This is a genomic window from Thermosynechococcus sp. PP555 (assembly GCF_031583225.1).
Classification (GTDB): Bacteria; Cyanobacteriota; Cyanobacteriia; order Thermosynechococcales; family Thermosynechococcaceae; genus Thermosynechococcus.
Window position 1 is genome coordinate 2472675 of the sequence record NZ_CP134168.1, and the last position, 113835, is coordinate 2586509.

A 113835-nucleotide genomic window follows, 5' to 3' on the forward strand; every position below is an offset into this window, starting at 1 on the left:
AGTCTCAAGTTCGATCGCTGGCAAGACCGCAACACGGGGGCCGAGCGCTCCTCGCCGGTCATTTTAGTTGACCGAATGGATATTCTCAGTTCCAAGCGGGATACGGATCCCAGTGCTGTGCCAGCGGGCTATGTGCCAGAAATGTAGGGATACAATTAGGTTGTCAGTGCGTCCAATATCATTGTCCCTATAGCTGCTGCCATGCCCAATCCTGCCCGCGATCTTTGGCAGTCCATGACTCAAACCGTCACCCAAGCGGTACAGACGGTACACTCTCGCTTTGATTGGCAACAGGTCTCCCTGCGGGAAAATGCCCGCACGCCCGAACTATGGGTGGAGTTCAAAGGTCAACGCCAAGTCTTTCCCTTGGTGGGCGATCGCTACATTCTTGGCCGCAGTCAGAGCCGCGCTGACATCATTATTGACGCAGAGATTGTCAGTGGCACCCATGCCCGTTTGAAACGACTCACCCCCACCGGGGTCTTTCAAATTCAGGATTTGGACTCCACCAATGGCCTCTATCGCCAACGCAAGCGACTGCAAACGGCTGAGCTACACCATGGCGATGTGATCACCCTTGGACCACCGGAGGTGAAAGGCGCCGTTACCCTCCGCTTCCACAATCCGCCCCCGCTATGGGTTGCGGTTCTCACCTACAGCATTTGGGGAATTATGGGCATCAGCGCCCTTGGGATTGGCTTGCTGAGTGTGGAAGCCAACAAAGTGGCGGTGCGTCCCCTGCCACCCCTTGAGCAAGGCCCGATTATTCTCCTTGATCGCCAAGGGGAACTGATTAATCCAGTCGAAGATCGCCCCCACCGCGAACTGCAACGGCTCAATGAGTTTTCCCCTTACTTAGTCCATGGGGTCTTGGCCTCTGAGGATGCTCGCTACTACTGGCACTTTGGTGTTGATCCTCTGGGCATGGCGCGAGCAGTAGTTACCAACCTATTAACCCGCCAAACACGCGAAGGAGCAAGTACCCTCTCCCAACAACTGGCGCGCACCCTCTTTCGTTCCCATGTGGGGATGGATGAGAGCCTCGGCCGCAAGTGGCGCGAAATGGCGGTTGCCCTCAAGTTGGAATTTTTCTACAGCAAAGATGAGTTGCTCTTGGCCTACCTCAACCGTGTCTATCTGGGTATGGGCAATCGTGGCTTTGAGGATGCGGCGCAATTCTACTTTGATAAGCCTGCCAAAGACTTGACACTCAATGAGGCCGCCACCCTAGTGGGGATTCTGCCGGCACCGAACCGCTTTAACCCGGTGCGCGACTACGATGCGGCGGTGGATTATCGCAATCGGGTCATTTTGCGCATGGTGCAGCAGGGCTACATCAGCAAAGAAGAGGGCGATCGCGCCCGTCGCTCCCGCATTGAAATTAGCCCAAAGGCGCGAGAATGGCTCAGCACCCAGCGCTTTCCCTACTACACCGACCATGTCTATCAAGAACTGGCTCAACTCCTTGGCGATGAACTCGCCCAAGAGGGCAACCTGATTGTGGAGACAGGCCTAGACCCCCGCTGGCAAGAACTGGCCGAAACCAGTCTGCGCAATTTTATCACCAGCACTGGCAGCGCCTATGGGGTTCATCAGGGGGGACTGATTACCCTGCGGCCGAGGGATGGTCTGATTCTTGCCCTCGTGGGTGGCGTGGATTACCAAAAAAGCCAGTTTAACCGTGCCACCCTTGCCCTGCGTCAACCGGGCTCCACATTCAAGGTGTTTGTCTATACCGAAGCCCTCCTGCAAGGCCATAGGGCTGGTGAAACCTTTTCCTGCGCGCCCGTCTTCTGGCAGGGGCAACAGTTCGAGGGCTGCCGTGGGGGGGGTGGTGCCATGGATTTAGCCACCGCCTTAGCCCTTTCGGAAAATCCGATTGCTTTACGTCTTGCCCAAGCCGTTGGTTTGGAGGCCACCATTCGATTGGCCAGAGCAATGGGGATTACGACGCCTCTGCAAGCGGTGCCCGGCCTTGTTCTCGGTCAAAGTGAGACGACCCTCCTTGAAATGAGTGGTGCCTTTGCCGTAATCGCCAATGAAGGACAGCGCATTCCCCCCCATGCCATTGTTTCGGTGCGCGATGGCGGTGATTGTAAAAGTACAAACGACTGGCAGACCTGTCGCCTGATCTATGCCGCGAGTGATGAAAGGCCTCAACGGGTGCTCGATCCAGCGATCGCCAATGAAATGACGCATTTGCTGACAGCTGTTGTCAGCCGGGGAACGGGTCGTGCCGCTGCCATTGGTCGTCCAGTCGCTGGCAAAACCGGCACTACCAATGATGGTCGCGATCTTTGGTTTATTGGCTATGTGCCCACTGCCGATGTTCTCACCGGAATTTGGCTGGGCAATGATGATAATAGTCCCAGCCAAGGCAGTAGTGGGTTGGCTGCTGCTCTTTGGGGCGAATATATGGGGCGTGCCCTAAATTAGAGTTCCTTGGGAAAGAAACGCACCGCTTGCGCGGCCACTTTCACAGGGGTACCAACGGGTAAATTCACAGCAAGGGGCTGGCGGGCATGGAAATCTTGACCGGAGGGCAGTTGAATGCAGTAGCGATACTCGCGACCAAGGAACTGGCGATCGCGAATCACAAAGCAGCTGGTTGCCGCAGTGTCTGGCTGCAATTGCACATCCTCTTCCCGAATCATCACCTCCCCTTCCCTCTTGGGGAGTGCTTCCGGCAGGGGAAACACGCCAACATCCGTGAGCACTTGAGAACCTTCAGCACAGGCGGGCAAAAAGTTGGCTTGGCTAATAAACCCAGCCACAAATCGCGAGGCCGGGCAGCAATAAATCTCCTCCGGCGTGCCCACCTGTTCAATTTTTCCTTCGCCCATGACGGCTAAGCGATCCGACAGACTCAGGGCTTCCTCCTGATCATGGGTCACAAAAATTGCCGTTGTCCCTGTGCCCTTGAGAATTCGGCGTAACTCTTCCCGCAGTTGCAGCCGCACTTGGGCATCCAGATTACTCAGGGGTTCATCCAGAAGAATCACCGCTGGTTGGGGGGCGATCGCCCGCGCCAAGGCAACTCGTTGCTGTTGGCCACCCGACAATTCATGGGGATAGCGCTTTTTCAGATCCGCCAGCTGCACTAGAGCCAAAACTGCTGCCACCCGCTCCTGAATTTGCTGCTTGTTCAGGCCTTGTTGTTGCAAACCAAAGGCAATATTCTCCGCCACTGTCAAATGGGGAAACAGGGCAAAGTCCTGAAAGACCATGCCCAAAGACCGTTGCTCAGGGGGCACAAAGACATTGGCCGCGGCCACACAGCGATCGCCTACCCTAATTTCCCCAGCATCGGGCGTGTCCAGACCCGCAATTAAGCGCAGTAAGGTTGTCTTGCCACAGCCTGAGGGTCCTAATAGACCCAGAATTTCCCCCTCCTGAACCCAGAGGCTGACATCGCGAATCGCAGCAAAGCGGCCAAAGGATTTATGTAAGTGCTCAACTTGGACGGCTGTTTGAAGCGTTGGCATCAGGGGAAGTGTGGTCATGATCACCCAGAAAGCGAACTGTCTGCAATCAGTAAAGCGAAGGAGCACCCACTGCATTAGGAATTATTTGCAGTACAGCCCTTTTCTGAAATATCGGGTACGTCAGGTAAGTGAAATGCTGACCCACACGTGCTTTCGCAGTGCTAAGCATATTCATCCCTGTGAAAAGGGCTGTAATTAGTGCTCCTCATATTCTGGCACAAAAGTCCTCGCTTGTTGCAGAGATTTTGCAATTGCTACACTCGCTGCCTAGGTTGCCATCCGCATCTAACTAGCATTGAGAATGCGTTGCACAATTTGCAGACCCGTCACCGCCTGCCAACCAAAGAGGATCACCAGAAACAGGTTGAGGGTCATGTGCAGGGCTCGAGCCGTCTCACTGCCCTTTTGCATAAAGGGAACTAAGCTAGCGGAAAGGGCAATCAGAGCCGTCATGGTCAGACCCACAATCAAGTGGGGCCCGACAAAGAGCTTGCCATTATTGATATAGGTCACAGCCATACCGCCAATCGTGCCCATCACCATTAGGGCGAGTAAGATGGCGCCAACTTGGTGGTGTTTGACGTTCACCTTGGCTTGGATCAGCGCTTTCTTTTCCTCGCCACTGAGGGAGCGCAGGCGACGGGTTTGAATCCCTAAATACATGGCATAAAGTGTGAGCGCAAAAAGAATCCACATCAGCACCGGGTGGGCAAAGGTAATCACCGGCTTAAGAGGCTCAGGAATTTCAATCATTGTTTTCGTGAACAGAACTCGGCAGGCAAAGCATTCATCGAAAGTTTGCTTTTCATATCGTAATACAGCCCTTTTCTAAAATATGGCCTACACCAAGGGGGCGCGAGGCTTCCGTAATTTTGACTGCTGCCAGCGTGTTCCATCCCCGCGAAAAGGGCTGTAGGGTTTACCCATCTGTTCTAAAGATGACAAAACGTTAGACTGAGAGCAGGACCTCTCCTTCGGTGTGTCAATCCTTGGGAACACGATTTATGATGAAAACTTTTTGGCAACGTCTCAAATCTGTCACCGCCATTGTGGCAGTGGGGGTATTGATTGCCCATCTTATCCTTGATAGTGGTGCCGCATGGGCCGCCCGCAGTGGTGGACGTGTCGGGGGTGGCTCCTTTAGTCGTCCGGCGCCCACCCGTTCCTACGGTGCCCCCCGCAGTGATTACGGCGGCTATGCTCAGCCCGTTCCAGTCTATGGCGGTGGTTTTGGCTTTCCCTTCCTGATTCCCTTCTTTGGTTTTGGCGGTGGCTTTGGCGGCCTATTCACGATCATTATGATTGGTGTGCTGGCCAATATCTTGATCTCCACCTTCCGCAACTTCCGCAATAGCAGTGATGAGTCAGAAATCTACCAAGACAACCCCGTGGTCTCGCTACATACGCTGCAGGTGGGACTCGTCGCCCAAGCTCGCGAACTCCAAGAGGAACTCAATCAACTAGCCCTCACTGCCGATACCGCAACGCCCGAAGGTCTCACCAAAGTGCTGCAAGAGGCAACCCTTGCCCTGCTGCGCCATCCCCAATACTGGGTCTATGCCCATGCCAGTAGCCAAGAAACCAAGCTGTTGCAAGCGGAAACGGCCTTTAACCAACTGGCGCTTGCGGAGCGCAGCAAACTCAGTGCAGAAACCCTCTCCAACTACCGCCGTGACATTAAGCAAACAGCGATCGCCCCCATTGTCAGCAATGATGTGGGTGAATATATTGTTGTAACTTTGGTGGTGGCTGCCACGGGTCGCTTGAAACTGCCCGCAGTCAATAATGACCTAGAGCTACGGCAAGCGCTGCAACAGTTGGGAGGCATTGGTAGCGATCGCCTACTGGCGGTCGAATTGCTCTGGCAACCCCAAGCGATTGGTGACACCCTCACTGCCGATGAGTTGCTAATGGCCTATCCACAACTGAAGCACCTCTAACCCCTAGGCCCCCTGAGCGGCTAAATGTACCGCGCCCCGCAATCCCACCTCTGGATTCGTAATCACTGCAACGTACAACTGCTCCATCAGGGGGCGAAATCGTCCCTTACTCACAAACCCTTGGCGAAACGTGCCATCGGTCATTTTCGGCAGAATTTTGGGGGCAATCCCTCCGGCAATCAGCACCCCCCCCAAGGGCAAACTTTTCAGGGCAAGGTTGCCAGCCTCTGCCCCATAGGCATCCACAAACATCCGTAAGGCTTCTGCACACAGAGGATCCCCCTCAAGGCCGTATTGACTGATCACGGCGGCGCGATCCTCCACCTCTGCCATGGCTGCTGCAACCACTGCTGATTCGGGAGCAAAGTGGACACTCTTGAGATACTCGTAAATTGCCACTAGCCCCGCGCCAGAAACCACCCGTTCCACAGAAACTCGCTCGTAGGTTTGCCACAAATAGCGCAATAGACCCATTTCCTGTTCATTGCGGGGTGGAAAGTCGGTGTGGCCACCCTCTAGGGGCATCACTTGGTAGCGATCGCCCTGCCAAATCATCAGTGCTTCCCCCAAGCCAGTACCCGCTCCCAATAGGGCAATAGGCGCTTGGGGACGCCGCGGCCGCTCCTGAAGGACAACAAAATCCGTCGGCGGTAATACTAATGCACCATAGGCTACGGCTGCAAAATCATTCAGCAGCGTCACGCAAGGGATCTGCAATGCCGTTTCTAATTCGGCACCACTGACCCGCCAGCCCAAATTGGTGACCTGAGCCACTTGGTCAATCACAGGCCCCGGAATCCCCAGACAAGCCCGCTGTGGATGGGCAGGACTCTCCTTGAGGAACGTTTGCAAAAGAGTTGTCAAGTCAGGGAAATCGCGGCTGGCGTATTTCGCCCTGTGAAGCAAATGCCAATCACTGCCCACCACATCCCATAACTCGATGAGAGTTTTTGTGCCACCCACATCGGCGCCAAGTACAACGGTCATTGCCCACCCCTTGCTAACTCACGCTATGGGCTAACACTCGCTGCATCACGAGGGCGTAGGCATCCTCAATGGCGCCCAAATCTTGGCGAAAACGATCTTTATCGAGAATGCGCTTTTTAGGATCACTTTCATCTTGATTCCAGAGGCGGCAACTGTCGGGGCTAATTTCATCCGCTAAAAGAATCTCCCCCGTCGGACTGCGGCCAAACTCCAGCTTAAAGTCCACCAAGGTAATGCCACACTCCGCAAAAAAGCGACTGAGATGGGTATTGACGGCCAAGGCCATTTCCTTGATCGTTGCAACTTCCTCATCTGTAGCAATCTGCAATAGGCGCAGGCGATCGCCTGTAAGGAGCGGGTCACCAAGATCATCATTCTTGAGGTAAAACTCCACCAAGGGGGGATTGAGTTCTAATCCCAAGGGCAATCCCGTCTGCCGACAAAGGCTTCCCGCTGCCCGATTGCGCACCACCACCTCAAGGGGAATAATCTCTACTCGCCGAATGTGCATCTTGTTTGGCGCCACTTGAGCAATAAAATGGTTGGGGATGCCCTGAGCCGCCAGATACTGAAACAAATGGCTGGCGATCGCGCAGTTCATCACTCCCTTGTTTTGGATCGAGCCACGCTTCTGGGCATTAAAGGCGGTGGCCTCATCCTTGAACTCCGCCAGCAAGATGTCTGGATCCGCTGTGGCATAAATAATCTTTGCCTTGCCTTCGTACAAGGGAGAGAACTGAGTCATAAAAAGAGGTGCGTCTAAAAGCCAGATCTAGCCTAGCAAAGGCAGTCCCCCAATCCACAGCAGCTTGCTATAGGATAATCCCAATGGCTAAACCCCTCTTCGGCAAATTGGCATAGACTGACGGCAGGAGATAGATAGCGATGCCTCACTTCAGTAATCAACAGGCAGAAAAACTGGCAGAAATTGGTGCCTTCCTCCGCGAAAAGCGAGGGGAAGTGGGTCTAAGTCTTGAGGAGGTGGCCGCCAAAACGTTGGTGCGCCAGTCAATCCTTGCAGCCATTGAAAATGCCAACCTTGAGGAGTTGCCCGAACCCGTCTATACCCAAGGATTTATTCGCCGTTTTGCCGATGCCCTTGGCCTTGATGGCAAAAGTATTGCCGCCAATTTTCCAACAGTGGCTGACCCTGTGGAGCGCCCCGATAAACCCAGTCTTCCCAGGGGCGATATAGGTTGGCAGTTGCGCCCAATTCACCTCTACCTAATGTACTTTGCCCTCGTGGCAGCAGCAGTGGCTGGGTTGGCCTATCTCTTTCGTCCTCAAGCCCAAAGCATCACCGATTTAGCCCCCGCACCGACCCCTACCGCGTCCCCCAGTCCCACACCCACCCCCACAGCAGCGGCAACACCGACGCCCAGCCCCACGACCCCTGAAACGGTTGAGGTCAAGTTGTCCCTCTCCGATGCCTCGTGGCTCGAGGTGGAAGCCGATGGTCGAGTTGTCTATGCTGGTATTTTGGAGTCGGGAACAGAGCGCAGTTGGCAAGCCAAGGAGCGTTTAATTGTCCGCACGGGGAATGCTGGCGCTGTCAAGGTGAGTGTCAATAATGGTCCGTCCCAACCGATGGGGCAACTGGGAGAAGTGACAGAAAAAGAATTTCTTGCTAGTCAGGCCACTTCAGAGAGGGCAACCACGTCAACAGCACCGGAGCGTAGCGTTTCCAACTAGGTCACCCTCAATGGATGCAGCAACCACCTATCAAGTGGGGGGCAGTTTACCCACCACATCGGCAGTCTATGTCCGACGGCAAGCGGATGCGGATCTGTTGGCTGCCCTGACCGCTGGTGAGTTTTGCTATATTCTCAATTCGCGGCAAATGGGCAAATCCAGCTTGCGGGTGCAAGTAACACAGCAATTGATCACAATGGGGTACCGCTGTGCTGCCCTCGACATTACCAAAATTGGCAGCCAAAATATTCAACCCGAGCAGTGGTATGCCAGTTTTGTGGGTGCCCTCATTCAGGGATTTCAGTTAACTGATGTGGTCTCCTTGCGCGCTTGGTGGCGCGATCGCCAGCTGGTGTCACCCATTCAGCGCCTCAGTGATTTCGTAGAAACAGTGCTGCTTGCCCACACCCGTGAACCCCTTGTCATTTTTATTGATGAAATTGATAGTTTGTTGAGTCTGCCCTTTTCCACCGATGATTTTTTTGCTTGGATCCGCGCTTGTTACAACCAACGGGCAGATTATCCCGAATATCAGCGCTTAACCTTTGCTCTCTTTGGCGTGGCCACCCCCGATCAACTGATTCAAGATAAGCAACGCACCCCCTTTAACATTGGTTGTGCCATTGATTTACAGGGATTTACCCTTGCGGAAGCCACCCCCCTACTCAAGGGCATTGCCCATCTTAGCGACAACCCCGATCAACTCTTGGCGGAAATTCTCAATTGGACGGGTGGCCAACCCTTCTTGACCCAAAAACTCTGTCGCCTGCTGCAACACCACGGGTCATTTATGCCGGCGTCAACCCTCTCCCATGAGTTAGCCCAGTTTGTCCAAGAGCATATCCTTCAGGATTGGGAGCGGCAAGATGAACCCGAACACCTCAAGACCATTCGCAATCGCTTGCTGGCCGATGAACAGCGCATCGGTCGTCTCTTGGGTCTCTATCAGCGGGTTTTAGAAACGGGGGGTATTCCCCTTGATGGCAGTAGTGAGCAGCGAGCCCTCGCTCTAACGGGATTGGTGTGCCAGCGCCAAGGCAAATTGCAGGTGTTTAACCCCATCTATGCCCAAGTTTTTGATGCCCAGTGGGTTGAGCAACAGTTGGCACAACTGCGCCCCTACAGTGAGGAGTTCCAAGCATGGCTGCGCTCTGGGGGCAGTGATAGCTCCCGTCTCCTGCGGGGACAAGCCCTTGAGGAAGCGTTGATCTGGGCCAGTGGCAAAAGCCTCAGTGATCTGGATTATCAGTATCTTTCTGCCAGTCAGGAGGCCAACCAGAAAGCGATTCAAGACACGTTACTGCTCGAGCGCCAAGAAAAGGAGACGATCAGTGCTGCCAACCGCATTCTCGAGGCAGCTCGCCAAAAAGCCAGTCGTCTGACCCGCCGCGCCCTCATGGCTCTTGGTATTGTTTCTGTGATTTCTCTGGGGGTAGCGGCAATTTTGGCAAAAACCTATGCAGATCTACAAGCCTCCCAAGAAAGTCTAGCCCTTGAGCAAACCAGTAATGATCTTCTGGAACAGTTTCAAGCCCAAGAGTTACCCGCCCTTTTAGCAGGTATTGAGGCAGGACGCCACTTAAAACGACTGGTGGGCGATCGCCCCCTGAGTCAATACCCTACGACGCGCCCCCTCTTTGTGCTTAATTTTCTCCTCGATCACATTCAAGCCCGCAACCAATGGCAGAGTGACAATACCCCCCTGATGGCGGCCTTTTTGACGGCTGATGGTCAGCAGTTCAGCATTAGTGAAAGCGGCGTTGTCGAATTTTGGCGAGTGAACGGCGAGCGACTGAGTGCCCAGTCTTTGGAGATTGGCAATGTCAAACTGGCACGGATCAGCCCTAGGGGCGATCGCGTGGGTCTGCTCAATAATAAGGGCGAAATTTCCCTGTGGCGTGTCGAACTGCAAAAACTTATCTTTGAACGGCGTTTGCCTGCCTTACCGATCAATAACTTTCGCTTTAGTCCAGAGGGGCAGGAGTTGGCGGCCACCACAACTACAGGGGATATGCTGCGTTGGAGCCTTGAAGGGGAATTACTGGCCACTATTCCCACCCCTAGCCAGAGTATCAATAGCTTGAGTTATGCCATCAGGGGCGATCGCTTGGCCACTGCCGATGAAGAAGGCTGGATTCGGGTTTGGTCTCGTCAGGGGGAACTGCTCCAAGCATGGCAAGTCCAAGCCGATCTTCCCGTTCCCCAAACCAGTTTGACCTATCTCAGCAATGGCCAACTGGCGACGGTAGGCAAAGATGGCACCCTCCGCCTTTGGAACACCAAGGGGCAACAAATCAATCAATGGCGTGTCAGTGCAGCCCCAGTGTATTTTGTGGGTACGTCTCCTGTGGGCTATCGTCTATTGACCCTGAGCACAGATAACACGATGCGTCTGTGGCAGCCAACGGGTGAACTGATTGCTGAGTTGGGGAGTCATGAACGCCTGATCAATACCGTCAGCTTTAATCCAACGGGGTCAGTGCTCCTCAGTAGCGATCGCGGGGGGCAAATGACGCTGTGGTACCTCGATCATCACCGCACGGAACACTGGTTTGCCGATCAAGAGAGTATTTGGACAGTGGCCTTAGATTCCCAAGCAGCCACAGTGGTCACGGGGGGCAAAGATGGTCGTGTCAAGTACTGGCGACGGGATGGCACGCTCCTTGCCACAACCCCAGTTCTCGATCCTCAAGGCATCAACCAAGTGCTCTTTAGTCCCAGCGGCCAACGGGTGGCGATCGCCACCAAAGGGGGAAAATTAGTGATCTGGAACCTTGCGGATCGCTCCCAGCAAATCTGGCAACTGCCCATCGAGGCTACCCTCTACACCGTGTCCATGGATCCCCAACGACGGTACTTAGCCGCAGGCGATGAAAAAGGCACCATTTATCTTGTTGACCTCCAGCGGCCAGAGAACATTCAAAAGCGCAAAAGTGAAGGGGAAATTTGGAGCCTCAGCTTCCATCCGACACTCCCCCTGCTGGCGAGTACGGGGTCTGCGGGCACAATTGAGGTCTGGAATTTTGAGGGCGATCGCCTTGCCTATCGCCTGAACCCTGATGCAGGATGGCTGGCTAGCCTTGAATTTAGTGCCAACGGCCAATTCCTAGCGGCGGCTGGCGAAAGTGGCTCCGTCTATTTGTGGTCAATTCACGGCAAGAATGCCCCCAGCAACCCCCGTGTGTTTCGTGCTCACCAGCGCAGTATTGTCAGTCTCGGTCTTAGCCCCAATGGTGAAATGATTGCCACCGCCTCCCCCGATCGCAGTGTGCGGGTTTGGAACCAAAGAGGCCAGCTCATTACACTGATTGATCGTATTTCTGCCATTCCCTACAGCGTTGATGTGAGTGGCCAAGACGAACTTTATGTGGCGATTGGTACCGAGGATGACGAGGTCTTGATTAGCCCGCTGGCCACCCTAGGACAGTTATTAACCAGCGCCTGTGACTGGCTCAAGGACTACCGTCAACAAAATCCCGATGTTGCTCAAGCCTGTCCCTAAACGCTTGCAAGGGAAGCAAGGGGATTCGGAACCTCCTCGCTGGTGAATTGCCCCATCAGCACATACTCCAAGCGCAGCTTCAGCCACTGAATAAATTGCTGGTTGGTGGAGATAATGGCTGCGGCGGGCTGTGGACAACGCGCCTTCTGTTCAGCAAACTGGGGCTGCTCTAAAAACGCCGGCTCGGGCACCAGCCAAAAATCAATCTCTTTGCCTTGCTCCCGATAGTGACGCTGTCGCTCGCGAAACACTTCCTCAAGGGGTTCTTCCTCAGTCAAAAACTTTTTGCTTGCGAGAATGTAATAGTACGTCGCCATAGGGATCTATGCAAAACCACAACATATTCTATACAGTCCTCAGCTTAGCATAGGGGGAACCCCTGCCTCCATAACACTCTAGTTCTGAAGTTTTCTGAGGTTTCTGGTCGGAGCGATCGCTCTTCCTAGCCCATGCACCGCGACTCCTTGTTTTACCAACTGTTTGCCCAGCTGCCCCAAACTCTCTTTGACCTCTTGGGCAGAGACACACCGCAGGGGTATCGTTTTGACTCAGTCGAGTTGAAGCAAACCGCCTTTCGCATTGATGGCGTCTTCGTGCCCCCCGACCCCTCGGGAATAGTCTATTTTTGTGAAGTGCAGTTTCAGCGGGACAACACCTTCTACGAACGATTCTTTGCGGAAATCTTTCTCTATCTGCGGCTGTATCGTCAAACCTTCTCTGATTGGCAAGCGGTGGTTATTTATCCCAATCGCCAAGCAGAACAAGAGTGTTTTGAGCCGTATCAATTGTTAGTGAATAGCGATCGCCTGCGTCGGGTCTATTTGAATGAACTCGGTTCACTTGAGGCGTTGCCATTGAGCCTAGCCCTGATGCAGCTCACCGTGTTACCCGAAGCAGAAATGCCGACAGCAGCACGGTTACTGGCAGAACGCACTCGCATAGAGGCGGTTCCAAGGCCAGAAGTCATAATGGAGTTAATCACAACCATTGTGCTCTACAAGTTCACCAAGCTGAGTCGCGAGGAGGTGCTGCGCATGCTGGGGTTTACCACTGAAGAACTAAAGCGGACGCGATTTTATCAAGAAGTGTATGCTGAGGCACGAGAGGAAGGGCGACAAGAGGGGCGACAAGAGGGGCGACAAGAAGGATTGCAGCAAGGAGAAGCAGCCGTTGTCCTACGGCAGTTAAGGCGGCGGTTTGGTAGTGTGCCCAATGACCTTGAAGAAGGGATTCGTCAGCTCTCTCCCGATCAAATCGAAGCGTTGGCAGAAGCACTTCTAGACTTCACTGACCTAGAGGAAGTGTTTGCGTGGCTAAATCGCTCTTCCTAGCCCATGCACCGCGACTCCTTGTTTTACCAACTGTTTGCCCAGCTGCCCCAGACCCTCTTTGACCTCTTGGGCAGAGACACTCCTCAGGGGTATCGTTTTGAATCCGTGGAACTCAAGCAAACGGCCTTTCGCATTGATGGCGTCTTCGTGCCCCCCGACCCCTCGGGAATAGTCTATTTTTGTGAAGTGCAGTTTCAGCGGGACAACACCTTCTACGAACGATTCTTTGCGGAAATCTTTCTCTATCTGCGGCTGTATCGTCAAACCTTCTCTGATTGGCAAGCGGTGGTTATTTATCCCAATCGCCAAGCAGAACAAGAGTGTTTTGAGCCGTATCAATTGTTAGTGAATAGCGATCGCCTGCGTCGGGTCTATTTGAATGAACTCGGTTCACTTGAGGCGTTGCCATTGAGCCTAGCCCTGATGCAGCTCACCGTGTTACCCGAAGCAGAAATGCCGACAGCAGCACGGTTGCTGGCAGAGCGCACTCGCACAGAGGCAGTGCCAAGGCCAGAAGTCATAATGGAGTTAATCACAACCATTGTGCTCTACAAGTTCACCAAGCTGAGTCGCGAGGAGGTGCTGCGCATGCTGGGGTTTACCACTGAAGAACTAAAGCGGACGCGATTTTATCAAGAGGTTTATGCTGAGGCACGAGAGGAAGGGCGACAAGAGGGGCGACAAGAGGGGCGACAAGAAGGATTGCAGCAAGGAGAAGCAGCCGTTGTCCTACGGCAGTTAAGGCGGCGGTTTGGTAGTGTGCCCAATGACCTTGAAGAAGGGATTCGTCAGCTCTCTGCCGATCAAATCGAAGCGTTGGCAGAAGCACTTCTAGACTTCACTGACCTAGAGGAAGTGTTTGCGTGGCTAAATCGCTCTTCCTAGCCCATGCACCGCGACTCCTTGTTTTACCAACTGTTTGCCCAGCTGCCCCAGGCTCTCTTTGACCTTTTGGGCATAGACACCCCTCAGGGGTATCGTTTTGACTCAGTCGAGTTGAAGCAAACCGCCTTTCGCATTGATGGCGTCTTCGTGCCCCCTGACCCCTCGGGAATAGTCTATTTTTGTGAAGTGCAGTTTCAGCGGGACACTACCTTCTACGAACGATTCTTTGCGGAAATCTTTCTCTACTTGCGTCTGTATCGCCAGACCTTCTCTGACTGGCAAGCGGTGGTTATTTATCCCAATCGCCAAGCTGAACAAGAGTGTTTTGAGCCGTATCAATTGTTAGTGAATAGCGATCGCCTGCGTCGGGTCTATTTGAATGAACTTGGTTCACTTGAGGCGTTGCCATTGAGCCTAGCCCTGATGCAGCTCACCGTGTTACCCGAAGCAGAAATGCCGACAGCAGCACGGTTGCTGGCAGAGCGCACTCGCATAGAGGCAGTTCCAAGGCCAGAAGTCATAATGGAGTTAATCACAACCATTGTGCTCTACAAGTTCACCAAGCTGAGTCGCGAGGAGGTACTGCGCATGCTGGGGTTTACCACTGAAGAACTAAAGCGGACGCGATTTTATCAAGAGGTTTATGCTGAGGCACGAGAGGATGGATTACAGCAAGGATTACAACAAGGACTACAGCAAGGAGAAGCAGCCGTTGTCCTACGGCAGTTAAGGCGGCGGTTTGGTAGTGTGCCCAATGACCTTGAAGAACGGATTCGTCAGCTCTCTGCCGATCAAATCGAAGCGTTGGCAGAAGCACTTCTAGACTTCACTGACCTAGAGGAAGTGTTTGCGTGGCTAAATCGCTCTTCCTAGCCCATGCACCGCGACTCCCTCTTTTACCAACTGTTTGCCCAGTTACCCCAAACCCTCTTTGACCTTTTGGGCAGAGACACCCCTCAGGGGTATCGTTTTGACTCAGTCGAGTTGAAGCAAACCGCCTTTCGCATTGATGGCGTCTTCGTGACCCCCGACCCCTCGGGAATAGTCTATTTTTGTGAAGTGCAGTTTCAGCGGGACACTACCTTCTACGAACGATTCTTTGCTGAAATCTTTCTCTACTTGCGTCTGTATCGCCAAACCTTCTCTGATTGGCAAGCGGTGGTTATTTATCCCAATCGCCAAGCAGAACAAGAGTGTTTTGAGCCGTATCAATTGTTAGTGAATAGCGATCGCCTGCGTCGGGTCTATTTGAATGAACTCGGTTCACTTGAGGCGTTGCCATTGAGCCTAGCCCTGATGCAGCTCACCGTGTTACCCGAAGCAGAAATGCCGACAGCAGCACGGTTGCTGGCAGAGCGCACTCGCACAGAGGCAGTGCCAAGGCCAGAAGTCATAATGGAGTTAATCACAACCATTGTGCTCTACAAGTCCACCAAGCTGAGTCGCGAGGAGGTGCTGCGCATGCTGGGGTTTACCACTGAAGAACTAAAGCGGACGCGATTTTATCAAGAAGTGTATGCTGAGGCACGAGAGGAAGGGCGACAAGAGGGGCGACAAGAGGGGCGACAAGAGGGACGAGAAGAAGGACGGCAAGAAGGATTGCAGCAAGGAGAAGCAGCCGTTGTCCTACGGCAGTTAAGGCGGCGGTTTGGTAGTGTGCCCAATGACCTTGAAGAAGGGATTCGTCAGCTCTCTCCCGATCAAATCGAAGCGTTGGCAGAAGCACTCCTAGACTTCACTGGTCTAGAGGAAGTGTTTGCGTGGCTAAATCGCTCTTCCTAGCCCATGCACCGCGACTCCCTCTTTTACCAACTCTTTGCCCAGCTGCCCCAAACCCTCTTTGACCTTTTGGGCATAGACACCCCTCAGGGGTATCGTTTTGACTCCGTGGAACTCAAGCAAACGGCCTTTCGCATTGATGGCGTCTTCGTGCCCCCCGACCCCTCGGGAATAGTCTATTTTTGTGAAGTGCAGTTTCAGCGGGACAACACCTTCTACGAACGATTCTTTGCGGAAATCTTTCTCTATCTGCGGCTGTATCGTCAAACCTTCTCTGATTGGCAAGCGGTGGTTATTTATCCCAATCGCCAAGCTGAACAAGAGTGTTTTGAGCCGTATCAATTGTTAGTGAATAGCGATCGCCTGCGTCGGGTCTATTTGAATGAACTCGGTTCACTTGAGGCGTTGCCATTGAGCCTAGCCCTGATGCAGCTCACCGTGTTACCCGAAGCAGAAATGCCGACAGCAGCACGGTTACTGGCAGAACGCACTCGCATAGAGGCGGTTCCAAGGCCAGAAGTCATAATGGAGTTAATCACAACCATTGTGCTCTACAAGTTCACCAAGCTGAGTCGCGAGGAGGTGCTGCGCATGCTGGGGTTTACCACTGAGGAACTAAAGCGGACGCGATTTTATCAAGAGGTTTATGCTGAGGCACGAGAGGATGGATTACAGCAAGGATTACAACAAGGACTACAGCAAGGACTACAACAAGGACTACAACAAGGACTACAGCAAGGACTACAGCAGGGATTGCAACAAGGATTGCAACAAGGACTACAGCAAGGACTGCAACAAGGATTGCAACAAGGACTACAGCAAGGAGAAGCAGCCGTTGTCCTGCGGCAGTTAAGGCGGCGGTTTGGCAGTGTGCCCAATGACCTTGAAGAACGGATTCGTCAGCTCTCTCCCGATCAAATCGAAGCGTTGGCAGAAGCACTTCTAGACTTCACTGACCTAGAGGCAGTGTCTGATTGGCTCGATCACTCCGCCTAAGAATACTGCCTCGCGTGTTGATCTATTGGGTTGACATGCCCTAGACCCAAGAGGGGTAACATCGGCTGTTAAAATTTGTGATGGACTATCCATACGTGCAGCATTTTTGCCCTTAGGAGAGAACTGATTTGAGCGAAGCAGCCGTTGCCATTGTCACTGGTGCCTCACGGGGAATTGGTCGGGCGATCGCCCTCGAACTGGCGAAAGAAGGAGCCACTGTAGTTGTCAACTACGCCCGTTCTGCTGAAGCTGCCCTTGAAGTGGTGCAAATGATTGAACAGCAAGGGGGAACAGCGATCGCGATTGCTGCCGATGTATCTATCCCTGAGCAGGTCGATACCCTTGTGGCCAAAACGGTGGACACCTATGGCCGCGTCGATGTGCTGGTCAACAATGCCGGCATTACCCGCGACACGCTGCTGCTGCGCATGAGCCTCGAGGATTGGCAGGCGGTGATTAACCTGAACCTGACGGGGGTCTTCCTGTGTACCCGTGCGGTGAGTAAACTGATGCTCAAGCAAAAGCGGGGACGAATTATCAACATTGCTTCGGTAGCCGGGCAAATGGGCAACCCTGGCCAAGCCAACTACAGTGCTGCCAAAGCAGGCGTGATTGGGTTTAGCAAAACTGTGGCCAAAGAACTCGCCAGTCGGGGCATTACCGTGAATGCCGTTGCCCCCGGTTTTATTGCCACTGAGATGACCGCTGGACTCAAGGCAGAGGACATTCTTAAATTCATTCCCCTAGGGCGGTATGGCGAACCCACAGAGGTGGCAGGGATGGTGCGCTTTTTGGCCTTGGATCCGGCAGCCGCCTACATTACGGGGCAAGTCTTCAATGTGGATGGTGGTATGGTGATGGCCTAGGCGCCTTGGAGTAGTGCAGCAACCCATGACCGACGCGATTACCCTCCCCAGTCAATACGATCCCAAGCAAACCGAGGCCAAATGGCAACAGCTTTGGGAAAGCAGTGGTGTCTTTCACGCCGATCCCAACCACCCTGGCAAGCCCTATTGCATTGTCATTCCGCCTCCGAATGTCACCGGCAGTTTGCACATGGGTCACGCCTTTGAGCACGCCCTGATTGATGTGCTGATTCGCTATCACCGCATGATTGGTCGCAACGCCCTCTGGCTGCCGGGGACAGACCATGCCAGTATTGCTGTTAGCACGATTTTGGATCAACAGTTGCACGCGGAGGGCACCAACCGCTTTGCCTTGGGACGAGAGGCCTATCTGCAGCGGGCTTGGGCGTGGAAGGAGTCATCGGGCAATACGATTGTCGGCCAAATTCGTCGCTTGGGACTGTCGGTGGATTGGTCGCGCGAACGCTTCACCATGGACGAGGGGTTGTCGCGGGCGGTGCTGACCGCCTTTAATCGCCTCTATGAAGCAGGGCTGATCTATCGCGGTAAGTATTTGGTGAACTGGTGCCCCGCCAGTCAATCGGCAGTCTCGGATTTAGAAGTGGAAAACCGTGAAGTACAGGGGCATCTCTGGCATTTTCGCTATCCGCTGACGGATGGCTCAGGATATTTGGAGGTGGCGACGACCCGGCCAGAAACGATGCTGGGAGATACAGCGGTGGCGGTTCACCCTGAGGACGATCGCTATCGCCATTTGATTGGCAAAACGCTGCGGCTTCCCCTGATGAATCGGGAAATTCCCATTATTGGCGATCCCTTAGTAGATCCGACCTTTGGCACCGGCTGTGTGAAAGTCACCCCAGCCCACGATCCCAATGATTTTGTCATGGGGCAACGCCATCACCTACCCATGATTAACCTGATGAATAAGGATGGCACCCTCAATGAGAATGCTGGCGAGTTTGCAGGTCTGGATCGCTTTGTGGCGCGTAAACAGGTGGTGGCTCGCCTAGAGGCAGAGGGCTTTTTGGTACGGGTGGAGGACTATAAACACACCGTTCCCTATAGCGATCGCGGCAAAGTCCCCATTGAACCGCTCCTCTCTACTCAATGGTTTGTGAAAATTCGTCCCCTCGCGGATGCTACCCTCAAGGCACTGGATAAAAAGCACTCCCCCCGCTTTATCCCCGATCGCTGGGCAAAGGTCTATCGCGATTGGCTGGTGAACTTACGGGATTGGTGTATTTCACGGCAACTGTGGTGGGGGCATCAAATTCCCGCTTGGTATGTGGTCAGTGAAACCGAAGGCGAAGTGCGCGATGACACGCCCTTTGTGGTGGCCATGGATGAGGCCGCTGCCCGCGCCAAGGCGATCGCCCAATTTGGCAAGGAGATTCAGCTCCAGCAGGATCAGGACGTACTGGATACGTGGTTTTCCTCTGGTCTATGGCCCTTTTCTACCCTCGGCTGGCCCGATGATACGCCAGACTATCGCTGCTATTACCCCAACACCACCCTTGTGACCGGGTTTGACATCATCTTTTTCTGGGTGGCGCGGATGACTATGATGGGGCAGTACTTCACGGGTAAAATCCCCTTCCGCGATGTCTATATCCACGGCTTGGTGCGGGATGAAAACAACAAGAAAATGTCCAAGTCTGCCAACAATGGCATTGACCCGCTGATCTTAATTGAAAAATACGGTACTGATGCGCTGCGCTATAGCTTGGTCAAGGAAGTGGTAGGCGCCGGTCAGGATATTCGCTTGGCCTACAACCGCAAAACCGATGAATCGGCAACCGTCGAGGCGGCTCGCAACTTTGCCAACAAGCTCTGGAATGCCTCTCGCTTTGTGTTGCTGAATCTAGAGGGACAAACCCCCAGCCAGTTGGGGACACCACAGCGGCGGGACTTGGCGGCCAGCGATCGCTGGATTCTCAGTCGCTACCACACGGCCATTCAAACCACCCGCGAACGCATTGAAAGCTATGGTCTTGGGGAGGCGGCTAAGGGACTCTACGAATTCATCTGGGGGGATTTTTGCGACTGGTACATTGAACTGGTGAAACCCCGTTTGCAAGGGGAAAACGCCAAAGCTAAGCGCACGGCGCAACAGGTGCTAGCCACGGTTCTCGATGGTATCCTGAAGCTGCTCCATCCTTTCATGCCCCACATCACCGAGGAAATTTGGCACACGCTGCATCAGGTGGGAGACAGTGAAGTTTTAGCGGTACAACCCTACCCGAAAGTGAATCGCCGCGCCATTGACCCTGACCTTGAAGCCCAATTTAGCCTTTTGATTGAAACCATCCGCACCCTTCGCAATCTGCGGGCAGAGGCAGGGATTAAGCCGGGATTGTATATTACGGCCTTGATTGAGGCCAGTGCTGAGGAAGCACCGATCTTTGAGGCTGGGGCGGCAGATATTCAACACCTAGCGCGCCTTGAGTCGCTAACCATTGGCACCGACCTGCAAATTCCGCAGCAGGTGTTTAGTGGTGTGGTTGGCAAAAGCGAGGTGCTCATTCCCCTAGCGGGGGTCGTGGATGTGGCAGCCTTGGTGGCCAAACTCCAGCAGGAGGGCGATCGCCTGACCAAAGACATTCAATCTTTAACGGCTCGCCTCAACAACCCCAATTTTGTTAACAAAGCCCAACCAGAGGTGGTGGCTATGGCTCAGGCGCAACTGACCGCTGCCCAACAGCAACTCGCGATTATTCAGCGCCGACTCCAGTCGCTAAGTGCCGATGCCTAAACCCAACCCTGATCAGTAGAAAACAGCACCGCAAGCAGTTGAAGCCTATTTGCGCGATCGCTCGCCTCATTAACGTGCAATAAAAAATAGGGGGGTGTTTCCCCCCCCTAAAATGGACTGAGAAAATCTCAGCCTCAATAGCGATAGCCGCCGTAGCCGCTGTTGGCCTGATTGGGCTTGTAGACAATAAAGCCCATCACTTGGCACTGCTTGATATTGTCAAAGGCCACCACCCGGATAAAGCAGTTAGGATATTCCGAGCGGCACTGCTGCACCTCGTTGAGCACCTCTTGGGCATTGGTGCAGTTAAACAGGGGCAGCTTCCACATCGTCCAGTAGTGAATCTCAGCATCAGAGGTTTCGTTGAACTCTACGCAGGGGTGGTAACCCTGATCAATCGCGTACTGGATTTGCCGCATAATTTGGGCATCACTGAGGGGAGGCAGGTAGGAGAAAGTTTCGTAACGACGCTCTTTGGGCAGTGTTTTCATAGGTTCCTCAATTGGTTCACAGTCAACAAATTATTCAGGGGTTTCTGGATGGCTGCTCTCAACATTGGCTTCCGACACTTGGGTCATCCGCTCCAGTTGTTGACAGCGTTGTTGCAAGTTGGCCTGCTGGATGCCCGCACGTAACATTTCTGGTAGATAGTCCGCCACCATTTCCGCGAGATGTTCGCGTACCGTGAGGATGCGAAAACCGAGATCGGGCTGTTCGCGAAAGAGAGCTTCCAAGTAGCGTTCACCATCTTGGATACTTTCTTGACTCGTGAACTGGTGTAGCCAGAGCGATCGCGGTGGATCGGTTTCGGCCAGTTGCCCAATCACGGTTCGCACGGCCTGATAGGTGAGATAACTCATCAGGGTTTTGGTGGTTTGCTTCGCAATGTGCTTGACATCCATAGACCTACGGGGAAATCGTTGCCGTAGCTCCGATTGAACCCCAACTGCACCACCTAGATCGTGTCTTGCGCTTCAAACTCGAACTTGATTTCTTTCCAGAGTTCGCAGGCAGCAGCCAGTTCTGGACTCCAGCGAGCGGCTTCGCGGATGATGTCGCTGCCTTCGCGCATCAGGTCACGACCTTCGTTGCGGGCTTGGATGCAGGCTTCAAGGGCGACCCGGTTCGCAGTTGCCCCCGGTGCATTCCCCCAAGGGTGACCAAGTGTGCCGCCCCCAAATTGCAGCACAGAATCATCACCAAAAATGTCCACCAGTGCGGGCATGTGCCAGACGTGAATGCCACCAGAAGCCACCGCCATCACTCCTGGCATCGAGGCCCAGTCTTGGGTGAAGTAAATGCCACGAGAGCGATCCTGCTCAATGTAGTTTTCCCGCAACAGATCGATAAAACCAAGGGTGATGGCTTTATCCCCTTCCAGCTTACCGACAACGGTACCGGTGTGGATGTGGTCACCCCCAGACATCCGCAAGCACTTGGCCAAGACCCGGAAGTGGATGCCGTGGTTTTTCTGACGGTCAATCACAGCGTGCATAGCGCGGTGAATGTGCAGTAGCATGCCATTGTCACGGCACCATTTGGCCAAGGTAGTGTTGGCAGTGAACCCCGCGGTCAGGAAGTCATGCATGATGATGGGCATTTCCAGTTCTTTGGCAAACTCTGCCCGCTTCAGCATTTCCTCGCAAGTGGGAGCGGTTACGTTGAGATAGTGGCCTTTGATTTCGCCAGTTTCGGCCTGGGCTTTGTGAATGGCATCGGCAACGAAGAGGAAGCGATCGCGCCAGCGTTGGAAGGGCTGGGAGTTGATGTTTTCGTCATCTTTGGTGAAGTCCAGACCACCGCGCAGACATTCATAAACGGCACGGCCATAGTTTTTCGCCGACAGACCCAGTTTCGGCTTGATCGTGCAGCCCAAGAGGGGACGACCATATTTATTCAATTTGTCGCGCTCCACTTGAATCCCGTGGGGGGGGCCTTGGAAGGTTTTCAGGTAAGCCACCGGAATCCGCAGGTCTTCTAGACGCAGCGCTTTGAGGGCTTTGAAACCAAACACGTTCCCCACAATGGAGGTCAGCATGTTGGTGACGGATCCTTCTTCAAAGAGATCCAGCGGGTAGGCAATGTAGGCGATGAACTGATTATCTTCACCCGGCAGGGGTTCGATGTCGTAGCAGCGACCTTTGTAGCGATCCAAGTCGGTCAGCAGGTCGGTCCACACGGTGGTCCATGTCCCTGTCGAGGATTCTGCGGCAACGGCGGCGGCAGCTTCCTCAAAGGGCACGCCCGGCTGCGGGGTCACACGAAAGGCCGCTAGAATATCGGTATCTTTGGGAGTGTAATCAGGGGTGTAATAGGTCAGGCGGTAGTCTTTTACCCCTGCCTGATACCCAGCTTTCTGGGATTTGGATTGCGTATAGGCCATAGACGTTTTTCCTCTTTAACAGTTACTGTGCCGAATAGAGCAATCTCTACGGGCAACCTTTGCAATGGGTAGTGTGAACGCTACGATTCCCCCAAAATGGGGCAAAATTGAGCAATGCAAAACTCAGCGAGATGATGCAACCATCCGCAAGCCTGTGATATCGTCGTAGGTCTTATGCTTAAGCATCAGCTTAGTTGATACCCAATGCAATAACTTTTGCTTTGGAGATTCTTAATTATTCTATAGGTTTGGGTTATCAATCTTTAGAGTTGTTTATAGGTTTCTAATCAGAGGCGCACAACCATAGTGCTCTGTCTATTCAAAAACGATTGAGGATTATCTGAAATCAATTGAATGGCGTTCATGGGGGGCGATCGCTCTATTGTTTTTGCAAAAAAGGGGGTGGAATTTCTATGAGTCCGATCATTCAATGGTATCCCGGCCACATTGCTAAGGCAGAACGCGCCCTTAAGGAACAACTGAAACAGGTGGATGTGATCTTAGAAGTGCGGGATGCACGGATTCCCCTGGCCAGTTACCATCCCCAAATTCGTCAGTGGGCTAGTGGCAAGCACCGCCTCTTGGTGCTCAATGGCATGGACAGGATTAGCGATCGCGATCGCCAGCAGTGGCTGACATGGTTTGAGACCCAAGGAGAAACCGTCTTTTTCACCAATGCGCAGCGGGGTGAAGGGATTCGCCAACTCCAACAGGCGGCGGTGCGGGCAGGGACTGCCATGAATCAACGCCGTCAACAGCGGGGCATGCAAGTAAGAGCCGTACGGGCTGTGGTTCTGGGGTTTCCCAATGTGGGCAAGTCAGCACTGATTAATCGCCTTTTGCGGCAGCGGGTGGTTGAGAGTGCCGCTCGGCCGGGGGTAACCCGGCAACTGCGCTGGGTACGTTTGTCTCCCACCTTGGAACTTTTGGATGCCCCCGGGGTCTTGCCGATGAATTTTAAGAATCAAGAGGCGGCGGTAAAACTGGCCATTTGCGATGACATTGGCGAAGCTGCCTACGACCCTTGTCGCGTGGCACCAATTCTTGTTGAGCTACTGCACCAGTTGGGACACGCCGATCACCTCAGCGATCGCTATGGTCTAGCCGTCACCGACACGGGTGAAACCTATCTTCATGATCTCGCCACTAACCGCTACCATGGTGACTTAGAACGGGCAGCCCGACAACTGTTGCAAGACTATCGCCGCGGTTACTTGGGGGCGATCGCCCTTGAGCGTCCCCCTTTGCAAGATAATATGTAAGTATTTCTGCAATTCTAATTGCTGTGCCATGAAAACACTGATGATTACTGTGGGCAACCGACAGGTGGGCTGGCGGTGCAAAGACGGTATTGTGCGCAATTTTGGAGCTGATGGTGATCCTGCCCGTAAGGGGAATGCGCCACCTCACCTGAGTGAGTTGTACGAGGAATTTGGCATCCAACGGGGTTTTCATGATCCTGAGGCAAAGCACCGCCACAACGTGCGCTATTTAAGTGAAATCGTTTATCGGCATTGTCAAGCTAAGAATGACTTTTCACCCGTGGTTTTGCTGCTGGATGAGCAAATCTTGGCAGCACACTATGCCACGCCAACGGAACCTGCGGAGGTGATTCTCTGGGGAACAGATCAGCCAGAGTCGGTCGGCTGGCAATTTTACGCCATGGATACTTGCTGGTTGGCGCAGTTGATGGCAGGGGCGATTCGGCAGCGCTATCCCCACCTCAACGTCACGGTTTGGAACTGTCCGGTTGATGTGAATCAGAGGCAAGCCCTGTGGGACTTCACGGAAAAGCAGTTAGAGCAATATATTAAGCGTCTGCCAGAGAACGCGGCTGGCAATTGGCAGTTGCAAATTCAAACAAAGGGGTCTGTCCCTCAAATGGCAGATGCTTTGAACATGATTGCGGCAGTTCTCATGCGTCAGTATCCCGTTAGGAAAATTATCCCGACAGAGCCAAAACCGTTCTTTGATCCAAGCAATCAGTCTGCTCGCAGTGCTGAATCTCTTGAAGAGGTGTCTTTAGGTGAGGTCTTTTGGCCACTGGAACGCCAGCGGATTGCCACAGCATGGAAACGGGGCGACTTTGCTGCCGCAAAGGTACTCCTTGAAGCCCATCGCGATCGCCATGAAGCGCTCTATCAGTTGGCCGATCGCCTTGCCTTAGCAACAAACTGGAGTATTCAAGATTTTCTCAAGGGAATTCAGGGGGAACGCTGGCTGGATCAAGGGTCTACGAGAGCAGTGGCTCGCAAAGATCAACGGCAGCAGTGGCGCGAGGCGACGGTCAATCGTTGTCCCAATAGTGAAACGGCCACCAGCAAGTTCTTGAAAATTTGCGAATTTGAGCTATTGATTGATCTGAGCTTGCAGCAGGCGAACTATACCCTCGCCTTTATGCAATTTGCCCAGATGCTTGAACGGCTCCTGTTTTGGCGATGCGAACAGGAAGATTGGCGCACGCAGGGGCACTTAGGTGAGGAATTTTTGCAGGAGGGCAACTATCGTGATCCGACATTGGGGGTGCTGTGGCGAGCCTGGGCAAAAGCGGAGCAGCGATCGCCCGCTGATGACCTTGTTAAAAAGCTGGGGACGGTCAATGAATATCGCAATGGCGTTGTTCACCGCAATCGAGCGATCGGCCGTAAAGAGTTGACTCAGTTGGCCGGTGTTTCCCCAGAGACATCCCCAGCAGAAATTCATCAAGGGCTGTTAAATGTCCTTTGCCAAGTTCTCAATCAAGAACAAATGCCAGAAAAAGGGGTGGCGCGATCGCTCTACGAGTGGGGACTAGAGCAACTGAAGTAATCCCAATCCCAGCCTAAGCAGCAATCTCCACGCCAAAGACCTCTTGGAAGACTTTGCCCACCTTGTAGCCGGAGTCAATTGACTCAAGGGGATCCTTGCGCAGACGGTGCCGCAGACACAGGACAATCACTCGTGAAATATCCTCGACGGTAACATCCGTGCGTCCCTCAAAGGCGGCCAAGGCCTTGGCAGCGCGGTTGGTGACAATGTCTCCCCGCAGGCCATCCACATCTAGCTCGGCACAGACTTGGGAAATTTTCACCCGCAGTTCGTAGTCAATTGTGACACTCGGCAAGAGGGCTTGGGCAGCAACCAGCTTGGCTTGCAGCGCTTCCTGTTGAGCTTGGTATTTGGCCAAAAAGGCTTCGGGGTTTTGATCAAATTGCGATCGCTGCTCAACAATTTCTACCCGCAGGGTGGCATCCTTAACGGTGCGAATCTCGGCGTGCATGCCAAAGCGATCCAGCAGTTGCGGTCGCAGTTCCCCTTCTTCGGGGTTACCAGAGCCAACTAAGACAAACCGTGCTGGGTGACGAATTGAAATACCTTCGCGCTCAACGGTATTCCAGCCGGAGGCAGCGGCATCCAGCAGCACATCCACCAAATGGTCGTCGAGCAGGTTCACCTCATCCACATAGAGAATGCCGCGGTTAGCCCTCGCCAAAAGACCCGGTTCAAACGCTTTCACCCCCTCCGCAAGGGCTTTTTCAATATCAATGGTGCCGCAAACCCGATCCTCAGTTGCCCCCAAGGGCAGATCCACCATCGGCACTTTTTTCTTAATGGTGTGAAGGGGTTCCCCCGCCGCCACCGCCACCTTCACTGCGTCGCTCATGAGATCGGGATCGTTAGGATGACTGTTGAAGGGATCATCGGCCACCACCTCAATTTCCGGCAGCAGATCCGCGAGGGCGCGAATGGTGGTTGATTTGCCCGTGCCGCGATCGCCCATAATCATCACCCCACCAATTTTGGGGTCAATGACATTGAGCAACAATGACAGTTTCATTTCGTCCTGACCGACAATTGCCGTAAAGGGAAAAACAGGCCGACGAGGGACAGCAGTCGCAGTCACAGGCATCACATCGCAAAAACAGCATTGATTATTGTGCCACATTGCGCTTGCGCTGCCACAGCAAAATTTTTCCGCAAAATCCTAGCCCTAGGTGGAGGAACTGTGATACCCTAAGTAGGAACAATTAAGGAGCTAGGCGCTCTCATTGCTTTTGCTCCATTACGTCCATGCAGGTTCTCAATTAGCAACAATCGCTGTGAACCCATCCAGTTATTTTACACCACTAATCAAGGCAGGGGCTTTGCGTACCCTTGGGGGACGTAGACCTCAGTTGCGAGCGGTTTCTCACGCCCGACTGTCCATTTTTGAATCGTGTTGTTTTTAAGCTGCCGAAGGGAGGTTTCTTTATGTCCGTGCGTTTATATGTGGGCAATCTGCCGCGTGAACTGAGCCGCGAAGAGCTAGAAGCCCTATTTAACCAAGAAGTGGGCGAAGTGGGCACCACCAAACTAATTACCGATCGCAAGACTGGTAAGTGCCGCGGTTTCGGCTTTGTCACCGTTGAATCCGAGGAAGTGGCGGATCAGGTGATTGAGAAACTCAACGGCTACACCTTTAAGGACAATCCCCTCAAGATTGAGAAAGCCAACGAGAAGCCCAAATCTGAAGCTAAGGAAAATAAGGAAAAAGAAGAAACAGTGGCCGAAAAGCCCACTCCCAGCAACCGCAATAATCGCAAAAATAATAAAAACAATGGGCGGCGTACCCCAGCCAATTCGGCGCCGGCTGAATATAGCTCCATGGATACCGAGGCGGCTCAACCGGATCCCCGCTGGGCAGATGCCTTAGCACAGCTTAAGGAACGGCTCCTCGCCCAAAGCAGCAACGCTTAAAGGTTTTAGGCAGTTTCTATGACGGTGGATCCCTGGCCATTTGTGACCCCGGGTATCCCCGATGATCTCTTTGAGCGCTTACCAGGTATTCCCCTCACCCAACGGGAAACGCGATTATTGATGCTTTCCTATTTGCGGCTTGAGCCGGACTCTTGTCTTTGGGATGTGGGCGCGGGCACGGGTACGATCGCTGTTGAGGCAGCACGCTTGGCGAAGCGGGGACAGGTGATTGCCATTGAACGGGATGAGGAAGTCGTTGATCTGATCCAACGCAATTGCGATCGCTTTGGCGTCAAAAATGTGCAAATTGTTGCTGGTTCGGCTCCAGATTGCTTTCCCCAGTTACGTCGCACCCCGCAGCGCATTTGTCTCGAGGGGGGGCGCCCGATTAAGGAAGTTTTGCTGCAAGCGTGGGAGTATCTTGCGCCCGGTGGTCGCTTGGTGGCGATCGCCAGCAGTTTAGAAAATCTCTATGCCCTCTCTGAAGGGTTCGCGACAGTCCAAGCCCGCAGCCTAGAGGTGGTGCAATCGGTCATCAATCGCCTAGAAACGCGGGGCGGCCACCAAATTTTTGCAGCAGTGGAACCGATCTTTATTCTCAGTGGCGAGAAAATTTCCTAATGGGCAGCGGGCAACTGTGGGTGGTGGGTACCCCCATTGGCAATCTTGAGGATATAAGCGCTCGTGCCCTGCGCATTCTCAAGGCGGTGGATCTCATTGCTGCGGAGGATACACGCCACACCGGCCGCCTGTTACAGCATTTTGGCATTACCACACCCCAAATCAGTCTCCATGAGCACAATACCCAACAGCGCGTGCCCCAACTGCTTCAGCGCCTAGAGGCGGGTCAACAGATTGCCTTGGTTAGCGATGCAGGGTTACCGGGGGTGTCGGATCCCGGTTATGAACTGATCACGGCCTGTATTGCCGCAGCCATTCCGGTCACACCGATTCCCGGCGCGAATGCTGCCTTAACAGCCTTAATGGCCGCAGGATTACCGATGAATCGCTTTTGTTTTGAAGGGTTTTTGCCGACTAAGGGGCGCGATCGCCAGCAGCGATTAGCAGCACTGAAACAGGAAACGCGCACAATTCTTCTCTACGAAGCCCCCCATCGCTTGCTGCAAACGGTAACAGAGTTACGTCAAATCTTGGGGAGCGATCGCCCCCTCGTCCTCGCCCGCGAACTCACGAAGCGCCACGAAGAATTTTGGCGGGGAACCCTCGGCACTGCCTGCACTTATCTACAGGAGCATCCCCCCCGTGGCGAATACACACTGGTTTTAGGCGGTGCCCCTGAACACTCTGTGGCCGTGAATCCCCATCATCTCGCGGACGAATTAGCGACACTTCTTAGCCAAGGCCTTTCCCTTACCCAAGCCAGCCGTCAACTGGCAGATCTCACAGGGCTTTCGCGGCGCGACATCTATCAACTGGGACTCCAGCTCAAACAGGCATCCCCTTGACTTTCCCCCTCAATGGCGGCGGCAACCCATCCACAAACTGGGGATAGACGGGGAGTCGTGGCACTAATTCCCATCCCCACGCCTGTAATTGTTCCCTTAGGGCTGTCACATCGGTATGGGGATAGTCGGGATTGACATGATCCAAGGGAACGATGCCCCCCAAATCGCGAGCGCCCGCGTTTAGGCACGCCCGAAAGACCTCTGGATCTGTGACGAGATTCGCAGGAATTTGAATCGTGATGTCTTCAGGCAAGAGCGATCGCGCCCAGTGTACCACGTTCGGTAATTGCCTCAGATCAAAGGGGGGCAACGCTGCTTCCTGTTGCTGGCCGGGACTGTGGGGCTGCAAAATCACCTCCTGAATATGTCCCCACCGCCGATGACACTCAGCAATGGCCGTGAGCGTTTCTGCCCAATCCTGCGGCTCTTCACCAATGCCCAAGAGCAAGCCCGTAGTGAAGGGAATACCCAGTTCCCCGGCCTGTTCCAGTTGGTGTAAACGCAGTTGCGGATCCTTGCTAGGGGCATGGCGATGGACGCTTTGCAACAACTTCGGTGTTAATTGCTCTAGCATCAGTCCCATCGAGACATTCACCGCCTTGAGAGCGGCCATTTCTGCTCGATTGAGGGGACCCGCATTGGTATGGGGCAGAAATCCCTGATCCAAGGCTAAGGCGGCTAGATCATAGAGACGCTCTAACCATTGGGAACGCTGGGGACTGTTGGGGGCAACTTCGCCACTGAGAATCAAAATTTCTCGCACCTGTTGGGGGTCAAGCCCTGCCAACTGTTGAGCCGCCGCCTCTAAACTCAACCAACCACTCGTGCCAATATCCTGACGGAAGTTGCAGTAGGTACAGCGATTAAAACACTCGTACGTCGGTACAAGAGTAAAAGCTGGACTATAGGTGATGGTGCGATCGCTCATGGAGACTCACGAAAAAGTGCTCTTATCTCAGCACCACTGCGTTCAAGGAGATAATTTCTCAATAACGGGCGATCGCGAACACGTAGAGGGCATGGCCTGCCAATAACGTTAACCACACCAGCGTTACCGTTGGCATAAAGGGTACTGCCGTGGGTTGCACCTGATGCCAAAACCAGCCACCAGAGTTAAAAGCAGCAAAAAGGGCAACATGAACCGCAAAATTCATGCGATCGTCCAAACGGCGATAGCTCGGATCACGGCGATCGGGCTTACGGGGCCAACGGGGAGGCATATAGAGCGTACCTAAATCACTTCCAGCTCGTCGGGGTGCAAATGAGCAATGAACTTGGGACTAAACCGCACCTGAATCGGGTAGTTGGGACTAATGGGACGGCCCTGCCAGTCGCTGAGAATGGCGAAAATCTCCCCCTCCATTCCTTGAATGTCAAAGGGCTGATTGCGGTGATCAGGGTGGTGATAGACGATGGTAGGGGTCTTAACGCGTACCCGCAGGCCTACACTTAGGGTTGGTTGCTCTACAACGCTCATTTGCTTGTTGTTCTCCTGGACCGGCAAGGGTTTTATTTTTATCGTTGCATACAGATCGACAAGGGCGATCGCCCTAGGACAATTGAACATCAATTGTTACCATTGCCGCCCGACCTCTGTCAGTTGGCAGAGGAGATCATCGGATGACCGAGGGAGTTGCCATTGGCGCTTATTGTCATTGGTGGCATGAGGAGTAGAGAGCGCACTTGATGGCGTTTTTCGGGGCTGAGGTATTCCTGCTGGACGGAGCGCCAAGTTTGCCACTGGCGTGTTTGCTCAAGGGCAATCATTTCTGCGAGGCAAGGAGAGGCTTGGCGAAGATTGAGTCCAAGTTGGGTACGGAAAAAGTCATGGAGGACAACGCCATCGTGAAGTGTGCCTAGGAGTTCTTGCAACTGAGCAAAGGCATCTACCTGTTCAGTGAAGGTGTCTCCATAGACACTGCTAAAGAGTTCCATTTGGTAGCGTACCCGCTTGGTTTGCTTGCGTAGATCGTGGAGATCTTCACCCGCTGTTTGCAGCCACTGGGGCGGGTTACTCACCGCAAGGAAAAGGGGGCGATCGCCCTGCCATTCAATGGCCACTTGCCACCCCGGATGCATCAACAGTTGACACACCAAGGGCAACAAAATATCTGGGGCAATCAGTTCTGTGGGTAAGTTAGCAATCTCACGATATTGAGGGGCAGCTAGCCATTCTTCTAGCCCCTGTTGCAATTTGCGATAGCGATCGCTGCGCAGCAATTGAAGGGCTTTTTGTAGCAGTTCTGTCCGTTGCTTTTCGAGTTTTTTGATCAGTTTTGCCAGTTGTTGTTGCTCAGGGCGAGGTAGGTGAGGGTAATACTGCTCCTTGAGCGCCAGCATCATCACATCCAAATCCCGTACGGGACTGAGACTGCCGGCGATCGCCCGCACCCGTTGAATGGAGACTCCCTTGGGCAAACGTACGGTATTACAAAACACTTCCAGAGCCGTTCGCAGGCGGCGCAAACCTACCCGCATCTGGTGAATTGCCTCAACATCGCGATCGCGAATCACCCCCGGCTCGTGTTTGCTAATTTTGCGGTAGTACTTTTCAAAAGCGGCGTACGCGATATGCCCTAGGGTTTCCATAAGACCCCCTCCCTGCTCAACGCCTAAAGGAATACCACTATTAAATTAACGTTTATTAACCAAGGTTACTTTTATCTTAATTTTAACTTAACCATAGTTGTGGCCGAATCATGGCTCAGCAAAAAAAGCCCCGCTCGATCAGAACGGGGATCAGTGAAATCAGTGAAGTAATTCAGTAAGAGCGGAACAAAAAATTGGGAAACTTAGGCAGCCGCTAGATTTTTAGCAACAAAGTCCCAGTTCACCAGTTGGTTGAGGAAGTTATCAATGAAGTCTGGACGGCGGTTTTGGTAGTCGAGATAGTAGGCGTGCTCCCAAACATCAATCGTCAGGAGGGGCACTTGACCGTGAACCAAGGGGTTTTCGGCATTGGGGGTTTTGGTCACTTTCAGCGTACCCGCTTCGAGCACCAGCCATGCCCAGCCGCTACCAAATTGGGTCGCCGCTGCATTTTTGAACTGGGACTTGAACTCATCGTAGCTACCAAAGGCACTGTTGATCCGGGCGGCCACATCACCTGTAGGAGCGCCACCGCCACCGGGCTTGAGGCTATTCCAGAAGAAGGTGTGATTCCACACTTGAGCCGCATTGTTGAAGATGCCCACCTTGGCAGCATCGCCATAGGTCATGCGAATGACATCTTCAAGGGATTTGTCAGCGAGTTCCGTATCTTGAGTCAGTTTATTGAGGTTGTCCACGTAGGCTTTATGGTGCTTGCCATAGTGAAATTCAAAGGTTTTCGCAGACATCCCATAGGGTTCAAGGGCACCCGGATCAAAGGGAAGGGGTTCTTGTACAAATGCCATAGTGCTCAATACCTCTCTAAAGGTGATGCAGGTTTAGGCTACTAGAGATCAGTCATCGCCAAAAGGCACCTAGCAGCAGTGCCCATCGCCTAATTAACAATTCGCAATAATTATATCATCCTCCTTTCCGCTTCAGAAAAGAGCTGTCTCGCAGCATGATATGTTCAGAGGGGTTCTTGGGTCTTGGGTTCTATGGTTGCTTCTGTCCTTCGCCTCGATCAGGTTTTGATTCCTGAGGATGCCCCGATTCGCTTTGGTACCGATGGCTGGCGCGGCATCATTGGCGCTGAGTTTACTTTTAACCGTTTGCTGCGGGCAGCCAAGGCAGCAGCGGCAGTGCTCCATCAAACCTATGGCAAGGGCACAACGCCTCGGATCATTGTGGGCTACGATCGCCGGTTTTTAGCGGAACAGTTTGCCGCAGCCGTTGCCCAATTACTGGCGAGCCAAGGCTATGAGGTGTGGCTTTCAAATTGTGCGGCACCGACCCCCGCCTTTAGTTGGGCCGTCAAAGCAGAGGGAGCCATTGGCGGCTTGGTAATGACGGCAAGTCACAATCCCGCTATCTATGCGGGACTCAAGGTGAAAGGCGCCTTTGGTGGCTCCGTACCCACGACCGTCACCCAAGCCATTGAAGCGCAGTTAGCTCAGGGAGAGCCGCCACCCGTGGGTGAGGCCAAAACAGACTATCAAGCCTTTGATCCGTGGCCCAGCTATTGTGCGGCCTTGCGCACTCATGTTGATCCAAGACCCATTCGTGAGGCGATCGCCAGCGGTAAGCTGCGGATCTGTGCCGATGTTATGCATGGGGTGGCCGCAGGAGGGCTAGAGCGCTTGTTGGATTTAGCGATACCAGAGTTTCGGCGCGATCGCGATCCCCTCTTTGGGGGAGGTGCTCCTGAACCCATTGGCCGTTATTTAACCGCAACCCAAGAGCAACTGCGACAACAACACAGTGCCACCCCAACAGTGTGTTTCGTCTTTGATGGTGATGCCGATCGCCTAGCAGTCATTGATGGCGAGGGGGTGCTGTACACTGCCCAAGAAATTATTCCCATCTTGATTGATCATCTGGCACAACACAGTAGCTACCGAGGGGCTGTGATCAAATCCATTAGCAGTTCTGATCTGGTGGCGCGAGTGGCCGCCCACCATGGTTTAGCGGTGATTGAAACGCCCATTGGCTTTAAGTACATTGGCGATCGCATGCTGGCAGGGGAAGCTGTCCTCTTAGGTGGTGAAGAATCGGGGGGAATCGGCTATGGCCATCATCTTCCTGAGCGAGATGCCTTACTCTCAGCACTGTACCTACTACAAGCCCTAGTGACATCTGGCTTGAGCGTAGGGGAATACTATCAACAGTTGCAGGCAACCACGAATTTTTACAGTGCCTACGATCGCGTTGATCTCACCCTCGCGTCCTTAGCGCAGCGACAACAACTAGAAGCAATCCTAGCAGCGCATCCCTTCACCCAGATTTTGGATAGCCCCGTGAGCCACTGGGAGAGCATTGACGGCTACAAGTTTCATCTAGCTGATGGCGGTTGGTTACTGATTCGCTTTAGCGGCACCGAACCCCTGCTGCGCCTCTACTGCCAAGGGAAAACGCCTGAAGAAGTGCAGCGCATTTTAGAATGGGCAAGTCAATGGGCAGTTGCAGTGGCTAGCTAATCGTTAAAAAAAACAATCGTAATGGACAACGCATCATGCCACTAGACCCATCCAGCCCAAATTCCGCTGCCACCAGTGCCCGTTCGCCCCTTTCCCTATGGACAAAACTTGCCTTTGGCGCCGGTGATCTCGGAACCGCCATCACGGCCAATTTACAGGTGTTTTTCCTGATGGTGTTCTTGACCAATGTGGCTGGCCTCAATGCGGGCTTGGCAGGCAGTGTGTTGATGATTGGCAAAATCTGGGATGCCATCAATGATCCGATCATCGGCTACCTCAGCGATCGCACCCCTGTGGGCAAGTGGGGACGCCGCCACATCTGGATGATCCTAGCAGCCCTTCCCTTTGGCATTTGCTTTTTCTTGAACTGGTGGGTACCAACGACGGATCAAGGGTTGCTCTTTGGCTACTACGTTCTCATGGGTCTCCTCTTTAACACGTTTTACACCGCAGTCAACCTACCCTACAGCGCCCTAACACCAGAACTGACAGAAGACTACAACGAACGTACTAGTCTGAATAGTTTTCGCTTTGCCTTTTCCATTGGCGGCAGTATTGGCTCACTCCTATTGGCGCAAATTCTCTTCCAAGTCATTCAGGAACCCAAAACTCAGTACATTGTCCTAGGGGGCATTGCCGCTGTATTATCTGTGCTGCCCATCTATTGGTGTGTCTGGGGCACACGGGGACGGGTACGGGAGTTTGAACGGCATACCCCCAGCAGTGGCCAAAGCCCTTTACCCTTGAAGACGCAACTGCGGTTGGTCTTTAGCAATCGGCCCTTCCTATTCGTGATGGGCATTTACCTCTGTTCTTGGCTGGCGGTGCAAATTACTGCCTCACTGATTCCCTTTTTTATTGGCGATTGGTTGCAAATGTCCCCCGCTGAATATACGCAAGTGGCGCTGGCGGTGCAATCGACGGCGATGATCATGCTTTTTGTTTGGAGTGCCGTGAGTCGGCGTATTGGCAAGAAGGCGGTCTATTACATGGGCATGGCTCTGTGGATGATTGCCCAAGCTGGCTTGTTTTTATTGCAGCCGGGACAAACAACGCTGGTCTATATCTGCGCGATTCTGGCGGGGTTTGGGGTTTCAACGGCCTACCTTGTCCCTTGGTCAATGATTCCCGATGTGATTGATCTCGATGAACTCAACAGTGGCCAGCGGCGGGAGGGGATCTTCTATGCCTTTATGGTGCTACTGCAAAAAATTGGTCTTGCCTTGGGGTTATTTCTCGTCGGTCAGGCCTTGCAGTGGGCAGGCTACCTCTCCAGCGTTGCCGGTGAACCGCGCCCCGTTCAGCCCCCCTCGGCACTGTTGGCAATCCGCATTGCCATTGGACCTTTGCCGACTTTTTTTCTCATTATTGGCATTGTTTTGGCCTACCTCTATCCGATTACGCAAGCGGTACACCAAGAGATTCTCTTAAAGCTGCACGCTAAACGGCAAGGAGAGGCTAGTGCATGAAGGGCTGGTACGTGGGCGATCGCGCTTTTGTTTGGGGGGAGCGCACCTACATCATGGGGATCTTAAATATCACCCCCGACAGTTTTAGCGATGGCGGTGACTTTTTTAATCCCGCCAGTGCCGTTGCCCATGCCTTTGAGATGGTGGCGGCAGGGGTTGATGTCATTGATATCGGCGGTGAGTCCACCCGTCCGGGCGCCAGTGAAGTGCCCATTAGTGCTGAGTTAGCGCGGGTGTTGCCCGTGATTGAGGGCATCCGTCAGCAGTCGCAGATTCCCATTTCCATTGATACCACCCATGCGGTGGTGGCGCGCGCAGCGGTTGAGGCAGGGGCGAATATTGTCAACGATGTCTCCGGCGGGCAGGCGGATCCGGAAATGTTTGCCACGGTAGCGGCATTGGGGGTGCCCTATATCCTCATGCATCGGCGGGGAACGCCAGCCACCATGCAGCACTTAACAGACTACGGGGATTTGATTGGTGATTTGCTTCGCTATTTTCAGGAACAAACGCAGCGGGCGATCGCCAGCGGCATTCCCCCCGAGCATCTGATGATTGATCCCGGTATTGGCTTTGCCAAAACCACGCCCCAGAATCTCACCCTTTTACGAGAACTGCGACAATTTCACAGCCTTGGCTATCCTCTCCTGCTGGGGCCATCGCGCAAACGCTTTATTGGTGACGTGCTGAACCTGCCCAATCCTAAAGACCGGGTTTGGGGTACTGCAGCGGTCTGCTGTCATGCCATTGCCCAAGGGGTCGAGATGGTGCGTGTCCATGATGTGGCGGCCATGGTGCAGGTGTGTCGGATGGCCGATGTGCTCTGGCGATCGCCCTAGGGAGACTCAAGCCACTTGAGGACACCCACCGCTATGAGAAAAAGACTCGCCAAGCCCTCTAAATAAGGGCCAAAGCGCAAGGGGGTTTGTTCGCGGAGTTGCTGCCCCAACCAAAAGCCACTACCAATGCAGACCCAACTGGTTACTGTACTCGCTATCACAGCACTAGCGATCGGTAACTGTGCCAAACCCGCAGCTACCCCTGTAGCAAAGTTCGTCAGGGTCAATGCTAAACCCAACAGCAGCGACTGGTAGAGCGTGAAGTCATAGGCATAGTCAAGAATTGGTAATAAGTTCGGCTTTGTGGTTTTAGAGGGATGATTCAAGTTGAGCCAGACTCCCCCCAGTGCCGATGCCCCCATGACTATTAGTAAGCCACTGCCAAGCCGCTGTGTCCAAATCAACGGCACATACTGCTGCACCCACCCACCCAACCCCATGGCCAAAAAGGTACTGCTACCCGAAAGAGCCGCAATCAGAGCATTCCCCAGCCAACTCATACGATAGCGGCGCAGACCATAGCTAACGGCCACGCTAAAGTTATCCATATTGGTGGCAAAACCAAAGAGTAGGGAGGCGATCGCGACTGGGAGCATTGGAACCTCTCAAGAATTCACCCTGAGCATAAGCGATTTCTAAGGACAAAGGCACCTGTTAATTAGGATGGTCTGGCGGGGCGATCGCAAATTTTCTGGGTGGATGCATATCCCTAACAACAGCAATGGATAACCAGATGTATACCCTTGCGAGGTGATCCCATGAATCTTCTCCAAGAACTCCTACAAACCGTTGAAATTGGCACCCCCCAAACCTTTGGTGGCATGACGCTGTTTCCCCTGCTGCGCCCGATTGTGGCAGAACCCGACTATTGGACGCTAACGGAAGCAATGAACCAAAACCTGCTGAAGATTACCGAGGTGTCTGAAGGGGGGCATGTGCCTGAACTCCTGTGCCATAACTGGAGCGATCGCTCGGTACTGCTTGTGGATGGGGAAGAACTCGTCGGTGCCAAGCAAAACCGTATTCTTAACCTCACAGTACTGGTGCCCGCCCACACTGATCTGAAAATTCCCGTTTCCTGTGTTGAACGGGGTCGCTGGCACTACCGCTGCCGTGAGTTTGCCGCTGCTGATCGCGCCTACCATGCCACAGGGCGCGCCAAGAAACTCCGCTATGTTACAGAGTCGTTGAAACGCAGGGGAAGCCGCCTTGCTGATCAGGGGGAAATCTGGGCGGATGTCGATGACCATCTGCTTTTCTTTGCTTGCAAGTCCGCCACCGATGCCCTCGCTGATGTTTATGAAAAGGAAGCCCACTCCCTCGATGAGTACGTCCAAGCATTTCGGGCGATCGCCCAGCAGATTGGTGCGCTTTTCGTCGTGCACGGTCAAATTTTGGGCTTGGAACTCTTTGACTTCCCTGCTACCTTTGGCAAACTGCTCCCCAAATTCAGCCGCAGCTACGGCCTTGAAGCCCTGAAACCCTCTCTTTCTCACGGTTCAGAAGTCACAACTGCCGATGCTAAAATCTTTTTGACGACTGTGGCGGCTGCAACGGCTGAAACCTTTGAGGCCTTGGCCGAAGGCACGGATGTGCGGCTCACCCATCCCGAAGTCATTGGTAGTGCCCTTGTGGCCAAGGGGCGAGTAGTGCACTTGAGCGCCTTTCCCACCGAGATCACCCAGTCCAAACGCCGGCGGTCAGGTTGGGAAATTTAAGTCCTAGGGACAATTGCTGCGCCCCGGTGCCGGCACACACAACTCCCATTCCGCATTGAAGGGTTCGTAGCCGAGAGCCACCCCCGCCCGTTCTGCTTGGTAGCGCACCTCCTCAAAGCAGTCAAAGCCATCGGGGCGCACGGCAATAATAATGTACTCGCGATCGCGCTGACGGCGGAGATTGGCCAACAAAATGGCCAGTGGCGAGGTCGGTTTGGCCAGATCTGCTGCCCGCACAAGCACCTTTCGCGGATGAATGATCACCCCCTCGCGACGGCACTCTAGATAGCGGGGGGTACGCCCGTCATTTTGGGCATTTTCCCGTGCCAAAATTTGCACATTGGTACGTTCTCGCCCAAGGCTGCTGGCACTGATGACCACCACTAGCAGGATCAGCGTGCCAATGGTGCAGGCCAAGATCGAGAGGAAGGGAAATAAGTCCAGTTGTAAATGGTGGGATTGACGCCGCCGCACAGCCTGATGCCTTACATAATTTTGGGCACACGGAAAAAGTCATCCTCGCGATCCGGGGCGATCGCCAGCAAGTCCTCGCGATTTGGCCAAGGCTCCAACACGTCGGGACGGGTTACATTACTGACTTCAATCGCACGGGTCGTCGGTGGAATATCCGTGACATCCAGTTCACTCAATTGGTTCACATAGTCAAGGATGCTATCTAGTTGCTGGGTCAGGGCTTCAATTTCGCTTTCCTCAAGGGCGAGGCGAGCCAAGTGAGCCACCTTGCGCACATCCTCTGTGGTAATAACTTTTGTTGCCATGGGTAATCCCTTAGAAATAAACATCCATGCTGGAGCGACCCGTGGTCTTCAGCCAGTTTTGCGCCTCGATATAGTTATTGGGCGCCAGTTGAATCGCCCGTTTCCAGTAGTCTGCGGCGCGATCGAAGAGTTGTTCAGCCTCCTCGGAGCGCTGTTGCTCCTCTGCCTGTGTGCCCAAGTAGTGGTAGATCACCGCAATATTATTGAGGGCTTGGGGCATGCGGGGATTGAGTTCAAGGGCTTGGTGATAATACTCTAGGGCTTTTTCATGATCGCCGTTACTGGCGTGGATCAGGCCAATGTTGTAGAGAATGTAGCTGCGATCGTTGGGGTCTTCCTCTAGTTCTAGGGCTGCTTGGTAGTTCTCCAGCGCCTCAGCATATTCCCCGTCCGCTTGGGCAGACATGCCATCGCGGTAATAGGCAAAGGCGGTTTTTGACTGCGAACTGGTGGGCAAGACCTTGAGAATGAGGTCAGCCATGACCGTAAAGGTTTTGTCAATAAAATTGTCGTTCCGTTGCGATCGCGGCATAGGGCTTCCTTGAACGGTCTCTTGCTTAGTGTATCAAAAGCACTCCCAAGAGCGCCCCCTAGCCAATGCCTAAGATTTGTAGCGTTCCACCAAGAAGCCCCTAACCCAGACCTAAGATCGTCATACAGCCCTTTTCTTGAGATGTGGCGTGTACGAATGAGGAGAGCATCCTATCCTCCAGCAGTTTTGACTGTTTTCAGCGTGTGCCATCCTTGGGAAAAGGGCTGTAGTGGCCATCCGTGCCCTGATGCTCACCAGATGTTGGGAGTTTGAGATTTATGATTGAAAATATTCTATTGGCAGACTCAGGAACTGGACAATCCGAACAAATGCTCAAGTCGCTGATGGAGTTGCCAGCGATTCAACGCGCTGCCGTCACTGTTTTGCACGTGATTCCACCGAAAATTACTGCCGAGGAGATGGCCGAACAACGTCAAGCGGGTGCCAAACTCCTAGCGGAAGCCGTTGCCCGACTGCATCTTGACCCCGTCATTAGTGTCAATACCATGCTGCGGGAGGGGGATCCCAAAGATACCGTGTTGCACGTGGCCGATGAAATCAATGCCGACTTAATCATCATGGGATCGCGGGGACTCAAGCGCCTGCAATCCATTCTCGAAAACTCCGTCAGCCAATATGTGTTTCAACTGTCTTCCCGACCGATGTTGCTGGTGCGCGATGACCTCTTTGTGAAGAAAATTAACCGCATCATGGTAGCGCTCAATAATTCTGCTGCAGCCAAGGCCTCCTTGGACTTAGCCGTGCGCCTAATAGAGGGGGTCAAGGGGGGCAAACTCATTCTTGCCCACGTCAATCCCGACCTCAAAGGTCATGCTGATACCCCTAGCACGGCTGCTGAAAAAGATCCGATTCTCTCGGAAGCCGCAACGGTGGCCAAGCAGCGGGGTGTGGAATACCAGTGTGTCCTGACCACCGGCAAGCCTGGTGAAGAAATCTGCCGCATTGCGGTTGACACCAATGCCGATCTCCTCGTTCTGGGTTCCCCGGATCGGCGTCCGTCCATCGCTCGCAGTTTACCCGACTTGGATCGCCTTTTGGGCACCTCCCTGTCTGACTATGTGCGGGTCTATGCCGAGTGCCCCGTGCTCTTTGTGCGACAATCGGAGGCGTAGTCTGGTCTGGCGACGGTGACCTTTTTCGATGATCTGCGCTGGCAGGGCGATCGCCAGTGGCGACAATTGGGTGAAGCCCTTGAGTACAGCTTTCTCCAACTCTTTCGCCAGCAAACGGAGCCATTTTGGCAGGACTCCCCCTCCTTAGAGGCATGGCTACGCTGGTTCTTGCAAGGGGTCTTGCTCGTTGGCCTTGGACTCGCCCTCTATTTCCTAGGGCGCAGCCTGTGGCGATGGTGGCAGCGGCGATCGCGATCCTCCTCAGCAACACTGGCTTCTACCCTTGAGGAGCGCCCCAGACCCGTACGGGAATGGTTAGAACTGGCCCAAAGCCTACAATTGGTGAGAGACTACCGAGGGGCCTGCCGTGCCCTCTACATGGCCTTGCTCTATCGGCTGCAGGAGGCGGGCTGGCTACGGCTACAGCCCCACTGCACCAATGGCGACTATCTACGGGAATTGGAGCGACTCTTTCAACTGGGGGAGCGATCGCCAGCCGTGCGGCGGAGTATTCAGCACCTCTTTCAAGTTCACAGTCGCAGTTACTATGGCGCCGAAGCGGTGGATGCCCAAACCCTAGCCACCTGTCAAGCCGCCTATTTTGAGGTGGAACCCTTCCTGCGGGAGCGCCAGCAATGATCGCGATCAACCGTCGCCAGTGGTTTTTCCTCGGCTTCGCTGTCCTTGTGCTGTTGGTGGTTGGTCTCCTGATTTTGGCGGTGGCTCCCAGTAGCCGCGCTGGCTCCTCCTTTGATCCCTCCCCTTGGGGCACGCAGAAATTTTATGCCTATCTGGAGCAGCAGGGGTTCCAAGTGGCGCGTTGGCAGCGGGACTATGCCAACCTCAAGGGTGAGGGGCACGTTTTCATTCAAATAAGTAGTCGTCCCATTGGCTGGTCACCGCCTCTTTTGGAGTGGCTGGCTGAGGGCAATACGCTGGTGCGCTTTTACTGGCATGGGGAACCCACCGCAGCCCCCTTTGTACAGCGCCTCTCCACTCCTCAGGGCAAGGTGTTGATTGAAACGCGCCGCCGCGTCCCCCGTCAGCGGGGCGATCGCCCCCTGCTCAAGGATGATCATGGTTCAATTGTCTATCTCAGGCAAGCCACTAGTCCCCAGAACCATGGACAACGAATCCTTGGGGTCTATCCTTGGCTGGTGGCCAATGTCTATGGCGGTGACCCCCCCCTTGCGAACTTTGCCGTTGTGGCCGAGATTTTGCAGAACGTGGTTACGCCGGGGGCAACGATTTACTTTGATGAATGGCTCCACGGCTATCGCCAACGCTCCCCAGAGGATGTGGTCAGGGAGACAGTGCCTCAAACCCTCTTCGACTACTTCAGTCGTACCCCTTGGTTGGCGGTGGGGTTGCAACTTGCCCTCTTGGTTCTCTTTTTGCTATGGCAGCAAAGTCAACGTTTTGGCCCACCCTTATTGGAGAAAGAACCCGTCTCCAGTAATAGTGCCGCCTACATTGAAGCCCTCGCGGGCGTTTTGCAACGGGCACAGCAGCGGACGTTTGTTCTAAAACAGCTTCAGGATCGTCTCCGCTATGATCTGGCAAACCAATTAGGCCTTGCAACCACTGCTGCCGATCTGCCCAAGGATGCTGAACTCCTACAAGCTTGGCAACGCACCACCGGGCGATCGCCCGAACTCCTGCAAGATCTCTTCAGTGTGACCAACGGCCTCGACGATTCTCAGTTACTCAGGTGGCTAGAGCAGGCCACCAGTGTTGTGCAGGCTCTGCAAACGGTTGACTAGTCTAATTGACCCCATCAGCAAGCCTCACCTAGCTTTTGGGCTTCGTCTTCACACCCACCGGCCCATAGACAAGGGTTTGGCAAGCCAAGCGATAATTCTCTGGCTTACGGCGGAGCTTGCGTTCTTCCACTGGTGTGCGGGGGGAGAGGTTTTCCATACCCTCGACGATCTCAACAATACAGGTGCCACACTGGCCATAGCCCCCACAATTAAAGAGCTTGCCCTTGAGGGTATAGAGGTCAACCCCCGCTTCCATTGCTTTTAAGCGCAGATTCGCGCCGTCGGCAGCAATCACTTCTTTGTTTTCGTTAACAAACTTAATATTTGTGCCCACAAATTCAGCTTTGCTTGCCATAGGAACCGACGCTAGTTACCATTCTTAATACATTCTCATTTTGGCAGAAAAACTGCCCAACCGTAGCTGAAGTTACGGGTAAATTGGCCGTTAAACTCTTAGTAGGGAAGCGGTTGTTACCGTGATCCGGCTGCTTAATAAAATTTGTTCATGCAAACGCTAAATTTTTGTATAGGAGGAGCGTAGTCAATGGGACTACCCTGGTACCGAGTCCACACTGTCCTGATCAACGATCCAGGACGGTTGATTGCCGCCCACCTGATGCACACGGCATTGGTCGCCGGTTGGGCAGGGTCGATGGCTCTTTATGAGCTAGCTATTTTTGATCCCAGTGATCCCGTTCTCAACCCAATGTGGCGGCAGGGAATGTTTGTCTTGCCCTTCATGGCACGGTTGGGGGTCACGGGGTCTTGGAGCGGTTGGAGTATTACTGGCGAAACAGGGATTGACCCTGGTTTTTGGAGCTTTGAGGGGGTTGCCCTCGCTCACATCGTCCTGTCAGGTCTGTTGTTCTTGGCGGCCTGCTGGCACTGGGTCTATTGGGATTTGGAACTCTTCCGCGATCCTCGCACCGGTGAGCCTGCCCTCGACTTGCCGAAAATGTTTGGCATTCACCTGTTCCTTGCCGGTTTACTCTGCTTTAGCTTTGGTGCTTTTCACCTGACCGGTCTCTTTGGTCCTGGGATGTGGGTCTCTGACCCCTATGGCTTGACGGGCAGTGTCCAGCCTGTGGCACCCGAATGGGGACCCGATGGCTTTAATCCCTACAACCCCGGTGGTGTGGTTGCTCACCATATCGCCGCAGGCATTGTCGGTATTATTGCTGGTTTATTCCACCTGCTGGTACGTCCACCCCAACGGCTGTACAAAGCTCTGCGCATGGGGAATATTGAAACGGTACTCTCCAGCAGTATTGCTGCCGTCTTCTTTGCTGCCTTTGTTGTTGCCGGCACGATGTGGTATGGCAGTGCCACCACGCCCATTGAACTCTTTGGGCCGACGCGCTATCAGTGGGACAGTGGCTACTTCCAACAGGAAATTAACCGCCGTGTGCAGGCCTCCCTCGCCAGTGGCGCCACCCTTGAAGAGGCTTGGTCAGCCATTCCAGAGAAACTGGCCTTCTACGATTACATTGGCAACAACCCCGCCAAAGGTGGTCTCTTCCGTACTGGCCCGATGAACAAAGGGGATGGCATTGCCCAAGCTTGGAAAGGCCATGCCGTCTTCCGCAACAAAGAGGGTGAAGAACTCTTTGTCCGTCGCATGCCTGCCTTCTTTGAAAGCTTCCCCGTCATCCTCACCGATAAGAATGGCGTTGTCAAAGCCGACATTCCCTTCCGGCGTGCCGAGTCGAAGTATAGCTTTGAGCAACAAGGCGTGACCGTCAGCTTCTACGGTGGTGAATTGAACGGCCAAACCTTCACCGATCCACCCACCGTCAAGAGCTATGCCCGTAAAGCTATCTTCGGTGAGATCTTTGAATTCGATAAGGAAACCCTCAACTCCGACGGGATTTTCCGCACCAGTCCCCGTGGCTGGTTTACCTTCGGCCATGCAGTGTTTGCCTTGCTCTTCTTCTTTGGTCACATTTGGCATGGTGCCCGCACGCTGTTCCGCGATGTCTTCTCTGGGATTGATCCCGAACTGTCGCCGGAGCAAGTGGAATGGGGCTTCTACCAAAAAGTGGGCGATGTCACCACTCGTCGCAAAGAAGCTGTCTAGTCATTCCTAGGGGACTACTATGGAAACCATCACCTACGTTTTCATCTTTGCCTGCATTATCGCGCTGTTCTTCTTTGCCATCTTCTTCCGTGAGCCTCCTCGGATCACCAAGAAGTAGCCTCTGATCCATCAGCGAATAGGTCTTTAATACTTGCCGATCGCCCCTGCGGTCGGTTTTTTGATTTTTATGTGATGCTCAAGAGATGATGCCCGCCAATTCTCGAATCTGTCGCTCCTGAAGCCACAGTTTCTGCTAAAGTCTGTATGGCAAGGTGGGATGGCCAAGTTTGTTGTCTGTGAATTGTTAAGGAGAAACCTCTGAGTACCCGAGTCATCATTGTCCGCCACGGTGAAAGCACGTTTAATGTCCAAGAGCGGGTGCAAGGTCACAGTGATGCCTCTTCACTGACGGAGCGCGGTCACTGGATGGCAGCCCAAGTGGGTCTGGCCCTGCGGGGCATTCCCATCCGCAAGATTTACACCAGTCCCCTGAAACGGGCAAAGGAAACCGCAGAGGGCATCCATGCTCAGCTCCAAGACCCGCAACTCAAGCCACCCCATTCCCTTGATTTACTCAAAGAGATTGCGCTGCCCGCTTGGGAAGATCTGCCCTTTGCCGAAGTGAAGGCACGGTTTCCCGAGGACTATCGCCGCTGGCAGGAAGCCCCAGAAACCTTGATGATGAAAATCACCACGGAGAGTGGCCAAACCCAGGAGTTTTTTCCGCTATTGGATCTCTACGATCGCGCGGGCATGGTTTTGGAAGCGCTGCTGACGGCTCACGAAAATGAAACGATTGTCATTGTCGGCCACAGCGGTATGAATCGTGCCCTGATTTGCACGGGTCTCGGCTTGGGGGTCAAGGGCTATTTACGGCTCCAGCAGGCCAATGGCGGCATTAGTGTCCTCAATTTCAGCAATGGCTTGCGGCAACCCGCACAACTAGAAGCCCTCAATCTCACGAGCCATCTCAATGATCCTTTTCCGCAACCCCGTTTCAAGGAGCAAACGCTGCGCATCTTTCTGGTACGCCATGGTGAAACGGACTGGAATCGCGAGGGACGCTTCCAAGGGCAAATTGATGTGCCCCTGAATGAAAATGGCCGTGCCCAAGCGGCGGCGGTGGCCGAGTTCCTCAAGGAGGTGCCCTTTCACCATGCCTTGAGTAGTCCCCTACGGCGGCCCAAGGATACGGCCTTGGCGATTTTGCAGTATCACCCTGATGTCGAGCTAGAGCTAGAACCAGCCCTTGCCGAGATTAGCCACGGGGATTGGGAGGGCAAGTTTGAACCGGAGGTGGCGGCGGCCTATCCGGGGGAACTGGAACGCTGGCGCACCACCCCGGCTCTGGTGCAAATGCCCAATGGGGAAAACCTCGAACAGGTGCGCGATCGCGTGGTTAAGGCATGGGAAGAGTGGCTGAAGCGCTGGAAAACCAATGCTCCCACCCCCCACAATGTTTTGGTTGTGGCTCATGATGCCACTAATAAGGTCTTGCTCTGCCACATTGTTGGCCTAGGCATTGAAAACTTCTGGCTCTTTAAGCAGGGCAATGGCAGCGTCACGGTAATTGACTATCCCCTCAAGGGCGGTCTGCCGCGATTGCAGGCAGTGAATATCACCACCCATTTGGGGGGCGTGCTGGATCGGACGGCGGCGGGAGCCTTGTAGGCGATGGTGTGGCGACTGTTGCAACAGGTGCGGCTGCTGGATCCGGTCAACCGCCAAGATTATCGCGCCGATGTGCTGCTGGCGGCGGATCAATTGGTGGCGATCGCCCCCCAAGAGGTACCTGCTGACGCCGAAATCATTGATGCATCAGAATGGGTGTTGGCTCCCCCCTTGGTAGATCTCTATAGCCACAGTGGTCAGCCGGGTTATGAGGCGCGAGAAACCCTTGAGACACTCTTGGCCGCTGCCGCTGCCGGTGGGGTGCAGCATTTAACCCTCTTACCGACTACAAACCCCGTGATTGATGATCCTGCCGTCTGGCAAGGGCTGCAGCAGGAGATACCGCGGACGACTTGGTCACAGGTACGGGCTTGGGGCGCACTCACCCAAGGATGCCAAGGGACGGCTTTAACCGATTTAGCGGAACTGGCGGCCAGTGGGGTAGTTGGCTTTTGTGATGATCGGGGGTTGACCCATTGGCCTTTGGTGCAGCGGGCACTCACCTATGTCCAGCCCCTAGGCAAACCCGTTGCCCTTTGGCCCTTTGACCCGGCCTTGGCCGCCAATGGGGTGGCACGGCAAAGTGGGGTAGCCACTCGTCTCGGATTGGTGGAGCAACTGGTCTGCTGTGAAACCATTCCTCTATTGGCGATTTTGGAATTGGCACGCACCGTCTCAACCCCAATTCACCTCATGCGCCTGTCAACCGCTCGCAGTGTCGAGATTCTTGCTAAGGACAAACCTGAACAGGTCAGTGCCAGTGTGTCGTGGTTACATTTGCTCTTTACGGTTGAGGATCTAGCCAGTTACGATCCGCATCTGCGCCTTGACCCGCCCCTAGGAACGGCCAGCGATCGCCAAGCCCTGATCGAAGGACTCAAAACGGGGGTTATTGAGGCGATCGCCATTGACCACACCCCCTTGCTCTATGAAGAAAAAATGGTTTCCTTTGCCGAGGCACTCCCCGGTGCCATTGGTCTCGAATTAGCCCTACCCGCCCTCTGGCAGGAACTGGTTGTCAAGGAATACTTGAGTGCCCTTGACCTGTGGCATGCCCTCAGTACGGCACCGGCGCGGATTTTGAGCATTGAGCCACCCCGTCTCGAACTGCACAGTCGCAATTTTGTGCTCTTTGATCCGACGGTGACTTGGACAGTGACGCACCAAAGCCTGCGATCGCGCGCTCGCAATACGCCCTTTTGGCAGCACTCCCTGCGGGGTCAATTAGTGTCCTTTTCACCCAGCATCAACTCTGGCCGCACCCACTGATCAAATTCCTCAGCCGTGAGATACCCCAATTCCACCGCCGCTTCCTTCAGGGTTTTACCTTCGCTGTAGGCCTTTTTCGCGACGGCTGCTGCCTTGTCATAGCCGATGTGGGGGTTCAAAGCCGTCACCAACATGAGCGATCGCTGCAAATGGCGCTGAATTTGCTCCCGATTGGGTTCAAGGCCGATTAGACAAAACTCAGTAAAGGCTTGACCGGCATCACTCAGCAGTTCAATGGAACGCAGCACATTGTGAATGATCAGGGGCTTATAAACATTGAGTTCAAAATTTCCTTGACTGCCCGCGATGCCCACTGCGGCGTCATTACCCATCACTTGCACACAGACCATTGTTAGGGCTTCGCATTGGGTGGGGTTGACCTTGCCCGGCATAATCGACGACCCCGGCTCATTAGCAGGTAAGATCAGTTCTCCTAGACCACAACGGGGGCCTGAAGCCAGCCAGCGAATATCGTTGGCCATTTTCATCATTGCTGCGGCCAAGGTTTTCAGGGCACCACTGAGCATCACCAAGGGATCATGGGCGGCCAAGGCAGCAAAGGGGTTCTCGGCTTTGCAGAAGGGATACCCCGTCATTTGGGCTAATTCTGCCGCCACGCGATCGCCAAAACCGGCGGGGGCATTCAAACCCGTCCCCACGGCCGTACCGCCAATGGCGAGGGGATACAGATGCTGGAGTGCGTACTCAATATGGGCTTGACAGGCTGCAATTTGACTGGCGTAACCCGAGAATTCTTGGCCAAGGGTGAGAGGCACGGCATCCATCAAGTGGGTGCGGCCAATTTTAATAATGTCGGCAAAAGTGGTGACCTTTTCCTGCAATACGGCCAGTAAGTGCCGCACCATCGGCAGCAGTCGCTCCTGCAGCTCAATCACTGTGGCAATATGCATCGCCGCCGGAAAGGTGTCATTAGAAGACTGGCTACAGTTCACATGGTCATTGGGATGAATTGGCGTTTTGCTCCCCTTCACCCCCCCCGCCAGTTCAATGGCACGGTTAGCAATCACCTCATTTACATTCATATTGGTTTGGGTACCACTGCCCGTCTGCCAGATGGAGAGGGGAAACTGATCATCCCAGCGCCCTTCAATGACCTCATCGGCCGCTTGCATAATCCATGCCGCTTTATCGGCAGCTAAAACCCCGAAATCGCGGTTGGCGATCGCGGCTGCCTTTTTCAGCCGTGCCATGGCATGAATAACCTCGAGGGGCATGCGCTCGTGACTGATGGGAAAATACTTTAGGGAGCGGGCCGTCTGGGCACCCCAGTAGCAGTCCGCTGGTACCTCAATGGCGCCGAGGGAGTCGTATTCTAGGCGAGTTGCAATTGTCATGATTCGTCATACCGAGGGGGAAAACCCATCTCTCATCATTGCAGAAGAAGAGCCAATGCTTACCTTAGACCTATCAGAGATAGAGTGGCAACAACTGAAATAGTCTAAGTCAATATTCCGAGTCAGAGAACTTAGCGTCGGGAAATTTGGCTGGGAATGATTTAAGTTATATTGTAAAGCCGATTTTATTGCCTGATCTCTCATCAAATCAAATGAATTTACCAGTGCTCATCTAAACATAATCTCCGGGTCGTCGGAGGGCAATCAAAGGATTAGCATGTTCAATCTGATAGTTAGGGTATCGTGTTCTAGCATCTGCCACAGCTTCTATCCATTCAGGATGCTGATCGTTCCACAAGGGATGGCGGATAATTCGAATCACACTGTTGTTTCTCTGATTTTTCACAAAACCAGTTAGATTAGCAAACTGAGTAGGACTGCCATAACCAAGGTGTTGAAAAGTTGTAGAAATTGCACCAGTTACTAAACTTTGCCAAGGATTAGGGACATTCCCCCAATTAGAGGCTAAGTCTATAGTAACGGATGAGTCTCTGACCAATCGAGCCATATCCAAAGCCAATCGCCAGTCTAGGAGACCATGATAGGCAAGATTTCGATAATCTCGCAAACAGTCATTACAAGAAGTATCACAGTTTCTGCCGTGACCTTGAGAATTCAGCCAACGGTAGGCTATTGACAGAGAATTATTAGGGTCTGATTGAGCCATGACTTTCTCAAATTGATGAGGATTGGCTAAAAAATTGCAGTAGCCTGCACCATTCTCCAAACTGTCACAGAGAAACGCTTGGCCTACAACTTTGCCATCTTGAGCTAATGTACGAAATCCTGCTTGCAATTCCAGCGGATCAACATCTAAATAAGCAGAGGCGGCAATCCTGAGCCAAAAAGCGAAGGAATACCATGCCGCTCTCCCTTCTACCGTCATTGGATCAGCAAATACCCCCTCACTCCACCGGGCAATGCTTACCAAGAGAATATCACTTTTGCGGCGTGCAAGGAGTGCAATTCTATATTTCTGTCCTGAACCAGTAACAGGACTGCTCTCTTCAATGGCATCGGCAACTACATAAGCTCCTGATTTGCGTTCATTGAATACTAAAGCATCTTGAAAATTGAACCCTCCCCTCCCGCCATTATCATTGATTGAAATAATATGATCGCTTACAGAAGAAACATTAGCGTTCAAAACTAAGATTGGATTACCAGCAGGAGAATTGATACTAACAGTGGGACGTGTAGAACGAGGTTGCCACTCAAACTGCCCATCATAATTCTCTGGTTTCAAATTCGCAAAAAAACCTTTTGGTTCTCTAGCATCCAAAGAACGTAAACTTTGTTGATGGCACACAGGGCATTCAAAAAGTTGATCTATTTTACTGCCAGTAATAGATTGATCAGGTTGATAGGGATAAACTACGGCTTGACAATTACTGCATAACCCCAGTGCTTGGTTAGGCTCAGGTAAAGGGGGCGAAAAACCAGGCTTAACATCAACGTAGTTACCATTGTTTTGAGGTACTAATTCCACAACTCCACAGGCGGTATGCACTGCTCTATCTCTTACAGTCTGAGAACCAGGCGCAAACTGACCGATCGCTATATCCAAATCACGATCGATGGTTTCTTTATTTGACCATTTGGTGTAGAGAAGCCTTACCCTAGTGGGAAAGCCAAACATAGGCAAGTATCCTGCATTTGCTAATCGCTCGCTCAAATTATTTTGAGTGTAGGTAGCATCTGCCACAATACGATCAATTTCAGGAATAAGGTCATTACGAAGATAAGTCAGAAATTGAGAGTCTTCTGTGCTTAAATCAACTTGGATTTTTAATGCCTTTAAAATAGATAGAATTTTTGACTCATTAGAATTATCCTGCAACCAAGCAATAATTTGAGGTTTGTATTTATGCCAATCGTCAACTTTGCCAAACTCACCATGCACGCTATCAGTTAGCTCCAAAGAGCTACTAATCCCTTTTTCTTTAAATGACTGTCGTAAAACTTCCTTGATCAACACTCGCTTAAAAATCTCCTCACTACGCATATCCACATAGGGTGGGGGAGGGGAATCACCCGTGATGCTTTCTGGGCGCTGAAAATAAAAATCGTCATGACTTCTACCCCTACAGAAAGTAACCGCTAGAGAAACTCCTGCACTACGCCGTCCCGCCCGTCCTACCCGTTGCTGATAGTTGAATCTGCGGGGGGGCATATTAGACATCATCACCGCCAGTAATGCTCCAATATCTACGCCAGCCTCCATTGTGGTCGTTACGCTTAAAAGATCAATTCCTTGAACTCTGGGAATTTCTTGATTAATGAATACGTCTTGAAACCAGCGCTGGCGCTTTAGTCGCTCATCCTTATCCGTTTGTCCTGTGAGTTCTGCCGCATTCATCCGAAAAGGATTCCCCGACTGCTCCGAAAGATAAGTGTAGTAATCAAAATCCGATCTGCTTTGGCTAGGTTCAAGCCTTACTATTGGCGCATTTTTATTTTTGGAAGTATTGCATTCAGGACAAATTTCACCCGCAGGATGAAGATAAAAAGCATTGCATTGGGGACAGCGATAACCGGGGCGAGTGCCATCACTATTCAATTGTGTAGGAGGAGGTACAAGATAAAGTCTGTCTGGATTGAGAGCAAGACAATTACCACTGGCTATACCTGCCTTAGAGTCAGCAAGCTGTCGTAGAACATCAGCGGAAGAAACATTAGCGATACGGTTACAATATCTTTCAGAATAGCCGGGCAATTTTTGATTAGTCCCTTCATGGAAATAACTGGAGTACCTATGAAGTCGGCGGGTGCCTAATTGGCGAACGACAGCATCCACGACTTGAACCAAAACATCAGAGGCATTCCCGACAGGTGAATAGCTAACCCACCCTTGTCCAATATTCTCAAGTACCCTAGCTGAATGAATGAATATAGCGTACATCATCTCATCAGCTAATTTTGCTTCTAGGCGATCACAATGATTAGTCTGTTCAGGAGTAATAGGATATACTTGAACCACTGGTTTGCCCCAGTCATCTGGCCAGTCATAGCACTCAAACCAAGGATGCCATTCTTTTCCAGCGCCCTGACCTACTGAGTAGTTTAGAGCACTGAGATCAGTCCCCCCTGGACAAATTCCATACTGCAATAAAGCGTCTCTTAATTTGCGCCTTAAATCCAAGAGGGGCACACGATTTGGATAGTCTCGGAGCATTCTTAGCCATTCAGTTCTAGCACTTTCATTTTGCGCACGTTGATTTCTCATCCATCGTTCAGCTTCTCTTGCGATTTCTAAATATCTATTGCTAAACTCATCTGCTTTATGGGTATCAAATGTCTCAGGAGCAGTGATAATTTTCTCATACAAAGCTGGATTGGCATTTTGGATTAAACTAGAATTAAGGGAAGGGTTTTCTGCGTAGAAATTTTTTAGATATTCTACGAAGTCTGTCCAATAATCTTTGAAAGATTGAATTAGTAGTAATCGCACCATATCTCGATAGTGATCTCGCTCCATCCCCGCCGCCAGTTTTGCCGCATCTTGACGACTATCAGAAAAAATCACCAATTTACGGGAAGACCGAATACTTTGAGGGGAAGGAGCAGGCATTTCTCTCAACAAGCCGCTTGCAATCACCTGACAAGCCTTCTGAAAACCTGTGCGATGGGTACGCAGTGGAGTTGGAAATATTTTTCCTTTGCCGTAGTCTGCATCACAACGAGGACATTTACTAGGAAAAGCGGAAGCTTCATCTGAGCGACTACCCATCACTTGATAAAGCCAACCTGGTACCTGATTTTTCCTTGGCGGTGTATTCGACTGATCAAGCATTCCAGTTACATGATCTAGTTTTGCTTTAGTCCATTTACAATTAATTCCATTGTGAGTCCATTGCTCATCTTGAGGTTGAGTTTCCCAAGGATTGCGATCATTAGGTAGGGGCCAAAAAATGCGATAGTTGCCATACTTTTGACTTAATATAACTGCATCTGGAATTCCTTCCAAGTCAGGTTGATCAGGAGTGAGAATTTCCACAGTAGTATTTCCTACCTTTCTTGTAGCTTTGTATCCGCCCACTAGGACTTCGCCACAGACTTCACAAACAATTAAATCTAAGACACGAGAACCGCAGGAGCAAGATAAACTATGGTTGGCATGAATTGCTCCTATAGTTGGTCTACTTGGTTTTGGCTGACTATTTCGTAACTCTCGATCAACGGCTGGATCAGTACAATTGGGATTAGTACAAGCCCAAAGATTTTGCAAATTACGGAAAAATAAATGACCTCTCACTGGTTGGGGCGATCGACCGTTAGCTAAGGTACTCATTCCCAATGCCATTAAAAATCCTCGCATAGCATCAGAAGTAAGCTGTCCTGGTTCTCTAGCATTCGGAAAAAGCTGATCATCTAAATCTCTTACATCAGTAGCACGAACACTACCATTGACGGCTCTACAAGCATCTCTGATAGCATCTGCCGCTTCTATTTTTTCTAGAGCTTCACCCAGTTGTCTGCGTGGGTCAGAGTCACCACTGGAAGTTCCTAAATTTTCTGCCAAAGTAGTTATGTATGGCAGTGATGATTCAAGATCAGGTGGTTGCATGGGACGAAACGGATCGGGCTGAACTGAGCGAGCAAACTGAGCAAAAACATCGCTATATTGATTGATATTTAACCGTGCTCCTTCTCTAGGTGGAGTTTGCTCCCCAGTAATAAACCTAAAGTCCCCCCGACCAAAAAACTGCCGCAGAAAGTCATTTCCCTCTTGTCCTGCTTCTAAACTAGCTGTGGTCGTTAAGATTCTCAGTTGGGGTGAATCAGCAGTTAAACCGAGGCGATGGTATAACAGGCGAAGGATGTAGGCAACTTCTGTACCCGGTGTACCCCGATAGGCATGCAGCTCATCAATAATTAAGTAGAATTTATTTTCTGAATTGCTTTCTAACCATCTCTTTGTAGCATCAAATATATTGTTTTCGATACTTCGCATCATCATGATATTCAGCATTGAATAGTTGGTGATCAAAATATCAGGGGGATGGTCTTGCATATCCCAGCGCGATCGCATTTCACCACCATCTAATCTTGGAAAGTAGAAGCGTAAATCCGGCATGTCATTAAGCACTGATGGATCACTTTCAATACCACTTTGAAGATTTTTATATTCTTCTTCCATGCGTTGCATGATCGTTCTCAATTCCCCGAGCTTTTCCGAATTTTGTACTCGCCCATGACTATGATTTAGCCTAGTTTTTGTTCCAGGTACAGGGGTAAGCCCTGTGTAGCGTCCAAAGGTAATGCGGTTTCCTGCTCTAGTACGATCGAGCCATTCATGCACAGTAGGACTATCTAAAACTTTGCGTAATCGGCGTAATTGGTCTTCTACCAAAGCATTCAAGGGATAGAGAATCAAGGCGCGTACAGCTGCAGGACGAGTTTCATGGCTCCTTTGAGCAACCCAATCACCACGAGGATTATCAGTTTCATCCCACCAGCGTTGATTTGCAGGTTTAGTATTAGGTGCTGTCCAGCTTTGAGATTCTTTGGCTAACTCAGCTAAAAGTGGCAAGAGAAAGCACTCTGTTTTACCCGATCCTGTTCCCGTTGTAACCACAATATCTCTTTGATCAACGATCACCTCTTGTAAACTTTGCCATTGATGCTGATAAAGCTGAATTCCATCATCAAAGAGAGTTTGTCCAAGTTGGTCTAAGTCTTGATACTCTCTTGGTAAATTTCTTGCAGCCTCAGACAAGCTCATGCCTGATGGGGGATAAATTGGTAATGGCTCAACTAGGGGTGGAATACTCAGGACAGGATTATGGGGATCACGAAGAAATTGCAAGCGGCGATCGCGTTCTTTGGCTAGGGCAGGATACCGCAAGGGAAATGCACTCTTGATGTAAAGTTGATAAATGCGATCAAGTCTTTGGTATGTGCCAAGTAAGTCATGCATAACTACTGCTCAGTTAGTGTAATCTTGAGAGCTTCTGAAATTTCTCTAGCCAGCCGTGAACTAATTCTAGTGTAAATCAAGAAGCCATCTCGGTAGGTAGGTAACATGCCAGATGCCATAACTAAATGAGATTCATAAATCTCTGGCAACCTTTGAGCCCTAGGAATTGCCAAAGTTTTTTCTTGACGATTGTAGTAAAACTCAACATTCTGCCCAAGCGATAGAATTGCCAAAAATCTTAATCCATACCAATCACCCTGTAACCATGATTGTGTATTTTGATTGTAGAAAAAATTATATCTAAGCCGTCTAGAGTCTTTTGTCCAAAACTGATAAAATCCCGTTTCATTTTGGAAAATACAATCAATAAAGTTTGCTCCATCAAATCTCTTCAGATCAAAATTAAAAGGGAGAACACCATCAATTCTATTCAAACTATTCTGCCAATCATTAAGACTGAGAATACTTGAGGATTCAGCTAAATTAATAGAATATCCAATCTTTTGAGCTAGAATTTCAATCGTAATTTGACTGGGCAATATTAGCTTAATTCTGGGAGGTGCTTCCCCTCTTGGCTGATGTCTTTCCTTTAGTGATCCAAATTCTCTAAGCCTCTGTAAAAAGCAATGGCTACGTTGACCATGAAGTAAAAAAGTCTGATCGCTAGGTTCAGAATCAGTACCCACATGTACTAAAGAGGGCGGATTAACTTGCCATTTAGAGCCATTATCAGAGGTAGTTAAATGATTCAGTAGTTTTAGCCGCCTTAAAATGCGCTTTGGCTCATGGAGATCAAGAATTTCACAGGTTTTCTTAAAGGATTCCCATGTGCCGCTTCCTGAAGTAGATAGCCAATAAAGCAGATGTTCATGCTTAGTTGAGAATTGCCTAATTTGCTCATCACTGAGATTTTGAGTTTTAGTACTATCAACTAAGGCGAAAGGACTCTCACGAATAATTTTTTGGGATCGGTATGGAATAGGATTTGTGTAATCTTGGACATCATGTGCTGCGCCAACCATTGGTTTAATATCGTCAATAGTAAATTGGTTACGTTCCTTGCCAACAGGAAAATTAAAACATTGTTCCTTTAAGCCTTTAATAAAACTATCTACTTCAGGTGGGATATCCCCCATTTCTATGCTCTCAATCGCGATAAAAAAGTAATATTCCCCTTTTGGTTCTTTTTCGATTCTTAATAATGGTATGTACGGTACAAGATTTCTAGACTGAACTGACCTAGATATAACTTTGATTAGCTGTTTAGGTTTTAATTTCTTTGTACTTTGCTTAAATCCCATATACCATCTTACTGATCTTTGTCTACTTGTTCTCTCTTGTCTGGATTGGGTCATGATTAACTCCTTGCTGATTAAGCACTAAAACTTGTAAAATCAATTTCATCCCATGTTACAACTTTTATTAGTCCCTGAGCAGATTGCCCTGAACAGGTGGCACTAACTATAAAACTACCTTGAGTCAAATTGGGAATTGAATGCCGTTGATTAGTTGAAAAAGACTGATCAGAGTAAACCGTTTCGTTGGTAGTAATGTTGGTAATCTCTACCGCAACGGTTGGATGAAATGCAAATACTGTTACCTGTGGGAGATGATCACTGATCCATGTATTATTCTTCTTGGGTACTCTTAACCCTCCTGAAAAACTAATAGATAGCGATGTTTTCGGTTGTAGTTCATTTTTCAATTCTGCTGATTGAATAAATACTGCATCCCATGCTTTAGAAAGGACTTGACACTGATAAACTTCATACCAATCTGAGTTATCACCAAAAACTAGATATTTTGTATCACGATCGCCTTCCCATTGAATTAGGTTTTCATCTCTCAATCTTTGTAAATCTGTAAATAGTGATTCCCTGAAAAGGATAATAAACTGCTCTCCCAATTTTGGACTACTCCAGCTAGCATATACCCCTGATTCAGGGTTATCTGGATCGGGCACTAAAATCCAAAAGTCTCGCTTGGGTAAAATTAACTTCTCAGCTTGGGCATTGGGATTTATCTGATATGTTCCGCCGTTAGATATTTCTTGTCTCGACAAAGGTTGTCCGATCGGTAAATACCAGCCCGCTCTGTCTTCTCGTAAATCCCATCGTTCTCCATTGGCTTCTACTGTTAATGAACCAAGCGATCGCCCTTTTTGTTGCTTTGGATACAGGTAGTACTCAATATTTCCCAAAAAATCCTCAGTGCGATATATCCCTGCGTACAACTGGCGACTCCACTCTCTACGCTTTGTTCTACCGGTTAAGGTGTTTGGTGATCCTTCCGCCAGCCAGTCTTCGTAGGTTTCATGAATTACCTGAGCTACTGATTCATAGCGACTACGATCATCTATTAACTTTTTGAGATGCTGGGTAAATGTTGAGTATTCATTAGCCACTTTCGTAAATAATGTTTGCTCATCCCATCTTGTTTGCCATTGTTTTTCATGAAAGAGTCTTCTCAATCGATCCTTATCTGCATTACGAAGCAATGACTGGGATATTGGATAGTTAATGTATTTTCTTTGTTTACTAGAACCCTCTTCAGCTGTTGGGATAAAGCCTTTTTGAAACAACCAGCTATTCCATTCTTTCCACAAATATATTTCAGGAGCATCTTCATTAGGCCTTATTTGTAGCCCCTTTGGTCTAGATTGTCTATCCTCAGGAAGGCACAGGATTTTGCGAAACCTAGAAAAATAATTTTTCTCATCTAACTTATTATCTTCATCATCCGCCATTTCATTGGCTGCTAAAACCATAATCCCTAAAAATGCAACTCCAAGAGGGTAACCCGATTTGTCCGAATAAGACACAGTGCTTAGGTCTATTTTTTCACCTTTGACTACTCGACTTCTTACAACATTGCAGAAGCTTATAGCCCAAGATTCATGTTCACACTTTTGGGAAAAAGAACTGCCAATTTTTTCTAAGCTATCACTATCTAGGCTCAGGTAAATTTTTGTGCCGTAAGGTACATTTTGGGTAAAGTAGTTGATGAGAGCAGTATTCCAGTCAGAGTAGGTAACCATGAGACCAATATTTCTTTCATTCCTATTGGTATGTTTTTCTTGCTTTACTCTTTACTTAAGAAATGTAGGCATTGATAATGAGCAACCTTAGAAGATGGATTTGAATAATCTCTAAACGGCTGACCTGATCGACTACCTTTTAGTAAATCTTGACCAGAATAAATTAAGCTGTAGCCACGGATTGATTTAGGTCGAGAAACCCCTACAACATTTGTTCAACACGTTCAACATTATAGTCTACCTCTGCATAGCCCCAAAAGTTGACCAGTATAGAGCTTGGTGTTACTGAGTCATACAGTCTTAACGCTTGAAAAAGATGTTCTAGAAAAATTCTATGGTCAAACGATCTGATTTGAGGCAGAAATATTGAATCTTGCAACAAAAATTAACATATCAAGTGACAATCAGACCGGCTTGTCAATCAAAGTGCCAATGTTATTCCAATGTTATTATTGTATTATCGAATACCGGTTAGTACCCTAAGTAGCTGTAGCTGCTAGTTAAAGCCACTTTGCGTCAATAATTGTGACAGTTTAATTTAAAAGAATAACTCTGACCGTTGTACGGCAAGTCACATCTGCATTGACTAGCTAAACAATTGTGCTATTCGAGGTCTGGCAACCCTATAGCTACTTCAGCCATGATATTTAGATACGTTTGGGAATAGCCCATGTCCGATTGTGGTTGCCACATCGAAGCAAGAAATGCGGCGGAGCGCAAAACCCTGCGAATTGTGCTGCTGATCAACGTGCTCATGTTTTTTGTGGAGGTGATTACTGGCGTCCTTGCCCAGTCCACTGCCTTGATTGCTGATTCTCTTGATATGCTGGCCGATGCTCTCGTCTATGGCCTCTCCCTCTATGCCGTGGGGCGATCGCTCAAGCAGAAAACCCGTGCAGCAAGTCTAAGTGGCCTGTTTCAAATAACGCTAGCCGCCCTAATTTTGCTGGATGTGATCCGTCGCTTTGTCAGCGGTAGTGCCCCAGAGGCAGATTGGATGATGGCGATCGCCCTCCTTGGGCTAGTAGCCAATACTTGCTGTCTGTATCTGATTGCCCAACATCGGCGGGGGGAGGTGCATATGCGGGCGAGCTGGATTTTTACCCAAAACGATGTCATTGCCAATGTCAGCGTGATTGGAGCAGGGGCGCTAGTGGTCGTTTTTCAGTCTCCTTATCCTGATTTGATTGTGGGGTTTGGCATCGCCAGCCTTGTGCTTTGGGGCGGGATTCGCATTATTCGGGATGCAAGGCAAGCAGGGATGAGTACCCCTGTAGAATAGGTAGGGTTACCCTTTGGGAGAGGCTTTCTGTGAGCACACCCGCGATCGCCATTATTGACTACGATATGGGCAACCTGCATTCCGTGAGTAAAGCCCTTGATGTGGTGGGGGCAATGCCCTTAGTGAGCGATCGCGCCAGTGACATTTGTGCTGCGGATGCCGTGGTTCTCCCCGGTGTCGGTGCCTTTGACCCCGCCATGACCCATCTCCACGAGCGGGAACTGGTGCCTGTCATTCAGCGGGTGATTCAGCAGGGGATGCCCTTTTTGGGGATTTGTCTGGGTCTGCAAGTCTTGTTTGAGTGCAGTGAAGAAGGCAGAGAACCCGGCCTTGGTATTTTTGCGGGGAAAGTCAAACGCTTTCAATCTGAACCCGGTCTCCCCATCCCCCACATGGGCTGGAACCAACTGACCTTGACGCAACCCGCCTGTCCCCTCTGGCAGAATTTACCGCCAACCCCTTGGGTGTATTTTGTTCACTCCTACTTTGTCGCCCCTGAGGATCCAGAGTTAGTGGCCGCCACCGTCCGTCATGGTCAGCAAACTGTCACAGCCGCGATCGCCCGCACCAATGTCTTTGCTTGTCAATTTCACCCCGAAAAGTCGGGCAAGATCGGCCTGCAACTACTGCGCAACTTTGTCACTCTCGTCAAACACCAGTATGGCCATTTTAATCAAGAATGAGATATTATCCAGTCCAATAATTGCGAATCAGCTCATCACACCGTTCTTGCTAGCGCATCTGTTTTTTTCGGGTGATGCCCATCTGATTGAGGGTGTAACCAACGGTGGAAACTTGTACCCCAAATCGCTGGGCACGATCGATTAAACGGTCATCGGGATGCTTTGAGTCGCTTCACTGATTTTGCCGCCTTGCTTGATATTAGGAGACAACCCGCTCTCGTAAGTCCGAGCTATAGCTCATAAGGGAGTCAGGGGGCATGGGCTAAGCATAGAAATCAAGCCAATCAGACACTTCCCCAAGGTCAGTCCTGATAAAACCGCGTCCGCTTCAGCTCTTCAGTCGTAAACCCCAGCATCCGCAGCACCTCCTCGCGACTTAGTGTGGTGAACTTGTACAGGACAGTTGTTATGATTAACTCTATTATGGCTTGCTGCTTCAGGTCTGTTTCTGTCTGACTCCGCTGCGCAAGTAATCGATTGGGATAAATGACCACGGCTTGCCCATCAGAGAAGGTCTGGCGATACAGACGCAAATAGAGAAAGACTTCAGCAAAGAAGCGTTCGTAGAAGGTATTATCTCTTTGAAACTGGACTTCACAAAAATAAGGGATCAGGGGGGACAAAGACACCGTCAATGCGGAAGGCGGTTTGCTTGAGTTCAACGGAGTCAAAGCGGTAGCCCCTAGGATAGTCAATTCCAAGCAGCTCAAAGAGCGTCTGAGGCAGTTGAGCAAAAGTTGGTAAAAGAGGGAGTCGCGGCGCATGGGCTAGGGAATATATCACGGGAGCATGGATTAAAGCAGGCCGCGATAGCGAATAAATGTCAGCACTGCCGCCCACGACCCCAAAGCCACTTTCAGGGCAATGAGGATATTCAGCCAAGGAATCCAGCCACCACTGAGGAGCGTGCCAAACTGACCCGCCGGCAAGGCCACCCCCATCAACAGGCTGGCACCGCAGAGAATGAAAACAATCACGGAGATTTTTTCCCATCTGGCGGCATGGAAGCGACGATAGATGCTTTCTAGCCATTCTGGAGCTGAGGTAATGGCCACAAGCCCGATCGCCGTCCCGCCAGCAACGCCAGCCGCAAATCCACCCCCCGGACTCAGGTGCCCCCGCAAGGCCAACTCAATACACACAAGGGAGCAAATGGTGGCGCCAAATCTTGCCAAAACAATCGAGGGCTGATCATTAAAGCGGCTAACGTGGCCAAGGGGTTTTTCATTGCTGAGTAGATACTGTGCCCCCATGATGGCAAGAGTGAATACCACCACTTCAAAAATGGTGTCGTACAGGCGATTGCGCAAAATCACAGCCGTAACGGCATTGGGAATGCCACTCTGGTTAACAAGGGTTTCGACAATGGGAAGCGTTGGTACCGCAGGTAGGGTGGGGATCATCAGCATTTTCACCAGCAGCAGCACTGCCGCAATGCCATAGAGCCAAATCATGTCGCTGACTCCTCTTCACTGGGCAAGGGGTAATACACGAGTTCTGTGAGATTGGTGAGCTGGGGCTTGAGGATGGTGTAAAGGCGTGCTACACGGGTCATCGTTAATAATTGAGTGGTTTCTTCAGCACATAGGGCATGAATCTCGCGATCGCGGAGCGCTATTTTAAGTTGCTCAAAGGTGGGATAAATGATTAATTCAACACGCAAATGATAGGGAGCAACGGCTTCACGAATGGCTGCCAGTAAGTGATCCAAGCTATCGCTGGAGAGTGCCGAAGCTAAGATGCCCAATCGCAGCACCAAGGAAGAGCGTACTGCAACGGCGTAGAGCATAATTGAGAGCATTGTTCCCACAAGGGCTTCGGTCAGCGCCACATCGGCAGCGCCGAGAATGGCATAGAGCAGGGCCGCCACCGCACCAATAATGCCACGAATGACAAGGGCGTGGTAGGGATTCTCCTGAAACACCAGCATCAGAGCCGTTAGAGGCAAGAGTGCAGTGACAGCAATGAGCCAGCTATCCATCAGTGTCCTCCCCTTGGGAGCAGTAGGCCAAAACGTAGCCCAGAATGGTGTTCCAGAGGGCGAGGGAGATCAACGCCAAGACCAGAAGCGGCCATTCGCGGGGAATGCGCAGTAACACCCCGATCATGATCGCCATCGAACCTAAGGTATCGGAGACTGACAAAAAATGCAGTTTATAGAGGGGCGATCGCCGACCCACCAGCGGCCATGTTCCCCACAGCCAAAGAAAGAGACCAAAACTAATACAGGCATAACTGATCCACTGTAAAATCACTGACCCCCTCCCTAAAGATTGGCGACATCCCGTAGTCGCCGCAGAATCTGCGCCAAGAGCATCAGGGCACCATTGCCCACACTAAGGATGATCACCCCCACAATGCCAATCATCCAATCATCCCGCTGCACCGACACCAGCAAGATCATAATGGCTGCCTTTGTGGCAATACTGGCAAAGGCCAACATCTTCGACCAGATGTGCTCCCCCTTCCAAGCAGCATAGAGGGGAATGCCCAGAATCAACAGCATGATGACTAAAAAGGCGGTCATTTTTCGGGTCTGCGCTCCACTAGTTGATGCACTTCAAACCAGCCCTCCTCGTCGTAGTGCAGCACGATCGTCTTGGGGGTGAAGGTAATCGTAAAAATATCCAGAAAAATCAGACCGGGGGCACGGGTAGGATCAACGGGTTCACGGACGATCGCCTCATGGCGATGGGGACGCACCATCATTTCAATTGTCTCAAAGTAGGCACGGGGAACAGCCATCGCCACTTTTCCTAGGGTACTCAGCCACTGCCGCAGTGTTGCCACCCCCCCTCGCCCTTGGGGCAGCAGGAGCGAAACCAAAATCCCAATCGCCAGATTGACCAAGCCAAAGTCCGCCGTCAGCAGCAGCCAAATCGTCAGGCGCAGGGCAAAGTTCAAATAATTCATAGCGCTAACCCCACCAAGCCAAGTAAGAGTAACAGCATCACCCCTAGAAGATGCTCTAGGCGCTCCCAAGCCCCTCGCCAAGCGGATTCCCAGCGGGAGACCCCCAAAGCCACTAGGCCACACCCCACCAAGGGCGGCAAAAAGGCGCGTAACAAACTCATGCCACTACTGTAGGCTTCCATGTAGCCGGCATTGGCCAGAAATAGCCCACCCAAGAGCACCATTGTGGCGGCACTATAGCCCATAGGGGTCTTGCTAGGATAGCGGGGCAAAAAGAGGAATTTGCTGTAAATTGTGGCGGTCAAAAAGCCAGCACCATAGAGCAGTCCCTGCTGCCACGGATCAAGGTAACTCAGGGTCAAGGCCTTAGCGGGGAATCCAGCAAGGAAGGGCACACCGATAATGCCATAACCGGCAATAATCAGGGCGATCGCCACTGGGCGCGGCAGACCCTCTTGGCGCAATTCACTAAGACGATAGTGGCACAGTTCCCCCACACTCAAAAAAAGACTGGCCTTGGCTAAGCCGTGCATCAGAGCATACAAACCCGCTGCCGGTGGGGCAATGATCACCCATCCTAGGTGGCCAAGGGTACTAAAGCTGAGCATCCGTCGTACATCATCGGCCACCAAGGCAAATATTGAGCCAAAAAAGATCGAGGCGAGGGCAAACAGCTGCACAATATCGGCAATGTTGCTATGGAGCAGACTGACGCGAGCAAGGCTAAACACCCCAGCATTTTCGACAATGCCGGCCAGGAGAGCAGCAACAATGGGAGCAGCAACGACGTTAGTTTGGGGCAACCAAAGCCCACTAATGAAAATGGCGCCCTTGGCCAACAATGCCATCAAAATCAGCGCCACAGCCTCTGGCGGTGCCTGCATCAGGGCACTAAAGGCAAAGGTATGGTTTGTCTGATAGACGAGCGCCACCCCCATTAGATAAAAGAGCATGGCCACGTTGCTCACCATCAGGTAGCGTAGGCCAATCCAGAGGGGGCGATCGCTACGGGGATAGGCAATCAACAAAAAGACAACAATCCCCAGCACCTCAATATTGACGTAGAGACTGAGGAAATCCGCTGAAATAAAGACGGTGTTGGCACAGCCGTGGAGCAGACACAGCAGCACATAGAAGAACGCTTTATAACCCTCCTGCCACGTATGTAACAGTGCTGCCAAAATGACGAGGGCATTGGTGACAATAAAGTAGCCACTGAGGGGGTCAATGCTCAGGGAAATGCCAAAGCTATCGAGTAGGACAAACGCAGTGTTGACTTGGTTAATGGTGATGCCTAAGCCGACACAGAGGGAAACAAGGGCGATCGCCAGCGGCAGACCCCGCGCTAAGGGGGGCAATAAGTAAAGCGTTAAACCCGCCACAAAGGGCAACAAAATCCAAGCGATCGCCAGCGCCGTCATTGCCGCTCCCTACAGGTACTTTTGATCAATTTCTGGGGTTTCCAACGTCGGGTTATCCCGCGCTAGCTTCATTGCTGCCACCAGCATCAGCGTTTGAATCGAAAGGCCAATCACGATCGCGGTTAAAATCACGGCTTGGGGTACGGGGTCGGCATAGGCAGCATCAAAGGCTCCGCCACGGGCAATGGGCGTGACCAGACCACTGTGGGTGGCAATGACCACAAACAAAGCCACTACGCCGGTGCTCATGACATCCATCGTCACAATCTTCATTAGCAGGTTTTTCTTGACGATCGTTGCTAGAAACCCGACGAGGATAGTGACAAAAACACTGGCTTCCAAGAAAATCATGAGACCCCACCCCCAGACACTCTGGTATTTAGAACAAACTGTAACATTCTGCTTTGCCGTTACACCTTGCCTGTTGCTATAAAACTGCACCGCCGCAACCAACGGTGAGGAACCTTAAGCCCGTCAACCCCCATCTTAACTTTATTCAGATCAATATTAATTCTTTATAGAATAGATTTTTGTCAATAATAGTGTCACAAACTTTATAATTTAGAAAAATGCTTAACAATTTGCAACATTTGGCAAATAGGTATATATTCTTATTCAGATACTTGAACAGAGTACTGGACTCGTCCCTTGGGGGGTTGTCTGATGAATGTCCAATTTCCTTGGCTGACTGTACTGACACTGCTGCCTTTAGTGGCAGCCTTTTTCATTCCCGTATTGCCCGACCGTGAGGGGAAGACAGTCCGCTGGTATGCCCTAGCGATCGCCCTCCTCGAATTTGGCCTCTCGGCAATGGTTTTCTGGCAGCACTACGATGCCCAATCCGCCCAGATCCAAATGGTGGAAACCGTGCCTTGGCTGCCGCAAATCGGCCTGAACTGGTCCCTAGCGGTTGATGGCCTTGCCGTCCCCCTGATGTTGCTGACGGGTCTGGTCAACACAGTGGCAATCTTTGCGGCTTGGCAAGTAAAGCAGAAGCCGCGTTTATTTTATTTCCTGATGCTGGCGCTCTACAGTGCCCAAATTGGCGTCTTTGCCGCCCAAGACCTCATCCTCTTCTTCCTGATTTGGGAATTGGAACTGGTGCCCGTCTATCTACTCATTTCCATCTGGGGGGGAGCCAAACGCCAATACGCCGCTACAAAATTCATCCTCTACACTGCCGTTGGTTCCCTCTTTATCCTCATTGCTGGCCTCGGGATGGCCTTCTATGGGGGGGACTTTACGCTCAGCATGGCGGCCTTGGGTCTCAAGGACTATCCCTTGGCGCTGGAACTGCTGGCCTATGGTGGTTTCCTGATTGCCTTTGGTGTCAAGCTGCCGATTTTTCCGCTACACACTTGGTTACCCGATGCCCATGGTGAAGCCTCGGCGCCCGTGTCAATGGTGCTGGCAGGCGTGCTCTTGAAAATGGGGGGCTATGGCCTGATTCGCTTCAACCTGCAAATGTTGCCGGATGCCCACATCTACTTTGCCCCTGTTCTGATTGCCCTTGGGGTCGTGAATATTGTCTATGGTGCCCTGACTGCTTTTGGCCAAGAAAACCTGAAGCGGCGGCTGGCCTACTCCTCGATTTCCCACATGGGCTTTGTGCTGCTGGGCATTGGTGCCCTCAATGGCATTGGTCTCAATGGGGCGATGCTGCAAATGCTTTCCCACGGTTTGATTGCGGCTGTTCTCTTCTTCTTGGCCGGGGTGACCTACGATCGCACCCACACATTGGCCATGGCAAAAATGAGCGGGATTGCCCAATCCATGCCGAAAACCTTTGCCCTCTTTACTGCTGGCTCTATGGCCTCGCTGGCACTGCCCGGTATGAGTGGTTTTGTCAGTGAACTGACGGTCTTTTTGGGCTTGACCAACAGTGATGCCTACTCCACGACCTTCAAAGTGGGGGTGATTTTCCTTGCCGCTGTTGGGGTGATTATTACGCCCGTCTATCTGCTCTCGATGGTGCGCCGTGTCTTTACGGGCAAACAAGCGGGCGATATGTTTGACAAACTGCTGTTGGACATCAATCCCCGTGAAACCTTCATTGCCCTGTCCCTGTTGGTGCCGATTATTGCCGTGGGGATGTATCCCAAGCTAGCCACCCAAACCTACGATGTGACCACGACAGCGATCGCTAGCCATGTCCATGCGGCTCTGCCGGCGGTAGTGCAGCACCATCTGCCCCTCTATGCCCAACTGACCCAATCCGCCCCCAGCCTAGTTAGTGAAGCAACCGTTGCCGACAGTACCCTCTAGGGGTGAGGGGTGGGAATGCACCGTCTCCAACTGGCAGTTCAGGGCATTCATTGCTAGAGTGGAGTAACGGCATTCCTGCCCTTGGGCAGATTGCATAAACTGAATACGGTGATTCAATAAAGGCTCTATGAGTAATCTCGAGAAACAAATTGAACAAGCCCGCGAGGAAGCCCACAAAATCTGTGACACCGAAGGGGCAACCTCTGGACAGTGTGCCGCCGCTTGGGATGCCCTTGAGGAACTGCAAGCGGAAGCTGCCCACCAACGCGCTGAGCAGCAAGATCACAAAACCTCCTTCCAGCAGTACTGTGATGACAACCCTGATGCTGCTGAGTGCCGCATTTACGACGACTAAGGGTTGAGGGTGTGGGTCGCTGGCAACAGTTGTGGGATCAATTTGCCGCAGCGACGGGTCAGCGGCTCCATGGGGGTAAAGCCCTTGCGGTAGGGGGCGGCAGTATCAACACCACCTATGTGTGGCAACATCCTGAGCAACCCCTCTTTGTTAAATTCAATCGCCCTGAACGTCAGGCCATGTTTGCTGCCGAAGCCAATGCCCTGCGGGCGATCGCCAAGGTTCAAGCGATTCGCGTTCCCCTTCCCCTGCTATGGGGAGTGGTTGAGGACGCGAGTTTTTTAGTGTTGGAATACTTGCCCCTCACCAGTGCCGGAGATTGGTGGCAAATGGGGGTAGAGCTGGCACAGTTGCACCTCAAGAGCACTGGCGATCGCTATGGCTGGTCGGAGAATAACACCATTGGTGCCACTCCTCAAATCAACCCTTGGTCAGACAACTGGGGGGAGTTTTTCCGCGATGCTCGCCTGCGTTATCAGTTTGATCTGGCTCGCCGTCGGGGTGGACACTTTCCCAAGGCGGAGCAGCTCCTAGCAGCCATTCCAGAACTCCTGAACCATGAGCCAACCCCTACCCTAGTGCACGGCGATCTCTGGTCGGGAAATGCTGCCTTTTGTCGTACGGGGGAACCCGTCATTTTCGACCCCGCCAGTTACTATGGCGATCGCGAGGTGGACTTGGCCATGAGTGAACTCTTTGGTGGCTTTCCTGCGGCCTTTTATGAGGGCTACAACGCCACCTATCCCTTAGCGGCTGACTATAGGCAACGGAAAACCATCTACAACCTGTACCACATCCTCAATCACTTCAATCTCTTTGGCGGCAGTTATGGGACTCAAGCCCAGTACATGATTGAGCAGATCCTTTAACTACAAGCTGCCCTGTGGAACAGAACGTTTGCCAAAGCACTCTAAAATCAAACAGTGCTCCCTCGCCTCACATCCCTGTAGTATCGTGGAGTGCATGGCTTCAATTTTTGAGTGTTTGCGAGATTCCTTCCTATGTCCGATGGCAAAGTGCCACCCACAAATGCTTCTACCCCTGAATCAGTGACAGCCAAGGCCGAAAAGACGACAGAACCTTGGTGGCTGGAGATGGCCAAAACCTTGGGGCTGGCTGCTCTCTTGGCCTTTGGTATTCGTACCTTTGTAGCAGAAGCGCGCTATATTCCCACCAGCTCGATGGAAGAAACCCTGCTGATTAACGATCGCCTGATTATTGAAAAGATCAGCTACTATTTCCATGCCCCCCATCGCGGCGACATTATTGTTTTCAATCCAACTCCGGCCTTGCAACAGGCAGGCTTTCGTGATGCCTTTATCAAGCGGGTGGTGGGCTTGCCTGGGGATCGCGTGGAACTCCGCCAAGGGCGCGTCTATATCAACAATCAACCCCTACCCGAACCCTATCTAGCTCCCTCGACATTGACCTCCGTCGATACCTGTGCCGGTATTCAGCCCTATCTGGCTCAACCGCAGGTGATTCCTGCCAACAGCTACTTGGTCTTGGGGGATAACCGCAATAACAGCTTTGATGGCCGCTGCTGGGGCGTGGTACCGCGCAATTACATTATTGGTCGTGCGGCGATTCGCTTTTGGCCCCCCGATCGTTGGGGGTTGATTACCGATCCCAAGGAACCGCAACAGTGAGGCAAACCCTGCGCACCGAGGTACTCGTTGTGGGTGGTGGCACAGGGGGGGTAGCTGCTGCTTTAACGGCGGCTCGCATGGGAGCGCAAACGGTGCTTGTCAGTGAAACGCCGTGGCTAGGGGGCATGCTCACCAGTGCTGGGGTGGCGGCGCCCGATGGCAATGAACTCATGGCGTGGCAAACCGGGCTGTGGGGTGAGTTTCTGCGGGCGATCGCCCAACGCCAAGTGGGGGGGCTAGATCATGCTTGGGTGAGTTTTTTTACCTTTGAGCCAAAGGTCGCCGCTGATCTTTTTGCCGAGTGGGTCAAGGCAACCCCCAACCTGACGTGGCTTGTCGGTGAACTTCCCCAAGCGGTTTTGCGCCAAGGCGATCGCGTCCTCGGGGTGGAATTGACCACCCTCACCCTCCATGCCCAAATCACGATTGACGCCACAGAACTCGGGGATCTCCTTGCCTTGGGGGAAATTCCCCATCGCTGGGGGTGGGAGTGGCAGGCAGACACCCAAGAACCCTCAGCCCCCCCAGCACCCACAGCCTTGACTCAAACCTATCCCGTTCAAGCCCCCACATGGATTGTCGTTTTACAGGACTACGGTGAGGGTGCCACTGCCCCAGAGATTCCCCCTTCTCCCCTTTGGGATGAGCACAAGTTTAACGGTGCTTGGGCAGGCTATGACCCGCTGCACTTTCTCAACTATGGCCGCCTGCCGGGAAACCGCTTTATCCTCAACTGGCCGCAGCAGGGGAATGACTATGGGGTGGGTCTGGAACGGCTGATTGGCTCTGCCCAAGAGCGACAGGCCTTTTGCCAAGAGGCACGCTGGCACGCCCAAGATTTTGCCCGTTATGTGCAGCAACAGTTGGGTCGCCGCTATGGTTTAGCGGAAGAGACGTTTCCCCAACTCCCTGACCAACTGGGGGGCGGTGCCTATGCCCTCCATCCCTATTACCGCGAAAGTCGGCGCCTGATGGGTGTCACCACAATTCACGAGCAGGATATTCTCCCCACTGCACCACCGCCCGTTGATGCCCAAGGTCACTACACGGGCATTGCCATCGGCAACTATCCGAACGATCACCACTATCCGGGGATGGAACTCCCCCTTGTCCCTAAGTCCATTCGTTGGGGCGGTCGTTGGACGGGGACGCCCTTCGTGATTCCCTATACGTCGTTGATTCCCCAGACGGTAGAGGGCTTTCTAGTGGCAGAGAAAAATATCTCGGTGACCCATATTGCCAATGGTGCCACTCGCTTGCAACCGCTGGTAATGGGCATTGGACAGGGGGCAGGGTGGCTAGCCGCCACAGCCATTCGCCAAGGGAAATCGCTGCACCAACTGGTGGGCACCCTTGATCTGAAGCCCCTGATTCAGGAGTGCCGACAGGCAATCTTTCCCTTCTTTAACCTGGCGCCGCAACATCCCGAATGGGAAGCTTGGCAACTCCAGACACTCAATACATTTGATCCCACAGTTCCCCTACCGCCGACGGTGGCGATCGCCCAACCGACACCCATGATCGTGAGCGCCGGCATGCAAACGGTTAGCGGCGAATTTGTGAAACTAGGGGAACAGGCGTATCAACTCCGCACGGATCAGTGGTCTTGGCCTTTGGTAACACTCCACCCCACCGTCAACGAGCAACTGCAAACCTATCAAAGTGGGCAGCGAATCACAGTAACGGGGTTTATGAACCCCTACGCCCCTTGGATTCGGGTGGCGTGCGTGGCCTAAGTTTCGCAGCTTAGCTCCCCAAGGCGTTGATTAAAACGCAGATTCTCACTGTAGTCCACGGGGACATCAATAATGCTGGGCACAGACTGCGCAAGGGTAGTTTTCAACGTTGGGATAAAATCAGCGGTGGCTTCAATGCGATACCCCTTGAGTCCCATGCTCTCGGCCAACTTGACAAAGTCTGGGTTACCAAAGTGGACATAGGCAGATTCACCAAAGTAGCGCTGCTGCTTCCACTCGATGAGGCCATAGCCGCCGTCATTAAAGACGATGGTTGTAAAGTTGGTTCCTATGCGCAGCGCGGTTTCCAGTTCTTGGCAATTCATCATGAAGCCGCCATCGCCGGTGACTGCCACCACATGCCGCTGCGGATAGACTAATTTCGCCGCTATTGCCCCTGGTACGGCAATCCCCATTGCGGCAAAGCCATTGGAAATCAGGCAGGTATTGGGGCGATCGCAATGGTAGTGACGGGCAATCCACATCTTGTGGGCACCCACATCAGAAATGACGATATCCTCTGGCCCCATGACTTGACGCAGGTCGTAGATGAGCTTTTGCGGCTTGACGGGAAAACTCTCATCTTGGGCATATTGGCAGTAGTCCGCCACAATGTCTTGGCGCAGTTGCACGGCATAGGGGGTGGGCTTATCTTGGCGATCGGCCCGCTTGAGAATTTCATAGAGGGAATCAGAAATATCTCCCACCACCTCAATCACAGGAATATAGCTGCTGTCAATTTCGGCATGGGTGGCCGCAATATGGATAATGGGCAAGCGGCCATCGGGGTTCCAGCTTTTCGGGGAATACTCAATCAAGTCATAGCCAACGGCAATCACTAAGTCAGCATGATCAAAGCCGCAGCTAATGTAATCCCGCTGCTGGAGTCCCACCGTCCACAGGGCAAGGGAGTGCTGATAGGGAATGACCCCTTTACCCATGAAGGTATTGGCCACGGGGATATTCAGCTTTTCGGCAAAATGGGTGAGGGCAGCGGCAGCGTGGGCACGAATAGCGCCATTCCCCACTAAGATCAGGGGGTTCTCAGCAGCATTGATCAGTTCAGCGGCCTTGAGAATGCTCTGGAACGAGGCATAGGTTTTTTCGGGCGGGCTAGGCTTGAGGGGATAGCCCTCAGCTTCCATGGCGGCAATGTTTTCGGGCACATCAATGTGAACCGCCCCTGGCTTTTCATTCTGGGCAATCTTAAAGGCCTTGCGGACAATTTCTGGCGTAATGCTGGGGCGGACAATCTGGGCATTCCATTTGGTTACCGGGCTAAACATGGCCACCAAGTCTAGATATTGGTGGGACTCGATGTGCATGCGATCGGTGCCTACCTGCCCTGTAATGGCCACAAGAGGAGCACCATCGAGGTTAGCATCGGCAACACCGGTCATTAAATTCGTAGCACCGGGACCGAGAGTAGAAAGACACACCCCCGCTTTGCCGGTGAGACGACCATAGACATCGGCCATAAAGGCCGCCCCTTGTTCATGGCGGGTGGTGATAAATTGAATGGGGGAGCGACGCAGCGCTTGCAGGACATCAAGATTTTCTTCCCCCGGCAGACCAAAAATGTATTCTACGCCTTCATTTTCAAGGCATTTCACGAGTAATTCGGCGGTATTCATAAGGATGGGCGATCGCGGGCACTACTCCCTATCGTAGTTCTGTCTTTTTCGCCCAATCCTTAAATATTGGCAAATGCTGACGAAAGTTATGCCGCGGCCAGATCGGAGATCACCTTGGCCAGATCAATGTCCTTTTGGGTAATGCCGCCGGCATCATGCGTCGTAAGGCAGACCGTCACCCGATTCCAAGAAATGGATAAATCAGGGTGATGTCCAGCCTGCTCAGCGGGATCCACCAGACGATTGATAAAGGCAATGGAGCCAAGAAAATCCTTGAAAACAAATGTTTGCTCAAGGCGATCGCCCGCCAATTTCCAGCCCGCTAGGTTTGCTAGTTGTGCCTCAATATCGGCTGGAGAGAGTCGCTCTGCCATGGTTGTGCCTCAACCCTATTAGCTCTAGGGTAGCAGAGGCAATTTACCAACTGGACTTGACCACCCCCGGCAGCAACCCTTGGTGAGCCATTTCCCGCAGGGCATTGCGGCAGAGGCCAAAATCACGATAATAACCACGAGGACGACCTGTCAACCAGCAGCGATTCCGTAGCCGCGAAGGGGCACTATTGCGGGGCAACCGTTGCAGTTGACGATGGATGCTCATGATCTCTTCTTGGGTTTCGGCGCTGGCCAGTTGAGCCTTGAGTTCTTGGCGTTTGCTGGCGTATTTAGCAACAAGCCGTTGCCGCTTTTTTTCCCGTTCGATCATGCTTTTTTTGGCCATGGGGGTGTGTTTGTCCTCGATAATGATGAATTTGGTATCCTATATCCTATCAAAGAGCGATTTGCTGCTGCAACTGTTGATCCTTGCGGGGTGTTTCTGTGCCCTTACATCTGTACAACACACTGTCTCGCCGCCTTGAACCCTTCTCGCCCCTGCACCCAGAGCGGGTGACGATCTATGCCTGTGGTGTCACGGTGTATGACTACTGCCATTTGGGGCACGCCCGTTCCTATGTGGCTTGGGATGTGCTGCGCCGCTATCTCACGTTCTTGGGCTACGTGGTGCACTATGTGCAAAATTTTACCGATATTGATGACAAGATTTTGCGCCGCGCCCATGAAAACGGCGAGACGATGGCCACAGTGAGCGATCGCTACATTGCCGCCTACCACGAGGACATGGCGGCCTTGAATATCCTACCTGCCACTGCTTATCCCCGCGCGACAGAGGTGATTCCAGAAATTATTCACCTCATTCAAGGGCTACTGGATCGCGGCTATGCCTATGTGGCCGGCGGGGATGTTTACTATGCCGTGGCACAATTTCCCAGCTATGGCAAGCTCTCCGGGCGCCAGCTTGAGCAACTCATGGCCGGTGCCAGTGGCCGCATTGAGGAAGAGGAGGAGCAGCGCAAACGCCATCCCCTTGATTTTGCCCTCTGGAAAGCCGCAAAGCCGGAGGAAATGGCTGTTTATGACCCGTGGGAAGCCCCTTGGGGTAAAGGGCGCCCCGGCTGGCACATTGAATGCTCGGCAATGGTGCGACAGGCCTTTGGGGCAACGGTGGATATTCATTGCGGTGGCATGGATTTAATTTTCCCCCACCACGAGAATGAAATTGCCCAATCGGAGGCGGTGACGCAACAGCCCCTAGCCCGATTTTGGCTCCACAACGGCTTTGTTACCGTCAACACAGAGAAAATGTCCAAGTCCTTGGGGAATTTCACAACCATTCGTGATCTGCTGGCTCAGGGGGTGGATGCCATGGCCTTGCGCCTGTTGGTTTTGCAGGCTCAGTACCGCAAACCCTTGGACTTTACGCCAGAGGCACTGACCGCCGCTGCCAAGGGCTGGCAAACCCTGAAGGAGGCGCTACAGCTCAATCGGCAGCTCTCCCTGCCCGTCATTGATCCAGAGGGGGTCAAAGCTCACCCCAGTACCCAAGCCTTTTGTCAAGCTATGGATGAGGACTTGAACACCGCAGCAGCTCTAGCGGTCATCTTTGAACTGGCCAAAGTCCTGAATCGTGAGCAGCATCGCTATCTCCACGGGGGAGACTGGGGGCGATCGCCCGCTGAAATCAGCCGCGACTGGCACACCCTAGTCACTCTTGCTCAGGTTTTGGGTCTAGAGGCAAAAGCAGAGGCACAAGCTGCGTCAACGGTTGGCCTAACCGATGAGGAGATTCGAGAGTTAATTGCTGCTCGCACCGCTGCCCGCCAAGCCAAGAACTATGCGGAGAGCGATCGCCTGCGGGATCTCCTTTTGGCTCAAGGGGTCAAACTCGTGGATCAAAAGGACGGCACCACCCATTGGTTTCGCGTGCCCGCTGGCTCAACCCCCTAACTGTGGAGAACACTATGCACGATTCCCTTGCTGACCTGCGTCAGGAACTCTTGGCGCTGCTGTGCCGCGATGCCTACCGTGCCGGCGAGTTTATCCTTTCCTCTGGCCAAAAAAGCCACTACTACATCAACTGCAAACCTGTGACCCTATCAGCGCGGGGCGCTTACCTTGTGGGGCGGCTCTTCTTGGCGCAGTTAGCCCCTGAAGCGGTGGCGGTGGCGGGTCTCACCCTTGGGGCGGATCCCTTGGTGGTGGCAGTGAGCGTGCTCTCCAATGTGCACGGGCAGGATCGGGCAGCGCTGATTGTGCGCAAGGAAGCCAAAGGCCACGGCACGATGAGCTTTATTGAAGGTCCCCCCTTGCCCCAAGGGGCGGTGGTCACGGTGCTTGAGGATGTGATCACGACGGGGGGGTCTGCCCTCAAGGCGGTGCTGCGGCTCCAAGAGGCAGGCTATGTGGTCAATGAGGTTCTGGCCATTGTCGATCGCCAAGCGGGCGGGGAAGCTGCCTTTGCCGCTCAAGGAATACCCCTGCGATCGCTCTTTCGGATTAGCGACCTCGAAGCCTACCTCAATGCGGTCTAAATTCCCAACCGCTGGTAAATTTCCTCGAGGTACTTGAGGTGATGTTCAGGGTTAAAGCAGGCCTCGAGTTCCTCTGGTGCCAGGTAGCGCTGAATCTCTGGATCCCCTTTGAGGTTGGCAGCAAAGTCACCGTTGGGTTGATTCCACGCGGCATGGGCATGTTTTTGCACCAAGGCATAGGCAGCTTCGCGACTCAGCCCCTTCTCCACCAGCGCCAAGAGCACCCGCTGACTAAAGATGACACCGCCGTAGCAGTTCATATTGCGGCGCATATTTTCGGGATAGACCTGCAGCGTCTGCACCAAGTCAGTCATTTCCACCAGCATAAAGTGGCTGAGAATCGAGCTATCGGGCAAAATCACCCGTTCCACCGCACTGTGGGAAATATCCCGCTCATGCCAGAGGGCAACATTTTCAAGGGCAGCCAAAGCATTCCCCCGCAGCACCCGCGCTAGACCGGTCAGTCGTTCGGAACGAATGGGATTGCGTTTGTGGGGCATCGCAGAGGAGCCTTTTTGTCCCTTCGAGAAGAATTCCTCGACTTCAAGGACATCGGTGCGCTGAAGATTGCGAATCTCAACAGCAAAGCGCTCGAGGCTGGCTCCCAAGAGGGCAAGGGTTTGGGCATAGTCGGCATGGCGATCGCGGGAAATCACCTGTGTTGAAGCGGTATCGGGTTGGAGACCGAGTTTTTGGCAGGCGATCGCCTCCACCCGCGGATCCACATTGGCATAGGTGCCCACTGCCCCCGAAATTTTGCCTACGGCCACGGTGCGCTGCAATTGGCACAGGCGATCGCGATGGCGCAGCAATTCCGCCAGCCAACCCGCGAGTTTGAACCCAAAGGTAATGGGTTCGGCATGAATCCCATGACTGCGTCCCACCATCACCGTATAGCGATGTTCTTGGGCACGGTGGCGTACTGCCTGAATGAGCTGCTCCAACTGCTCTTGAATCAGCGTCAGACTGGCCACCAATTGCAGGGCTAAACCGGTGTCGAGGACATCGGAACTGGTCAAGCCAAGGTGAATATAGCGGCCGGCATCGCCAACATGTTCGTTGACATTGGTGAGGAAGGCAATGACATCGTGCTTTACCTCTGCCTCAATTTCCAGCACCCGTTGGGGGTCAAACTTGGCCTTGGCTTTGATTTCAGCGACGGCGTCAGCAGGAATATGTCCCAGTTCGGCTTGGGCTTCGCAGACCGCAATCTCAACATCGAGCCATGTTTTTAATTTGTAGGCATCCGTCCAGAGATTCCCCATTGGGGCAAGGGTATAGCGTTCGATCATGGGCGTATGTATCTCTAAGGGTGATCAAAAACGGTCATCTGGGGGCGATCGCCTATTTGCGTTCGGGATGGTACACAGTTTCCGCCGTGGCAAAGCCATTGAGGCGATAGATGAGTTGGTAAAGACGGCTGTAGTCCCGCTGGTTAAAGTGCAGGATCAATCGCGGCAGGTGGAGCGTGTGAGTCAAGGCAGGACGGTTAATGGGTTGCTCGTCTTCCACTTCCCGAGGCAACGGTTCAGCGCGTTCAATCTGCCCCGACACGAGGATGTCTTGAAAATCGCGATTGAGTTCTGCCAAGGCGGCATCACTAATGTCTTGGTTCAACCGCAGCACCAAGCGATCGCCCACATAGCGGCTAGAGTGATAGACACGATAAAAGCCACTGAGGTAAGCCAACCCCTCCTCAACACTGGTGCAAATGCGGTAGAGTTCCTGATCTTCACGGTTAATTAGTCCCTTGGCTGCCAGTTCTTCACGAATAAATCGATCCCAATGCTGCCAGTAGGTGCCGCCGGGAATGTCCATCAAGACCAAGGGTTTAGGGGGGGCTTTGCCCGTTTGACAGAGAGTCAAGCATTCAAAGGCTTCATCTTGGGTGCCAAAGCCACCGGGAAATACAGCAATGGCATCGGTTTCCTTGAGCAAAAAGAGCTTGCGCGTAAAGAAGTACTTGAAGTGAATCAGACGCGGATCCCCTTCAATATAGGGGTTAGCCCCCTGCTCAAAGGGGAGTTCAATGTTCAGGCCAAAGGACTTATTGGAGCCTGCCCCTTTGTTGCCAGCCTCCATGATGCCACCCCCGGCACCGGTGATAATCATAAACCCCGTGGCACTCGCCGCTTGGGCAAAGGCCACCGCCATTTCATAGACTGGCGCCGTGGAGGGAGTGCGTGCCGATCCAAAGATCGAAATTTTGCGGGTATGGCGATAGGGGGCAAAGACCCGCAGGGCTTGGTGCATATCCCGCAGGCAGGAACGCAGAATCTTCCAATCTAGTCGTTCCAGTTCCTCATCGGCAATATCCAGAAAAAGTTGCAGGGCTTGGTAAATCACGTCGCCGTGGGGCACCCTATCCAAGCGACGAATTAACTGTTCAAGGTCTTGCTGTAGGCTACTTAAAGCGACTCGCGAAAGGGTCATGGCACCCTAAGAACGTTAGCACCCTATTTTATCAGGCAGCGGGATCACCTGATGCAGTGGGTAGGCTGAGGGTAAAGGTGGTAATGCCCGCTTCACTGTCGGCGCTAATTTCACCCTGCAATTGCTCCACGAGTTTTTGGGTGAGGGCAAGGCCTAAACCCGTTCCCCCCTGTTGCCACGGATCGGCATTGGGAATGCGATAAAACTTTTCAAAGATGCGCGGTAGCTCCTCACTAGGAATCTCTGAGGGATTACTCACTTGAATTTGCAGGCGATCGCCCCCGATTGGATCAAAACGGACAACAATCTGTGCGCCAGCAGGGCTGTACTTACAGGCATTGTTGAGTAACTCTGCCAAGATGCGGGCTAAGGCATGGCGGTTGGAGAGGAGGGGCGGCAACGTGGCGGGGCGCAAAATCTCAAGGGATTGCTGCCGCTGTTGCATGCGGTTGCGGAAGGGTTCGAGCACCGAGGGCAGCCAACTGTCGAGATCAATCACCTCCTGTTGAATCTGGCTGCGCCCTGCCTCTAGGCGTTGCAGATCCAGCAAATCATTGATCAATTCCGTTTCGCGGTTGCACTCATTGGCGAGAATGTCGAGGTAGCGTTTCTGGCGATCGTCGGTGGCAAATTGCTTCAGCATATAGATGGCCATTTTCATATTGGCCATGGGGGTACGCAACTCGTGGGAAACGGTACTCAAGAAATCATCCTTAATGGCATTGAGCCGCTCTAGCTCCTGCATTTTCTGTTCCAGTTCGGCAGTACGGGCGCGCACTTGGCGCTCCAAATCCGCATTGAGTTCTTGTACCTGTTGGTAAAGCTGCGCTTGGTGAATGGCGAGGGCACACTGATCGGCAATGGTTTTGACGAGGCTTAAATCTTCTGGTGTCCAAGACTTGGGCAGGGTTTGTTGCCAAAGCTGGCGATCGCTTGCCAAAACGGACGTTGCCTCACTGGGTTCCCACTCCCAATCGAGGAGCGTAATTTGGCCGAGGAGTTGGCCAAGGTAAACTAGGGGAGTGATCACCAAGGCATTGACATTTAAGGTTCTGAGATCCGTTTGCAGCGGCTCTGGCAGATCTGGGCGACTGGCAGCTAAGACCACCTGTTCACCGCTGCGAAGGGTAGATTCAAAGAGGACGATCGCCTGCTGGTTGAGAGCAATCAAGTGGTTGGGTAAGCTGACAAATTGAGGACGGCTGGCATAGGTAGGGCTATTGGGCGCATGGGTTTGCGTAATCAGGCAGAGGGTCGATCCCAAGGCTTCTAGGAGTAAATCAGCGGTAATTTGCAGAACTTCCGCTGCCACCATAGTGGTACGCATGGCTTGAATGATGCGGTTAATGATGGCCTCACGGCGGGCTTGGTTGCGCAGTTGTTCCTCGGCTCGCTTGCGATCGGTGACATCCATGACATAGCTGCGGATCAGCTCACTTTCATAGATGTAGTGAATGGATTGCTCGTAGATGCGCCCTTGGTACTCCACCTCCCGCACATGCACTTTTTCTTGGGTTTGCTTCATGTAGCGTGCGAGTTCCGGCAATCCCAGCAATAGAGGATGAGTCAACTTCTGTTGCTGTAGATCTCGAAACTGTATCACTGCCGCTGGATTGAGATACGTCACCCTCCCCTCTAAATCCACTTCCAAAATTGGGTTGGGCGTCAGCTCCGGATAGGAGGCCAAGCGCACTAAGGCCGCTTCACTAAAATTCTCGATATTACCTTCACTGAGGGGGACAAGTGTTGCAAAGGGATTGGTGCTTTTGGAGAGAAATCCTAAGACATCGGTACTGCGGCAAAAATCCTGAAACTCCGTATCCGTCATGTTCGTCAAGGTCAAGTAGCGGGCACGCACATCGCCGCCAAACACAATCATGTCACCGCCACGCAAATCATGGGCAACAATCCGCTGGCCATTGACCAGAGTGCCATTCGTACTGCGCTTGCCCTGCAAATCACCATCAATGAGGCGAAAAAGATGGCTATTGGTTTCAGGACTGGTCACCCGTAACAAAATCGCGTGCTGCCGTGAGACCATCTTCGAGTGAAGCACAATTGAATTCGTTGGATCGCGACCGATGGAATAAGTGGCTGCCTCTAGCAAAATAGGTCGCCGCCCCTCACTGTCTTCGAGGACTAACAGGTGGCGGACTGCCTGCCGCTCGTGGCTCACCGTTGCCTCCTTGCCTAGGACGGCTGGGCACCCTGACGAAAGGATACTGGTGTCGCTGTCACCTTCCAAGTGGGTTCTTTGACAGGTAGGGTAGTATATTGGCGCACCAAGGCACGGAACTCATCACCGTCAATGGTTTCTTTCTCAAGGAGCAGCTCCACCAGCTTATCAATGGCCACCCGATGCTCGCGGATCAGTTTGCGGGCAATCTCGTAGCAGTGCATAACAATCTCGCGCACTTGGTGGTCAATTTGCACGGCCACAGCTTCAGAATATTCAGCGCGCGGCATGAGATCTCGACCCAGAAAGACCTCGTTGCCCGGCGTTTCAAGGGCTAAGTGTCCCAAGTCCGACATGCCGTAACGGGTCACCATTTCCCGCGCCAGATTGGCCACTGCTCGCAAGTCGCTACTGGCACCCACGGTGACTTCAGCATCGCCAAAGATTTCCACTTCGGCAGCGCGCCCCCCCAATAGAATGGTGATCTCATCGAGGAGCCATGCGCGGGTATAGAGGCCACTATCCACCCGCTCTTCATCAAAGATTTGCTGGGCAAAGCCGCCAACGCCCCCCGACCGGGGAATAATGGTCACTTTATTGAGGGGATCCGCATGTTTCAAGAGCGTCATCAGTAGAGCATGACCCACTTCGTGGTAGGCAATCAGCCACTTTTTCTTGCTGTCGAGGAGGGGAGTGAGCGTCATGCCAATCGTCACGCGATCAATGGCATCGTCAATTTCGGCATTGGTAATGGCCGGTTTGCGACGCCGAGCAGTAAGAATTGCGGCTTCATTGAGGAGGTTGGCCAGTTCGGCACCCGAAAAGCCGGGGGTACGGCGGGCGATCGCCTCTAGGGACACCTCGGGAGCAATTTTCTTGTGCCGCGCATGGACTTGGAGAATTTGCAGGCGTCCCTTGTAGCTGGGCAAATCAACGGTAATTTGGCGGTCAAAGCGACCCGGACGCAGGAGGGCAGCATCCAAAACATCGGGGCGGTTCGTTGCCGCAATCACAATAATGCCCGTATTCCCCTCAAAGCCATCCATTTCCGTCAGGAGTTGATTGAGGGTTTGCTCGCGCTCATCATTGCCACCGCCAATGCCGGCACCCCGTTGGCGACCGACGGCATCAATTTCATCAATAAACACCAGACAAGGGGCGTTTTCTTTGGCCTTTCTGAAGAGATCCCGCACACGGGAGGCACCGACGCCCACAAACATTTCCACAAATTCAGAACCAGAAATGGAAAAGAAGGGAACCCCAGCTTCACCGGCGATCGCCTTGGCAAGGAGCGTTTTTCCGGTTCCTGGTGGCCCAACTAGCAGCACCCCCTTGGGAATACGGGCACCAATGGAGGTAAATTTCTCTGAATTCTTGAGAAAGGTCACAACTTCCTGCAGCTCTTCTTTGGCCTCTTCAATCCCAGCCACATCGCCAAAGGTCACCCCCGTTTGTGCCTCCATTTGAAAGCGGGCGCGGGATTTACCAAAGTTGAGAATCTGCCCAGGGCCGCCGGGGGCATTACTCGCCCGCCGCAAAATCATCAGGAATAAAATCAGCAGAAAGAAGCCCAGCATCAAGTTAGAAATGACGCCAACCACTGCCCCATCACTGCTAGAGGGCACCACCCGCACCGTCGTGTTATAGCGGGTACTCACTTGGCGCAGCAGTTCTACAAGTTCAGGATTGCGATCAAAGAGCCGTACCTCTTGGGGGGGAGATTGTTCGGGTTGATCTTTACGGCGAAACTTGGCTAGCCCCTGTTCCTGATAGAGTTCGACGGAGCTGACTTCACCCGCCTTGAGGGCATTGAGGAATTGACTGTAGGAAACGGTGTTGTTATTGCTCGATTGCGCTAAACCAATGTGAGTGGGAGCTAACGAGAGACCCACGACCAAAGCCAGTTGACTCAGCCGTTGGGAAAGGCGTTGAGCGTATTTCATCGGCACCCGTTTCCGAAATTCAGTTCTAATTTCCAGTTTAACAGCGATTTTTTAGTTCCCTAGCGCCCTGGATCAGCCACAGCCAAGAATCACCGCCCTAAATATAAAATAGGACAGCATTCTCTTTAGAACGCCCATGGGACTGATTGTACAAAAGTATGGCGGCACGTCCGTCGGTAGTGTCGAGCGCATTCAAGCGGTAGCCCGCAGAGTCAAGGCAACTGTGGCAGCGGGACATCAGGTAGTGGTGGTGGTCTCGGCCATGGGCAAAACCACGGATAGCTTGGTGCAACTGGCCTATGCCATTAGCGATCGCCCCAGTCAGCGGGAAATGGATATGCTGCTTTCCACGGGGGAGCAGGTCTCGATCGCCCTGTTGACGATGGCGCTCCATGCCTTGGGGGAACCCGCCATCTCCCTCACCGGTGCCCAAGTGGGCATTGTCACCGAACCGGCCCACACCCGTGCCCGCATTCTCCACATTGAGACCCAGCGCCTCGAACGGCACCTCAAAGAAGGACAAGTGGTGGTTGTGGCCGGCTTTCAGGGGATTACTGCTGCTGCGGATTTTGAAGTCACCACCCTTGGGCGGGGTGGCTCGGATACCTCGGCTGTGGCCTTGGCGGCGGCGCTGCGGGCGGATTGCTGCGAAATTTACACCGATGTCCCCGGCATTTTGACCACGGATCCGCGACTGGTGCCCAATGCCCAACTCATGAGTGAGATTACCTGCGATGAAATGCTGGAGTTGGCGAGCCTAGGGGCAAAGGTCTTGCACCCCCGCGCCGTGGAGATTGCCCGCAACTATGGCGTGGATTTGGTGGTGCGCTCCAGTTGGACGGATGATCCCGGTACCCGTGTCATTGCACCATCGCGGCCGCCGCGTCCCGTGGAAAATCTTGAACTGGGCAAACCTGTGGATGGGGTGGCGCTGGATACGGATCAGGCGAAGGTGGCACTACTGCGGGTGGCCGATCGCCCCGGCGTTGCGGCACAACTTTTTGGCGAACTGGCACGGCAAAATCTTGATGTGGATTTAATTATCCAATCCATTCACGAAGGTCAGACGAACGACATTGCCTTCACCGTGCAAAAGCGCGTTCTTAAACAAGCCGAGGCTGTTGCTGTGGCCTTTTATCCCCGCTTGAATCCACGGGTTGAAGAGACGGATGTGCTCGTGGATGCCGACATTGCCAAGGTGAGTATCACCGGTGCCGGGATGATTGGCCGACCGGGGGTGGCCGCTCAGATGTTTTCGGCCTTGGCGGCAGCGGGCATTAACCTACAAATGATTTCCACCTCTGAAGTGAATGTCAGTTGTACAGTGGCCGCAGCGGATGCAGGTCGAGCGATCGCTGTTCTCTCCCAAACCTTTGATGTGGAAGCCGCCACCACTGTCCCCCAAGAGACCCCCGATGCCCCAGCGGTGCGGGGCGTTGCCCTTGATCCCAAGCAGGCGCGGATTGCGATTCGCGATGTGCCCGATCGCCCCGGTATGGCGGCGGCAATTTTCCAGACCCTTGCGGATGCCGCCATTAGCGTGGATATGATTATCCAATCCCAGCGATCGCGTTCCTTGGGGGGTGTGATGACCCGCGATATTGCCTTTACGGTGGCCTCTGCCGATGCCGAGCGAGCCACGGAACTACTCAAGGGGGTTCAGAGCCAATTGGGCTACGGCGACATCCTCATAGATACGGCGATCGCCAAAGTGAGCATTGTTGGTGTGGGGATGATCCACCGTCCGGGGATTGCTGCCCAAATGTTTGCGGCCCTCGCCCGTGAAAACATCAACATTCAAATGATTGCTACCTCGGAAATTCGCGTGAGTTGTGTGGTGGCAGAATCGGAGGGGGTGCGGGCGCTGCGGGCGGTGCATACAGCCTTTGGTTTAGATGGTGAGGCTCCCGTCGTCATTCCCGATGTCGGTAAATAGACCGCCCTATTGGCAAATTGCCCTTGTCCTCGGCGTGGGCGTGTTGGCGGTTTCTACAGCTGCTGTGCTGGTGCGCTGGGGGGTTGCTGATTTAGCCACCGATTCCCTAGGCATGACCGTGGGGTTGAGCATTTTCTTGGCCAGTGGTCGCCTCAGTTTGGCTGCTCTCTTTTTGACCCCGCAACTTTACACGTGGCCGTGGCTAGACCTGACTCGCCAAAATCTGCGTTGGGCACTGGCGGCTGGGGTTGCCCTTGCGGCGCACTTTAGCCTCTGGTTCACCTCACTGCACTACACCTCGGTGGCAGCCTCAACCACATTGGTGACCACAACGCCCATCTGGTCGGCGCTCGTCGGGTACCTTTGGCAGCGACAAACCCTTCAACCCCGTGCTTGGGTGGGCATGGCGATCGCCCTTGGCGGCAGCGCCCTAATTGGGACGGCAGAACCGACGAGTGCTGTGGCAAGGAACCCCCTACTCGGAAATGCGCTGGCGATCGCGGCGGCGTGGGCGGTCAGTGCCTACTTTATCTGTGGTCAAGCGGCTCAAAAGGCGGGTCTGGCGATTCACCACTACGCCCTTGTGGCCTATGCCACTGCTGCCTTGGTTCTCTTGCCCCTGCCGCCACTGCTGGGTCTGACTTACGGAGGTTGGCCGCTGAAGCTCTATGGTGCGATTCTCCTGCTGGCTTTGATCCCCCAGTTGGTGGGGCACACCAGTCTCAATTGGGGGGTGCGTTGGCTTTCCCCTACATGGGTAACTCTTCTGGTGTTGGCAGAACCGATTGCTGCGAGTCTCTTTGCCTTGCTGCTCTTTGGTGAGGTGCCGACAACGGTAGTGATGACGGGGGGCAGTCTGGTGCTGGTGGGTTTAAGTGTAGCACTGTGGCCTAGTCCCTAGGGGGGTTCGGCGATCGCCGCCGCTGTTTGAGGGTGTCCAAAGCATCCCCTAAGGCGGTAATGAGTCCCTCACGGGTACGGGCATGACTTTGCCGCTCCTCCTCTAGGGCACGCCGTAGCCGTTCATTTTCCAAGAGGGCTTCAATCAGTTGTGCCTGAAGTTCGGCAACAGAGGTTTCACTGCGCACGAGGGCTTCAATCCGTGCCCGTTCACCCGCGCATTCCGGGGCTTCGGGATCCACAGGCGGTGGGGGCGGTTCAGGAACCAGTGACGGCAGTTCATTTGCTCGCGCCTGCGCCCGTTGCAGTTGCTCTTGCAGACGTTGAAGCTGTTCCTGAAAATCTGCCACAGTGGATAAGGCACAGTTAGAAATTCTAGGGCTATTTTGATACGAGTATCCTCAGAAAACAAGGGTCAAGATATATTCGTGAGTAGCGAGGCACTCCAAGCATGGTGGCACTGGGCACAGGCGATCATTCCAGCCCCTGAGCGCGAGAGTGGCCTACGGGAGTTAAAACAATTTCTCAGTGCCTTCACACAGTTGAGTCCCCTTGACATCACCCTGCGCCGCTTTCCGCCCGAGATTCCTCTAAAACTGCCCCTTGCAGAACTCCAAGAGCGTTGGCAACGCCGCTGGCAGGAGCGGGTTCCCCTGCAATATCTCATTGGTACGGTTCACTGGCACGATCTGGAATTAGTTGTCACCCCCAGTGTGTTGATTCCTCGGCCAGAAACAGAGGAACTCCTAGAAGTGGTGGCAGTAACGGTACCCCCTTGGCAACAACAGGGGCATTGGCTGGATTTGGGCACCGGCAGTGGGGCGATCGCCATCGGCTTAGCGCGGTTATTTGCGGCGGCGCTGGTGCATGCCGTAGATTGTAGCCCTGAGGCCCTAGAGGTCGCGCAAGTCAATATTCAAAAGTACGCTTTGGGCGATCGCGTGCGTTGCTATGTTGGCAGTTGGTTTGCCCCCCTTACCCATCTGCAAGGGCAGGTGCAGGGCATTGTCAGTAATCCTCCCTATATTCCCACCCGCCTAGTGGCCACTCTCCAACCTGAGGTGCAGTACCATGAACCCCCCCTTGCCCTCGATGGTGGTGCGGATGGCTTGCAGGCGATTCGTCAGATTGTTGAGACGGCACCAGAGTATCTTCAGCCCCAAGGCTGGCTCTTTATCGAATTGATGGCAACCCAAGGGGAAGCTGTGGCAGCGCTAGCAATGGCCAGCCAAGCCTATGAACGAGTGGAAATTCTTCGGGATCTCAGTGGCCACGATCGCTTTTTGCTCGCTCAAGCAGTTTAGCCGCGATCCCAGCGCCAGAGGGCAACCATCAGGGCAACCACTCCGATTTGTAATGCCAGATTCCACACCAAATCGTTACCAGCAGTGCCCGCCAATCCCTTGAGGCCAAGGATAAAGGCACCCATGAGTCCGGAAGCGGCAAAAACGGCATAGAAAACGCGCCGTAGTCCCCGATAGGGAGCCACTGCCTCGGCTCGCAGGCGATCGCGCAGGGTTGATTGAGTCACTTCAGCCGGTTGCTGGGGTTTGTGAGTAGCCATTTTGATTTTCCCATCACCTGAAAATATCCTACGTCCCTACAATGGGGAACGGTGTGCATCAATAACGGTCTAAGGCCGTAGGCCAAAAAAGATGTGAGGAGTTTGATATGCATTGGCAGCGAATCAGTGTAGCACTGGCGATCGCCTTGGGTAGCACGGTTGCAATTCCCCAACTCAGTCAACCCTCCCAAAATACTGGTGCAGGGACACTCCGCTGGAGCGATGCTTCCTTTCCTGTGGAAAATTTCCAAGGCTATACCTCTCCCTTTGGCTACCGGCGATCGCCCACGGGGGAACCCACGACCGAATTTCACAATGGCCTTGATTTTGCCGCTCCTCAAGGGAGCTATATCCGTAATTGGTGGGCGGGGCAGGTGATTGAAGTTTCCGATCACACCGCCTGTGGCACACTGGTACGAATTCAATCGGGGGCTTGGGAACACGTTTACTGCCACATGATGGGGCGGGTTGAGCAGACCCCCCAAGGACGAGCCATGGTCGATCGCGCCGGTGGCATTTTCATCCTAGAGGGGCAGCGGGTACCCACGGGGGCACGTATTGGTCGAGTGGGCATGACAGGCCGCACCACCGGACCTCACCTTCACTGGACGCTCCGCCACCGAGGGCAATTGGTCAACCCTGCCGTGGTTCTACAGGCCATGTATGGTAGCCAAGCCCAACGATAACTTTCTGGTTAAAAACTAACGGGACTGACGGGGCTCGAACCCGCAACTTCCGCCGTGACAGGGCGGTGCTCTAACCGATTGAACTACAGTCCCAATTTTTGAGCGATTTTTAGACTATCAGGAAAATCATGGCCTTGTCAACTGGTTAAATTTGCCTTGCTGGGCGATCGCCTGCGGGGCATCAATCAACTGCGTAGCCTTGACCCCAACGATGCCTTTCGGCTCATTCAACCCCTCAGCCAAGATGAAAATTCCCGTGTCCGCTACACTGCGGTGAGTCAAATTGCCAGCCTTGGGCACGTCAATCTCAATCAAGCCCATGACCTGTTGCGCGATCGCCTGCTCCATGACAGCGAAACGGATGTCCGTGCTGCCGCAGCGGATGCGATGGCTGCCCTACAAGTTCCCTTTGCCCTTGAAGATTTAGAAACGGCCTACCACAGTACCGATGATTGGCTGTTGCAGTTTATAGCAATTCTAATCAAGAATGAGACATCATCCAGCACAATACTTGCGAATCACCTCATCAATCGAACTGTTTGACCCTGCATACATCCGCGCTCGCTTCAACGCACTAAAGTTGTGCTCAATCACATTCAAATCAGGAGAGTATTTCGGTAAAAATAACACCTCGTGACCCGCCGCTTTCACCACTGCCTGAATCGCCCCTTTTGGATGAATCGGTGCATTATCCATCATCAACAACGAACGTTTCTCTAACGCTAGCAAACAGTATTGACTCAGCCAGCTCACAAACCCTAACGCATTCAAATATCCTGAAAACAGCATTGGGGCGATGAAGTCTTTCTAGTATCTATACCGTCCTGCGACTCAACTCTCTCTTTTCTGACGCCTTCCCACTCGCTCTCCATCAATTCGTTGGCCTCGCGCTGACCACCCATACTCACACTCCACTCGAGAGTCAAACCCCCTCTCATCGATAGACACCACCGTTTCCTCCCCATGGCTCTCTACCCATGTGTCGAGCTGCTGTTGATACGCTTGTCGCTCTGCCTCACACCTTTCTTGGTAACGTATCTGTTTTCTTTCGAGTGATGCCCATCTGGGCGAGGGCATAACTAATGGTGGAAACTTGGACGCCAAATCGCTGGGCACGGTCGATTAAACGGTCATCGGGATGGGCAGCAACATCCGCTGCTAAGGCCGCCCAATCCAGTTTCCAAGGACGACGGGGGACAACCGTGGGCGCTAAGTCCTCTCGCTTCAGCCAGCGATGGATGGTGGCGCGACTGCCCTGAAAGATTTGAGTTGCTTCACTGATTTTGCCACCTTGCTGGATGTAGGAGACAACCCGCTCTCGTCAGTCCAAGCTATAGCTCATATTCTTGAGTAACATTCATGACGCTTTGAGTATAGCCTATCCCTCTTGAAAATATCTCACTCCCTTTCGAAATAGCTATACGAAAAAGAATGACGCGATCGGAGGTGATTCTCTGGCAGCATCTCAAGGGCAAGCAGATGAATGGCTATGATTTCGATCGCCAACGTCCTATCGATGAGTACGTTGTTGACTTCTACTGCAAAAAGCTGAAGCTAGCGATCGAAGTTGATGGCTCATCCCACGATAGCGAAGAAGCTCAAGAGCAAGACCGCTACCGTCAGCAAAGGCTTGAAGCCTTAGGGGTTCGATTCTTGCGGTTTCGAGATGAAGAGGTGTGCCACAATGTTGAGGGAGTCCTTGAGGCGATCGCAACCTGGATAAAGGACAACGCCTCCAAAACTTTCCCTCCAGAGAGAGGCTAGGGGTGGGTCTGAGTTGGGCTGACTACGAAAGGGATGCGAAGGGAATTCTTGCCCTGTGAATTGCTGCGTGAATCTCATTTGTGACCTCTGCCCATCAGACTAAGAAGCCTCCCATGGCTCTCTAGTTCTCCTCATCCCAAACTGACGTGGGTGAGATGATGTGTTCGTGCTAAACGCTAGCCGAATCAGCGTCAATCCCTAGAAGGGTACCTCATCTAGGTTAATATCTTCGGGGTCGGGGGGTGGGGGTGCCACCTTCGGTGTGACAGGTGCAGTGGCTGCGGGTGTGGCCATGGGGGTGGTTGCCGGCTGTGCCGGATGATCCACAATATTGCCCTCAACGGTGTAGAAGCGGCTTACCACCAACTCGGCGCGTTTTTCTTTGAAACCTTCGGGGCGGTCAATGGTGTCCATTTTTAGCCGACCTTCTAAGATCAGGCGATCGCCCACTTTGCATTCTGCCTGCATTTTTTGCCCCAAATTGCCCCACGCCACTGTTCGCAAACTCATGGGTGGCTCTTCACTGCGCAGGCTAGCAAACTGCACCACCATTGTGGCCACCGCCATCTGATTTTCTTGGGTGTAGCGCAGTTCTGGCGCTTGAATCACTTCTGCAAAGAGGACGCAACTATTCATCCGATGAGCTTCCAACAGGTCGTGTTCTTTCCAGTATAGTCCCAACGGCTGCCGCGACAAGGCCACAGGATCAATACAGCGCGACGCTGGGGTTCTCCCTAGCACAGACGGCTGTAGCCAATTGTATCTTCTTATACTACCATATAGTTAATTAAATAAACTTACAGAGGACACGGTCATGGCACGGGTGGTTGTCCTTGGGGCGGGCATTGGCGGATTGCCCACAGCCTACGAATTGCGGCATCGTTTGGGCGATCGCCATCAAGTGGTGTTGGTCTCCGATGTGGATCGCTTTACATTTATTCCAGGACTAGTGGCAGTTGCCCTCGGACACCATTCCCTCGAACGCCTGCAAGTGCCCCTAGGGATCGTGAGCCGTCGCCATGGGTTGCAATGGGTGCAAGGCAAAGTCCAGCAGATTGACCCTAAAGCTAAGAAAGTCTATTTGCCTGAGCAAACCCTTGACTACGACTATTTAGTGATTGCCACAGGGGCAGAACTCGCCCTCGATTTGATTCCCGGCCTTGGCGTTCACAGTCATTCCGTGTGTACCCCCGCCCACGCAGTTGCCGCCCATCGAGGATGGCAAGCATTCCTCAAAGACCCCAAGGACTTAGTTGTGGGTGCGGCGCCGGGAGCCAGTTGCTTTGGGCCTGCCTATGAATTTCTGTTTTTGGCGGAGTATGCCCTGCGGCGTCATCGGTTGCGCGATCGCGTCAAGATGACATTCATTACCCCTGAACCCTACATTGGCCATCTGGGGATTGGTGGCTTGGCCAACAGTGATCAACTCACCCTAGACCTGATTGCACAGCGGGGCATTGAAACCATCACGAATGCCGAGATCACGGCCATTGAGCCGCATCGGATTTTGTTGCGGGATGGACGGGTAATCCCCTTTGGCTACAGCATGATTTTGCCACCTTTTCGCGGGCCAGCCTTTGTGCGTGCCTCGGGTCTTGGCAATGAAAAGGGATTTTTGCCCCTGCTGCCCACCCTTCAGCACCCCGACTATCCTGAAATCTATGGGGTCGGTATTAGTGTTCACCTGCCGCCGATAGAAGTCACCCCTGTGCCTATGGGCTTGCCCAAGACGGGTCAAATGACCGAGGAGATGGCGATGGCTGCGAGCCACAACATTGCCGTTGCCCTTGGGGAATTAGCGGCTGAGCCTGTGGTGCCGACACTGGATGCCCTCTGTTTTGCCGACTTTGGCGACACGGGTATTGCCTATATTGCCGCTCCTGTGATTCCTGAGACCCTCGGGCAGAAGCGCCGCTTGGCCTACGCCATTCAAGGATTGTGGGTGAGTTGGGTCAAGGCCGCCTTTGAACGCTACTTCCTGCTGAAAATGCGATGGGGGCTAAGTGTTCCTTGGTTTGAACAGTGGGGACTGCGGCTCTTCTTTGGCCTCTCCCTTGTGCGTCCCCTTCAACCCACCGTGTTCCCAGAGCAGCAACCAACTATGAAAGTTTGATAGAGAAACATTGACAAAATTTCATAAAGGAGCAATTTCTATGGTGCGCATCTTTCTCATGGGTCTGTTGATGGTGTCCCTATGGCTCCAGAATTCCCCGGCCACCTTGGCCAGTGTGAATCCCGATGAACTGGGGAAAGCCGTAACTGCGATTGAACAATTGGATCAAATGCGCATTGGTCTTGCCTCTACCCTAGAGGGCAGTACCACCGAACCCACCCTTGACACCTTTAAGGCTGTTTGTGCCCCCGTGGGCAAGAAAGCGAAGGAAATTGCTGCTGCTAATGGCTGGCAACTGCGTCAGGTAGCCCTCAAGTACCGCAACCCCAACCATGCCCCGCGCACAGCGCTGGAAGTGCAAGCCCTCAATCGCTTTGATAACAATCGTCAACTCCAAGCCTTTTGGCAAACGGATGCTGAAGGGGTGCACTACTTCCGTCGCATTGATGTCCAAGCCAGTTGCCTTGCCTGTCATGGGGCGAAAAATCGGCGGCCTGCCTTTATTCAAGAAAAATATCCCAGCGATCGCGCCTATGGCTTCCGTGTTGGTGATCTGCGGGGCATGTACGCTGTGACGATTCCGCAAATTCAACAGGCACTCCAAACCTCACCCTAGGGAGGAACTTCAATGAAACGTTGGCAGGGTTGGTTACTTGTGATCCTGCTCGTCATTCTCCTGTGGCTAGCGGTGTCCCCCAGTAGCCCTGCCATGATTCGCACCATTGAAGAGGCTCCCAATCAAGTGGTGGTGCAGTCGCGGCATCAGTTGCGCGATAATCGTGGCTTCACGTGGCAGGTGATTCTCTTTTCCCGTCGTGACCAGTTGCAATTACGCTTGGTGGGGTTTCCCGAGCAGTACCACTTTCGCCATCCCGATCCCTTGGTGCTGATCACATCGAGCGGTCAAACCCTCACAGCCGTAGATGACTTTCCCAAGGCAGACTCCGTTGCCAATGTGGGACAGTTTGACCTGTTGCCCCTTGTACCGCGCTTGCCCCAGAGTGAACCCTTGGTACTGCGTCCGCCCCTAGAGGAGCAGGGGATTGAGATTGCTGTGCCTGCGGCTGTGGTAATTGAATGGCACGCTCTGATGGAGGGAGTCTAGGAACGGGGGCTGATGGGCGTAGGTGTCCCAAGGGCAAGGAGTAGGGCTTGGGCTTTGCTCAGGGATTCTTGCCATTCCCGCTCTGGATCACTGTCGGCCACAATACCGGCGCCCACTTGCCCCCAAGTCGTCTGGCGATCGCCCGCCACCAAAAGAGTACGGATGAGGATATTCAAGTCCAAATGCCCCCGCTGATCCCAGTAGCCACAGGAACCGTAGAACAAATTGCGGGGAAAGGGTTCCAAATCGGCCAAAATCGCCATGCAGCGTACCTTGGGACAGCCGGTAATCGTGCCACCGGGAAAGAGGGCACGGATCACATCCACAGGAGACAGCCCCGGCTGCAACGTGCCGCGAACATTGCTCACCAAGTGAATCACATGGCTGTAGTACTCCAGCGTTAGGAGTTCATCCACCACCACACTGCCCCACTGGCACACTCGCCCCAAGTCATTGCGCTCTAAATCCACGAGCATCATGTGTTCTGCCTGTTCCTTGGTATTCCTAAGGAGTTCCTCGGCCTGGGCGCGATCGCCCGCTGGGGTTTGGCCGCGCGGACGGGTACCAGCAATGGGTCGGGTTTGCACCCTATCTCCCTGCACTTGCACCAAGCGTTCCGGTGAGCAACTGACAATGTAGCCCCAAGGGGTCTGCCAAAAACTGGCAAAGGGAGACGGGTTAATCTGCTGCAGCCGCAGGTATTGTTGCCAAGGATCAACGCGCCCGTAATGGCAAAAGCGGGCCGACAGATTGGCCTGAAAAATATCCCCGGCACGAATATGGCGGAGAATCTGCCGCACCGCTGCTTGGTAGGTATCGGGTTGCCAGCCAGCGGCTAGTTCAATGCTGCCGGGGGGATCGGGTAGGGGCAGATGAAGGGCAGGGGACGTTTGCTCTAGGCTCTGTTGGAGAAGGGTTAACTCTGCCTCGGTGGAAGCTGCTAGATAGAGGAGATCTTCTTGATGATCTAAAACCGCGAAGGCTTGGGGTTCATACCAAAAGGCCACTGGAAAAGGGAGAGGATCAGGCTTCAGAGGCGGCAGGGCTTCAATTTCCCACGCCAACTCATACCCCAGCCATCCCAACCAGCCACCAGTAAAGGGCAGATGGCGCACCGCTTCAGGAACCGCTTCACATTGGGGAAAGCTGTGTAGCGTCGGCAGGACTTGACCCAAGGAGAGTGGCCACTGGCGATCGCGCCGTGGTGACCCCGCACAAATGGAGTAGCGCGCTTGGGGAGTCGGGGCTTGGGCTGGGCTTTCCAGTAAAACGGCAATTGGCTCAGTCAAAAACAATTGCTGAAAAATAGCGCGACCCGTGCGACGCCGCAGCGGCAAACAGCACCATAGCCACGGCTGACAGGGGAACATCAATGGTGTGTCACCCCCAACCAACCCAAACGAACCAACCAAAATAACCCCATGCCCCCCAGAGCCAACCAATCTCGCCGCTGCAGTCGCAGATGGTGCCAGGGATTATCGTAGGTTCCCGGTTCTTGAAAGCCCCGCACCTGCATGGCACAGGCCACCTGTTCTGCCCGCAGGAGTAAATTGTCCAACAGCCGTACTGCTAAGGTGAGCCACAACTTGATGCTGCCCTTAATGCCCACCAGTCGCCAATTGATGGCACGCGTCCGCACTGAGCGGCTCAGGTTTTGCACCTCTTCTAAAACCAAGGGAATAAACCGCAGCGACAGCGTCAAGGTCAGGGCAATTTCGGCCACTGGCAGCTTAAAGCGTTTCAGGGGCTGCATCAGATTTTCCAAGCCAGCGGTGACTTCTTCTGGGGCAGTGGTCAGCAAAAACAGATGCGTGCTGTAAAGGAGCGTAAACAGGAGGGTACTCAGGCGTAACCCCAAATCCAGCGATCGCTGGGAGACTTGCAGATGAATTGGAAACTGACCCACTTGGGCACGAAACTGCCACAGGATATAACTGTAACTCGTGGGCGGAGCGGTGGCTTCCAAAGGGCGGCGGGGTTGATAGGTGACCGCCATCCCATCGGGCATCAAAGCCGTGATGACTAGAATTAAACTCCCCACCAAGAGGAGCCACAGCAGTTGCCGCCGCCACACCCGTGCGGGAATCCCCCCTAGGAGGGTCAGGAGAATTAAACTGACCACTAGCCCCAACCGCCAACTGACATCCGCCAAAATAGGTGCCAACAGAAACGTCATCAACCATGCCAACTTAACCCGCGGATCAAGGCGGTGCAGCCAAGTCACCGGTTGTTCAAGGTATAGCCCCAAAGGGAGCGATCGCAGGAGATCCATGGAAAATAACTAGTTCTTCTTCAGTTCCCGCCGCAGGGCTTCCAACTCTGGATCGTAGGCAGGGGTGCTGCTGGGTGACAGTTGCGGGTTGGCCAATTCTGCCTTCAGCCGTGCCAAATCGTCATCCACACTGCCGGCTTCGAGGGCGGCAAACTTGGCTTCGAGGGTATCGCTATTGAGTTCAGCCACGGCTTGGGAGCGAGCCTCCATTTCCTGAACCCGTTCCTCCATGCGCTCAAAGGCGGCCATGGGGGCATTGGTGTTGAGGCTGCTAAAGGTTTGTTGCAATTGCTCTGAGGCCTTGGCTGCCCGTGCCCGTGCCACCAGCATTTCTTTACGGGTTTTCGCTTCCGCGATTTTGCTTTCAAGCTGCTGCATTTGTTTTTTGAGGGCTTCCACTTGGGTCACGGACTGCTCCAATTGCCCTTTGAGAGCCATGGCTGCATTCAGTGCTGTTTTTTTGCGACTCAAGGCCTCAAGCGCTAGTTGCTCATCCCCATGTTGCAGGGCAATTTTGGCACGGCGCTCCCACTCAGCCGCCTGCTGTTGATGTTGGTTGAACTGTTGCTCTAACCGCTTTTGGGAGGCGATCGCTTGGGCGACGGCTTGCCGCAGGGTCACCAGATTGTCCTGCATTTCAATCATGGTCTGCTCAAGGATTTTTTCGGGATCTTCAGCAGCACCCACCAGCGCATTGAGCCAACTGCGAACCACACGGCTGACGCGATCAAACAGTCCCACAGCGTTATCTCCCTATTGGTTCCTTATCTATAGCAGTATGCCACTTTCCTTAGACCCTTTGGCCACGAGTTCCAAAAACGGTCGCTGCCCTAGGCTTAAACTATAGTAAAATCATCAGAACCCTGATCCTACTTTTAGTGATGTCTGCTTCTTCGGGGCAACCTTCAGACGCCTTTGATAAACACGGTTTTCTCAGTCGCTACGCCCCAGCCATCATTAATCAAAATAGAGCTGATCAAATGCTGGCAGACTATGCCAAAGGGCGGCGTGACTTTCGGCGATTGGATTTGCGCGGTGTCAACCTAGAAGATGTGAATTTGGCAGGGGCCGATCTCAGTGGCTCGGATTTAAGCAATGCCACACTGACCAACGTGGATTTGACCAATGCCAAGCTGATTGAAGTTAAGCTGATCAATGCTGAACTGACGGCTGTGCAATTGCGCCAAGCCAACCTGAGTCGCGCCAACCTGCGGGGTGCCACACTGACCTACACGTCTTTAGCCACGGCAACCCTGCGGGGAACAGTCCTGCCCAATGGCCGCTTGTCCGATTAGCTAAAGCTGGTGCAAAAAAGCTTGCAGCCGTTGCCAAAAGCGCTCCATCTCCGCTGGTGTGCCAATGGTGACCCGAATGCCGCTAGCGATCGCCCGTACAAGAGTCCCCTGACGCCGCAAGGCATCACACAGGGGCTGGGTGTATTGCGGTTCCTGCAAGCGGAAAAAGAGGAAATTGGCCACACTCGGCCATACCCGCAGTTGGGGGCAACCCTGAAGCCGTTCATAGAGGCGCTCCCGCTCCGCTAGCACCGTGGGAATCTCTGCCAGCAACGCCGGCCGATGGTCAAGGGCAACCTGCGCCGCCACTTGAGAAAACGTAGGCAGGTTATAGGGCAGACGAACCTTTTCTAAAACCGCAATCACCTCGGCATTGCCAATGGCGTAGCCCACCCGATGGGCGGCGAGTCGAAAGGCTTTGGAAAACGTACGCAGAATCAACCAGTTGGGATGCGCTGCCAAGTCCCCCACCAGTGTCTTGCCCGAAAATTCAAAATAGGCCTCATCAATCACCACTAAAATGTCCTCAGGAAGCTGCCGTAGCCAGTCCACCTCCGCTGCGGTTAGGGGGTTCCCTGTTGGGGAGTTGGGTTGCAGCATAAAGAGAACGCGCACGGGGGGAGCCGCTTGGGCAATGAGGGTATTGGCTTCAGCAATTTGCACGGCAAAGGTGTCAGGATCGCGGGGCGATCGCTGGACGGGAATCCCTAGGGTTTGGGCGAGGATCCCGTATATGGAAAATGTCGGTTCTGCCACTAGGATAGAACCGTAGCCCCCGATCGCAGTGGCCAGTAAAATCGAGCGAATTAGCTCATCGGAGCCGTTGCCAACCGCAATTTGGTGTGGGGAGATCTCCGTTGGGCTGTGTTCACTGACATAGCGAGCGATCGCCTGCCGCAAAGGCCAATGATGACTGTCAGGATAGCGATGACTGGCGAGGGTGCTGACATACTGTTGAGCTAACGCCTCCTTAAGGGCAGTGGGCAAATCCCACGGAAACTCATTGGTATCGAGGTAATCCAGTTCTAGGGGTAGGGAGTCACTGCTGGGGGTGGAGTAGGCGCGGAGGTTGCTCAGTTCTGGACGAAGAAACGTCGCCATGCCAAGACGGTATAAAGGGATTCAACTATAATAGCACTGAGCTTTTTGCCTTAATTTGCTGCCAGCCCTGACACTAAATCTTCATCTTTTGATTACGTAGAGGCGAATGTTCCTATGGCGCGTACCGACTTCAAAGATTACTACCAAATCCTCGGGGTCAGCAAAAATGCCACGGATGCCGAAATTCGGCAAGCCTTTCGCCGCCTCGCGCGCAAGTATCACCCCGACTTAAATCCGGGGGACAAAGAGGCAGAAGCTCGTTTCAAGGAAATTAACGAAGCCCACGAAGTGCTCTCAGATCCGGAAAAACGACGCAAATACGATCAATTTGGTCAGTATTGGCAACAGGCCAGTGCGGCGGGTGCTGGTGGCTTTAATGTCAATATTGGTGACTTTGGCGCTGACTTTAGTCAGTTTAGCAGCTTTGAAGACTTTATCAACGAGTTGCTGGGGCGATTTGCCACTGGCACCACCACAGGGCGTACTCGCACTTGGAGCAGCGCTGGCTTTGATTCATCGCCATTTGGGAGTACCGATATTGATTTAGAGGTACAAATTAGTTTCCAAGAGGCCTTTGAGGGGTGCCAAAAAACCTTCAAGATTGGCAATGAACAGGTGACTGTGACGATTCCCGCTGGTATTAAGCCGGGGACGAAGTTACGACTGCGGGGGAAAGGTCAATATAACCCCTACACCCAACAGCGAGGGGATTTATATCTCGCGGTACAGGTGGCGCCCCATCCCCTCTTCCGCTTTGAAGAGGATCAATTGGTGATTGATTTGCCGATTACCCCGGATGAAGCTGCCTTGGGTGCTCAAGTCACGGTACCGACGCCCTCTGGGACTGTGGTTTTGAATGTGCCCCCTGGTACGCGATCTGGGCAATCGCTGCGGTTACGGGGCAAAGGGTGGCGCAGTAGTAGCGGCATTACTGGCGATCTCCTTGCCAAGGTGCAAATTGTGCCCCCCAAATCCCTGAGTGCCCAAGAAAAAGAACTCTACGAAAAGTTGCGATCGCTCCGCACCTTTAACCCCCGTGCCCATTGGCCGCTCTAAGTTAGGGAAATTGCCGCGATTTTACAGCTTGGCAGTAGCTCTTAAGGGCAGCGATCGCCTGAGTGCCCAAGTCGGCATACACCTTAGCAAAGGGGGGCACCTGTGGACTCAAGCCCAAAACATCTGCCGTCACCAACACCTGACCATCACAGTAGGAGCCGGCGCCAATTCCAATCGTGGGAATTTCCAGCTTGGCGGTAATCTGCTGTGCCAAATCCGCAGGAATATGCTCCAAAATGATGCCAAAGGCACCTGCTTCGGCCAGAGCAAGGGCATCTGCGAGAATTGCTTCTGCCCCCTGTGGCGTCTTCCCCTGTTGTCGCCATCCCCCCAACTGATGCACCCGCTGCGGCAACAGACCCACATGACCCAGCACCGGGATGCCGGCCTCCACTAAGCGCCGCGTTGCTGCCTGCACCACCGGAGAGGCACCTTCCATTTTCACTGCTTGGACGTCTGCTTCTTTGACTAAACGCCCCGCTGAGCGCAGGGCCTGTTCGGGGCTTTCGTGGTAGCTCAAAAAGGGCAGGTCACACACGAGGAAACTGTGGCTGACGCCCCGCCGCACCGCCTGCGCATGGTGAATCATCTGATCAAGGGTCACCGGCAAGGTGGTTTGATAGCCAAGGGCAACCATACCAAGGGAATCCCCGACAAGGATCACATCCACCCCCGCCGCATCCAATAGCCGCGCCCACAGATAATCCCAAGCTGTGAGCATGGTAATCGGCTCTCCCTGCTGTTTTTTTTGCTGGAGTTGGGGTAAGGTTACGGGGCGACGCACCATAGTCAAATCCACGAGCTTCGTATCCCCATCCTCTAAAGGAACGCTCAAAACGTCAATTTAGCCACAGGCATAGAGTCTAGTGATATGATTGGGGCGCGATGTTAGCCACAGTACGCATGTCTTTGCCTGCCTTTGTCGAAGCCCTATTAACCCCTGCTGCGTACCCCCATGCAGTGACCTCTCCCATTCAATTGCTGCAAACGCATATTTCCTACGTATTTCTGACGGGGGACTATGCCTATAAGGTGAAAAAGCCGGCGGATTTTGGCTTTTTGAACTTTACAACCCTAGAAAAGCGGCTATTTTACTGTCGGGAAGAGTTACGGCTGAATCGCCGTTTGGCGTCAGATCTCTACTTGGCGGTGGTGCCCATTGTGGCGGTGGGCGATCGCTATTTTGTGGCGGATCCCCAAGACTTACCTGCGGGAGCTGAGGTGATTGACTATGCCGTGCAAATGCGGCAATTTGATCAGTCGCAACTGTTTTCGCACCTCTTTGCAGCCAACCAAGTCACCCCCCACCTGATTGAATCCCTCGGTAAAGAACTGGCTCATTTCCACCGCGCCGCTGCCACAGATCCCCACATTAGTGAATTTGGTTCCCCGCGGGCGATCGCCCAAGTGATTAACAATTGCCATGCCTTGGCGGCTCAGTTTGTCGGTCGCTGTCAATCCCCAGAACAGTACGCGGCGATTCAGGCTTTTACCGATGACTTTCTGACCCGGCATCAGGAGTGGTTGGTGCAGCGGCAAGCCGCAGGCAAAATCCGCGAATGCCATGGGGATCTGCACCTGAACAATATCTGCCTGTACAACGGCAGGGTGCAAATTTTCGACTGTATTGAGTTCAACGAAGAATTTCGCAACATTGATGTCATTTATGACGCCGCTTTTTTGCTGATGGATCTGGAGTTTCGGGGTCGCGGGGACTTGGCCAATCTCTTCCTCAATACCTACTTGGAGTGGAGTGGGGACTACGCTGGGGCGGTGCTGTTGCCCCTTTACCTTTGCATCAGAGCCTATATTCGCGGCAATGTGAACGCCTTGGCCCTCAACGATCCCGCTATTAGCGAGGCCGAAAAGGCACAGATTCAAGCCACGGCTGCGGCCTACTATGAGGCGGCCTATCGCTACACCCAACCACGTCAAGCCAAGCTCTATGTCATGTGCGGTCTCTCTGGGGCAGGCAAAAGTACACGGGGACGGGGTCTCGCCCAAGCCGAGCAAGCCATTCAAATCCGCTCCGATGCCGTGCGTAAGCACTTGGCGGGTTTACCCCTTGACCGCCGCAGCAGTGATTTCCCGCAGGTCGATCTCTATTCTGAGGCCATGACCCAAAAAACCTATAATCAGCTCTTGGCCTATGCAGAATTGTTGCTGCGTCAGGGACAAACGGTGATTTTGGATGCGAAATACGATCGCGTGGCGCTGCGCCAACCCGTGATTGCTTTAGCTGAGAAATTGCAGGTGCCCTTGGAGATTCACTTCTGTAATGCACCGCCTGAGGAACTGCGCCGTCGCTTGAGCGATCGCCAAGGGGATATTGCCGAGGCCACGCCCGATCTCATTGCTGCCCAAGTGGCGAGTTTTGAATCCTTTTTGCCTGAGGAGGAACCCTATGTTCGCCATGTGTGTGACTAGGACGAGCGCGACTGATAATAGGAACAGTGCACTAGGACGGGTCTGATGTATCACATTGGTTTACTGGGGTTGGGCACTGTTGGTGGCGGTGTGGCGCAAATTTTGGCGGATCCAGCGGGGCGCCACCCGCTGATCAAGGAACTGGCGATCGCCCAAGTGGGGGTACGGGATATCCATAAGCCCCGTGCCGTTGCCCTTGATCCCAAGCTCCTGACCACTGACTTAGAACGCATTGTGACTCATCCTGAGATTGACATTGTGGTGGAAGTCCTCGGCGGCATTGAACCGGCGCGATCGCTCATCCTCAAGGCCATTGCCCATGGCAAGCACATTGTCACCGCCAATAAGGCCGTCATTGCCCGCCATGGTGCTGAAATTTTTGATGCGGCCAATGCCCAAGGGGTCTATGTGATGCTCGAAGCGGCCGTGGCCGGTGGTATTCCTGTCATTCAAGCCCTGAAACAGAGCCTAGGTGCCAATCGTATCCACAGTGTCAGCGGCATTCTCAATGGCACCACCAACTACATCCTGACCCGCATGCAGCAGGAACAGGGGGATTTTGCCCCCATCCTTGCCGATGCCCAACGCCTAGGGTATGCCGAAGCCGATCCCAGTGCTGACATTGAGGGATGGGATGCCGCGGATAAAATTGCCATTCTGGCCAGCCTTGCCTTTGGGGGGCGGATTCGCCGCGAGGAAGTGTATTGCGAGGGCATTCGTGGGATCACGGCGGTAGATATTGCCTATGCGGAAAAACTCGGATTTCGCATTAAACTGCTGGCGATCGCCCGCCAGCTCAGTGGCCAGCCCCTAGAGGTGCGCGTTCATCCGACGCTCGTGCCCCTTGAGCACCCCCTTGCCGGCGTCAATGGCGTCTTTAATGCCATTCTCCTAGAGGCAGAGCCGTTGGGTCAGGTAATGTTCTATGGTCCCGGTGCCGGTGCAGGGGCAACCGCCAGTGCCGTCGTGGCGGATTTAATCAACATTGCCGCCCTTCTCCCCCAAGGACGTGCCAGCCATCCCTTGCTCACCTGCCAGCACGATCAGTTTATGCCGCTGCTACCGATGGCGGAGGTGGATAGTCGTTTCTATGCCCGTGTCCATGCCCAAGATCATCCGGGAGTCCTAGGGAAACTGGGTACCTGTTTTGGCAACCACAATGTTAGCTTGGAATCCCTTGTGCAAATTGGCAGCCACAATGAACTGGCAGAAATTGTGATTGTCACCCACCATGTGCGCGAAGGGGAGTTTCGTCAAGCTATGGCCGAGATTGCCCAAATGACCGATATTGAAGCCGTGCCCTCGATTTTGCGCGTCCTCGGCACCTCCTAGGGATTGGGCTTGATCCCTGTTTTCCGCTCCAAAATTTCCTTAACCACGAGCGTCACAAGCGCTAGCAAGCCAAGGATCACCGCTGCCGCATAGGCGGACTCCGTATTGTAGTTTTTGTAGGCATCCTCCACAAAGAGGGGCAGGGTTTGCGTCAGACCCGCCACATTGCCAGAGACTACTGCCACAGCGCCAAACTCCCCCATCGCTCGCGCATTGGTCAACAGGACCCCATAGAGCAGTCCCCAGCGGATATTGGGCAGGGTGACTCGCCAAAAGGTTTGCCACTCATTGGCGCCTAGGGTTTTTGCGGCTTCCTCCTGCTCGGTACCGATTTCTTCTAGGACAGGGATGACTTCTCGCGCCACAAAGGGCAAACTCACAAAGGCTGTTGCCAGCACCATCCCCGGAAAAGAGAAAATAACGCGAATATCTAAAGCTTGCAGCCAGCCCCCGAACCAGCCATTGCGGCCATAGACCAGTACCAGCATCAGTCCGGCAACAACGGGGGAGATGGAAAAAGGTAGGTCAATAATGCTCAGTAAAAGGGTGCGTCCCACAAAGCGATGGCGGGCGATCGCCCAAGCGGCACAGAGACCAAAGATCGTGTTTAAGGGCACCACCACCAAGGCAAGGGCAAAGGTCAGCCACACCGCATGCAGAAAATCCGGCTCCAGCAAATTTTCCAGAAAGGGCATGACTCCCTTGTGAAAGGCTTGGAAAAGGACATTGGCCGCCGGCAGCAAAAGCACAAGGGCTAAGTAGGCGATGGCAATGACAATCAAAAGGGCATGTAGCCATGGCTTTTCTTGGGTGGGCGAGGGTTTAACGCTCCGCATAGCGCCGCCCCCACGCTTGCAGCAGATTAATCAGAAATAAAATCGCTAGGGATACCAAGAGCATCACCGTACCAATAATGGTTGCTGCCTCATAGTCATACTGCTCTAAGCTCTGAAACACCAGCACTGAGGCAATCAAGTCCCGAAAAGGAGTGTTGGAGGAAATAATCACAATTGAGCCAAATTCCCCCACTGCCCGTGAGAAGCCTAGGGCAACGCCTGTGAGAATAGCGGGCATCAAAGGTGGCAAAATCACTCGCCAAAAGGTCTGCCCATGAGTAGCACCCAGCGACCATGCTGCCTCCTCCACATCCTTTTCCATTTCAGTGAGGACGGGCTGCACCGTGCGAATCACGAAGGGTAAGGAAATAAAGAGCATCGCCACCGCCACCCCCCAGCGGCTGAAGGCAATTCTGATTCCGAAGGGCGCTAGTAAGCTACCAATCCAGCCATTTTCGCTATAGACCGTTGCGAGGGTGAGACCCGCCACCGCCGTTGGCAATGCAAAAGGTAGATCCACGACAGCATCAAAGAAGCGCTTCCCCGGAAAGGAATAGCGCACCAGCACCCAAGCAATCAGGGTACCAAAGACGCCATTGATCAGCGCTGCGATGAGGGCAGTCACAAACGTGACTTCATAGGCCGACAGGGCGATCGCCCGCGTTGCCACCTGCCAAAAATGCAGTGGCCCAGCACTACTGGCACGGCTCAAGAGGGCAGCAATGGGTACAGCCAGCATCACGAGTAAGTAAAAGACCGTGATTCTCCAAACCCAAGGAAACTGCCAGCGCTGTTTCTGAGGAGAGAGTGACGGCGAAATGGGGTGGGTAGCGGTCATCAGGCTTGATTCTCCTGCTGAATTTGATCAAACAGGGCGCCATTAGCGAAAAATTGGGCTTGCACCTTCTCCCAGCCCCCTAAATCTGCCACGGTAAAGAGGGTGGGCACGGGTGGAAACGTCTGCTGATGAGCGGCAAGGACGGTGGCATCCACGGGTCGAAAACCATATTGGGCAAAGATCTCCTGAGCTTGGGGAGTATAGAGAAAGTCAATATAGGCCTGTGCTACCTCCCGTGTGCCATGTTTATCCACGTATTGATCCACAAGGGCGATCGGGTTTTCAATCAGGATATTCACAGGAGGAAGGATATAGGAAAGGGTCTTGCCCTTTTGGCGAGCCAAGATCACTTCATTTTCATAGTTGATCAGGGCATCCCCCTGTCCCTGTTTCAAAAAGGCATCAGTGGCTTCACGACTATCGCGGGGGAGAGCGGCCACATGGCGAAAGGCTTCAGTCACAAACTGCCGCGCCTGATCAAACGTTCCCCCTGTTTCCGTGACCGATCCCCACAGCGCAAGGAAGTTCCAGCGAGCCGCGCCAGAGGTTTTGGGATCGGCAGTCACAAATGTCACCCCCTCACGGGTGAGATCCTGCCATGTTTGCAGATTTTTCGGGTTGCCGTCACGGGTAATCAGGGCACCGACAGAAGTGGTGACAATGCTGTTGTGGGGGGCTTGGCTAGCCCAATCGGGGCGAATTAACCCTGCTTTGGCAATGCGATCGACATCTAAAGCAAGGGACAAGTGGACGATATCGGCTTCTAGGCCATCAATCACCGCCCGTGACTGACTGCCCGAGGGACCATAACTCGTTCGGAAGCGCACTTTTTGTTGATGTTCCTGTTCCCATTGAGCAGCAAACAGGGGCATAATAGCCTCGTGCGCTTTTTTAGTGACCGAGAACGAAGAAAGGGTTAGATTCACCTGAGCAGGGCGACCATCGGGCAGAGTGGCCTGAAATTGACAAGCAGCGGTGAGACCACTGAGACCTACCGCTAGTAAGAACAAGCTCAACCAAACCCTAAAACGCCGCCAATTGACCATTCTGCCATCAATCTACGATAAATCGGTCGGAATACTGATGTGTAATCCATCTTAGCAGAAGGGGCGGCGATTCTGACTGGAATTCTTAAAACGTGATCAGCACCCCACTCGGATTCGCGGGAATCACATACTGCGGTTGATTGCGATGGGGCTTTTTGCGGTGATGGCGCGATCGCGGGGAGGCTGGCGGAACACTAACCACTCTTGGCTGTACCACATACACGGGTTGTGTTTGAGGGGTAGGCACCACATAGACGGGTTGGCTAGAGGGACTGGGCACCACATACACCGGCTGACGGGAACCACCAAGATTCACGTTGACATTCAGTTGAGCCGCGGCGGTATCCACAAAGGAAAGAACCGCCAAACCAGTCAAGGACGATAGGCCAACGACTTGAAGTGTCTTCAACATCGTCAACTCCTCCACAGAAAAAACGTACTGCGGGGTCTGACGCTTAAGGAGCAGGGTGGGTTCCGATCACATCGGCGTCCAAATAAAAAGGGGGAAGAGCTTCCCCCATGCTATTAACGTTGTTTACTCAACGCCCTCAATCTTGTCCTCGACCTCTTGATAGAGTTGCCGCAGCAGTTCCAGATTGGCTTCACTGGTCTGCCAATAGCCGCGTCCGTGAAGTTCGAGGAAGGTGCTCACCATTTTGCGGAAGGAGTGGGGGTTGGTATTCAGAAGCCGCTGCCGCATCTGCTCATCGAGAATAAACGTGGCATTCGCCTCCTCATAAACCCAGTTATCCACAGCTCCTGCGGTGGCCGACCAGCCCATTGTGTTGACTAGTCGCTTCGAGATCTCGCGCACCCCTTCGTAGCCGTGGGAGAGCATCCCTTCATACCACTTGGGATTCAGGAGCTTGGTTCGGCTGTCGAGGCGAACGGTTTCCGAGAGCGTCCGCACTTGGGCATTGGCTGTGGTGGTATCGGCAATATAGGCCTTGGGTTGCTTGCCATCGCTGCGCAGTGCCGCCACCAGCTTGGTCGGATCTGAGTCAAAGTAGTGGCTGACATCGGTGAGGCTAATTTCTGAGGAGTCGAGATTCTGGAAGGTTACATCCACGGTTTTGAGGGCGGTTTCAAACAAATCCCGCGCCTGCTGCATCGTCCCCGGAGAATCTGCCGAGAAGGCAAAGGACTTACGGGAGAGATACATATCCTGAAGTTCCGACTCCTGCTCCCAAGAGCTATTTTCCACCGCTAGGTTGACATTCGCCGCGTAGGAACCGGAGGCATTGGTGAAGACCCGTGTGGCCGCTTGGCGCAGGTCAATCCCCAATTCTGAAGCCTGTTGCAGGGCGTGCTTGCGGATAAAGTTTAGCTCAAGGGGTTCATCGGCTTCGGCAGCCATCTTGATGGCACGGTCAATGAGCGCCATCTGGTTGATAAAGAGATCGCGGAAGACCCCAGAACAGTTGACGACAACATCAATGCGTGGCCGCCCCAGCTCTTCTAGGGGGATGAGTTCCACTTTGTTGACCCGTCCCAAGGAATCGGGTAAAGGACGTGCCCCCACTAGCCAGAGCACTTGAGCAAGGGACTCGCCATAGGTTTTGATATTATCTGTGCCCCAGAGCACCATGGCGATGGTTTCTGGCCATTGGTTGTTGTTTTCCGCTTTTTGCCGCGCTAGAAGGCGATCGACCACAACTTTGGCAGACTGCACAGCAGCGGCAGTGGGAATGGCTTGGGGATCCAAGGCGTGGATATTTTTGCCCGTCGGCAAGACCTCAGGATTGCGAATTGGATCGCCACCGGGGCCGGGGAGAATGTACTCGCCTTCAAGGGCTTGCAGCAGTGCCCCCAGTTCATTGTCGGCCACAATCTGCTGTAAACAGAATTCGAGGTATTCCATCAGGGGCTTGAGGGCAGCGGCATCCACTTGGGTATAGCCTGCACCATGGAGGGATTCAATCCACGGCTCTTTGCGCCCCATGTTAAAGAAGTTCAGCTTCGAGACCCGCGACACACGACCCTCGGCATCGGCTTGGGCTTGGACGAGGGCACTGACGGCAGCACGGGTCGCCTCGTTAATCTGGCGCAGCAGTTCAACATCCGCCAGTACCCCGCGATCGCTATTTTGATAAATCTCATCAATGTCCCGCCCTAGACTCTCGGCAATGAGCCTGGGCAAGCTCTTAATGCCGTCCTCAGAGCGATCCAAGCTGGCAATATTGACCAAGGTAGCCACTGCTTCTTCCGTTGTCGGCGGTTTGCCAATTACGTGCAGGCCACAGGGCAGGAGGCGGCTTTCAATTTCCATCAGCTTGATATAGACCTTGCCCACGAGGGTATCGCGCTCCTCGGCAGTGAGATCTGCCGCGTCCTTAGCGGGGAGAGCCACATCCTGATCGAGATTGACTAGGCGGCACTTGTCCATGATCGTGTTGACAATCTGAACCCCCCGACCGCTATCTTTCAGGGTTTGGTAGGAACCAATGAGATCGCTGAGTTCCCGCAGCCCTTTGTAGAGGCCGGCATTTTCCGCGGGGGGCGTGAGGTAACTAATCGTGTTGGCATAGCTGCGGCGTTTGGCAATGGTGGCTTCGGAGGGGTTATTGGCAGCGTAGTAGTAGAGGTTGGGAATACAGCCAATGAGATTATCGGGGTAGCAATCCCCAGACATGCCCATCTGTTTGCCCGGCATGAACTCCAAAGAACCGTGGGTGCCAAAGTGGAGCACTGCATCCGCCTGCCAAATGTGGTTGAGGAAGGTGTAATAGGCAGCAAAGCCGTGGTGGGGACTGGCAGAGCGAGAAAAGAGCAGCCGCATTGGATCCCCTTCGTAGCCAAAGGTGGGCTGCACGCCAATAAAGACGTTGCCGTAGGCTTTGCCGTAGATGAGCAGGTTTTGGCCGTCACTGTTCAGGTGCCCTGGCGGTTTGCCCCAGTTTTCTTCAAGGCGCTTGGCGTAGGGGGTGAGGCGCTCGTATTCCGGCACGCTCATGCGGTAGGCAATGTTGAGTTCGGGACTCCCCACTTGGGCACGGGCATCGTGGAGAATTTCCTGCATCAGGGCTTCGGCACTCTCGGGCATGTCCTGCACGTCATAGCCGTTGTTTTTCAGGGCTTCCATGACTTTGTAGATGGAGCCAAAGACATCCAAGTAGGCGGCGGTGCCAACATTGCCTTTATCCGGCGGGAAGCTAAAGATGGTGATGGCGACTTTCTTTTGCACCTTGGGTTTGCGGCGCAGATTGGCCCACTTCAGTGCCCGCTGTACGATCATTTCGACGCGGTCTTGGAGGGCGATCGCCTTACCGGTCATGCCATCGCGACCGGAAAGAATAATTGGCTCAATGGCACCATCCAGTTCCGGCAGAGCAATTTGCAGCGCCACTTGAATCGGGTGCAGCCCCAGATCGCTGTCTTCCCATTCCTCAGTGGTTTGAAACACCAAGGGCAGTGCCACCATGTAGGGACGGTTGAGTTTTTTCAGTGCCGCTACAGCTTTGGGATGATCCTGCTTGGCAGGCCCCCCCACAAGGGCGAATCCCGTGAGAGAGACAACGGTATCAACAATGGGTTTCTCAGGGTTGACGGGATCGTAGAAAAATTTTTCTAGGGGCGTCGAAAAGTCCAGCCCACCAGAGAAGACGGGAATCACCCGCGCCCCTTGGGATTCAAACTCTTGCACAATGGCGACATAGTGAGCGTCATCACCGGTGACAAGGTGGGTACGCTGCAACAGCAGGCCAATGGTGGGCACGAGAGGGTCTTTGAGATCAGCGCCAATATCGCGGCGACTGTTGAACCAGTTGAGGTACTCCTTAAGATCCTCAAACATTTGCGGTGCAAGGGGGTGCCAAATACCGGTGTCGGGGTAGGTGACCGGTTCTTGGTAGCTGAGGTTGCTGTTTGGCTGACCTTTGAAGACGTAGCGATCGGCCAGCATGAGGAGGAAGTTTTCTAGGTTCTCTGGCGACCCGCCCAGCCAATACTGGAAGCTGAGCATGAAGTTGCGGGCATCCTGAGCCTTGTCAATGGGGAGGTACTTCAGCACTTGGGGCAGGGTTCGCAGGAGTTTGAGCATGGCATCTTGGAAGCCGGCACCTGACTTCTCCTTGCGCTTTTTCATGAAGTTGGCAATGACGCTCTTGGATTGGCCAATCTGAGCCAAGGAAAAGCTGCCCATTTTGTTGAGGCGCATCACTTGGGGCAGCGAGGGGAAGACAACCGCTACATCCAAGCGATCGCGATAGGGCTGAACCGCCTCGACCACCTTATCCGCTAAGTCCTCAATGAAAATCAGGGAGGCGATAAACACATTTGCCCGCGCCACGTCCTCACAGAAGGCGGCATAGTTTTCGGGATTGCGCAGTTCCTCAAGGAGATAGCCACTGATTTCAATGGCCACCTGTGGATGGGTATCGTTAATGCTGCGAACCGCTGCCGACAGCGCGCTCTGGTATTGGGCTTCAAGTACCACATACACCACTCGCAACAGCGATCGCCCATTTAACGCCGCTGGCGCGATATGCCGAATCGTGGACTTGACGTGGGTGAACATGCGTTCAAACTCCTTGTAACGATCGAGACCAAACCCCAAGGGGGATATACCTTTTGTGGTTGTAGCAGAAAATCAAGCTGGCAAGCGACTTTGCGGTTCTGTGGTAACAAATTGCAAAGTATTGCTACCTAAGTATTAAAACTTATTACAGGACTGGATCGCTGGGAAATCAAGGGCACTAGACAACCGTTTTCCAATCGCCACGTGCGATCGCTAATCTCTCGCAATTCAGTGGCCTCATGGGTGACCACAAGCAGGCTCCAGTGTTCCTTGAGGCGGCGCAGCACCTGTACCAATTGGCGGCGCATTGACCAATCCAGACCCGCTGTGGGTTCATCGAGCAAGAGCAGGTAGGGTTGGCGCACCAGTTGCACAGCAAGCGCGAGGCGACGCTGCTGACCACCGCTCAAGGATTCGGGGCGGGTGTGCAAAGGCAAATGATCGAGACCCACATCGGCAAGGGCGCGGTAAAAGTTTTCGTAGGGAATTTCTGGGTGGCCAAAGCGCAGCTCTTCGAGAATGGTACTGCCACAGAAGTAGCGATCTGGGAACTGAAAGACCAATCCGGCCAACTGTTGTAAATGATCGGGTGTGAGAACCTGATCCTGCCATCGAATGATTCCCCGACTGGGGGTGGCCAAGCCCGCTAAAATCTCTAGTAGGGTGGTTTTGCCGGATCCACTGGGTCCGATAATTAATCCCAGTTCAGCCATACCCAAGTCTAAATTAATGTCCCGCAAAATGGGCTGAGGGGTGGCGGCGGGGTGGTAGCTGAGATGGTGAACCGAAAACAAGATGCAGACTCCGGAGGTAACGACCGTGCAAACACGTCAACTGCGCCTGTGGCAACGCTTTGCTCTCTATCTTAGTGGAGCGATCGCCCCCTGGGTACTGAGTACCGCTGCCCTTGCTGGGGATCCTTTCCGTACGGGCGCTCAAGCACGACCCATTTCCGATCAAACGGAAGCTGTCTTTGTTGCCCTCTTTCGCGATGGCAACTATGTCAAAGGTAAAGAGTTACTGCCGGCGGCCTTGGAGCGCGATCGCCAAGAACCCCTAACCCTGACCTTGGCTGCTGCCATTGCCTATCTTAATGAAGACTGGGCAGGGTACAAACGCTACGCTGAGGAGACCCTACGCGCTGCCCAAGCCCTCACGAGCCGCGATCGCCTGCGGGGAAATCTCTATCAAGCCGTGGGGCATTTCCTGATGGCTGGCTATGAAATTTCCGATGCCGGATCGGGGCCTGTGGCTGGTGCCCCCGCCGCTCTGTTGCGGGTACAGCGGGTTCTCGATCATGTGGGGCGAGCCGAAGCTGTCAATCCTCGCGATCCGGAATTGAATCTTGTTCGTGGCTTTATGGAGTGGGGTATTGCCAGTAATGTGGGCTTTGTCAGCATGGATCGGGCCATTCAAACCCTGCAAACCTACGCCGCTCCCAATTACCTGAGTTATCGAGGCTTGGCCTTGGCCTATCGCGATCGCAAGCAATGGCCGCAAGCCTTAAACGCAGTTGATCAAGCCTTGGCACTTGCCCCCCACAATCCAGAACTCCTTTATCTGAAAGCACAAATTTTGGCCGCCAGTGGCAACCGATCGCAGGCACAGCAATATTTCCAGCAAGCCCTAGCCAAACAAAGCCAATTGCCGCGAGGGATTCGCGAGGAAATTCAGCAGTTTAGCCGTCGCCTTTTGCCCCAAGGCTAGGTTGTTGGCTCAGACAGCAGCTTTGAAATTGGCAGCTTGGCAATATCTGTGCCGAGCAGGGGCTGAACCTGTTCCAAAATAGCGCAAATTTCTTTGCGGCAGTTCCACTGAGGGATTTTGCCATAGCGAAGCGTCAGTTGCGTTAAAACTTCCAGCGCATAATCAGGAAAGTCCAGTGCATCAGCAATTGCCGCCAGTTTTAGCAAGTGGCTAGGGCTCTGTAGGTGCTGGTTTTGCTGCTGTTGACTCTCATTGAGCAAATCCCGCAGGTAAATTGCATCGGCCCATAGCAGTTGACCCCCTCGCCGTTGGGAGTGAAATGGGGAAACGTAGCGCGGTAATCGGCACCAACCATCATTGGTGAGTAGGTCAAAGAGCACAAAGCCTTGAGCGCGCAAATATGCATCAATATCCCCAAAGAGGGGTTGCCCTCTGTAAACCTCCGAAAACTCAACTTCAACTATGATTGCTAAAGTACTGGCTGCCAGAAGCCGCTCACCGCCTTGCAACACATCTAGATCTGCACCTTGGACATCCACTTGCAGGACATCTACGCTCTCAAGGCCTTCAGCTTGGGCAAATGCGTCAAGGGTGGTTGTTTCCACCTGAACACTTGCCGCTACATCCAAGCCAGGATTAAATCCTTGAAATCGCGATGTGTAGCTCAAATTTGGTGGATATAAAGAACTGCAATGAATGGCGTTGGTAATGTAAAGGGTTGATTCTCCCACCTCTTTGCCCAACGTCAGCGGATAGTGACGCTCAAACCACGTAATTCCTTGGGCGGCTAAGGCGGTATTGGCCTGATCACAGGCGTCGGCATCCGCATCAAAACCATAAATTCTGAGATTGGGGGCAAAGATATGCCATGGAGATTGGGCATAATCATCCTCATGATAGATTTTGCGAGAGCCAACGATGCACAGCGTTAAAGAAAGCGGATCGAGCTTGCCTGCCGCTTTTAGCGTATTGTTAACGAGTCCCATAGCAACGTAGAATTCCTGCAACGTCAACGACAATTCTGAATTGTGCCCCAGCGAAGACTGTCTTTTGCTCAATCATCGCCACCTTGGTAAAGCGAGCGATCCAAGAATGTTCACCCCCTTGGCTCCCCAAGATTTCAGTCCTCGTGATAGGTTAACGGTGAAAATGCGACAGGATGCAGGACTATGCACACCAGAACCAAAGGGGAATCGCTTGTCCGCTGACTGGATGTGCGTAAGGCCTACCGTCAGCCCAACGGTCAGGTCACTAGCATTTTGGGTTGCGCCTACGTCTGGGTTTGAGGGTGTTCCATCTTTGGGAAAAGGGCTGTACCGCTCCTGTGCGACGATAAATATAAGCAGCCAAAAATCTGGAGAACTTCCCTCACCCGATGATTGATGAACTATTGGAACTCTCGCCCAACTGGGGACTGGATACCCTGTTGTTACTTGTGGTGTTGTTGGCACTCGAAGCGGTTCTCTCAGCGGACAATGCGATCGCCCTAGCGGCCTTGGTACGAGGCATCGAAGACTTAGATGCACAACGGCGGGCACTCAATCTGGGACTGGCCATTTCTTACGTTTTTCGCATTGGCCTGATTTTCACAGCGACTTGGGTCTTGCGGTTCTGGCAGTTTGAGTTGGCGGGGGCACTCTATCTGCTGTGGTTATCGGCAAAGTACTTTTTCTTTACGACCGAGCCAGAACATGAACACGAGCGGGTGATTCGTTCTTTTTGGCAGGCAGTCCCCCTATTGGCCTTAGCGGATTTGGCCTTTTCCCTCGATAGCGTGACAACGGCGATCGCCCTGTCGGATGAGCGTTGGCTGGTATTACTCGGCGGCACGATTGGCGTGATTATGCTGCGCTTTATGGCGGAGCTATTTATCCGCTGGCTAAAAGAATTTCCTCGACTTGAGGATGCGGGCTATTTCACAGTGATGCTGGTGGGTCTGCGGCTGCTCATTCGCGTGATTAATCCCCAGCTGGTACCCTCGGACTGGGTGATGATTAGCCTGATTGCCCTTTGCTTTACGTGGGGCTTTTCCAAGCGGGAGGTGGAGGAGCCAGACACCCCCCCAACCCTTCCCAAGTCAACCCATGAACCTACATCTCATACACCCAAGAGGTGAAGGCCGGCTCCCAAGGCACCAGTTCCTGCGTCTGGAACCAGAGATTGATTTCCCGCTCAGCATTTTCGGGACTGTCGGAGCCGTGAATTACATTCCGTCCCACATCTACAGCAAAATCGCCCCGGAGCGTTCCTGGCTCCGCATTGAGGGGATTAGTGGCACCAATCAGTTTGCGGGCATTGGCAATCACCCCCCGGCCTTCCCAGACCATGGCCACCACCGGTCCAGAGGTAATGAAATTCACTAGCCCCGTAAAGAAGGGCTTATCTTTGTGTTCGCCGTAGTGCTGCTCTGCCAATTCGCGGCTGACCCGCATCAGTTTGAGGCCGACCAGTGTGTAGCCTTTTTGTTCAAATCGTTGGATAATCGTCCCCACTAGCCCACGCTGAACGCCATCGGGCTTAATGGCTAGAAATGTCCGTTCCACGCAGTATGTCCTCTGCTCGATCTACAGGATTGATTTTACGGTTTTCGGGGGTCGGATGCCGCTACCACTGTACCAAGTTGATGCCTTTACCCAAGAACCCTTTCGGGGTAACCCGGCGGCCGTATGTGTCCTAGGGACGTTTTTTGAGGATGCAACCTTGGGGGCGATCGCCCGCGAAATGAATCTTTCAGAAACGGCTTTTGTCGTACCGCTGGCCAGTGGCTTTCACCTGCGCTGGTTTACCCCTGTGGCAGAAGTGGATCTCTGTGGTCATGCCACCCTCGCAACAGCCCATGTCCTCTGGCAGCATCAAGGGGTGGTAGGGGATCTAGAATTTCACACCCGCAGCGGTCTCCTGTGTGCCCAGCGCCTTGGGGATTGGATCGCCCTTGATTTTCCGCAGCAGCCCGTAATGCCCCTTGCGGATCAGCAGGTGCAAGCCTCAATCATTGCAGCGCTCGGGACACCACCCATATTTATGGGGCAAGCGGGCAGCGATCTGCTGGTGGATCTGGTCGATGCCAGTGCTGTAGCCCAGTTGAAACCCGATTTTGACCAAATTGCCCGCCTGCCTTGCCGAGGATTGATTGTGACCGCCCAGGCCAATGGCGCGGAATATGACATCGTCTCCCGTTTTTTTGCCCCCCAACTGGGCATCCCTGAGGATCCGGTCACTGGCTCGGCGCACTGTAGCTTGTATCCCTACTGGCGAGCAAAACTGGGGAAGGACAAGTTATTGGCCTATCAAGCCTCAGCGCGGGGGGGCGTGATTAAAATTCACCCCCACAGGGGCGATCGCCTGCGGCTATTGGGTCAGGCGGTTACGATTTTCGCTGGCGAACTCCTGCTTTAGAATTCAATCCCCGGCTGGGCTTTAACGCCCTGTTCGCGAAAGGGATGCTTGACAAGGGTCATTTCCGTCACCAGATCTGCGGCGTCAATCAGGGCTGGGGGAGCACCGCGTCCGGTGAGAATCACATGGGTCATTTCTGGCTTGCGGGCAAGTCCCTCGAGCACCTGTGCCACAGTTAAGTAGTCCAGCTGGAGGGCGACATTAATTTCATCGAGCAGTACCAAGCGGTACTCGGGGTTGGTGATGTAGCTCAGACCCAGCTCCCAAGCCGCTTGGGCACAGGCGATATCCCGCTGGCGGTCTTGGGTTTCCCATGTAAAGCCCTCCCCCATCGCATGGAAGGCCAGTTGGTCTGACCAATGGCTAAGAACCGCTTTTTCCGCTGGCTCCCACGCCCCCTTGATAAATTGAATAATTGCCACGCGATAGCCATGCCCCAAGGAACGCAGCACCATGCCCAAGGCTGCTGTGGTTTTGCCCTTGCCGTTGCCCGTATGGACAATAATGAGACCTTTTTCACGGGTGCGCTCCGCGAGGCGTTGCGCCTGCACGGCTTTGCGCTGCTGCATTTTTTGGCGGTGCTGTTCGTCAGTGAGCATGGGCTAGCTGGCAAGGTACTCGTGAATATCGCCGCGGCGTTTGCGGAGTTTGCTGAGGGCCTCCCGCTCAATTTGCCGCACCCGCTCGCGACTAATGTTGAGCAGTTCGCCCACTTTGGCAAGGGTGAGGGGCTGGCCGTTTTCTAGGCCAAAGCGTAGGGAGAGCACATGGCGTTGCTGCGGGGTCAGATCCGCCATCAGCCGTTCAAGGTCACTGCGCAACGAGGATTGAGCGGCAAACTCCTCCGGTGAAATGGACGGATCCTCGAGCAATTCCCCCAACTCCGTATCCTGATTATCGCCGACACGGACATCAAGGGAGAGGGGTTGTCGCGCCCGTTCGAGATATTCCCGCACTTGGGCAGGGGTTAATTCCAGTTCTGCCGCCAGTTCATTAATCGTGGCAGCGCGACCGAGGCGTTGGGACAGTTGTCGCTGGGCTTTTTTGATTTTGTTCAGCTTTTCAGTGATGTGGATGGGCAGACGGATCGTGCGCCCCTTTTCAGCGATCGCCCG

Annotated in this window: 111 protein-coding genes, 1 tRNA gene and 1 pseudogene (2 of these 113 running past the window's edge); 53 read left to right on the forward strand and 60 right to left on the reverse strand. The window is 53.2% G+C overall.

Annotated features, from left to right (window positions below; all coding sequences use genetic code 11):
- Both RHH27_RS12140 and RHH27_RS12145 read left to right on the forward strand, forming a co-directional pair.
- Positions 1-147: the 3' portion of a single-stranded DNA-binding protein gene (locus tag RHH27_RS12140; RefSeq protein ID WP_302678394.1), read on the forward strand. The gene continues 216 nt to the left of window position 1, outside the view; the window shows 147 of its 363 coding nt (coding positions 217-363); its start codon lies beyond the left edge, outside the window; its stop codon occupies positions 145-147.
- Between the two features lie 54 nt (positions 148-201).
- On the forward strand, positions 202-2436 hold the full coding sequence (locus RHH27_RS12145) for a transglycosylase domain-containing protein (protein ID WP_302678395.1): 2235 nt from the start codon (positions 202-204) through the stop codon (positions 2434-2436).
- Here RHH27_RS12145 and RHH27_RS12150 read toward each other — a convergent pair.
- Both RHH27_RS12150 and RHH27_RS12155 read right to left on the reverse strand, forming a co-directional pair.
- Positions 2433-3503 (reverse strand): ABC transporter ATP-binding protein, encoded by a 1071-nt coding sequence (locus RHH27_RS12150; RefSeq protein ID WP_302678396.1) that lies wholly within the window; start codon positions 3501-3503, stop codon positions 2433-2435. The two genes, RHH27_RS12145 and RHH27_RS12150, sit on opposite strands and share 4 nt — an antisense overlap.
- Before the next feature lie 267 nt (positions 3504-3770).
- Positions 3771-4238: a DUF4079 domain-containing protein gene (locus RHH27_RS12155; protein ID WP_206200350.1), complete on the reverse strand. Its 468-nt coding sequence runs from the start codon at positions 4236-4238 to the stop codon at positions 3771-3773.
- A 251-nt stretch (positions 4239-4489) separates the two neighbouring features.
- Between RHH27_RS12155 and RHH27_RS12160 the strand changes: the two genes are divergently transcribed.
- Positions 4490-5425, forward strand: coding sequence for a DUF1517 domain-containing protein (locus RHH27_RS12160; protein WP_302678397.1), 936 nt, complete (start codon positions 4490-4492; stop codon positions 5423-5425).
- 3 nt (positions 5426-5428) lie between these two features.
- On the opposite strand, the gene RHH27_RS12165 is transcribed toward RHH27_RS12160, so the two are convergent.
- Positions 5429-6412 (reverse strand): glucokinase, encoded by a 984-nt coding sequence (locus RHH27_RS12165; RefSeq protein ID WP_206200352.1) that lies wholly within the window; start codon positions 6410-6412, stop codon positions 5429-5431.
- Between the two features lie 13 nt (positions 6413-6425).
- Positions 6426-7157: a phosphoribosylaminoimidazolesuccinocarboxamide synthase gene (gene purC / locus RHH27_RS12170; protein ID WP_302677432.1), complete on the reverse strand. Its 732-nt coding sequence runs from the start codon at positions 7155-7157 to the stop codon at positions 6426-6428.
- 140 nt (positions 7158-7297) lie between these two features.
- On the opposite strand from purC, the gene RHH27_RS12175 reads away from it, so the two are divergent.
- Both RHH27_RS12175 and RHH27_RS12180 read left to right on the forward strand, forming a co-directional pair.
- A complete protein-coding gene (locus RHH27_RS12175) occupies positions 7298-8104 on the forward strand; it encodes a helix-turn-helix domain-containing protein (RefSeq protein WP_302678398.1) in 807 nt (268 codons plus the stop codon).
- A gap of 10 nt (positions 8105-8114) precedes the next feature.
- Entirely contained in the window at positions 8115-11606 is a 3492-nt protein-coding gene (locus RHH27_RS12180) for an AAA-like domain-containing protein (RefSeq protein ID WP_302678399.1), read from the forward strand.
- On the opposite strand, the gene RHH27_RS12185 is transcribed toward RHH27_RS12180, so the two are convergent.
- A complete protein-coding gene (locus RHH27_RS12185; RefSeq protein WP_011057339.1) occupies positions 11603-11923 on the reverse strand; it encodes an MgPME-cyclase complex family protein in 321 nt (106 codons plus the stop codon). The two genes, RHH27_RS12180 and RHH27_RS12185, sit on opposite strands and share 4 nt — an antisense overlap.
- A 132-nt stretch (positions 11924-12055) precedes the next feature.
- Here RHH27_RS12185 and RHH27_RS12190 point away from each other — a divergent pair, with 132 nt between their 5' ends.
- From RHH27_RS12190 to RHH27_RS12220, 7 genes are all read left to right on the forward strand, one after another.
- Positions 12056-12937: an Rpn family recombination-promoting nuclease/putative transposase gene (locus tag RHH27_RS12190; RefSeq protein ID WP_302678400.1), complete on the forward strand. Its 882-nt coding sequence runs from the start codon at positions 12056-12058 to the stop codon at positions 12935-12937.
- A gap of 3 nt (positions 12938-12940) precedes the next feature.
- Positions 12941-13822, forward strand: a complete 882-nt coding sequence (locus RHH27_RS12195; protein ID WP_302678401.1) for an Rpn family recombination-promoting nuclease/putative transposase — start codon at positions 12941-12943, stop codon at positions 13820-13822.
- 3 nt (positions 13823-13825) lie between these two features.
- Complete coding sequence (locus RHH27_RS12200) at positions 13826-14695, forward strand: Rpn family recombination-promoting nuclease/putative transposase (protein WP_302678402.1); 870 nt, start codon at positions 13826-13828, stop codon at positions 14693-14695.
- A gap of 3 nt (positions 14696-14698) precedes the next feature.
- Positions 14699-15604: an Rpn family recombination-promoting nuclease/putative transposase gene (locus tag RHH27_RS12205; RefSeq protein WP_302678403.1), complete on the forward strand. Its 906-nt coding sequence runs from the start codon at positions 14699-14701 to the stop codon at positions 15602-15604.
- Positions 15605-15607: 3 nt separating this feature from the next.
- On the forward strand, positions 15608-16597 hold the full coding sequence (locus RHH27_RS12210; protein ID WP_302678404.1) for an Rpn family recombination-promoting nuclease/putative transposase: 990 nt from the start codon (positions 15608-15610) through the stop codon (positions 16595-16597).
- 128 nt (positions 16598-16725) lie between these two features.
- The gene (gene fabG / locus RHH27_RS12215; RefSeq protein ID WP_206200359.1) at positions 16726-17463 is read left to right on the forward strand and encodes a 3-oxoacyl-[acyl-carrier-protein] reductase; all 738 of its coding nucleotides are present in this window, start codon (positions 16726-16728) and stop codon (positions 17461-17463) included.
- A 25-nt stretch (positions 17464-17488) separates the two neighbouring features.
- Complete coding sequence (locus RHH27_RS12220) at positions 17489-20218, forward strand: valine--tRNA ligase (protein ID WP_302678405.1); 2730 nt, start codon at positions 17489-17491, stop codon at positions 20216-20218.
- Positions 20219-20352: 134 nt separating this feature from the next.
- On the opposite strand, the gene RHH27_RS12225 is transcribed toward RHH27_RS12220, so the two are convergent.
- Genes RHH27_RS12225 through RHH27_RS12235 form a run of 3 tightly spaced genes read right to left on the reverse strand, consistent with a single transcriptional unit; the run spans position 20353 to position 22601 of the window.
- On the reverse strand, positions 20353-20709 hold the full coding sequence (locus RHH27_RS12225) for a ribulose bisphosphate carboxylase small subunit (protein WP_206200361.1): 357 nt from the start codon (positions 20707-20709) through the stop codon (positions 20353-20355).
- Between the two features lie 30 nt (positions 20710-20739).
- Complete coding sequence (rcbX, locus tag RHH27_RS12230) at positions 20740-21120, reverse strand: RuBisCO chaperone RbcX (protein WP_302677423.1); 381 nt, start codon at positions 21118-21120, stop codon at positions 20740-20742.
- Between the two features lie 53 nt (positions 21121-21173).
- Entirely contained in the window at positions 21174-22601 is a 1428-nt protein-coding gene (locus RHH27_RS12235; protein WP_149819787.1) for a form I ribulose bisphosphate carboxylase large subunit, read from the reverse strand.
- Positions 22602-23014: 413 nt separating this feature from the next.
- Here RHH27_RS12235 and ylqF point away from each other — a divergent pair, with 413 nt between their 5' ends.
- Together ylqF and RHH27_RS12245 are read left to right on the forward strand one after the other, a co-directional pair.
- Complete coding sequence (gene ylqF, locus RHH27_RS12240; protein ID WP_302678406.1) at positions 23015-23863, forward strand: ribosome biogenesis GTPase YlqF; 849 nt, start codon at positions 23015-23017, stop codon at positions 23861-23863.
- Positions 23864-23891: 28 nt separating this feature from the next.
- A complete protein-coding gene (locus RHH27_RS12245) occupies positions 23892-25409 on the forward strand; it encodes a hypothetical protein (protein WP_302678407.1) in 1518 nt (505 codons plus the stop codon).
- Positions 25410-25422: 13 nt separating this feature from the next.
- Here the strand turns inward: RHH27_RS12245 and bchI are convergent, their stop codons facing one another.
- On the reverse strand, positions 25423-26490 hold the full coding sequence (gene bchI / locus RHH27_RS12250) for a magnesium chelatase ATPase subunit I (protein ID WP_302678408.1): 1068 nt from the start codon (positions 26488-26490) through the stop codon (positions 25423-25425).
- A gap of 341 nt (positions 26491-26831) precedes the next feature.
- Here bchI and RHH27_RS12255 point away from each other — a divergent pair, with 341 nt between their 5' ends.
- Genes RHH27_RS12255 through rsmI form a run of 3 tightly spaced genes read left to right on the forward strand, consistent with a single transcriptional unit; the run spans position 26832 to position 28783 of the window.
- The gene (locus RHH27_RS12255; protein ID WP_206200366.1) at positions 26832-27317 is read left to right on the forward strand and encodes an RNA-binding protein; all 486 of its coding nucleotides are present in this window, start codon (positions 26832-26834) and stop codon (positions 27315-27317) included.
- An 18-nt stretch (positions 27318-27335) separates the two neighbouring features.
- A complete protein-coding gene (cbiT, locus tag RHH27_RS12260) occupies positions 27336-27938 on the forward strand; it encodes a precorrin-6Y C5,15-methyltransferase subunit CbiT (RefSeq protein WP_206200367.1) in 603 nt (200 codons plus the stop codon).
- A complete protein-coding gene (gene rsmI / locus RHH27_RS12265) occupies positions 27938-28783 on the forward strand; it encodes a 16S rRNA (cytidine(1402)-2'-O)-methyltransferase (protein WP_206200368.1) in 846 nt (281 codons plus the stop codon). The genes cbiT and rsmI overlap by 1 nt, the downstream gene beginning before the upstream one ends.
- On the opposite strand, the gene cofG is transcribed toward rsmI, so the two are convergent.
- From cofG to RHH27_RS12290, 5 genes are all read right to left on the reverse strand, one after another.
- A complete protein-coding gene (gene cofG, locus RHH27_RS12270; protein ID WP_302677417.1) occupies positions 28764-29711 on the reverse strand; it encodes a 7,8-didemethyl-8-hydroxy-5-deazariboflavin synthase subunit CofG in 948 nt (315 codons plus the stop codon). The two genes, rsmI and cofG, sit on opposite strands and share 20 nt — an antisense overlap.
- Positions 29712-29769: 58 nt before the next feature.
- Positions 29770-30003 (reverse strand): hypothetical protein, encoded by a 234-nt coding sequence (locus RHH27_RS12275; protein WP_149819801.1) that lies wholly within the window; start codon positions 30001-30003, stop codon positions 29770-29772.
- Positions 30004-30014: 11 nt separating this feature from the next.
- Positions 30015-30260, reverse strand: coding sequence for a ferredoxin-thioredoxin reductase variable chain (locus RHH27_RS12280; RefSeq protein WP_302677416.1), 246 nt, complete (start codon positions 30258-30260; stop codon positions 30015-30017).
- Between the two features lie 119 nt (positions 30261-30379).
- On the reverse strand, positions 30380-31372 hold the full coding sequence (locus tag RHH27_RS12285; RefSeq protein ID WP_302678409.1) for a CHAD domain-containing protein: 993 nt from the start codon (positions 31370-31372) through the stop codon (positions 30380-30382).
- 203 nt (positions 31373-31575) lie between these two features.
- Positions 31576-32178: a superoxide dismutase gene (locus tag RHH27_RS12290; RefSeq protein ID WP_149819807.1), complete on the reverse strand. Its 603-nt coding sequence runs from the start codon at positions 32176-32178 to the stop codon at positions 31576-31578.
- Between the two features lie 192 nt (positions 32179-32370).
- Between RHH27_RS12290 and RHH27_RS12295 the strand changes: the two genes are divergently transcribed.
- The 3 genes from RHH27_RS12295 to folP are packed head-to-tail and all read left to right on the forward strand — an operon-like array spanning position 32371 to position 36157.
- A complete protein-coding gene (locus RHH27_RS12295) occupies positions 32371-33849 on the forward strand; it encodes a phosphoglucomutase/phosphomannomutase family protein (protein ID WP_302678410.1) in 1479 nt (492 codons plus the stop codon).
- 35 nt (positions 33850-33884) lie between these two features.
- Positions 33885-35318: an MFS transporter gene (locus RHH27_RS12300; RefSeq protein WP_302678411.1), complete on the forward strand. Its 1434-nt coding sequence runs from the start codon at positions 33885-33887 to the stop codon at positions 35316-35318.
- Positions 35315-36157, forward strand: coding sequence for a dihydropteroate synthase (gene folP / locus RHH27_RS12305; protein WP_302678412.1), 843 nt, complete (start codon positions 35315-35317; stop codon positions 36155-36157). The genes RHH27_RS12300 and folP overlap by 4 nt, the downstream gene beginning before the upstream one ends.
- On the opposite strand, the gene RHH27_RS12310 is transcribed toward folP, so the two are convergent.
- Entirely contained in the window at positions 36154-36753 is a 600-nt protein-coding gene (locus RHH27_RS12310) for a hypothetical protein (protein WP_206200374.1), read from the reverse strand. The two genes, folP and RHH27_RS12310, sit on opposite strands and share 4 nt — an antisense overlap.
- A 162-nt stretch (positions 36754-36915) precedes the next feature.
- Here RHH27_RS12310 and RHH27_RS12315 point away from each other — a divergent pair, with 162 nt between their 5' ends.
- On the forward strand, positions 36916-37875 hold the full coding sequence (locus tag RHH27_RS12315) for an ARPP-1 family domain-containing protein (protein WP_302678413.1): 960 nt from the start codon (positions 36916-36918) through the stop codon (positions 37873-37875).
- A 3-nt stretch (positions 37876-37878) separates the two neighbouring features.
- Here the strand turns inward: RHH27_RS12315 and RHH27_RS12320 are convergent, their stop codons facing one another.
- Genes RHH27_RS12320 through RHH27_RS12330 form a run of 3 tightly spaced genes read right to left on the reverse strand, consistent with a single transcriptional unit; the run spans position 37879 to position 39186 of the window.
- Positions 37879-38349 carry a hypothetical protein gene (locus RHH27_RS12320; protein WP_206200376.1) on the reverse strand — a complete coding sequence of 157 codons (471 nt, stop codon included), beginning with the start codon at positions 38347-38349 and terminating at the stop codon, positions 37879-37881.
- Positions 38350-38360: 11 nt separating this feature from the next.
- On the reverse strand, positions 38361-38654 hold the full coding sequence (gatC, locus tag RHH27_RS12325) for an Asp-tRNA(Asn)/Glu-tRNA(Gln) amidotransferase subunit GatC (protein WP_302678414.1): 294 nt from the start codon (positions 38652-38654) through the stop codon (positions 38361-38363).
- Positions 38655-38664: 10 nt separating this feature from the next.
- Positions 38665-39186: a photosystem I assembly protein Ycf3 gene (locus RHH27_RS12330; protein WP_149819824.1), complete on the reverse strand. Its 522-nt coding sequence runs from the start codon at positions 39184-39186 to the stop codon at positions 38665-38667.
- Between the two features lie 278 nt (positions 39187-39464).
- Between RHH27_RS12330 and RHH27_RS12335 the strand changes: the two genes are divergently transcribed.
- Genes RHH27_RS12335 through RHH27_RS12345 form a run of 3 tightly spaced genes read left to right on the forward strand, consistent with a single transcriptional unit; the run spans position 39465 to position 42082 of the window.
- Positions 39465-40319, forward strand: coding sequence for a universal stress protein (locus RHH27_RS12335; protein ID WP_302678415.1), 855 nt, complete (start codon positions 39465-39467; stop codon positions 40317-40319).
- Positions 40320-40334: 15 nt separating this feature from the next.
- Positions 40335-40958 (forward strand): DUF4129 domain-containing protein, encoded by a 624-nt coding sequence (locus RHH27_RS12340; RefSeq protein ID WP_302678416.1) that lies wholly within the window; start codon positions 40335-40337, stop codon positions 40956-40958.
- Positions 40955-42082: a DUF4350 domain-containing protein gene (locus RHH27_RS12345; RefSeq protein WP_302678417.1), complete on the forward strand. Its 1128-nt coding sequence runs from the start codon at positions 40955-40957 to the stop codon at positions 42080-42082. The genes RHH27_RS12340 and RHH27_RS12345 overlap by 4 nt, the downstream gene beginning before the upstream one ends.
- Positions 42083-42110: 28 nt before the next feature.
- On the opposite strand, the gene RHH27_RS12350 is transcribed toward RHH27_RS12345, so the two are convergent.
- Complete coding sequence (locus RHH27_RS12350) at positions 42111-42437, reverse strand: 2Fe-2S iron-sulfur cluster-binding protein (protein WP_302677405.1); 327 nt, start codon at positions 42435-42437, stop codon at positions 42111-42113.
- A 189-nt stretch (positions 42438-42626) separates the two neighbouring features.
- Here RHH27_RS12350 and psbB point away from each other — a divergent pair, with 189 nt between their 5' ends.
- The 4 genes from psbB to RHH27_RS12370 all read left to right on the forward strand — a co-directional run bounded on the left by psbB (position 42627) and on the right by RHH27_RS12370 (position 47099).
- On the forward strand, positions 42627-44159 hold the full coding sequence (gene psbB / locus RHH27_RS12355) for a photosystem II chlorophyll-binding protein CP47 (protein ID WP_149819834.1): 1533 nt from the start codon (positions 42627-42629) through the stop codon (positions 44157-44159).
- A 19-nt stretch (positions 44160-44178) separates the two neighbouring features.
- Entirely contained in the window at positions 44179-44277 is a 99-nt protein-coding gene (locus RHH27_RS12360; protein WP_011057371.1) for a photosystem II reaction center protein T, read from the forward strand.
- Positions 44278-44537: 260 nt separating this feature from the next.
- Positions 44538-45830 (forward strand): histidine phosphatase family protein, encoded by a 1293-nt coding sequence (locus tag RHH27_RS12365; RefSeq protein WP_302677404.1) that lies wholly within the window; start codon positions 44538-44540, stop codon positions 45828-45830.
- Between the two features lie 3 nt (positions 45831-45833).
- Positions 45834-47099 carry a dihydroorotase gene (locus RHH27_RS12370; protein WP_302678418.1) on the forward strand — a complete coding sequence of 422 codons (1266 nt, stop codon included), beginning with the start codon at positions 45834-45836 and terminating at the stop codon, positions 47097-47099.
- Here RHH27_RS12370 and fumC read toward each other — a convergent pair.
- The 4 genes from fumC to RHH27_RS12390 form a co-directional block, all read right to left on the reverse strand.
- Positions 47051-48454 (reverse strand): class II fumarate hydratase, encoded by a 1404-nt coding sequence (gene fumC / locus RHH27_RS12375; protein WP_302678419.1) that lies wholly within the window; start codon positions 48452-48454, stop codon positions 47051-47053. The two genes, RHH27_RS12370 and fumC, sit on opposite strands and share 49 nt — an antisense overlap.
- Before the next feature lie 232 nt (positions 48455-48686).
- The gene (locus RHH27_RS12380) at positions 48687-54434 is read right to left on the reverse strand and encodes a DEAD/DEAH box helicase (protein ID WP_302678420.1); all 5748 of its coding nucleotides are present in this window, start codon (positions 54432-54434) and stop codon (positions 48687-48689) included.
- Between the two features lie 2 nt (positions 54435-54436).
- Positions 54437-55789, reverse strand: a complete 1353-nt coding sequence (locus tag RHH27_RS12385; RefSeq protein WP_302678421.1) for a hypothetical protein — start codon at positions 55787-55789, stop codon at positions 54437-54439.
- Between the two features lie 17 nt (positions 55790-55806).
- Positions 55807-57471 carry a hypothetical protein gene (locus tag RHH27_RS12390; RefSeq protein ID WP_302678422.1) on the reverse strand — a complete coding sequence of 555 codons (1665 nt, stop codon included), beginning with the start codon at positions 57469-57471 and terminating at the stop codon, positions 55807-55809.
- A 670-nt stretch (positions 57472-58141) separates the two neighbouring features.
- On the opposite strand from RHH27_RS12390, the gene RHH27_RS12395 reads away from it, so the two are divergent.
- Both RHH27_RS12395 and hisH read left to right on the forward strand, forming a co-directional pair.
- The gene (locus RHH27_RS12395) at positions 58142-58753 is read left to right on the forward strand and encodes a cation diffusion facilitator family transporter (protein WP_302678423.1); all 612 of its coding nucleotides are present in this window, start codon (positions 58142-58144) and stop codon (positions 58751-58753) included.
- A 65-nt stretch (positions 58754-58818) separates the two neighbouring features.
- Complete coding sequence (hisH, locus tag RHH27_RS12400) at positions 58819-59436, forward strand: imidazole glycerol phosphate synthase subunit HisH (protein ID WP_399373403.1); 618 nt, start codon at positions 58819-58821, stop codon at positions 59434-59436.
- A 49-nt stretch (positions 59437-59485) separates the two neighbouring features.
- Here the strand turns inward: hisH and RHH27_RS13415 are convergent, their stop codons facing one another.
- The 10 genes from RHH27_RS13415 to RHH27_RS12440 form a co-directional block, all read right to left on the reverse strand.
- Entirely contained in the window at positions 59486-59578 is a 93-nt protein-coding gene (locus RHH27_RS13415) for an IS630 transposase-related protein (RefSeq protein WP_399373406.1), read from the reverse strand.
- A 160-nt stretch (positions 59579-59738) separates the two neighbouring features.
- Positions 59739-60059, reverse strand: coding sequence for a DUF2887 domain-containing protein (locus RHH27_RS13420; protein WP_399372959.1), 321 nt, complete (start codon positions 60057-60059; stop codon positions 59739-59741).
- Positions 60031-60219, reverse strand: coding sequence for a DUF2887 domain-containing protein (locus RHH27_RS13425; protein WP_399372961.1), 189 nt, complete (start codon positions 60217-60219; stop codon positions 60031-60033). Before RHH27_RS13425 ends, RHH27_RS13420 begins: the two co-directional genes overlap by 29 nt.
- Before the next feature lie 11 nt (positions 60220-60230).
- Positions 60231-60890 carry a Na(+)/H(+) antiporter subunit B gene (locus RHH27_RS12410; protein ID WP_302678425.1) on the reverse strand — a complete coding sequence of 220 codons (660 nt, stop codon included), beginning with the start codon at positions 60888-60890 and terminating at the stop codon, positions 60231-60233.
- Complete coding sequence (locus tag RHH27_RS12415; protein WP_302678426.1) at positions 60887-61417, reverse strand: DUF4040 domain-containing protein; 531 nt, start codon at positions 61415-61417, stop codon at positions 60887-60889. Before RHH27_RS12415 ends, RHH27_RS12410 begins: the two co-directional genes overlap by 4 nt.
- Positions 61410-61688 (reverse strand): monovalent cation/H(+) antiporter subunit G, encoded by a 279-nt coding sequence (locus RHH27_RS12420; RefSeq protein WP_181496944.1) that lies wholly within the window; start codon positions 61686-61688, stop codon positions 61410-61412. Before RHH27_RS12420 ends, RHH27_RS12415 begins: the two co-directional genes overlap by 8 nt.
- Positions 61689-61702: 14 nt before the next feature.
- Entirely contained in the window at positions 61703-61963 is a 261-nt protein-coding gene (locus RHH27_RS12425) for a hypothetical protein (RefSeq protein WP_181495024.1), read from the reverse strand.
- Entirely contained in the window at positions 61960-62349 is a 390-nt protein-coding gene (locus RHH27_RS12430) for a Na+/H+ antiporter subunit E (RefSeq protein ID WP_302678427.1), read from the reverse strand. Before RHH27_RS12430 ends, RHH27_RS12425 begins: the two co-directional genes overlap by 4 nt.
- On the reverse strand, positions 62346-63770 hold the full coding sequence (locus RHH27_RS12435; RefSeq protein WP_302677392.1) for a cation:proton antiporter: 1425 nt from the start codon (positions 63768-63770) through the stop codon (positions 62346-62348). Before RHH27_RS12435 ends, RHH27_RS12430 begins: the two co-directional genes overlap by 4 nt.
- A 9-nt stretch (positions 63771-63779) precedes the next feature.
- Positions 63780-64121: a cation:proton antiporter subunit C gene (locus RHH27_RS12440; protein WP_149819866.1), complete on the reverse strand. Its 342-nt coding sequence runs from the start codon at positions 64119-64121 to the stop codon at positions 63780-63782.
- A 312-nt stretch (positions 64122-64433) separates the two neighbouring features.
- On the opposite strand from RHH27_RS12440, the gene RHH27_RS12445 reads away from it, so the two are divergent.
- From RHH27_RS12445 to RHH27_RS12465, 5 genes are all read left to right on the forward strand, one after another.
- Entirely contained in the window at positions 64434-66035 is a 1602-nt protein-coding gene (locus RHH27_RS12445; RefSeq protein WP_302678428.1) for an NAD(P)H-quinone oxidoreductase subunit 4, read from the forward strand.
- A gap of 127 nt (positions 66036-66162) precedes the next feature.
- Positions 66163-66390: a Calvin cycle protein CP12 gene (locus tag RHH27_RS12450; RefSeq protein ID WP_011057657.1), complete on the forward strand. Its 228-nt coding sequence runs from the start codon at positions 66163-66165 to the stop codon at positions 66388-66390.
- An 11-nt stretch (positions 66391-66401) separates the two neighbouring features.
- On the forward strand, positions 66402-67259 hold the full coding sequence (locus RHH27_RS12455; RefSeq protein WP_302678429.1) for a fructosamine kinase family protein: 858 nt from the start codon (positions 66402-66404) through the stop codon (positions 67257-67259).
- Positions 67260-67391: 132 nt separating this feature from the next.
- Positions 67392-68039 (forward strand): signal peptidase I, encoded by a 648-nt coding sequence (gene lepB / locus RHH27_RS12460; RefSeq protein WP_302678430.1) that lies wholly within the window; start codon positions 67392-67394, stop codon positions 68037-68039.
- Positions 68036-69775: an FAD-dependent oxidoreductase gene (locus tag RHH27_RS12465; RefSeq protein WP_302678431.1), complete on the forward strand. Its 1740-nt coding sequence runs from the start codon at positions 68036-68038 to the stop codon at positions 69773-69775. The genes lepB and RHH27_RS12465 overlap by 4 nt, the downstream gene beginning before the upstream one ends.
- On the opposite strand, the gene RHH27_RS12470 is transcribed toward RHH27_RS12465, so the two are convergent.
- The 3 genes from RHH27_RS12470 to rpsN form a co-directional block, all read right to left on the reverse strand.
- Positions 69772-71409 carry an acetolactate synthase large subunit gene (locus tag RHH27_RS12470; protein ID WP_302678432.1) on the reverse strand — a complete coding sequence of 546 codons (1638 nt, stop codon included), beginning with the start codon at positions 71407-71409 and terminating at the stop codon, positions 69772-69774. The two genes, RHH27_RS12465 and RHH27_RS12470, sit on opposite strands and share 4 nt — an antisense overlap.
- Before the next feature lie 86 nt (positions 71410-71495).
- Positions 71496-71783 carry a 4a-hydroxytetrahydrobiopterin dehydratase gene (locus tag RHH27_RS12475; protein WP_302678433.1) on the reverse strand — a complete coding sequence of 96 codons (288 nt, stop codon included), beginning with the start codon at positions 71781-71783 and terminating at the stop codon, positions 71496-71498.
- Between the two features lie 43 nt (positions 71784-71826).
- Positions 71827-72129 carry a 30S ribosomal protein S14 gene (gene rpsN, locus RHH27_RS12480; protein ID WP_011057663.1) on the reverse strand — a complete coding sequence of 101 codons (303 nt, stop codon included), beginning with the start codon at positions 72127-72129 and terminating at the stop codon, positions 71827-71829.
- A 98-nt stretch (positions 72130-72227) separates the two neighbouring features.
- Here rpsN and cysS point away from each other — a divergent pair, with 98 nt between their 5' ends.
- Together cysS and pyrE are read left to right on the forward strand one after the other, a co-directional pair.
- The gene (gene cysS, locus RHH27_RS12485) at positions 72228-73694 is read left to right on the forward strand and encodes a cysteine--tRNA ligase (protein WP_302678434.1); all 1467 of its coding nucleotides are present in this window, start codon (positions 72228-72230) and stop codon (positions 73692-73694) included.
- A gap of 14 nt (positions 73695-73708) precedes the next feature.
- Positions 73709-74278: an orotate phosphoribosyltransferase gene (gene pyrE / locus RHH27_RS12490; RefSeq protein ID WP_302677386.1), complete on the forward strand. Its 570-nt coding sequence runs from the start codon at positions 73709-73711 to the stop codon at positions 74276-74278.
- Here the strand turns inward: pyrE and purB are convergent.
- The 4 genes from purB to ftsH are packed head-to-tail and all read right to left on the reverse strand — an operon-like array spanning position 74275 to position 80830.
- Positions 74275-75570: an adenylosuccinate lyase gene (purB, locus tag RHH27_RS12495; RefSeq protein WP_302678435.1), complete on the reverse strand. Its 1296-nt coding sequence runs from the start codon at positions 75568-75570 to the stop codon at positions 74275-74277. The two genes, pyrE and purB, sit on opposite strands and share 4 nt — an antisense overlap.
- 52 nt (positions 75571-75622) lie before the next feature.
- Positions 75623-76711 carry an LOG family protein gene (locus tag RHH27_RS12500; protein ID WP_206200402.1) on the reverse strand — a complete coding sequence of 363 codons (1089 nt, stop codon included), beginning with the start codon at positions 76709-76711 and terminating at the stop codon, positions 75623-75625.
- A 31-nt stretch (positions 76712-76742) separates the two neighbouring features.
- Complete coding sequence (locus tag RHH27_RS12505) at positions 76743-78887, reverse strand: ATP-binding protein (RefSeq protein ID WP_302678436.1); 2145 nt, start codon at positions 78885-78887, stop codon at positions 76743-76745.
- Positions 78888-78901: 14 nt separating this feature from the next.
- Positions 78902-80830 carry an ATP-dependent zinc metalloprotease FtsH gene (gene ftsH / locus RHH27_RS12510; protein ID WP_302678437.1) on the reverse strand — a complete coding sequence of 643 codons (1929 nt, stop codon included), beginning with the start codon at positions 80828-80830 and terminating at the stop codon, positions 78902-78904.
- Between the two features lie 136 nt (positions 80831-80966).
- Here ftsH and RHH27_RS12515 point away from each other — a divergent pair, with 136 nt between their 5' ends.
- Both RHH27_RS12515 and RHH27_RS12520 read left to right on the forward strand, forming a co-directional pair.
- Positions 80967-82766, forward strand: coding sequence for an aspartate kinase (locus RHH27_RS12515; RefSeq protein ID WP_206200405.1), 1800 nt, complete (start codon positions 80967-80969; stop codon positions 82764-82766).
- Positions 82753-83667, forward strand: coding sequence for a DMT family transporter (locus tag RHH27_RS12520; RefSeq protein WP_302678438.1), 915 nt, complete (start codon positions 82753-82755; stop codon positions 83665-83667). Before RHH27_RS12515 ends, RHH27_RS12520 begins: the two co-directional genes overlap by 14 nt.
- Here the strand turns inward: RHH27_RS12520 and RHH27_RS12525 are convergent.
- A complete protein-coding gene (locus RHH27_RS12525) occupies positions 83657-84016 on the reverse strand; it encodes a hypothetical protein (RefSeq protein WP_302678439.1) in 360 nt (119 codons plus the stop codon). The genes RHH27_RS12520 and RHH27_RS12525 overlap by 11 nt on opposite strands.
- Before the next feature lie 78 nt (positions 84017-84094).
- Here RHH27_RS12525 and prmC point away from each other — a divergent pair, with 78 nt between their 5' ends.
- On the forward strand, positions 84095-84970 hold the full coding sequence (prmC, locus tag RHH27_RS12530) for a peptide chain release factor N(5)-glutamine methyltransferase (RefSeq protein WP_302678440.1): 876 nt from the start codon (positions 84095-84097) through the stop codon (positions 84968-84970).
- Here the strand turns inward: prmC and RHH27_RS12535 are convergent.
- Positions 84967-85230 (reverse strand): DUF3493 domain-containing protein, encoded by a 264-nt coding sequence (locus RHH27_RS12535; protein ID WP_302678441.1) that lies wholly within the window; start codon positions 85228-85230, stop codon positions 84967-84969. The two genes, prmC and RHH27_RS12535, sit on opposite strands and share 4 nt — an antisense overlap.
- Positions 85231-85337: 107 nt before the next feature.
- On the opposite strand from RHH27_RS12535, the gene RHH27_RS12540 reads away from it, so the two are divergent.
- Entirely contained in the window at positions 85338-85916 is a 579-nt protein-coding gene (locus RHH27_RS12540; RefSeq protein WP_302678442.1) for a M23 family metallopeptidase, read from the forward strand.
- A 19-nt stretch (positions 85917-85935) separates the two neighbouring features.
- On the opposite strand, the gene RHH27_RS12545 is transcribed toward RHH27_RS12540, so the two are convergent.
- Positions 85936-86009: transfer RNA gene (locus RHH27_RS12545), tRNA-Asp, on the reverse strand.
- A 63-nt stretch (positions 86010-86072) separates the two neighbouring features.
- Here RHH27_RS12545 and RHH27_RS12550 point away from each other — a divergent pair.
- Complete coding sequence (locus RHH27_RS12550) at positions 86073-86459, forward strand: HEAT repeat domain-containing protein (protein ID WP_302678443.1); 387 nt, start codon at positions 86073-86075, stop codon at positions 86457-86459.
- Here the strand turns inward: RHH27_RS12550 and RHH27_RS12555 are convergent.
- A pseudogene (locus tag RHH27_RS12555) lies at positions 86412-87216 on the reverse strand (IS630 family transposase). The gene RHH27_RS12550 and the pseudogene RHH27_RS12555 overlap by 48 nt on opposite strands.
- A gap of 131 nt (positions 87217-87347) precedes the next feature.
- Between RHH27_RS12555 and RHH27_RS12560 the strand changes: the two are divergent.
- The gene (locus RHH27_RS12560) at positions 87348-87680 is read left to right on the forward strand and encodes an endonuclease domain-containing protein (protein ID WP_206200410.1); all 333 of its coding nucleotides are present in this window, start codon (positions 87348-87350) and stop codon (positions 87678-87680) included.
- 198 nt (positions 87681-87878) lie between these two features.
- On the opposite strand, the gene RHH27_RS12565 is transcribed toward RHH27_RS12560, so the two are convergent.
- Positions 87879-88382: a single-stranded DNA-binding protein gene (locus RHH27_RS12565; RefSeq protein WP_310745004.1), complete on the reverse strand. Its 504-nt coding sequence runs from the start codon at positions 88380-88382 to the stop codon at positions 87879-87881.
- A 112-nt stretch (positions 88383-88494) separates the two neighbouring features.
- On the opposite strand from RHH27_RS12565, the gene RHH27_RS12570 reads away from it, so the two are divergent.
- Genes RHH27_RS12570 through RHH27_RS12580 form a run of 3 tightly spaced genes read left to right on the forward strand, consistent with a single transcriptional unit; the run spans position 88495 to position 90898 of the window.
- On the forward strand, positions 88495-89793 hold the full coding sequence (locus RHH27_RS12570; protein ID WP_302678445.1) for an NAD(P)/FAD-dependent oxidoreductase: 1299 nt from the start codon (positions 88495-88497) through the stop codon (positions 89791-89793).
- A 40-nt stretch (positions 89794-89833) separates the two neighbouring features.
- The gene (locus RHH27_RS12575) at positions 89834-90409 is read left to right on the forward strand and encodes a DUF3365 domain-containing protein (RefSeq protein ID WP_302678446.1); all 576 of its coding nucleotides are present in this window, start codon (positions 89834-89836) and stop codon (positions 90407-90409) included.
- Positions 90410-90421: 12 nt separating this feature from the next.
- The gene (locus RHH27_RS12580) at positions 90422-90898 is read left to right on the forward strand and encodes a DUF3122 domain-containing protein (protein ID WP_302678447.1); all 477 of its coding nucleotides are present in this window, start codon (positions 90422-90424) and stop codon (positions 90896-90898) included.
- On the opposite strand, the gene RHH27_RS12585 is transcribed toward RHH27_RS12580, so the two are convergent.
- Genes RHH27_RS12585 through RHH27_RS12595 form a run of 3 tightly spaced genes read right to left on the reverse strand, consistent with a single transcriptional unit; the run spans position 90895 to position 93911 of the window.
- Positions 90895-92370: an anthranilate synthase component I gene (locus RHH27_RS12585; RefSeq protein WP_399373409.1), complete on the reverse strand. Its 1476-nt coding sequence runs from the start codon at positions 92368-92370 to the stop codon at positions 90895-90897. The two genes, RHH27_RS12580 and RHH27_RS12585, sit on opposite strands and share 4 nt — an antisense overlap.
- Positions 92268-93170: an energy-coupling factor transporter transmembrane protein EcfT gene (locus RHH27_RS12590; RefSeq protein ID WP_206200416.1), complete on the reverse strand. Its 903-nt coding sequence runs from the start codon at positions 93168-93170 to the stop codon at positions 92268-92270. The genes RHH27_RS12585 and RHH27_RS12590 overlap by 103 nt, the downstream gene beginning before the upstream one ends.
- Before the next feature lie 9 nt (positions 93171-93179).
- Positions 93180-93911: a PspA/IM30 family protein gene (locus RHH27_RS12595; protein ID WP_302678449.1), complete on the reverse strand. Its 732-nt coding sequence runs from the start codon at positions 93909-93911 to the stop codon at positions 93180-93182.
- Between the two features lie 140 nt (positions 93912-94051).
- Here RHH27_RS12595 and RHH27_RS12600 point away from each other — a divergent pair, with 140 nt between their 5' ends.
- On the forward strand, positions 94052-94465 hold the full coding sequence (locus tag RHH27_RS12600) for a pentapeptide repeat-containing protein (protein ID WP_302678450.1): 414 nt from the start codon (positions 94052-94054) through the stop codon (positions 94463-94465).
- Here RHH27_RS12600 and RHH27_RS12605 read toward each other — a convergent pair whose 3' ends face one another.
- A complete protein-coding gene (locus RHH27_RS12605) occupies positions 94466-95566 on the reverse strand; it encodes a histidinol-phosphate transaminase (RefSeq protein ID WP_302677376.1) in 1101 nt (366 codons plus the stop codon).
- A 114-nt stretch (positions 95567-95680) separates the two neighbouring features.
- On the opposite strand from RHH27_RS12605, the gene RHH27_RS12610 reads away from it, so the two are divergent.
- A complete protein-coding gene (locus RHH27_RS12610; RefSeq protein WP_206200420.1) occupies positions 95681-96622 on the forward strand; it encodes a DnaJ C-terminal domain-containing protein in 942 nt (313 codons plus the stop codon).
- Between the two features lies 1 nt (position 96623).
- Here RHH27_RS12610 and panB read toward each other — a convergent pair whose 3' ends face one another.
- Positions 96624-97409 (reverse strand): 3-methyl-2-oxobutanoate hydroxymethyltransferase, encoded by a 786-nt coding sequence (gene panB / locus RHH27_RS12615; RefSeq protein ID WP_302678451.1) that lies wholly within the window; start codon positions 97407-97409, stop codon positions 96624-96626.
- 116 nt (positions 97410-97525) lie between these two features.
- Between panB and RHH27_RS12620 the strand changes: the two genes are divergently transcribed.
- Positions 97526-99049, forward strand: a complete 1524-nt coding sequence (locus tag RHH27_RS12620) for a bifunctional aminoglycoside phosphotransferase/ATP-binding protein (protein WP_302678452.1) — start codon at positions 97526-97528, stop codon at positions 99047-99049.
- A gap of 45 nt (positions 99050-99094) precedes the next feature.
- Positions 99095-100381: a homoserine dehydrogenase gene (locus tag RHH27_RS12625; protein WP_255521468.1), complete on the forward strand. Its 1287-nt coding sequence runs from the start codon at positions 99095-99097 to the stop codon at positions 100379-100381.
- Here RHH27_RS12625 and cysW read toward each other — a convergent pair.
- The 6 genes from cysW to RHH27_RS12655 all read right to left on the reverse strand — a co-directional run bounded on the left by cysW (position 100378) and on the right by RHH27_RS12655 (position 108411).
- Positions 100378-101217 (reverse strand): sulfate ABC transporter permease subunit CysW, encoded by an 840-nt coding sequence (cysW, locus tag RHH27_RS12630; RefSeq protein WP_302678453.1) that lies wholly within the window; start codon positions 101215-101217, stop codon positions 100378-100380. The genes RHH27_RS12625 and cysW overlap by 4 nt on opposite strands.
- Positions 101204-102055, reverse strand: coding sequence for a sulfate ABC transporter permease subunit CysT (gene cysT / locus RHH27_RS12635; protein WP_206200424.1), 852 nt, complete (start codon positions 102053-102055; stop codon positions 101204-101206). Before cysT ends, cysW begins: the two co-directional genes overlap by 14 nt.
- Complete coding sequence (locus RHH27_RS12640; protein ID WP_255521469.1) at positions 102055-103071, reverse strand: sulfate ABC transporter substrate-binding protein; 1017 nt, start codon at positions 103069-103071, stop codon at positions 102055-102057. Before RHH27_RS12640 ends, cysT begins: the two co-directional genes overlap by 1 nt.
- Positions 103072-103186: 115 nt before the next feature.
- Complete coding sequence (locus tag RHH27_RS12645) at positions 103187-103513, reverse strand: hypothetical protein (protein WP_190278112.1); 327 nt, start codon at positions 103511-103513, stop codon at positions 103187-103189.
- Positions 103514-103636: 123 nt separating this feature from the next.
- Entirely contained in the window at positions 103637-107617 is a 3981-nt protein-coding gene (locus RHH27_RS12650) for a magnesium chelatase subunit H (RefSeq protein WP_206200426.1), read from the reverse strand.
- Between the two features lie 128 nt (positions 107618-107745).
- Positions 107746-108411 (reverse strand): ABC transporter ATP-binding protein, encoded by a 666-nt coding sequence (locus RHH27_RS12655; RefSeq protein ID WP_206200427.1) that lies wholly within the window; start codon positions 108409-108411, stop codon positions 107746-107748.
- 25 nt (positions 108412-108436) lie between these two features.
- On the opposite strand from RHH27_RS12655, the gene RHH27_RS12660 reads away from it, so the two are divergent.
- A complete protein-coding gene (locus RHH27_RS12660) occupies positions 108437-109324 on the forward strand; it encodes a Sll0314/Alr1548 family TPR repeat-containing protein (protein WP_302678454.1) in 888 nt (295 codons plus the stop codon).
- Here RHH27_RS12660 and RHH27_RS12665 read toward each other — a convergent pair.
- Positions 109321-110310 (reverse strand): FkbM family methyltransferase, encoded by a 990-nt coding sequence (locus tag RHH27_RS12665; RefSeq protein WP_302678455.1) that lies wholly within the window; start codon positions 110308-110310, stop codon positions 109321-109323. The two genes, RHH27_RS12660 and RHH27_RS12665, sit on opposite strands and share 4 nt — an antisense overlap.
- Before the next feature lie 389 nt (positions 110311-110699).
- Between RHH27_RS12665 and RHH27_RS12670 the strand changes: the two genes are divergently transcribed.
- Complete coding sequence (locus RHH27_RS12670) at positions 110700-111440, forward strand: TerC family protein (protein ID WP_206200430.1); 741 nt, start codon at positions 110700-110702, stop codon at positions 111438-111440.
- Here the strand turns inward: RHH27_RS12670 and ndk are convergent.
- The gene (gene ndk, locus RHH27_RS12675) at positions 111415-111867 is read right to left on the reverse strand and encodes a nucleoside-diphosphate kinase (protein WP_302677370.1); all 453 of its coding nucleotides are present in this window, start codon (positions 111865-111867) and stop codon (positions 111415-111417) included. The two genes, RHH27_RS12670 and ndk, sit on opposite strands and share 26 nt — an antisense overlap.
- A gap of 55 nt (positions 111868-111922) precedes the next feature.
- On the opposite strand from ndk, the gene RHH27_RS12680 reads away from it, so the two are divergent.
- Entirely contained in the window at positions 111923-112720 is a 798-nt protein-coding gene (locus RHH27_RS12680; RefSeq protein ID WP_302678456.1) for a PhzF family phenazine biosynthesis protein, read from the forward strand.
- Here RHH27_RS12680 and cobO read toward each other — a convergent pair.
- Together cobO and RHH27_RS12690 are read right to left on the reverse strand one after the other, a co-directional pair.
- On the reverse strand, positions 112717-113319 hold the full coding sequence (gene cobO / locus RHH27_RS12685) for a cob(I)yrinic acid a,c-diamide adenosyltransferase (RefSeq protein WP_206200433.1): 603 nt from the start codon (positions 113317-113319) through the stop codon (positions 112717-112719). The two genes, RHH27_RS12680 and cobO, sit on opposite strands and share 4 nt — an antisense overlap.
- Positions 113320-113322: 3 nt before the next feature.
- A protein-coding gene (locus RHH27_RS12690; protein ID WP_206200434.1) for an RNA polymerase sigma factor, RpoD/SigA family crosses the window boundary here: on the reverse strand, positions 113323-113835 show its 3' portion. It continues 435 nt past the right edge of the window; only the last 513 of its 948 coding nucleotides appear in the window; the start codon falls outside the window, past its right edge; its stop codon occupies positions 113323-113325.

What these genes read in the sequence shown, in the direction of transcription:
- RHH27_RS12535 (WP_302678441.1), bottom strand. Translation starts at nt 85,230, where the DNA reads ATGGCTACTCACAAACCCCAGCAACCGGCTGAAGTGACTCAATCAACC.
- gatC (WP_302678414.1), bottom strand. Translation starts at nt 38,654, where the DNA reads ATGGCAACAAAAGTTATTACCACAGAGGATGTGCGCAAGGTGGCTCAC.
- RHH27_RS12370 (WP_302678418.1), top strand. Translation starts at nt 45,834, where the DNA reads ATGGTGTGGCGACTGTTGCAACAGGTGCGGCTGCTGGATCCGGTCAAC.
- RHH27_RS12620 (WP_302678452.1), top strand. Translation starts at nt 97,526, where the DNA reads ATGTCTTTGCCTGCCTTTGTCGAAGCCCTATTAACCCCTGCTGCGTAC.
- RHH27_RS12450 (WP_011057657.1), top strand. Translation starts at nt 66,163, where the DNA reads ATGAGTAATCTCGAGAAACAAATTGAACAAGCCCGCGAGGAAGCCCAC.
- RHH27_RS12625 (WP_255521468.1), top strand. Translation starts at nt 99,095, where the DNA reads ATGTATCACATTGGTTTACTGGGGTTGGGCACTGTTGGTGGCGGTGTG.
- RHH27_RS12205 (WP_302678403.1), top strand. Translation starts at nt 14,699, where the DNA reads ATGCACCGCGACTCCCTCTTTTACCAACTGTTTGCCCAGTTACCCCAA.
- RHH27_RS12235 (WP_149819787.1), bottom strand. Translation starts at nt 22,601, where the DNA reads ATGGCCTATACGCAATCCAAATCCCAGAAAGCTGGGTATCAGGCAGGG.
- RHH27_RS12540 (WP_302678442.1), top strand. Translation starts at nt 85,338, where the DNA reads ATGCATTGGCAGCGAATCAGTGTAGCACTGGCGATCGCCTTGGGTAGC.
- RHH27_RS12345 (WP_302678417.1), top strand. Translation starts at nt 40,955, where the DNA reads ATGATCGCGATCAACCGTCGCCAGTGGTTTTTCCTCGGCTTCGCTGTC.
- rpsN (WP_011057663.1), bottom strand. Translation starts at nt 72,129, where the DNA reads ATGGCCAAAAAAAGCATGATCGAACGGGAAAAAAAGCGGCAACGGCTT.
- panB (WP_302678451.1), bottom strand. Translation starts at nt 97,409, where the DNA reads ATGGTGCGTCGCCCCGTAACCTTACCCCAACTCCAGCAAAAAAAACAG.
- cofG (WP_302677417.1), bottom strand. Translation starts at nt 29,711, where the DNA reads ATGAGCGATCGCACCATCACCTATAGTCCAGCTTTTACTCTTGTACCG.
- RHH27_RS12180 (WP_302678399.1), top strand. Translation starts at nt 8,115, where the DNA reads ATGGATGCAGCAACCACCTATCAAGTGGGGGGCAGTTTACCCACCACA.
- RHH27_RS12445 (WP_302678428.1), top strand. Translation starts at nt 64,434, where the DNA reads ATGAATGTCCAATTTCCTTGGCTGACTGTACTGACACTGCTGCCTTTA.
- RHH27_RS12280 (WP_302677416.1), bottom strand. Translation starts at nt 30,260, where the DNA reads ATGAGCGTTGTAGAGCAACCAACCCTAAGTGTAGGCCTGCGGGTACGC.
- RHH27_RS12145 (WP_302678395.1), top strand. Translation starts at nt 202, where the DNA reads ATGCCCAATCCTGCCCGCGATCTTTGGCAGTCCATGACTCAAACCGTC.
- RHH27_RS12290 (WP_149819807.1), bottom strand. Translation starts at nt 32,178, where the DNA reads ATGGCATTTGTACAAGAACCCCTTCCCTTTGATCCGGGTGCCCTTGAA.
- RHH27_RS12380 (WP_302678420.1), bottom strand. Translation starts at nt 54,434, where the DNA reads ATGCATGACTTACTTGGCACATACCAAAGACTTGATCGCATTTATCAA.
- RHH27_RS12425 (WP_181495024.1), bottom strand. Translation starts at nt 61,963, where the DNA reads ATGACCGCCTTTTTAGTCATCATGCTGTTGATTCTGGGCATTCCCCTC.
- RHH27_RS12185 (WP_011057339.1), bottom strand. Translation starts at nt 11,923, where the DNA reads ATGGCGACGTACTATTACATTCTCGCAAGCAAAAAGTTTTTGACTGAG.
- RHH27_RS12200 (WP_302678402.1), top strand. Translation starts at nt 13,826, where the DNA reads ATGCACCGCGACTCCTTGTTTTACCAACTGTTTGCCCAGCTGCCCCAG.
- RHH27_RS12155 (WP_206200350.1), bottom strand. Translation starts at nt 4,238, where the DNA reads ATGATTGAAATTCCTGAGCCTCTTAAGCCGGTGATTACCTTTGCCCAC.
- RHH27_RS12330 (WP_149819824.1), bottom strand. Translation starts at nt 39,186, where the DNA reads ATGCCGCGATCGCAACGGAACGACAATTTTATTGACAAAACCTTTACG.
- RHH27_RS12440 (WP_149819866.1), bottom strand. Translation starts at nt 64,121, where the DNA reads ATGATTTTCTTGGAAGCCAGTGTTTTTGTCACTATCCTCGTCGGGTTT.
- purB (WP_302678435.1), bottom strand. Translation starts at nt 75,570, where the DNA reads ATGATCGAACGCTATACCCTTGCCCCAATGGGGAATCTCTGGACGGAT.
- fumC (WP_302678419.1), bottom strand. Translation starts at nt 48,454, where the DNA reads ATGACAATTGCAACTCGCCTAGAATACGACTCCCTCGGCGCCATTGAG.
- RHH27_RS12255 (WP_206200366.1), top strand. Translation starts at nt 26,832, where the DNA reads ATGTCCGTGCGTTTATATGTGGGCAATCTGCCGCGTGAACTGAGCCGC.
- RHH27_RS12605 (WP_302677376.1), bottom strand. Translation starts at nt 95,566, where the DNA reads ATGGCGACGTTTCTTCGTCCAGAACTGAGCAACCTCCGCGCCTACTCC.
- psbB (WP_149819834.1), top strand. Translation starts at nt 42,627, where the DNA reads ATGGGACTACCCTGGTACCGAGTCCACACTGTCCTGATCAACGATCCA.
- RHH27_RS12175 (WP_302678398.1), top strand. Translation starts at nt 7,298, where the DNA reads ATGCCTCACTTCAGTAATCAACAGGCAGAAAAACTGGCAGAAATTGGT.
- RHH27_RS12645 (WP_190278112.1), bottom strand. Translation starts at nt 103,513, where the DNA reads ATGTTGAAGACACTTCAAGTCGTTGGCCTATCGTCCTTGACTGGTTTG.
- RHH27_RS12190 (WP_302678400.1), top strand. Translation starts at nt 12,056, where the DNA reads ATGCACCGCGACTCCTTGTTTTACCAACTGTTTGCCCAGCTGCCCCAA.
- lepB (WP_302678430.1), top strand. Translation starts at nt 67,392, where the DNA reads ATGTCCGATGGCAAAGTGCCACCCACAAATGCTTCTACCCCTGAATCA.
- RHH27_RS12560 (WP_206200410.1), top strand. Translation starts at nt 87,348, where the DNA reads ATGACGCGATCGGAGGTGATTCTCTGGCAGCATCTCAAGGGCAAGCAG.
- RHH27_RS12475 (WP_302678433.1), bottom strand. Translation starts at nt 71,783, where the DNA reads ATGGCAGAGCGACTCTCTCCAGCCGATATTGAGGCACAACTAGCAAAC.
- cysT (WP_206200424.1), bottom strand. Translation starts at nt 102,055, where the DNA reads ATGACCGCTACCCACCCCATTTCGCCGTCACTCTCTCCTCAGAAACAG.
- pyrE (WP_302677386.1), top strand. Translation starts at nt 73,709, where the DNA reads ATGCACGATTCCCTTGCTGACCTGCGTCAGGAACTCTTGGCGCTGCTG.
- hisH (WP_399373403.1), top strand. Translation starts at nt 58,819, where the DNA reads ATGGGCAACCTGCATTCCGTGAGTAAAGCCCTTGATGTGGTGGGGGCA.
- rsmI (WP_206200368.1), top strand. Translation starts at nt 27,938, where the DNA reads ATGGGCAGCGGGCAACTGTGGGTGGTGGGTACCCCCATTGGCAATCTT.
- RHH27_RS12295 (WP_302678410.1), top strand. Translation starts at nt 32,371, where the DNA reads ATGGTTGCTTCTGTCCTTCGCCTCGATCAGGTTTTGATTCCTGAGGAT.
- RHH27_RS12410 (WP_302678425.1), bottom strand. Translation starts at nt 60,890, where the DNA reads ATGATTTGGCTCTATGGCATTGCGGCAGTGCTGCTGCTGGTGAAAATG.
- cobO (WP_206200433.1), bottom strand. Translation starts at nt 113,319, where the DNA reads ATGCTCACTGACGAACAGCACCGCCAAAAAATGCAGCAGCGCAAAGCC.
- RHH27_RS12500 (WP_206200402.1), bottom strand. Translation starts at nt 76,711, where the DNA reads ATGACCCTTTCGCGAGTCGCTTTAAGTAGCCTACAGCAAGACCTTGAA.
- ftsH (WP_302678437.1), bottom strand. Translation starts at nt 80,830, where the DNA reads ATGAAATACGCTCAACGCCTTTCCCAACGGCTGAGTCAACTGGCTTTG.
- RHH27_RS12315 (WP_302678413.1), top strand. Translation starts at nt 36,916, where the DNA reads ATGAATCTTCTCCAAGAACTCCTACAAACCGTTGAAATTGGCACCCCC.
- RHH27_RS12335 (WP_302678415.1), top strand. Translation starts at nt 39,465, where the DNA reads ATGATTGAAAATATTCTATTGGCAGACTCAGGAACTGGACAATCCGAA.
- RHH27_RS12350 (WP_302677405.1), bottom strand. Translation starts at nt 42,437, where the DNA reads ATGGCAAGCAAAGCTGAATTTGTGGGCACAAATATTAAGTTTGTTAAC.
- bchI (WP_302678408.1), bottom strand. Translation starts at nt 26,490, where the DNA reads ATGCCTGTGACTGCGACTGCTGTCCCTCGTCGGCCTGTTTTTCCCTTT.
- RHH27_RS12515 (WP_206200405.1), top strand. Translation starts at nt 80,967, where the DNA reads ATGGGACTGATTGTACAAAAGTATGGCGGCACGTCCGTCGGTAGTGTC.
- ylqF (WP_302678406.1), top strand. Translation starts at nt 23,015, where the DNA reads ATGAGTCCGATCATTCAATGGTATCCCGGCCACATTGCTAAGGCAGAA.
- RHH27_RS12310 (WP_206200374.1), bottom strand. Translation starts at nt 36,753, where the DNA reads ATGCTCCCAGTCGCGATCGCCTCCCTACTCTTTGGTTTTGCCACCAAT.
- RHH27_RS12665 (WP_302678455.1), bottom strand. Translation starts at nt 110,310, where the DNA reads ATGGGACTCGTTAACAATACGCTAAAAGCGGCAGGCAAGCTCGATCCG.
- RHH27_RS12575 (WP_302678446.1), top strand. Translation starts at nt 89,834, where the DNA reads ATGGTGCGCATCTTTCTCATGGGTCTGTTGATGGTGTCCCTATGGCTC.
- RHH27_RS12210 (WP_302678404.1), top strand. Translation starts at nt 15,608, where the DNA reads ATGCACCGCGACTCCCTCTTTTACCAACTCTTTGCCCAGCTGCCCCAA.
- RHH27_RS12245 (WP_302678407.1), top strand. Translation starts at nt 23,892, where the DNA reads ATGAAAACACTGATGATTACTGTGGGCAACCGACAGGTGGGCTGGCGG.
- RHH27_RS12580 (WP_302678447.1), top strand. Translation starts at nt 90,422, where the DNA reads ATGAAACGTTGGCAGGGTTGGTTACTTGTGATCCTGCTCGTCATTCTC.
- rcbX (WP_302677423.1), bottom strand. Translation starts at nt 21,120, where the DNA reads ATGGATGTCAAGCACATTGCGAAGCAAACCACCAAAACCCTGATGAGT.
- folP (WP_302678412.1), top strand. Translation starts at nt 35,315, where the DNA reads ATGAAGGGCTGGTACGTGGGCGATCGCGCTTTTGTTTGGGGGGAGCGC.
- RHH27_RS12600 (WP_302678450.1), top strand. Translation starts at nt 94,052, where the DNA reads ATGTCTGCTTCTTCGGGGCAACCTTCAGACGCCTTTGATAAACACGGT.
- RHH27_RS12165 (WP_206200352.1), bottom strand. Translation starts at nt 6,412, where the DNA reads ATGACCGTTGTACTTGGCGCCGATGTGGGTGGCACAAAAACTCTCATC.
- cysW (WP_302678453.1), bottom strand. Translation starts at nt 101,217, where the DNA reads ATGCGGAGCGTTAAACCCTCGCCCACCCAAGAAAAGCCATGGCTACAT.
- RHH27_RS12470 (WP_302678432.1), bottom strand. Translation starts at nt 71,409, where the DNA reads ATGAATACCGCCGAATTACTCGTGAAATGCCTTGAAAATGAAGGCGTA.
- RHH27_RS12570 (WP_302678445.1), top strand. Translation starts at nt 88,495, where the DNA reads ATGGCACGGGTGGTTGTCCTTGGGGCGGGCATTGGCGGATTGCCCACA.
- RHH27_RS12160 (WP_302678397.1), top strand. Translation starts at nt 4,490, where the DNA reads ATGATGAAAACTTTTTGGCAACGTCTCAAATCTGTCACCGCCATTGTG.
- RHH27_RS12390 (WP_302678422.1), bottom strand. Translation starts at nt 57,471, where the DNA reads ATGGTTACCTACTCTGACTGGAATACTGCTCTCATCAACTACTTTACC.
- RHH27_RS12670 (WP_206200430.1), top strand. Translation starts at nt 110,700, where the DNA reads ATGATTGATGAACTATTGGAACTCTCGCCCAACTGGGGACTGGATACC.
- RHH27_RS12150 (WP_302678396.1), bottom strand. Translation starts at nt 3,503, where the DNA reads ATGACCACACTTCCCCTGATGCCAACGCTTCAAACAGCCGTCCAAGTT.
- RHH27_RS12590 (WP_206200416.1), bottom strand. Translation starts at nt 93,170, where the DNA reads ATGGATCTCCTGCGATCGCTCCCTTTGGGGCTATACCTTGAACAACCG.
- purC (WP_302677432.1), bottom strand. Translation starts at nt 7,157, where the DNA reads ATGACTCAGTTCTCTCCCTTGTACGAAGGCAAGGCAAAGATTATTTAT.
- RHH27_RS12415 (WP_302678426.1), bottom strand. Translation starts at nt 61,417, where the DNA reads ATGGATAGCTGGCTCATTGCTGTCACTGCACTCTTGCCTCTAACGGCT.
- RHH27_RS12680 (WP_302678456.1), top strand. Translation starts at nt 111,923, where the DNA reads ATGCCGCTACCACTGTACCAAGTTGATGCCTTTACCCAAGAACCCTTT.
- RHH27_RS12225 (WP_206200361.1), bottom strand. Translation starts at nt 20,709, where the DNA reads ATGAAAACACTGCCCAAAGAGCGTCGTTACGAAACTTTCTCCTACCTG.
- RHH27_RS12220 (WP_302678405.1), top strand. Translation starts at nt 17,489, where the DNA reads ATGACCGACGCGATTACCCTCCCCAGTCAATACGATCCCAAGCAAACC.
- RHH27_RS12395 (WP_302678423.1), top strand. Translation starts at nt 58,142, where the DNA reads ATGTCCGATTGTGGTTGCCACATCGAAGCAAGAAATGCGGCGGAGCGC.
- RHH27_RS12285 (WP_302678409.1), bottom strand. Translation starts at nt 31,372, where the DNA reads ATGGAAACCCTAGGGCATATCGCGTACGCCGCTTTTGAAAAGTACTAC.
- RHH27_RS12430 (WP_302678427.1), bottom strand. Translation starts at nt 62,349, where the DNA reads ATGAATTATTTGAACTTTGCCCTGCGCCTGACGATTTGGCTGCTGCTG.
- RHH27_RS12610 (WP_206200420.1), top strand. Translation starts at nt 95,681, where the DNA reads ATGGCGCGTACCGACTTCAAAGATTACTACCAAATCCTCGGGGTCAGC.
- RHH27_RS12300 (WP_302678411.1), top strand. Translation starts at nt 33,885, where the DNA reads ATGCCACTAGACCCATCCAGCCCAAATTCCGCTGCCACCAGTGCCCGT.
- RHH27_RS12385 (WP_302678421.1), bottom strand. Translation starts at nt 55,789, where the DNA reads ATGACCCAATCCAGACAAGAGAGAACAAGTAGACAAAGATCAGTAAGA.
- RHH27_RS12650 (WP_206200426.1), bottom strand. Translation starts at nt 107,617, where the DNA reads ATGTTCACCCACGTCAAGTCCACGATTCGGCATATCGCGCCAGCGGCG.
- RHH27_RS12360 (WP_011057371.1), top strand. Translation starts at nt 44,179, where the DNA reads ATGGAAACCATCACCTACGTTTTCATCTTTGCCTGCATTATCGCGCTG.
- RHH27_RS12275 (WP_149819801.1), bottom strand. Translation starts at nt 30,003, where the DNA reads ATGCCTCCCCGTTGGCCCCGTAAGCCCGATCGCCGTGATCCGAGCTAT.
- RHH27_RS12195 (WP_302678401.1), top strand. Translation starts at nt 12,941, where the DNA reads ATGCACCGCGACTCCTTGTTTTACCAACTGTTTGCCCAGCTGCCCCAG.
- RHH27_RS12435 (WP_302677392.1), bottom strand. Translation starts at nt 63,770, where the DNA reads ATGACGGCGCTGGCGATCGCTTGGATTTTGTTGCCCTTTGTGGCGGGT.
- cbiT (WP_206200367.1), top strand. Translation starts at nt 27,336, where the DNA reads ATGACGGTGGATCCCTGGCCATTTGTGACCCCGGGTATCCCCGATGAT.
- RHH27_RS12520 (WP_302678438.1), top strand. Translation starts at nt 82,753, where the DNA reads ATGTCGGTAAATAGACCGCCCTATTGGCAAATTGCCCTTGTCCTCGGC.